The organism is Marinobacter sp. CH_CUG1437-1 (assembly GCF_037029655.1).
Taxonomy (GTDB): Bacteria; Pseudomonadota; Gammaproteobacteria; order Pseudomonadales; family Oleiphilaceae; genus Marinobacter; species Marinobacter salsuginis.
Map to the genome: position 1 here is coordinate 57,672 of NZ_JAYMEW010000004.1, position 113,719 is coordinate 171,390.

Consider the following 113,719-nt stretch of genomic DNA (forward strand, 5'->3'; position numbering starts at 1 on the left):
GATTATGGCCCGATGATCCCGGGCGGACTGCAGAAAACTGCCCATGAAATCGGCAAGAATACCCTGGGTCGACCGTGCAAGCTGTTCATAACATTCCACGGACATATCCTGATCTTCCTTGAGCTCGGAATGCTGCAGGGGCATATACAGAAACGCCCTGTGGACCGGTGCGAGCATCATATCCTGCCCCTTCTGCATCGCTTGCCGGCAAAGCTTTCGGGCCTGTCGGTCCTGATCGAAGGCCATGGCACCGCCACGGAATATATTCCGGGAAAACTGATCGAGCAGAATGATCTCCGCGAGTATCCCGCCGGCCTCACTTCGCCAGTGGTCGAGACCCTGCTCGGAGGCGAAAAGCACCATCGACAGGAAACGCCGACGGATTTCCTGGTCGAACCGTCGATCCGATCGGAACCACTTGTTCCGATGGTCACTGTCCGGCAGTCCATGTTCGTCCAACTCGCCAAACCAGAAATCCAGAATCTCTTTCCAATCGAACATTCAGCGTCACCCTGTTACTTTAAATAGTGCCGGAGATATTGCCGGAGGCCGGAGATAGTACCGAGCCCCACCCGAGGCCGGCATCCCGGACTTACGACAGGCCCCGTAAAATTGACTACTTCAGGAGCGGCAATGAACAGCCCCCGCATTATTCTGTTGGCCCATGGAAGCAGTGACAAGCGCTGGTGTGAGACCTTTGAAAAGCTTGCAGCTCCAACCCTCGTCTCTGTCGACAACGCGCGCGTTGCCTACATGGAACTCGCCGAACCATCCATAGACACCGTTGTAGGAGAAGGTGTTGCGGAAGGAGCCACCGAATTTACCATCATCCCCCTGTTCCTTGCTGCTGGGCGACACTTGCGCAAGGACGTTCCCGCGATGATTGAAGACCTCGAGAAAGAGCATGGCGCAACCATCCAACTCGCGCCTCCAATCGGAGAAAATCCCCTGTTGGGACAGGCGATCCGGGATGTTGTTATGCTTCAACTGGAACAAACGCCAGCCTGAGTCGGGCTTTTGCAAACAAATGCGGCCATTGGACGACAGGAGCAACAAAAATGTCGAAAAGGATTCTGATTACCGGCGGCACCGGGTTTATAGGTCATGTTCTGTGTCGCGAATTACTGGCACGGGACTACGAGCTGACGGTTTTCAGCCGGCAACCTCCGGAAACGGTGAAGTCCAGTTGCGGTCGGGTTGAAGCAGTCAGCGACCTCCAGCAGCTTCGTTCCCACCCGGGATACGATGCCGTTATCAATCTTGCCGGTGAAGGCATCGCAGACAAGCGTTGGTCTGAGACTCGCAAGCAGGAACTGCGGGACAGCCGTATCGGTGTAACGGAAACGCTGGTTGAAGTCATCCGCAGTTGGGAGCGGGCGCCGAAGGTGTTGGTCTCGGGATCAGCCGTGGGCTTCTACGGGGATCAGGGAGCCGCGACCGTCACTGAAGACACCAGCCCAAATGATGAATTTACTCACCGCCTATGCCGCGACTGGGAAAATGCCGCCAAACCTCTCGCCGACGATGGCGTGAGGGTCTGCTTCTCAAGGACCGGAGTGGTAGCAGGCCCGGGCGGTGGTTTTCTGGAACGAATGATACTGCCCTTCAAACTTGGACTTGGCGGGCGCCTGGGAAGCGGTACACAGTACATGCCCTGGATACACCGAGATGACGTCGTCGGGGCCCTAATCTGGATGATGGAAAACCCGAACGCGTCTGGTCCATTCAATGTGGTGAGCCCTAACCCGGCAACCAACGCAGAATTCACCCGAACTCTCGGGAAGGTTTTGCATCGCCCCACCCTTTTCCCGGCTCCCGCACCGGTACTCAAGGTTGCGCTGGGAGAAATGGCGCGCCTCCTGCTCACCGGACAAAAAGCGATTCCAGAGAGGCTTACACAGGAAAAGTTTGAATTCCGGTATCCAGACCTCGAACGGGCCCTTGCTCAATCCGTCTCTCCGGGGTCATCCCGATGAGACAGAGTACGAACTTTTTTTCACAAAAGGCGTTGACACTGCTCTGAGGCTTACTTAATATACGCGCCACCTCGACGAGGCAAGGTGTTGAAAACGTTGCGTCCCCTTCGTCTAGTGGCCTAGGACTCCGCCCTTTCACGGCGGCAACAGGGGTTCGAACCCCCTAGGGGACGCCAATTTTTCTGCCTTGATGTGTCAGGGAAACAAATGTTTCCCCATGACACGGTCAGACCGGTTTATGGCCGTGCTTCCCTTCTTTTCTGTCCTGGTGTCCGTGCTCCTTCTGATCTTTCATCACGAAGATGCCCACACCAACGAAAAAGCCAACCATCAGCAGTACAGTCGCAATACCCGCGATAACAACGGCGTCCATATACATTTTGCTTCTCCTTCCGGCAATTAACTTGATTAAACTCAGGTTACGCCCGGCACGCCCGCAAGGTATTGATCCAGGTCAACGTATTTGTCAGGCTCGATGTACGCATAAATACTGAACCACAACACATTTCCTTCGATTTTTCCTGCATTTGCAAGGCATTTGAAAGAAACTGCTGCTATAGTCGGAATCAAAGGAAGTGTCCGATCTCCTAACCGGTCTGGGTGGCTGAAGTTCAATACATGCCTAAACTGTCGACGCGTCTTCAACGTTTTCGCTCAGGCTCGCCCCTGTCTTTCAGGCTGCTGGCCTGGATTCTTCTGTTCAGTTCCGCCTTTACGCTGGTGGCCTCCGCGCTTCAGATCTACTCCGATTATCGAAAAGATCTATCCCAGATCGACAATCGCATGCAGGTGGTTGAGTCCGGCTATGCATCCAGTCTTGCGCGCAGTCTGTGGGCCCTCGACCAGAAGCTCCTGCAAACCCAGATGGAAGGCATTCTGAGCTTGCCCGATGTGGTGCATCTTCGGCTGAGAATCGAACCCGACTCCGAGCTGGTTATGGGTGAGATCCCACGGGACGCGAAAACCACTTCCCACAGCTTCAATCTGGTTCACCAGGGCGATGAAATGTTCAAACTGGGCGAGCTTACGGTGACCGCCGATCTGGACCGCGTCTACGATGAACTCAAGCGGAAGGTGGGTGTGATTCTCCTGACCCAGTTTCTCAAGACGTTTTTTGTTTCCATCCTGATCATCTGGATCTTCCAGTACTTCGTGGCACGCCATCTGACCACCATGGCGAATTACGCGCGGGAATTCTCCCTGAAAACGACTTCCAGGCCACTGACACTGGACAGGCCCAACACACCCTCAAACCGAAACGACGAGCTCGGCCGGGTTACGGACGCGATTAATCAAATGCGTGAACGGCTCAACGCGGATATGGAGCGTCAGCAAAAAGATGCGGCGGAGATCCGGAAGTTTTCCAAGGCCATCGAACAAAGCCCTTCGTCGGTTCTAATTTGTGACCGGCAGTGGCGCATCGAGTTTGCAAACCAGAAATTTACTCAGCTGACCGGCTACGATGCCTCGTCGATTGTGGGAAAACATCCCGGGGCGCTTGGAAACAACGAAATCGAAAACCGTGAAAGCCGTCATCTATGGCAATCAATTCGCTTACAGGTACAGCGGGTCGGTGTCTGGCAGGGTGAAGTGAACAGCGTGCGTCGAAACGGCGAACGTTTCTGGGAGCAACTGATCGTCACTCCGATCAAGGACGAATCCGGCAGTACGACCGGATACCTGATCCTGGGCGAGGACATCAGCATTCGCAAGCGCTATGAACAGCAGCTGCTGCGCCAGGCCAACTACGACATCCTCACTGGCCTGCCCAACCGGATGCTCGCCCTGGATCGCCTGAAGCTGGCTTTGGCCCAGGCGCGCCGGGAAAGCACCCTCGTGGGCGTGATGTTCCTCGATCTCGACAACTTCAAACACATAAACGACACCCTCGGCCACGATGCCGGCGACAACCTGTTGATTGAAGCAGCCCGTCGAATTTCCAGCTGCCTCCGCGGCACCAGTACCGTTGCCCGGCTGGGCGGTGATGAGTTTCTGGTGATCTTGCCCGGCCTGACCGGCCCGGAGGCGTCATCCCAGGTGGCAGAGCGTATTCTGAAAACCTTTTCTCCGCCCTACATTCTCAATGGCCAGGAAGTGTTCGTAACGACCAGCATCGGGATTGCGATTTTCCCGACCGACTCGGATAACAGTGGCACACTCTTGCAACACGCCGACGCAGCCATGTACCAGGCCAAGCACAAAGGCAAGAGCTCCTTTGCCCACTTTGCGCCGGAGATGACGGAAGTCTCTCACGAACGCCTGAAGATGGAGTCCAGCATGCGCAGGGCTCTGGAATTGAAGGAGTTCGAACTGTATTTCCAGCCGATTGTGAATACCGATTCCGGTACGCTTTGCTCGGTGGAGGCCTTGTTGCGCTGGAATAACCCGGCCATGGGCATGGTGATGCCCGATCGATTCATTCCGCTGGCCGAGGAAACCGGCCTGATAACGCCGATCGGCGAATGGGTTCTTGAGGAAGCCTGTCGGGCCGCCGTGGGCTGGAAACAGGCCACTGGCAAAGACATTGGCATTTCCGTGAACGTCTCCCCGCGCCAGTTCCGGGATCCTGGCTTTACCGAGGCCGTGATGCACGCCCTTGCTGCCAGCGGCCTGGCACCGGAACAGTTGGAGCTTGAAATCACCGAACGACTGATTCTGGACAACTCTATTGAGACCGCCGAAATCCTGCGCCAACTGGACAAGGCCGGGATCCGCTTGTCAGTGGACGATTTTGGTACAGGCTACTCGGCACTCAGCTATCTCAAGAGCTACCCGTTTGATACGCTGAAAATTGACAAGTCCTTCGTCCAGGACGTCATGAAAGAGCCCGAGGATGCCTCACTGGTCCGGGCCATCATCAACATGGCCCATAGCCTGGGCCTGCGGGTGATTGCAGAAGGGGTGGAAGAAGAGGCCCAGACCCACTTCCTGAAAAAGGAAGGTTGCGACTTCTCACAGGGATACTTCTACAGTCGCCCTCTGCCAGCTCCGGATTTTGATGCCTGGCTGGCCAGCAATCACCGGGTATAGATTCGAAATCGTTGGAACCCCACTCCCATGGAAGACACCGTACTTGTCGTGAACTGCGGCAGCTCATCCCTGAAACTCGCCCTGTTCGATTGCCAACATAACAAGCTGGCTTCTGCCCTCGCCGAGCGCCTCGGCCAGAACGATGCGTTTGCCCATGTTGAAGGCCTGGACAAAGCCATTCCCCTGGACCCAGGCGCCAGTCACGATCAGGCGCTCAATGCACTGGTTACGGTATTTCAGGATGAAGGACTGATGGCGTCGCCTCCGACGGCCGTTGGCCACCGGGTAGTTCATGGCGGCGAGACCTTCCGTGAGGCCGTGCTTATTGATAACGATGTCATCACTGCCATTGAGGACTGCGCGGGCCTTGCGCCCCTGCACAATCCGGTCAATCTGTCCGGTATTCGCGCAACCCTGGCCCGGTTTCCCGACGTGCCCCAGGCAGCGGTTTTCGACACCGCCTTTCACCAGACACTGCCCAAAAGAGCATATCTCTATGCGGTGCCGGAAGCCTGGTATCGCGATTGGGGAATTCGCCGGTACGGATTCCACGGCACCAGTCATGCGTTTATGGCATCCGAGGCTGCTTGTCGGCTGGGGAAAACACCGGCAACCATCTCGGTCATTTCGGCCCACCTTGGTAACGGGTGCAGTATTGCAGCCATCCGCGATGGGATCAGTGTGGACACCAGCATGGGCCTTACGCCGCTGGAAGGCCTGGTAATGGGAACCCGAAGCGGGGATGTCGACCCGGGCCTGTTCGACTTTCTCCGCGGCAAGGGAATCGCCGCTGACGAAGTACACCGGGTCCTGAACCAGGAAAGCGGCCTGCTGGGTCTTTCCGGCCAGACCAACGACATGCGCTCGCTCTGTGAGCTGGCAGACCATGGCCATGAGCCATCTCAAATCGCCATTGATGTGTTCTGCTTCCGCCTGGCCCGTTACATTGGCGGCATGATGGCTTCCCTGAGCCATCTGGACGCGCTCGTCTTTACTGGCGGCATCGGGGAAAACAGTGCCCGGATCCGGGCCGAAACCATTCACCACCTCAAGCTCATGGGATTTGAACTCAGCCCGGACCTCAATAATCATCAAGGCGAATTCAGCGACGGTCGGATCGAAAGCGCCGACTCCCGGTTTCCCGTGTTGGTCATCCCCACCAACGAGGAACTGGTTATTGCGCGGGAGGCCTCGCGGCTTGCCGGCGCTCTTACGCCCGGCTGACCCATACGCATCATCAGGATTACCATCATGGCAAAGAGTCTCTTTCTCGCACCGACATCCATGGATTCAGGGCTCACGTCGGTCTGCCTCGGCCTGCTGCGCGCCCTGGAACGGGTCGGCGTGAGCGTTGGCTTTTACAAACCTTTCTGTCAGACCGTTCACCATGCCGAATCCATGCACAACGCAGGTCAGGACACCTCGGTCTCTTTCGTAAGGGCCAGCAGCCATCTGAATCCACCAGATCCGATTGCGCTCAAGGAAGCGCAGCAACTGCTCAACAGGGGCAAATCCGATTACCTGCTCGAGACAGTGGTCGGCGAATACCAGAAAGTTGCGCGCGACGTGGACGTCGTCATCATTGAGGGATTGGTCCCAGACCGCAGCGAAGCCTATATTGCGCGGCTGAACGTGGAGGTCGCCCGCAATCTGGGTTCCGAGGTCATCCTGGTGAGCACGCCCAAAAACCTGGACGCCCGGCAAATGGATGAGGAACTGGATTTTTCATCCCGCCTGTTTGCCAACCCAAGCGACCCGGATGTCATCGGCGTCATCCTGAACAAGGTGGGAGAACCAGAACACGCGGCCCTTGAACCTAGGTCCAACAGCAAACCCCATACCCCGTCTACCATCGATTACCGCGGACAGTGCAAAGTGTTCAGTGAGGGCCGCTTTCGGCTGATTGCGGAGATTCCCTGGCAGCCCGAGCTGCTTGCACCCCGCGTCTCCGACATAGCCAGAGAGCTGGGGTTACCGGTTCTCAATGAGGGGCAGATGCACGACAGGCGGGTCCAGAAGGTATCCGTGTGTGCCCGAAGCATTCGCAATATGACCGAAACCCTGAGGCCCGGTACTTTGCTGGTCACCCCGGGTGATCGGGAAGACATCGTGGTGACCACTGCTGTCGCAGCCCTGAACGGCGTCCCACTGGCTGGTTTGATGCTCACTGGCGGTCTGATGCCTGACCGGCGTGTGATCGAGCTCTGCCACCGGGCACTCGAAACGGGGCTGCCGGTGCTTGGCTCCGATGCCAATACCTATGAGACGGCTCACATGCTGGCGAATCTGTCTTCCGCCATTCCCGTTGATGACCCCAACCGGATTGAAAAAGCGATGGAGGTGGTCGCCACCCGGATAGACACCGATTGGTTGCAGCAGCACCTTAAAGTGGCACGACAGAACAGGCTGTCCCCGCCCGCTTTCCGGTATCAGCTGTCGGAACGCGCAAGGGCAGCAAACAAGCGCATCGTACTGCCGGAAGGCAGTGAGCCACGAACCGTGCAGGCCGCTATCATCTGTCATCAACGCCAGCTGGCCCGGTGTGCCCTGATCGGAAATGCCGCTGAGATCAGGCGCGTGGCGGCTTCCCAGGATCTGGAACTGCCCGAAGATATCGAAATCATTGATCCGGCTGAAGTGCGGGAGCGTTATGTCGACCCGATGGTCGAGTTGCGCAAGCATAAAGGCCTCACTCCGGACATGGCCGAAGCGATGCTCGAGGACAACGTCGTTCTCGGTACCATGATGGTGGCTCTGGACGAAGCCGATGGGCTGGTTTCAGGTGCCATCCACACAACCGCGAACACGGTCCGCCCCGCCCTTCAGCTCATCAAGACCCATGACCACGCAAAAGTGGTTTCTTCGGTGTTTTTCATGCTGCTTCCGCAACAGGTCGTGGTCTACGGCGACTGCGCCATCAACCCGGATCCGAATGCCGAGGAACTGGCAGACATCGCTATCCAGAGCGCTGAATCCGCCGAAGCCTTCGGCATCGAGCCCCTGGTCGCGATGATCAGCTACAGCACCGGGGAATCCGGCAGTGGCCAGGACGTGGACAAGGTGAGAGAAGCCACGAGGATAGCTCGTGAGCGCAGACCGGATCTTTTGATAGACGGGCCGCTTCAGTACGATGCTGCTGCCATCGAGAGCGTGGCAAGGAGCAAGGCGCCAGACAGCAAGGTAGCCGGCAAGGCCACGGTGTTCGTGTTCCCGGATCTGAATACCGGCAACACTACCTACAAGGCGGTTCAGCGCAGTGCCAATGTGGTCAGTATCGGGCCAATGCTGCAGGGTTTGCGAAAGCCGGTCAACGATCTGTCCCGGGGCGCACTGGTGGAGGATATTGTGTTTACCGTCGCCTTGACTGCGGTTCAGGCAAAGCAGGTTGAAAACGCTGAAGCGGGCCAGGGATAAACCCTGAGCCCGATCACCAAATCAGCGTTTGAGACTCTTCTGGCGCTGTTTCTTTGGACGACGGCCTTTCTTCTCGTCGTTGTCCTTCTTCACCTTCTGGCGTGGGGTCAGGCGATCCACTTTACCGGCAAACGGGTTTTCACCCGATTTGAATTCAAAGCGAATTGGTGAACCAGTCACTTTCAGGACCTTCCGGAAGGTATTCTCAAGGTACCGCTTGTACGCCCCTGGCAGTGAATCCACCTGGTTACCGTGAACCACAATGACCGGCGGGTTGGACCCGCCCTGGTGGGCGTAACGAAGTTTGATTCGGCGTCCGTGCACCATGGGTGGCTGATGCTGGGCAATGGCATCCTGGAGAATGGCCGTCAGGCGGTTGGTCGGCCATTTTGCCATGGCAGACTCGTAGCAGGCTTCCACCGACTCGTACATCACACCCACGCCAGACCCATGGAGCGCCGAAATATAGTGCTTATCGGCGTAATCCAGGAAGTCGAGGCGACGCTGCACCTGCTCCTTTACACGGGCACGGTCTTCCGGGTCCATGCCGTCCCATTTGTTGATGGCGATCACCAACGAGCGACCGGCATCAAGAACAAACCCGATCAAGTGGAGATCCTGATCCACCAGGCCTTCCCGGGCGTCAATGACCAGGATAACCACATGGGCGTCGTCAATTGCCTGGAGCGTTTTGATAATGGAGAATTTCTCCACCACTTCGCTGACATTCTTGCGGCGGCGGACACCTGCGGTGTCAATCAACGTGTACTGACTGCCCTGGCGCTCATACGGAATATAAACGCTATCCCGGGTAGTGCCCGGCATATCGTAAACCACCACGCGTTCTTCACCGAGCATCCGATTGACCAGGGTGGACTTGCCCACATTCGGCCTGCCGACCACGCCAATGCGGATGCCGGGGTAACGATCAGCTCGATCCTCTTCCTCCCGCTCCTCCTCGGAGGGCAGCAGGATCTCGAGCATCGAACGGATACCCCGGTTGTGGGACGCGGCAATCAGGAACGTGGATTCAAAGCCGAGGCTGTAGAAATCCGATGCCGCAATGTCCGGATCCTGGCCATCGGTCTTGTTCACAACCAGATGAGCCTGCTTTCCGGACCTGCGAAGACTGTCTGCAATAAGCTCATCGCCCGCGGTCAGACCGGCACGACCGTCCACCAGGAACAGAACAACGTCAGCTTCTTCCACCGCCTGCATGGACTGACGCGCCATTTCAAGATCGAGGCCCTGCTCGTCACCGGTAAGACCACCGGTGTCTATGACGATGAAGCGCTGCCCCTCATAGCTGCCCTCACCGTATTTGCGGTCACGGGTAAGCCCCGGGAAGTCCGCAACCAGGGCATCCCTGGAACGGGTCATCTGATTAAACAATGTCGATTTGCCAACGTTGGGGCGTCCGACAAGGGCAATAACTGGGGTCATAATTGGGGATCAATCCTGCGGTTTAACCTGGAATACGGCCATCTTTCCGCTGTTGCCAAAAACCAGCAGGTTACCATTGGCAAGACGCTGTGCCGGTACGCGGATACCCTCATCGTCGAACTCCAGCTGGCCGACCAGCTTGCCGTTCTCACGGTCAATGGCGTGCAGGTAGCCTTCGAAATCGCCTACCACCAGGTAGTCTTCGTAAACCATTGGCTGGGTCAGTTGGCGCCAGGCGAGACGATCCTGGGTCCAGACTTCCCGACGGTCCGAGCCTCTCAGGGCAACAATGTCGCCATTGGCCGAGGCCAGATAGATCTCGCCGCCGCCAATCATCGGGGAATAGAGGCTGGAAGCTTTCCGGCTCCAGATTTCCTGCCCGGTACGAATATCAACGAGGGCAAGTTTACCCTGGTAACCAACCACCATGACGGCGGTTTCAATGACCAGGGGTTGCCCCGCCACATCGACCAGCCTTTCCAGCTCGGTGCGCCCCTGGGGCTGGCCCACTTCATACTGCCACATCGGTTGACCCGAGCCTGCGGCCAGGGCAATCAGTTTACCGCTGGCAAAAGAAGCTATGACCACGTCACCACCAACCAGCGGGGCTGCGGCGGCCCGCATCGAAAGGACCGGAACGGTACCGTCGTACTGCCATAACTTTTCGCCATCGGCGGCGCTGAACCCGAGAACCTTGCCATCAGTGGTCTGGGCGACAACCAGAGAGCCATTGGACTGAGGTGCGGACAACACTTCCGTCGGCAGTGGCTGGCGCCAGATTTCGGTTCCATCTTCACGGGAGAGCGCCACCAGATCAGCGTTCTCGGTGGTCAGGTAGAGATTCTCCCCATCACCGCCGAGACCAGAGAAGATGCGCTCCTCAAATTCTGATTCCCAGACAACCTTGCCGGAATCCGACGCCACGGCGTACAGCTCCCCGTCCGCCGAAGCAGCGTAGATCAGATCGCCGGTGTTCAGGGGTGCCAGGTAGAGAAAATCGCCATCATGACCGTCGCCCACGGACATGCTCCAGACTCTCTTGAATTCGGCTGTCGCCTCAATTTCAGGAACCGGAACAGGTTGTTCGAAGGTATCCGTCGTGCTACAGCCGGAAAGTGCCACCAGAAGCGCCAGCCCCATCAGCAGTCCGCGTTTCGAAATCCTGTCGCGGAGGAGTGGCATCAGGCATCCTCCCCGACACCGAGGTCAGCCAGTTTCAGTTCCAGAATGCCACTGCGGCCCTGTTGGCTCTGTTCACGGGCAGCAAGATAGGCTTCGCGAGCGCCCTCCTTGTCGCCCTGCGCCAGCAGGATGTCGCCGCGCAGCTCGGAGTACATGGCAGCAAACGCGTCGGCATTACCGGCACCATCGATGGTGGCCAGCGCCTCTTCGTACTGGCCCGCGGAAAACTGGGCGCGAGCCAGGCGATTGCGCACCACAAGCGCCAGTGCTTCGTGCTCGCCGGTCTTGTCCAGCGCCCACTTCAGGGAATCAACAGCAGCTTCGGCATTGCCTTCCTGCATCAATTGCTGGCGTGCCAGGATCAGATTGCCGTAAACCGCATAGGCACTGTCTGTATAATCTTCTCTCAGGGTCTGCGCCACGAAAGCGACGGTCTCGCCGCTGGTTTCATCGGCCTGGTCACTGAAGGCATTCAGCAGGTTGGCGAACTGGTTCGCTGCCTCGGTGCGCTGCTGGGCCTGATGGTTCTGCCAGGCCTGCCAGCCAAACACGATGGCCAGGGCCGCACCAATGCCGATCAGCAGGGAACTGCCGTTCTTCTTCCACCAGTCCTTGATCGCCTGGATCTGTTCTTCTTCGGTGCGCAACTCTGCCATGAGGACTCCTGTTGTCGAATTTTTGCTTTTGTATCAGTAAATTTGATCAGATTCAGTTTGCCAGCGCCGTGGCCAGCGCAGCGGCCAACTCGTCCTGGGCAATTTCGGTCTGAGGCTCATCAGCACGCAAGGGTTTCAGTCCCGCAGTTCCATTGGCCACCTCATTCTCACCCAGAATCACTGCGTACCTGGCGCCACTCCGGTCAGCCTTCTTCATCTGGCTTTTAAAACTGCCGCCCCCGCAGTGAGAAACGATAACCCGCTCCGGCAAGGCTGCACGCAGTTTTTCAGCCAATATGAGCGCTGGCGCCAACGCCCCGTCTCCCATAGCCGTCACATACACATCGGCGTTGCTGTTCACGTAATCCGGGACCAGCCCAAGCGTTTCAAGCAGCAGGATAAGGCGCTCCAGACCCATCGCAAAGCCTACGGCGACTGTCGGTTTGCCACCCAGCTGTTCCACCAGGCCATCGTATCGGCCACCGGCGCACACAGTACCCTGGGCACCGAGACTGTCGGTTATCCATTCGAAGACGGTCTTGCCGTAATAATCCAGGCCCCGAACCAACGCCGGGTTAACTGAATACGCCACGCCCGCAGCATCCAGCAACGATTTCAGACGCTCGAAATGCTCCCGGGATTCTTCATCAAGATAGTCGTCGAGGCTGGGCGCGTTTTCCAGGATCTTGCGGGTGGAAGGATCCTTGCTGTCCAGGATCCGCAAGGGATTAGACTCCAGGCGCCGCTGACTGTCTGCATCGAGGTCTGACTTGAACTGGCTCAGATACTCTACAAGGGATTTCCGGTAAACCCGTCGAGATTCGGAGGTTCCAATGGAATTGATTTCCAGACGGGTATGCTCGGCAAGTCCGAGCTCTTTCCAGAGTCTCGCGGTCAGGATCAGCAATTCGGCATCGATATCAGGACCAGTCATCCCGAAACATTCCACGCCGATCTGGTGGAACTGACGATAGCGCCCCTTTTGCGGACGTTCATGTCGGAACATGGGGCCCGTGTACCAGAGTCGACGGGTCTGGTTGAACAGGAGACCGTGTTCCTCGGCCGCCCGGACACAACCAGCTGTACCCTCCGGACGCAAAGTCAGGCTGTCACCGTTGCGGTCTTCAAAGGTGTACATTTCCTTTTCGACAATGTCGGTGACTTCACCAATAGACCGCTTGAACAGGTCGGTCTGTTCCACGATCGGCATGCGGATTTCCTGGTAGCCATACTGGGACAGCACCCTGCGTACCGTGGATTCCACAAACTGCCATACGGGCGTTTGCTCCGGCAGGATATCGTTCATCCCGCGAATTGCCTGAATCTTTGCCAATGTTAACCCTTAAATCTGTCTGGATGGTTGTGCCCGGGAATGGAAACGATCAGTTGTCCGAACGGGCAATGATCGATTCTTCCTGTTCCTTGCGACGTGCCACTTCCTCGCGAATCAGGCGCTCCAGATCATCGGTCAACGTGGCATTGTCCAGCTTCTGGTTCGGTTTGCCCGCCATATAGAAAAGATTCTTGGGGCTGCCACCGGTCAGTCCGAGGTCGGCAACTTTGGCCTCACCCGGGCCGTTGACGATGCATCCGATGATGGCCACATCGAGGGAGTCATTCACATCCTCCAGCCGCGCTTCCAGGTCATTCATGGTCTGGATGACATCGAAGTTCTGGCGGGAACAGCTCGGACAGGCAATAAAATTGATGCCCCGGCTGCGCAGGCGAAGGCTCTTGAGAATATCGAACCCCACCTTGATTTCCTGCACCGGATCCGCCGCCAGTGATACGCGTATGGTGTCGCCGATGCCATCCATCAGAAGCATGCCCAGCCCAATGGAGGACTTGACGGTGCCCGAGCGCAGGCCACCGGCTTCGGTAATCCCCAGATGGAGCGGCTGTTCTATCTGCTGGGCGATCTTACGGTAGGCATCCACGGTCATGAACACCTCGGAGGCTTTCAGGCTGACCTTGAAGTCCTGGAAATCATGACGGTCGAGGATATCGATATGGCGCATGGCGGATTCCACCAGCGCGTCTGCCGTGGGTTCACCGTATTTACGCTGAAGAGACTTTTCCAGGGAACCCGCGTTTACACCGATCCGAATCGGAATGTTGCCATCCCGCGCCGCGCTGATAACAGCACTGACGCGATCATCGCGGCCGATATTGCCCGGATTGATACGAAGGCAGTCTACACCCAGCTCCGCCACCCTGAGCGCGATCTTGTAATCGAAATGGATGTCGGCGACCAGTGGCAGGGATACCCGCTCCCGAATCTTTCCGAACGCCTCTGCAGCGTCCATGGAAGGCACAGAAACCCGCACGATGTCCGCACCCGCTTCCTGCAATGCCGTGATCTGGCCAACCGTGGCCTCCACGTCACAGGTGTTGGTGTTGGTCATGCTCTGCACCGCGATCGGCGCGTCGCCACCCACAGGAACATTGCCCACCATGATCTGGCGGGATTTGCGTCTGGTAATCGGGGAATCCTGTTTCATGTCTTGCTGACCGATGTAGAAAATTTGATCAAGTTTCAGATTGTCAGGGTAAATTCTGACCGGTTGTTGACAACCCGGTAGCCGCCGATATCCACGGGCTCACCCTGGAAACGGATGGATTCGACCGCATCGACCGCACCAATAACAACCCTGAGCGGCGCTGGTCCGGCAACATCGATCTGGTCTCCGTTCCGCTGAAGCGAATTCACCAACCGGTTACCCGCAGCATCACTGACCTGAACCCAACAATCGTCGCTGAAGCGAATCTGAAGCCGGCCTGTGTCCGCCACTTCAGAAAAGCCATTTGGATTTTCAAGAACCGGATCCGGCGTCTGAACAACCGCCGGAATCTGCTCGGTCACCGGGTCGACCGGCTCCTGAACGGAGTCTTCAACGACTGCAGTGTCTGCCGTGGCCTGAGCCTCGCCAGCATCCAGTTCAACTTGTTCTGTCGACGGCTCCTGGGGCTCTGCAACCTCAGGCTCAGATTCCACTACTGCAGGCTCAGGCTCTTCAACGGTTGCTACAGCCTGAGGCTCGGAACGCTCTGGCTCTGGCTCAGCCGACGCTGTCAACTGCTCAGTTGCCCCCTGCTCTTCCTCCTCAGGCAACGCCTCAGACTCCGTTACCGCCCCCGAGGGTGCGGCATCCTGTTCAGGAAGCAGGAAGGTAAACGCCAGATAACCGGCAATACCCAGGACGACCAGAAAGAACAGGGCCTTGGCCAGCTGGCGTTTCCGACGTCTGCGGCGCTCAATATCAACCAGAGGATTGGCTTCCTGCTCCTGTTCCCGCTGTTGCCGGATTGGCTCCAGCTCCTGATCCAGATCGGCGATTACCGCATCCGCATCCAGCCCAACCTGTCTTGCATAAGCCCTGACATACCCTTTCAGAAAGAGTTCACTGTCAATCTGGCTGTAATCTCCCGACTCGATCGCCTGGATCACCGAGGGGCGCAGATGCTGCGCTGCGGCGACATCTCCGGTGCTCAAACCGGCTTTTTCCCTTGCTTTCTGTAGCTGCTGCCCTACGGGGTCCTTCATCGCTGGCTGTGGATTTTCTTCAGTTGCCATTAGAAATCAGCACCTTATATTGTTGGTATTCGACTGACTCCGGAAATTTATTTCTGAGCTGAAGTGCAAGGCTTGCTTCCTGGTCTTCATCACTGTAATAGCGGGCAATACGAATGCCGGTAAGAAGACTCTCCGGTGAATGAACCAGACGCTGATTTCTCTGCATCATTGAAATCAGGCGCGAATAGTAACGGGCCGCATCGTCGTAGTCACCGGTCTCAACAGACACCCGTGAAAGCGCCAGCAGGGAGCGGGCATCACCCCGCGTCAGCTCAACCGCCCGGCGATAAGATGTGGCGGCAGCCTCCAGTTCTCCGAGCCGCTCCTGAGTCATGCCAAGGTTAAAGAACACCGAACCCCGGTCCTGGTAACCGGTATCCCTTGATGCAGCGCGGAACTGGTCGCGCGCATCTTCCATCCGGTTCTGGCCGAACAGGAAAGCACCGTAGTAGACTCGCGCCCTGGTATAGCCCGGATCCTCGGAAATAGCTTGTTTGAAATTGCGCTCCGCAAGCTCGGGTTCACTCTCGGCGTTGTAAACAAGACCCATCGCGGCCCTGGCTCCAGGGTCATCTGAATCGAGCTTCAACGCCCTGTCGAGGTGATGACGCGCACGCTCGAGGTTGCCCTGTCCTATATAGGCTGTAGCCAGTTTGACATAGTTATCCAGTGCTTCCTGCTTATCCGCTTCCCGTGAAAACCGACTGTCGGTGGTGGTAACGCAACCTGTAACCAGCACAGTCAGCAGCACGGCCACTAACATGGAAAAGCGTCGGTTTGCTGGTGTCGTTATCACGGGTGTCCCCTTCCTCGATTGGGCTGCAAGACGTTCCTGGTTCAGGGATTTACCTGCTGAACCTGAATATACCTCTGGCTCCGACGGGTCCTGTCTTCGACTCGCCCTACCAGCTGACCACACGCGGCATCAATGTCGTCTCCCCGGGTGGTTCGGATGGTCGTGATGTAACCGGCCTCGTTCAGAACCGTCTGGAAGCGACGGGTCGCATTCATGCTTGGCCGCCGGAAATCGCTTTCCGGGAACGGATTAAAGGGAATCAGGTTGATCTTGCACGGCAGATCCCTCAGAAGCACTGCCAGCTCGCGGGCATGCTCTGGCTGATCGTTCATCCCCTCGATCACGGTGTATTCGATCGTTGCCTTGCGCTTGTCCGGCAACCGGGCGAAGTAGCGCTTGGTCGCAGCCAGCAGTTCGGCTATCGGGTACTTTTTATTCAACGGAACCAGTTTGTTACGAAGTTCATCATTCGGCGCATGCAGGGAAATGGCCAGTGAAACATCGGTAACTTCCGACAGGCGGTCCAGAGCCGGCACAACACCGGATGTGCTGAGAGTAACCCGACGCTTGGAGATCCCGTAGGCCAGATCTTCCATCATGAGGTTCATGGCATCGACGACATTGTCGAAATTGAGGAGGGGCTCGCCCATGCCCATCATGACCACGTTGGTTATCGGTCGATCCGGACCCGGCTCGAAAGGCATAAAGGCCTTGCGCGCGACCCACACCTGGCCGATAACTTCCGCCGCGGTAAGATTACGGTTGAATCCACGCTTGCCCGTGGAGCAGAAGGTGCAGTCCAGACTGCAACCAATCTGTGAGGAAACGCAAAGCGTGCCTCGCTCCCCGTCTGGTATCAGCACGGTCTCGACACTGTTGCCGTTGTCCATGCGCATCACCCATTTGCGGGTGCCGTCTTTGGAGGTTTCGTCGTAAACCACCTCAGGACCACGGATCTCGGCAACCTGCTTCAGCTTCTCCCGCAGCGCCTTGCTCATATTGGTCATTTGATCGAAGTCATCAGCGCCACGCTGATGTATCCACTGCAACACCTGGGTGGCACGAAAACGCTTCTCTCCCAGGGATTCAAAGAAAGCTTCGAGCTTGGCTTTCGGCATCCCCAGCAGATTGGTTTTTTCAGCGGCCGCTGTCATTTCATAACCTCGATCAGATAACCAATTCGGAGGCGACCGGATGGTCGCCTCCGATCAACGCGATCAGCCCCGCGGGCAGATCTCGTTGTCATTGAAGAAATAGGCGATTTCGCGCTCTGCGGAAGCTGCGGAATCAGAGCCGTGAACGGCGTTCGCGTCGATGGAAGAGGCGAAATCGGCACGGATGGTGCCAGCATCGGCTTCCTTCGGGTTGGTCGCGCCCATCAGATCACGGTTCTTGAGGATGGCGCCCTCGCCTTCCAGAACCTGGACAACCACCGGACCGGAGGTCATGAAAGCAACCAGATCGTTAAAGAACGGACGCTCTTTGTGCTCTGCGTAGAAGCCTTCCGCCTGCTCCTGGGTGAGGTGCATCATCTTGGCAGCAACAATGTTCAGTCCCGCTTTCTCAAAGCGGCTGTAGATTTCGCCGATCACGTTTTTTGCTACCGCGTCGGGCTTGATAATCGAGAGCGTGCGCTCAGTTGCCATGGTCTTTCTCCAGTTTGTGGATGGTAAAAATTCTGGCCTGCGATTATACGCAGTCCGGGGCAAACTTCCTACCGCACTGCGCGGAGGCGGCTAACAACATCAACTATTTGCGAACTGGCAAAGGCCACGTCCTCTTCGGTGGTGAAACGGCCGAAGGAAAAACGCAGCGCCCGATGGGCCTGCTCATCACTCAGCCCAATACCACGCAAAACATAAGAAGGTTCTACTGTGGCCGAAGCGCAGGCCGAACCGGAGGAGACCGCCAGATCCCGAAGGCCCAGCATCAGGGACTCGGCATCAACGCCGTCAAAGGACAGATTCACTATACCGGGCACGCGATTGCTTTCACTGCCGTTAAGACTGACACCGTCGAGAGACTGAAGCCCCGCCAGAAAAGACTTCCGGAGCGCCTCCAGTTTAACGATTTCTTCCTCAAGCCCGGATTGAGCCAGTGAAAACGCTTTTCCCATTCCCACGATCTGGTGGGTCGGCAAGGTTCCTGAGCGCATTCCCCGTTCATGGCCACCGCCATGGATCTGGGCTTCAATTTGCACGTCCGGGGACCGCCTCACGTAGAGAGCGCCCACCCCTTTCGGCCCATACACCTTGTGCCCGGAGAGCGCTAACAGATCTACCGGCATGGAACCAACATCAATGGCCATCTTGCCGCCGGCCTGGGCGGCGTCCACATGGAAAAGAACGCCACGCTGACGCAATTCGGCACCAATAGCGGCAATATCGTTGATCGTTCCCAGCTCGTTGTTCACCAGCATCAGGCTGACAAGCACGGTATTTTCCTGCAACGCATCCAACACCTGCTCACAACTGATGGTCCCGTCTGCTGCGGGATCCAGCCAGGTAACATCGATCCCCTGGTGCTCCAGCCACTTGCAGGTATCGACGACAGCCTTGTGCTCAATCTTCGAGGTAATGACATGAACACCCTGCCGGCCTGCCACAGCGCCCTTGATCGCCAGGTTATCCGATTCCGTGGCGCCTGACGTCCAGACGATTTCCCGGGGGTCGGCGTGAATCAGCCCGGCAACCTGCTTGCGTGCAGCTTCCACAGCAGCTTCCGCTTGCCAACCGTAGGCGTGCGTCCGGGATGCAGGATTACCGAAAACGCCATCCAGCGTGAGGTACTTCATCATTTCATCGGCGACAGCAGGATCAACGGGCGTGGTGGCCGCGTAGTCCATATAAACGGGCTTTTTCATGGGATCCGGAAACTTGTTGGTGTCAGGCCGGCGCCTGATCAGACAGGCGTTCGGTGTTGATGGTTTCTGAGCCGTTGTCAGACTGACGGCGGTTCTGCCGGTCCGCAACCTGGCGAATTTCGTGTTTTCTCATCAGATCTCCGAGACTTATCTCGCTCAGGAACTGATGAATCTGATCGCTGAGATCAGACCAGAGATGGTGGGTCAGGCATTTCTCGCCATTCTGGCAATCGCCTTTATTGCCACACCGTGTTGTATCCAGCGACTCGCTGACGGCGTCGACAACTTCGGCAATATAAAGCTCAGCCGCCGGACGACTGAGTTTATAACCTCCTCCGGGGCCGCGAATACTGACAACCAGTTTCTGGCGGCGGAGACGGGAGAAAAGCTGTTCCAGGTAGGACAGTGAGATTTCCTGACGGGCCGAAATATCAGCGAGACTCACCGGCCCCTGATCTCCATGCAGAGCCAGATCAAGCATTGCCGTGACGGCATAGCGGCCTTTGGTGGTCAACTTCATAGTGTCAGCCCCGTGACGGGATTGAATCTCAAAAACGCAGCAGAGAGTATGAATTGACCAACCATTTCAGTCAAGTATTCAGCGGCGCACCTCATCGTCATCACGGACGCAATCAAAGTCCTCTTCCTGTAACGGCGGCAGCTCGCCATTCTGGTATTCACTGTTCACCTTACGCAATGCCTTGCACATGTTCTCGATGCGATCATCCACCGCATGCATGTGATCAAGCAGCGAGCGCATGGCTCTGGCAACGGGGTCTGGCATTTCCTCAGTCACACCATAGGCGTCGAAGCCCATGCGCTCTTCCATCTCCTTGCGGCGCGCATCATCCTCGCCTTTACGCTTGACGATGACTCGGCCCGGAATACCTACCACCGTTGCGCCTGCGGGCACTTCCTTCGTAACCACGGAATTCGACCCGATCTTGGCACCCTCGCCCACTTCAAAGGGCCCTAGAATCTTTGCGCCGGCACCCACAACGACGCTGTTGCCAATCGTGGGGTGGCGCTTGCCTTTGTTCCAGCTGGTTCCGCCAAGGGTAACGCCTTGATAAAGGGTAACGTCATCCCCTATAACCGTGGTCTCGCCAATGACCACGCCCATGCCATGGTCAATGAAAAACCGGCGCCCGATGGTCGCGCCCGGATGGATCTCGATGCCGGTCAGCCACCGGGCAATGGTGGAGATGGTCCGAGCAAGCCATTTCAGACCGAGGCTCCACAACCAATGGGAAAACCGATGAAAAAGCAGTGCGTGCAAGCCCGGGTAGTTGGTCAGGACCTCAAAGGTGTTCCTCGCGGCGGGATCCCGATGGAACACGCTGTTAATGTCTTCCCGCAAACGCTCAAACATGGCCATTATCCTGTTCCGTCGCCGCAGTGCCGGCCTCGGTTGATTTGCTGCTATTCTGCGTACCTGCTGCCTTCTGAACAGCAGTGAGAATACCCCTGAGAATGTTGATTTCCATCTGATCCAGTCTGGCTCGCTGGAACAGACGCCGCAAGCGCGTCATCAGTTGCCTGGGGTTCTCCCGTCGATGAAAATCCACATCAATCAGCACCTGCTCGAGGTGCCCGAAAAAGCCCTCGACATCGTGAACTTTGGCCGGCGGCACGTCCCAGCCTTCGTCCCCCGGTCTGGTCATCGACTTTAGGTATGGGCTCCCTTCACCGCCTTCAAGGCTGCGCAGATAATACATTCGCAATTCATAGCACATCACCTGAACAGCCATGGCCAGATTCAGGGAACTGTAATCCGGGTTGGACGGGATATGAATGTGGTAGTGGCAACGCTGCAGCTCGTCGTTGCTCAGACCATGATTCTCTCTTCCGAATACCAGGGCCACCGGGCCGTTTTCTGCGTGGCCTGCCGCGGCCGCTGCGGCCTCAGGTGGCGCACAAACCGGCCATGGCACCTTTCTTCCCCGGGCACTTGTCCCCATCACCAGCACGCAGTCGGAAAGCGCCTCGTCCAGCGAAGACACCACATGAGCGTTATCAAGCACATCAAACGCTCCCGCCGCGCGAGCGTAGGACGCCTCATCCGGAAAAGAAGACGGGTTAACCAGCCACAGATTGCCCAACCCCATATTTTTCATGGCTCGGGCAACAGCGCCGATGTTGCCGGAATGAGATGTTTCTACCAGAACAATCCGGATCTGATCCTGAAATGTTTCTGTCCCTTCCTGTGGAAGTGCGCTTTTGTGCATTACTAGCAGGCCCAAGGTTGTTGATCAGGGCGGCAATGATAGCAGAAAGCACCGCCTCACTGCCCCTCCGGACAACCCGTAACCTCTGATTATCCGTGCTATTGCTGAGTCAAAAAACATACAAGCGGGGTGATCTTTTGCTATGATACCCGGCCTTCACACACCCGGATAATGAACACTCAGATGCAACCAGCTATTAAAATGGCCCTGCGCGTCGCGCGTCAGGGGTCCGATTATCTGAAAGCCCATTTCGAGCGCCAGGAACCCACCGGTAAAGACGACTCAGAACGCCGTCGGCAGCTGGAGCGGGTTGAGCAGTCTATTTACGATAACTTTGCCGAGCAGCTCGAAAAGGCCTACAAGGACCACAGCATCGCGCCATTGAACGAAGCGAATGCGGGAACCAGCGAGAAAAGCTGGCATATTTTCCCGGTCCTGGGGCGTGAGAATTTCCTGAGGGGCATTCCGGAGTTTGCTCTGGCATTGTCCCAGAAGAAGAATAACCGTACCGAAAACCTGCTGCTGGTGAACCCCGTTACCGGCGAGGAATATTCCGCCAGCCGTGGCCACGGCGCCGCATTGAATAGCCGCCGGGTACGTGCTTCGGAAATCAAACTGCCAGAAAATGCCGCGATTGCAACCAACCTGCTGGACCAGGCCCGTAAGAGCGAAGATCCAATGCTCTGGGGCGAAATGGCCGCGGTACTGGCACGGGATTCTGGCATGTTCCGCACGTCAGGCTGTGTGGTCCTGGATATTGCCCGAGTTTCAGCGGGCCTGATGGATGCGGCGATCATTTTCCGCCCCGAGGCGACCGATCTGGATCTGGGCGTCACACTCGCCATGGAATCCGGCGCACTGACCGGCGATTTCTCCGGCAACCCGTCTACCGGCAATGCCCGCCAGCTGGTAGTGGCAAACCCGAAACTGTTCCGGGAAGTTCTGAAAGTACTGCACCCGTTCCGGGGCCGGCTGCCACGCTAAAGCGCCAGGCTTTTCCGGACACAAAAAAACCGCCAACATCATGTGGCGGTTTTTTTATGCCCGAAACGACAGGACCAGATCAAATTACATCCTGTTCAGCCATTCCGGCGGCTGCTCTTCCTCGTCCTCGTTTTCGGCACCTTCTTTCGGCGGCACGATCAGATCGTCACGGGACACGCCCATAACCATCAGGAGGTTGGCAGACACGTAGATGGAAGAATAGGTACCAACAACCACACCGATAATCAGTGCCAGGGCAAAGTTGTTGATCGCCTCACCACCCAGAAAATACAGGGCGAACAGCACCACAAGAGTTGTGCCGGAGGTATTGATTGTCCGGGCGATGGTCTGATGAATCGATTCGTTGATAATGTCCCAGGGCTCACCAACGCGCATCTTGCGGAAATTTTCCCGGATACGGTCAGCTACAACGATGGTGTCGTTCAGCGAGTAGCCGATTACAGCAAGCAGGGCCGCCAGCACCGTGAGATCAAAGGTCCACTGAAACAGGGCAAAGACACCCAGAACGATAATTACATCGTGAGCCAGGGGCACCACCGAGGCAATACCGAACTTGAACTGGAAGCGCATTCCCACATAGATGAGCACGACCGCCAGGGCAATCAGCAGGCCAAGGCCGCTATCTTCCTTGAGCTCCTCGCCAACCTGGGAGCCCACAAACTCGGAACTAACGAGCTCCAACTCCACGCCACCCTCTTTCAGGGTTCGGGTTACCTCGGGGGCCAGTTGATCGTTGTCAGCCTCGGCCATACGCACCAGCACTGTGGTGTCGGCTCCAAAGTTCTGGACAGAGAACTGCTCATAGCCGGCGGCATCGAGCCTGGACCGGATTTCATCGAGCTGCGGCGCCTCTGCATATTCAAATTCAACGGACGTGCCGCCGGTAAAGTCCATCCCCAGGTTCAGACCACGAACGGCCAGGAGGGCAATGGACACAACGATCAGCGAGATAGAGATTACGGAAGCAATTTTCCGCAAGCCCATGAAATCAAACGGTTGCTTTTGATCTTCAGACATTGGCGAGCTTTCCTCCGATCGACAGCTTCTCGACCCTGCGGCCGCCGTAAATAAGGTTCACGATGCTGCGGCTGACCATCAGGCCAGAGAACATCGACGTGAGGATCCCGATGCACAGGGTAACCGCAAAGCCTTTCACCGGGCCGGAACCCATGGCAAACAGAATGACGGCAACCAGCAAGGTGGTGATGTTGGCATCGAAAATGGAAACGAAGGCTCGGGAATAACCGGAATTGATAGCCGTCTGGGGAGGCACACCGGATTTGAGCTCTTCCTTTATACGCTCAAAGATAAGCACGTTGGCATCTACCGCCATACCCACGGTCAGAACGATACCGGCGATACCCGGCAAGGTCAGCGTTGCCGACAGAATCGACATGCACGCCACCAGAAGCATCAGGTTCAGGGTTAGCGCAATGTTCGCGACAACACCGAACCCACGGTAATAGACAAGCATGTACAGCAGCACCAGACCGAAGCCCAGCGCCACCGACATCATGCCGGCATCAATATTCTTCTGACCAAGGCTGGGGCCGATTGTCCTTTCCTGAACAAAGTACATTGGCGCCGCCAGCGCACCGGCCCTCAGCAGCAACGCGAGTTCTGCCGCCTCCGGGATGGAATCAAGACCGGTAATACGGAAGCTGCTTCCCAACGCGGACTGCACAGTAGCCAGGCTGATAATGCCCTTCTCTACTACGCGGTTTTCAACTTCCTGAGGCTCACCGTCAACCATTCTGGTTTCGGTTTCCGTACGGTATTCGATGAACAGCACGGCCATCCGGCGGCCAATCGCATTGCGGGTGGCGCGATTCATCAGATCACCACCAACGGAATCCATGGTGATATTGACCTGGGGCTGACCGTTCTCATCAAAGGCCTGCTGGGCATTGGCCACATTATTACCGGTGGCAATGACTTCCTGCTCAAGGCGGGCGGTGCGCTGTGGTTGATCGCGGAAACCGAACTCTTCGGTTTCGCTGCTCGGCGCGTCCTGACGGGCCTCCATGCGGAACTCGAGGTTTGCTGTGGCCCCAAGTACACGCTTGGCCTGCGCGGTATCCTGCACGCCGGGGAGCTCAACGATAATGCGGTCGGCGCCCTGCTGTTGAACCAGGGGCTCGGCCACACCAAGCTCATTCACCCGATTACGGATGGTGGTAAGGTTCTGCTCCAGGGCGTAGTCCTGGATCGCCGTTACTTCCGCCTCAGACAGGGTCAACACCAGGAGGAACTCATCACCCTCGGTCTGCTCATCCAGAAGGAATTCGTTGTACTGGTCACGCACCATGTTGAAGGCTTCGGTGCGGGATTCTTCGTCGCGGAAGCTGAGAACAATCTGACGACTGTCTTCCACATCCCCGCCACGATAACGGATCCGCTCTTCACGCAGCTCTCGCTTGATCTGGCCGGACATGGCTTCGAGTCGCTGGCTTACCGCGGTCTCCATATCGACTTCCAGGAGGAAGTGAACGCCGCCGCGAAGATCCAGGCCCAGCTTCATGGGGCCGGCACCCAGGCTTTTCAGCCATCCCGGCGTGGAAGCCGCCATGTTCAGCGCAACCAGGTATTCGTTGCCAAGCGTAGCCTGCACCAGTGGGCGAGCCTGCAATTGGTCTTCAGAGTTGGTGAGACGGATCAGAGCATCCCGATCCTGAAGAGTACTGCTTTTCACCTCGATACCCTGGCTTTCCAGCACATCGACAGCCCTCTCGAGCACACCGGCATTCACCTCTGTGCTGCTCCGGGCGCCTGTGATCTGAATGGCGTAATCGTCGGGGAAGAGGTTGGGCAAAGCGTAGATAAACCCGATCACGAGCGCGACCAGGATAACCAGGTTTTTCCAAAGCGGATACTTGTTCAGCATGGGATCCCTTGTAGCCGGCCTGATGGCCGGCCTTGGTGTTTCAGCCAGGAAGATTCAGACCGGCCACCAGGGATGGCCGGCTAAATGGCCCCGCTCAGATGTCCTTGAGCGTGCCCTTGGGCAGAGCCGCGGCCACGGCTACTTTCTGGACCTTGATCTCGACATTATCGGCAACTTCCACAACGATAAAATCGTCAGTTACCTTGGTAATCTTGCCGGCAACACCACCGGAGGTCACAACCTCGTCGCCCTTGTTCAGGCCAGACATCAGCGCCTTATGCTCTTTCGCTCGCTTGGACTGCGGGCGCCAGATCAGGAAATAGAAAATCAGAATGAAGCCAGCAAAAAAGATGACCTGGCCCATAACACCCATTCCCTGTGCAGCCGGGTCCTGCGCCATGGCAAAAGCAGGCATCAGAGCCAAAAGGCCGGCAACGAGCATTTTAATAGATTTCATTGAATATCTCCGTTGGTTTAGCGAATAGATCAAACATTGCCCAGAGGCGGAACGGTCTCTCCGCGCAGGGCATAGAAGTCGGTTACAAAGTCCGACAATGTACCTGCTTCAATGGCCCCACGCAATCCAGCCATCAGGTTCTGGTAAAACCGAAGGTTATGGATTGTATTCAGCTGCGAACCCAGCATTTCTCCACATTTATCGAGATGATGCAGATAACTTCTCGAAAAATTCTTGCAGGTGTAACAGTCACAGCGTTCATCCAGAGGGGCAGTGTCGTGACGATGCCGCGCGTTGCGGATTTTTACAATCCCGGTGGAAGTGAACAGGTAGCCGTTTCGGGCATTGCGGGTCGGCATCACGCAGTCGAACATGTCGACGCCACGCCGAACGGCCTCCACGATATCCTCCGGCCGGCCCACGCCCATCAGGTAACGTGGTTTGTCCTCAGGCATTTTCGGTGGCAAGTGATCCAGAATCCGGATCATGTCTTCCTTTGGCTCGCCAACCGAAAGGCCACCTATGGCATAACCATCGAAGCCAATGTCTGTAAGACCCTCCAGAGAGCGGTCCCGCAGGTTTTCGTACATACCACCCTGGACAATGCCGAACAATGCTGCAGGATTCCCCTCATGGGCATCCTTGCTGCGTTGTGCCCAGCGCAGTGACAGCTCCATGGAGTCTTTTGCCTGGCGTTCGGTGGCGGGGTAAGGCGTGCATTCGTCAAAAATCATGACGATGTCAGAACCAAGGTCCCGCTGGACCTGTATGGCAATTTCCGGAGACAGCTCCACCGGAGAGCCATCGACCGGTGAACGGAAGGTAACCCCTTCCTCGGTAATCTTTCGCATCTCGCCCAGGCTGAATACCTGAAAGCCGCCGGAGTCGGTCAGGATCGGCCCCTGCCATTGGGTGAAATCATGAAGATCACCATGGGCCTTGACCACTTCGGTGCCTGGCCGGAGCATCAGGTGAAAGGTATTACCGAGGATAATTTCTGCGCCGATCTCATGAATATCGCGGGGCAACATGCCCTTCACAGTGCCGTATGTTCCAACCGGCATGAAGGCGGGCGTTTCAACCGTGCCCCGGGGGAACGTCAGCCGGCCACGACGGGCACGCCCATCCTCGCCCAGTTTTTCGAACGACATAAAACAGGTTTGCGTCACAAGGCCTCCCCGGCATTATCAGTACCGGATTCATTGGATTCCACGGCCGCCCCCAGCAACATGCCACGGCTGGGTTCCTGTCCGGCAATGAACATGGCATCGCCGTAACTGAAAAAGCGGTAGCGTTCCTTCACCGCTTCCCGGTAGGCCGCCATCACATTGTCATAGCCGGCGAAGGCGCTGACCAGCATGATCAGGGTGGATTCCGGCAAATGGAAATTGGTTATCAGGGCATCAACGGTCTGGAACCGATAGCCCGGGTAAATAAAGATATCAGTCTCACCAGTGAACGCCCTCAAGCGTCCGCCACGACTTGCAGACTCAAGTGAGCGAACCGACGTGGTGCCCACAGCCACCACACGCCCTCCCCTCGCGCGGGTTCGCTCTACGGCGTCGACGGCATCCTGGGGAACATTGACCACCTCGCTGTGCATGGTGTGATCTTCGATTCTGTCCACACGAACCGGCTGGAAGGTTCCGGCCCCGACGTGCAGCGTCACGAAAGTACTTTCGATCCCGCAGGCGGCCAACTTCTCAAGCAGGCTTTCATCGAAGTGAAGCCCTGCCGTCGGCGCTGCGACGGCGCCGGCCTCCCGGGCGTAAACGGTCTGATAGCGTTCCCGGTCTGTGGCTTCGTCCGGCCGGTCAACGTAGGGCGGCAATGGCATATGCCCAATGCGCTCCAACACGTCCAATACCGGTTCCTCGCTTTCACACACCAGGTGAAACAGTGCTTCATCGCGGCCTGACATACGCAGACAGGTGCCATCTTCAAGGAGAACCTTTTGCCCTTCCTTCAAAGCCTTGGAGGCGCGGACATGGGCAACAATTTCATGTTCCCCGGTCACCCGCTCGACAAGCACCTCTACCTGCCCACCCGTTTCCTTTTTGCCGAAAAGGCGCGCAGGGATCACCCGGGTGTTGTTAAACACCAGCAGGTCACCGGGCTGAAGCAGATCAGGAAGTTCACTGAAAACGCGATGATCAAGCTTGCCGGAAAGACCATCCAGACAAAGCAACCTTGATGCGCTTCGATCTTTGAGCGGGTAGCGGGCGATCAATTCGTCCGGCAGGTCAAAATGAAAATCGGAGACATTCATGGAAGACTGTTAACGACGCCGAAGGAAAGAAGATGGTAGCGGCGGGCGGACTCGAACCGCCACGGGTTTTACCCCAACGGATTTTGAATCCGTCGTGTCTACCAATTTCACCACGCCGCCATCGGAGAGTGTTGGGGATTATACTGAGCTAAATCGCGAAAGCAATAAGCCAGCGGACAGATCTGCCCGCGGCTTCAATTATTTACAGTCGGTCGAACAGCGACAACTGGGAAACCTGAGCAAATGACTGCTGGGCTGCCTGCAGCACGAAGCTCTGGAAGCTCAGATTACTGATCGCTTCGGCATAATCCAGGTCCTGCAGCTGCGACCTTATTTCATTGGTGTAAACAGACGAATCCTCAAGGAAGGTCTTGGTGGATTCAACTGCGTTCATCCGACCACCCAACTCCGTCTGCTTCAGCAGAATGCTCTCCTGAGCGTTATCCAGATTGATCAGCGAATTGGCAATCAGGTCATCATACTCGGCCTGCCCCCCGGGACTGCTCTTGTCGATGCTGTTAAGACCGGCAATCAGGTTTTCGATGGTGCCGAACACCGACTGCTTTTCGTTTATCTTGAGCGTGTAACTATCGACAGAAGGAGCCGTTGGCAAAGGACCGGTAATTGTCGCTTCTACGCCAGCAACTTCAAACGGCTCTCCACTGACATAGACGTTAGGTGTCACTGGCAAAGAGGGATTACTGCTACTTGATGCAGTTATTGCTCCGTTATCATCTATCTGGATCGTTATGTCATCCGGGAAAGTTCCGGGAAAAGCGGCCTTTAGATCCGCTTCATTGACCAACGAAACACCTGAAATGGACGAACCGGATGTAACCGATGTATTTTCCCCAGTTACAGCAGCCGGCACTCTCACAAAGATATCTTTGCCATTGTCGCTTATGGGAACCGTAACGCCATCATCAATCTCCAGGACCCTCTGCCCCTCATCGCCCTGATAGGTCCAGCTACCAAATTCATTTTGCTCAAAGGCCTTTACCGAGCCCTGGAATCCGCTAAAGATGAACTCACCAGACGCGTCCCGGGTGTTGGCAATATTCGCCAGCTGCCCCAGGCGTTCCTCGAGCTCGGAAGAAATCGAGCGTCGGTCGTTGGCAGACAGCGATCCATTGCCAGCCTGAACGGTCAATTCCCGGATCCGCTGAATCACATCGATCGAGCTTTCCAATGCACTTTCTTCCTGATTCAGCCGGTTTTCGGCCAGATCAACATTGCGCTGATAGGTTTCAACCCGGGAAAGCTCCTGATCCAGCTTCAGAATTCGCGCTGCAGCTACCGGATCGTCGGAAGGCTTGTTCACCCTCTGGCCAGTCGAAATCTGCTGCTGGGTGTTGTTCAGACTGGTATTGAGTTCCTGAAGCCGGTTAATACCGCCCGAGAAAATCTGCTGTGATGAAATTCTGATCATGTCACATCACCTCAACCGTTACCGGAAACTCTGCAACAGGGTATTGAAAAGGTCCTGGGCCACCGACATCACCTGGGCCGAGGCATTGTATGCGGCCTGATACTGGATCAGGCGGCCGGCTTCCTCATCAAGGTTGACTCCCGAGACAGACTCCCGCTGGTTGGTGGACTGCTCAAGAAGCGTCCTGCCTGCGTCCACGTCGAGTTGGCTCTGGCGGGTTTTGACACCGATATCCTCAACCAGACCGGCGTATCCTTCGGCAAAACTCTGGCTGCCACCATTGAGTGTGTTTGCCGTGCCAAGGGCAGCGAGAAGCTCAGCGTTGCGATTATCCGAAACACCGTTCGAGTTGTACTCAATCGTGAAGGTATCGCCAACCGCGGGTTCACCCGTCATACGGAACTGGAACCCCTGATACAGCGCCCCGGCGACCGCAGGATCCTCCTCGAACAGCGTGTTGATCTGCTGCGGATCATAACTTCCACTGGCGACAACAAGTCCCGAGGGTGGCGCTTCTGTCACCTCATATTGCAGGCCTGTTGGACCGCCTGCCGAGAACGAGACAGTGAGAGGGCCATTTGCCAATTCACCGGCGTTCTGAAAACCGGGCAAGAGCGAATTGGTGAACGGATTTCTGACATCCAGCATCTGGCCCTGATCAATTTTGCCCGTGCCGATATTATCGTCGCTGGAGGTCGCGCGAATGGGGCTGGCAAAGGCCAGATCCTCTTCACGACTGACAACCAGGCCGATACTCTCAGCAGCATTGCGACTGGGTTGAATGAGGAATTTGTCGCCGGCGCTGAACGTGCCCCCTTCAACACGGATGTTGAACCCGGGCATACTGATTTCGGACTGGACAGGATCCGGCAGCCGGCCCTGGTTGACCGTCTTGCCGCTCGCCTGATCAATCAATTCGAAATTCCGGCCATCGCCGCTGAACTGCAACGTCCATCGCCCGGCAGGCAAAGCGGCGCTGTCGGTTATCTCTACAGCTAGCTGCCCGGTGCTTGCCAGAGCGTTATTGCCATTCGCCACAACCCTGCTGCGCTGGGCTTCGAGAGAGTTGATATCCGTAAAAAACCGGCCACCAAGATCACCCTCCAGATCCATACCGATTTCATGCTGCTGATTCATAGTGTCAGACAGCGCAATGGCAATCCGGCCCAACTCATCAAAAGCGGGCTTCAATCCCTCAGTATCGAAACGCAGCAGGCCACCAAGTTTGCCACCACTGATCTGTTCATCGATGTTGAGCGTCCGGCCGCCATTACTCAGGGTAAACTCAAGGCGGGTCGGATCTTCAGCGTTCTCCCGGGTACCAAGAGTCGCCGCATTGCTGCCAACCACGAGCGACAGCCCATTGGACAGAGACACGTTGACCTGGCTGCCATCCGCAGGACTGACCTTTATATTCACAAGTTCGGACAGCTGGCGGAGTTTCTCATCACGCTTGTCCAGCAGTTCATTCGGCATTTGTCCCTGGGCAATCCCGGGTGATTCGGAAATCGCCAGATTCAGTTCGGCAATGCTCTTCAGAAGCGTGTTGGCATCCTTTATACCCTGCTGCATCTGGGTCTTGATGGATTCCCGCTGCTGGATAAACTCCTGGTTGAGCGCCTGGAACCGGTTTACAACCTGTTGTGCCTCACTCAGAACCAGCTGGCGCTGTGGTAAAGAGGTGGGATCCTCTGCAGCGTTCTGAAGACTGGCAAAGAAATTGTTCAACGCAGTACTGAGCCCGGTGGTCTCGCCACCCAGCAAATTATCAAGCCTGGACAGCTCGGAATTCAGGGCCTCCTGCTCTCCAAAAAGCGTGCTGTCTTCCCGGACCTGTTGCACCAGATATTCATTGGCCAGGCGCCGAATGTCGGCAATGTTGACACCGCTGCCAATCGTGCCCGCGCCGGTCCGCTGGCCTTCCTGAGTCTCGAACAGTACTTCCTGACGGCTATAACCCGGTGTGTTGGCGTTGGTTATATTATTGCCCGTGGTGTTCAGCGCAGCCTGATGACTAAGGATGCCGGTCAGACCAATACCTATCAGCCCTGCCATAAGGTTTACTCCTTCATCCCGTCACTGCCCATGGACAGTGTCATCAGTGAATCACGGTTCATGATCTGGCGGATCTTGCTGCCGTAGTTGGGGTCAGTGGCGTAGCCGGCTTCCTGGAGCTTCTCAGCAAACACTTCAGGCTGGTCGGCGACGGATAACACCTCCCGGTATCTGGGGTTGGATTCCAGGAACGAGACATAGTCCCGGAAGCTGGATTCGTAATCTGTGTAAGCTCGGAAGCTGGCCTGCTCTTTCATGGGCAAACCCTCCCGGTATTCCGTAGTGGTTATGGATACCGCATCGCCCTGCCAGCGGCTATCCGCCTTGATGCCGAAGAGGTTAAAACTGGGTTCGCCCTGCTCCCCTCGAATCATGTGCCGGCCCCAGCCGGTTTCCAGGGCGGCCTGGGCCACCATGAGCTTCGGATCAATGCCGGAGTCACGGGCAACCCGCTCCGCCATCGGTAACAGCTCGGTCACGAAATGCTCCGGAGACTCGAACCGCTCTGGCAGGTTCGAGGGCGTGGCAGACACTGGTGATGCTGCCTTCTCTGCAACGGCAGTCACTTGCTGCACGCTATCAGGCAATTGGGGAGTCAGAGCAGGCAGGCTTCGATCGTAATCCGCAAGACTTGCCTTGTGGCCAGTAAGCTTGCCGCCCTCGTTGTCCATACCCGGAATCTGTTTGCTCAATTGGCGCACGAGCGCCTCGGCAAGGCCACTGCCCTTGCCTCCCGCCATGGTCAGACTCATCTGACTGTCGAACATATCCCGGTATAGCTCGGATTGATTGCTATTCAGGTAGTTGCCCTCGGAGAAGACGTCGCCGGCCTTACGCATGGACTTCAGCATTTCAGACAGGAACAGGCTCTCGAACTGGCGCGCTACTTCGCGCAGAGCTGACTCTTTGTCAGTGCGAGCCTGGGCTTTCAACGCATTGAGACCGTTGAAGTCGGTATAAACCTGGGCCTGTTGAACCTTGTAGTCCTGCATCACATCACCTAGATAACAATCAGCTCGGCGCGCAGCGCACCAGCCTGCTTCAGGGCTTCGAGTACCGCCATAACGTCGCCCGGAGCCGCACCCACCTGATTCACGGCCTGTACAATCTCGTTCAGGGTGACGGCGGGACCGAACTTGAACATCCGCGCCGGTTCCTCAGTAATGGCAATCTGGGAATCCTGCTCAATGGCGGTGTCACCGCCGGCGAAAGGATTCGGCTGCTCCACATTGGGATTTTCCTGAATCGTCACGGTCAGGTTGCCGTGGGTGACCGCTGCCGGGCTAACCTGAACATTCTGGCCAACCACGATGGTGCCGGTGCGGCTGTTAATCACCACTTTTGCCGCATCCTCGGCCGGATCCACTTCGATGTTTTCAAGGATCGACAGGAAGCTGACACGCTGGGAAGGATCCCGCGGCGCGCGCACGGAAACCGATGTGGCATCATGGGCATACGCCATATCAGGTCCGAGACGGCCATTAATAGCCTCAACTACCCGGCGTGCGGTTGTGAAATCCGGGCGTAGGAGATGGAAAGTAATGGTGTCACCCTGGCTGAACGGCGAAGCCACCTCCCGTTCAATAGTGGCGCCATTGGGAATCCGGCCAACGCTTGGAACGTTCACGGTGATCCGCGAACCGTCCTGTCCCTGGGCACCGAAGCCCCCAACCACCAGACTGCCCTGTGCCATGGCATAAACCTGACCATCAGCACCCTTCAACGGTGTCATCAGCAAGGTGCCGCCACGCAGACTGTCCGCGTTGCCGATGGAAGACACGGTGATATCAATTTCCTGGCCCGCCTTGGCAAAGGGAGGCAGATTCGCGCTAACCGTCACTGCCGCCACGTTTGCGAGACTTGGATTGACCCCCTCCGGCAAGGTAACGCCGAACTGGTTCATCATGTTGCGGAAGGTCTGGTTGGTGAACGGAGCACTGTCGCCAGTGCCATCCAGGCCTACAACCAGTCCATAGCCGACCAGCTGGTTATTGCGAACACCCTTGATCCGCGACAGATCCTTCAGGCGGTCCGCCAAAACCGGGGCTGAAACCACAGCCAGAGCAAGCACCCAGACAATCAAACGGCGAAAGCTCATAGAGGCCACCACTCACTGTTAAAGAACCGCGCCAGCCAGCCCATCTGGTTTGCCTGATCAAAATCACCGGTTCCGCCGTAGGCAAACCGGGCATCCGCAATCCGATTGGACGCCACTGTGTTGTCAGGTTGGATGTCCTGGGGGCGAACCAGGCCAGTCAGGCGGATGTATTCATCACCATTCGTCAGCGACAGCCATTTTTCCCCACGAATCCTCAGAACACCGTTTGGCAGCACTTCGGTTACGGTGACGGTGATACTGCCGGCAAGGCTGTTGCTCTGGTCTGCTTCAGCGCTGCCCTCGAAATCACGTTCGTGATTCAGGGAGGTATTGATCCCGAAATTGCTCTTACCAAGGATGGTCGGCTCTGGCAGCGTGACTTCATTGTCCTTGGTGATGCTGGTTTCCGCGTTCTTGCTGGCCCGTGTGGATTCTTCAAGGATCACCGTGAGCACATCACCCACGTTTAACGCCACGGTATCGCCGTAGAAGTTGTAGTTCCGTGAGACCTGGTAGATGGAACCGGAGGCACTGTCCCGTTGCATCATGGCCTGAGGGCGAACCGGTGCAAACTCTGGGTCATCCGGAACTGCCCGGGGCCGGCTCATGGCCGTGCAACCCTGCAACAGGACCAGAAACAGCACCATCGCCAATGTGCTGGCGCTTCGGGTTGTCCGGTTTGAAGTCATCAGTTTCATGACGTCACCTCTGGCGGCGTTAGCCAATGTTTTGAGTAATGAACTGGAGCATCTGGTCGGTTGTGGAGACCACTTTCGAGTTCATCTCGTAGGCACGCTGGGTGGTAATCATGTTCACCAGCTCCTCGACCACCTCAACGTTGGACGACTCCACAGAACCCTGCTCGATACTGCCGAGCCCCGCCAGCCCGGGCTCACCTTCGGCAGGATCGCCACTGGCATTGGTCGCCTTGAACAGGTTGTTACCGATAGCCTGCAGGCCCTGGGGATTGATGAAATCCACCAGGGTAATCTGGCCCAGGTTGACCGGTGCGGCTTGATCATCCGTTACTGCCGTGACGGTGCCATCCTTGCCAATGGTTATGTTGGTGGCGTTCTCCGGCACGTTGATGGCTGGTTCCAGCGGGTAGCCATCCGGGTTGACTACGTCCCCATTGGCGTTGAGCTGGAACTGACCGTCCCGGGTGTAGGCAATCTGCCCATCGGGCAACTGAACCTGGAGGAAACCACGTCCGTTGATGGCCATATCCAGGGGCTGCTCGGTGATCTGCAGGTTGCCCTGGGAGAACTGCTTGGCGGTGCCGACAACCCGCACACCCGTACCCAACTGGAGACCAGAGGGCAGTTCAGAGTTCTGGGTTGTCAGACCACCGGGTTGCCGATTGATCTGGTACAGAAGGTCCTGGAACACGGCCCTGTCCCGCTTGAAGCCAGTGGTATTGACGTTCGCCAGGTTGTTGGAAATGGTGGACATGTTGGTGTCCTGAGCGCTCAACCCGGTCTTGCTGACCCAAAGTGCTGGATGCATGCTGCTTACTCCTTGCCGGCGGGCAGTCAGGCGGCCATTTTTTGCCGCTTCAGGCCCGCCAGGCCAATGTGTTCAGTCGTTACTTAAAGGTTTTGCAACAGCCGTGCCGTTGCTTCGGAATTCTCATTGGCGGTGGTCATGACCTTCACCTGCATCTCGTATTGCCGGGACAGCTGAAGGTTCGAGATCATTTCTTCCACCGCATTCACGTTGGAGCTTTCAAGGAATCCGGAAGCGACCCGCTGGTTTGCATCCGGTGGTTCCGGACCATCCACAGCCTGATCCGGCTTGCGGCGCATGTGCCCATCGAGACCTTTTTCCAGGGCTTCCGGGGGCGGGCTGACCAGTTTCAGCCGGTCCACTTCCACCAGCTGGTCCGGTGGACCACCCACAGGAACAATTGAAACGGTGCCATCGGCGCCAATTTCGACGTTGTCAAACGGGGGAAGCGCCACCGGCCCGCCATTGCCCAGCACCAGTTCGCCGTTGGCCAGGCGCACCAGGCCGTTGACATCCACCTGAAGGCTGCCGCTGCGGGTGAAGACCTCCTCGCCCTGATCGTTCTGGATGGCAAGCCACCCCTCACCTTCTACCGCCACATCCAGCTTGCGCCCGGTTTCCATCAGCGCACCGGCGGAAAGGTCGGTGCCGGGTCTTTCTGTCATGGCATAGGCGCGGGTGGGATGATGTTCCCCGTAGACAGGCATACTGCGGGCCTGGGCGAAGTCTTTCTTGAAGCCGGTGGTACTGACGTTCGCCAGGTTATTGGCATGGGCCTGCTGGGCCAGCATATTCTGCTTGGCGCCTGACATACCGATGTAGAGGGCTTTGTCCATGGGAAAACTCCTGCCGGAATTTTGACTGTTTCCAGTCTTCCTGCAGGAGTCATGCCATGTTCGCTAGATCGCGATATTAACGGAGGTTGATGATGGTCTGGGTGACCGCATCGGAGGTTTCGATGGTCTTGGCGTTGGCCTGATAGTTTCGCTGGGCGATGATCAGGTTGACCAGTTCGGCCGAGAGATCCACGTTGGATTCTTCCACTGAGCTGGCTTTAATAGAGCCCAGAGTCCCTGTATCCGGGGCGCCGATGATTGGCTGGCCCGATTCGAAGGTTTCGACCCAGGACGTATCCCCCACAGGCGACAGTCCGTTTGTGTTATTGAAGGAAGCCAAAGCAACCTGACCGAGAGCCTGTGACTGGCCATTGGTATATCGGGCGAAGAGAACACCCTGATCCGATACGTCCAGGCCTGAGAGACGGCCCGTTGTGTAACCGTTCTGCTGCTGATCGTTTACACCGAATGCCGCCCCATACTGAGTAGTGTCAGCAAGGTTCAATACAAATGCGGAAGATGTAGGCGGTTCCGGAATCGGAGTCACCACCGAGGTTGGGTCCGCAGGAGGACCATCTGCCCCATTTGGCTGGCCGTTCTCGTCCTTAGGAACCCAATCGGTGATCACGATCTCGCCGGCCGGGTCACCATCAATTGATTGCAGGTTTCCGTTCTGATCAAAACGGGCCGTATAGGGCGTAGTGTCTGTGCCAGCGACCATTTCCCCATCAATCTGCAGGTAAACCGACCACTCACTTACACCGACACCACTGCCCGGAGAAGGCTCCTTTACGAAGAACTGGGTGAACTCGTGGGAGTTGCCCAGGCTGTCGTAGATGGTGGTAGAGGTGGCGTGGTTGTAGGTCCGCTGATCCAGAGGGTTGAACTCATTGGTTATCCGGATTGGAGAGCTATTAAATGCCGTCTCAAAATCGCCATTGGAGGCATCATCAATGCCGGAAACAACTCTGTCCGCCGTCGCATTCACGTCACCGAGAACCGTATCGGAGGTTTCACCCCCGTTACTGAGATCGCCGTCGTCATCGAAGGAAAAGCTCAGCGTCTCGCCCTGGTTATGAATCACACGCAGCACATTATTGCTGCCCGAACCGTCATCCACCATCGATGCTGAAATGGCGGTCTCAGAGGAATTATTGATAGAGTCGACGAGATCCTGCAGCGATGTGATATTGCTGGTATCCAGGGCAAGCGGAGAGCCATTGATGCTCAGACTGAATGCAAAATTACCCGGGCCCGCGTTCGAGATGTAAGTGTCATCAAGTTGATTGGCACCATCAAACGTCACGGTCGTGGTGGCAGACGCGCTGAGGCCAGGCGCATCGTTAATTGCGGCGGCCGCCTCTCGGGCTGTCGCTGTAGCCCCGATGGTTACGTTGAAGTCCGGCGTACCATCGTTATAAAGCACATCAAAACTCTCACCCTGCAGATCCGTTGCGGCAATTGGCCCGATGTCCCGAACCCGGGTTTCAAGCACGGGCTCCCGCGAATCCAGGTTCAGATCTGAAACGAGATTTGTGGTCCGGCGTGGCGCCAGGTTGTCGGTTTCAATCTGCAGATCGCCTCGAATACCGGAAAGGTTACCGTCTTCATCGGCGGTGTATCCCTGCACCCGCATATTCTGGTTGTTCGTTACAAAGCCGTCCTTATCAATGCCGAACTGCCCTGCACGGGAATAACGAATTTCACCGCCGTTATTCAGGATAAAGAAACCATCGCCCGCAATCGCCATATCCAGACCATTGTCCGTGAAGCTGATATTGCCCTGGCCGAAAGACTGCTTTACGTCCTGGACCCGAACACCGTCACCGATCGGGTTGGTGCCGGCGCTCAAAAAGCCACTGGCGTAGAGATCGCCGAACTGGGCCTTACTGCCCTTGAAGCCAACGGTGCTGGCGTTCGCAATGTTGTTGCCGGTGACGTCCAGATCCACCGATGCCGCACGAAGGCCGCTCAAACCTGTATTAAATGCCATGGTTCACCCCTTGGTGTCTCACCGGTCTCAGTTAATTTGTTTCACATCAGACAGGGCAATAGAGCCCATGCCCGCAAGATTCAGTGTTATCGAGCCGCTCTGGCCCAGTGACACGCTATCCACATTGGCACTCACCATGGTGCCCAGCTGCTGCGGCCCATCGGGATAGGAAGCTTCTGCCACAATTCGGTAGGGGCCCGGCGGCAAGGGATTGCCGTTGCCGTCCTGACCATCCCAGCGGAAGGACACAACACCTGCCTGGCTAGTGCCCATATCAATCTGCCGTACCCGCTCACCGTTCTGTCCTTCGATGGACAGGCGCAGGCCGCCCGTGGAGGCGGGCACTTCAATGGTTCCGGTAATTTCACCTTCGGCACCCAGGATCCCGATCTGGGAAGGCGCCAGCACGGTTTTGCCCACCATGGCCGACGCCTGGAGCGCCTGAGTGGATCGGAACTGCCCAACCACATCCTCAACCGTACCGGAGAGATTCTGCATCTCCTCCAGCGAACTGAACTGCGCCAGCTGGGAGATGAATTCACCGTTGTCCTGCGGCTCCAACGGGTTCTGGTTTTTCAGCTGCGCCAGCATCAGTTCCATAAACTCATTCCGGCCCAGCTCGCTGGTGCCCTGGCCGCCATTCTGCTGCTTCAGCTGGTACTGGCTCAGAACATCCGACGCATCTGTTGCATTCACTGCAGTCATGTTGTGCTCCTCACCCTGTTACTGCTGACCAAGAGTCAGAATGCGCTGCATCATGGACTTGGCAGTGTTCATGACATCCACATTCATCTGGAAACTTCTGGACGACGACATCATGTCCGCCATCTCTTCGACCACATTCACGTTGGGGTAATAGACATATCCGTCTTCATTGGCCGCCGGGTGATGGGGCTCGTAACGCATCTGCAGTTCAGCATCGCTCTCAACAATACCCTCAACTCTTACACCCGCGCCTGGCCCCTCATCGGCAGCCATCGGAAAACCGCCCTGCCCGGGGTTCATCATGGACTGCTGAATGGCCGAGAAAACCGGCTTTCGGGCCCGATAGGTTTCGCCCGTGCTGGAACTTGCGGTCTCCGCATTGGCGATGTTCGACGCGGTTGTGTTCAGCCGCAGTGATTGCGCGGTCATGCCGGAACCGGCGATGTCAAAAATGCTGCCCAGTGACATGAGAATTCTCCTTCGCTAATCCTGTGACTGCGGCTTATTCGCCCTTGAGGGCTTTGGTCAAACCGCTGAACTTGCTGTTCAAAAACTGGAAACTGGCCTGGAAATCCATTGCGTTGCGCATGAAACGGGTCTGCTCCTGCTGGGCGTCTACCGTATTGCCGTCAACCGACGGCTGATGGGGAACCCGATACATCAAATCGCTTTCCGAGGCCGATGGCGAGGTATCCATATGCGCGTCATGGGTTTTGGCCATCTGGAATCCGCTGACCTGCTCCTGAGCCTTCCGCATCATTGCCTGAAAATCCAGATCCTGCGCCTTGAAGCCCGGGGTGTCGGCGTTCGCCAGGTTGTTTGCCAGAACTTCGGCGCGTTTAACACGCGCTTCAACCGCGTGTTGATGAATGCCCAGAGCCGAATCAAACGTAATTGCCATGTTGCCTCCCGAAAACTGCACTGGTATGCCGAGCTGTTTTTGCCGGCTGTGCTCTTTGAGAGGGCTGAAGCAAGCTGGATGCCAGAATTCAGGTGGAGCGTAAATTTGTCAGGAAAGTCAGTATTGGCGGGCCCTGGCCAGTGGCAAATCAATTGTCAGGGAAAAGTACACAAGGAGCGGACAGGAAAAAGCGGCAAGCTGCTTCCCCCGGCGAGGACCGGGGGAATTCGGGCAGCGTATCAGGGCCAGTGACTCACAAATTCATCAACCGCCGGCCTGGGAACCGCCGGTTTGGAGGCGGAGACTGTTCCGGTGTAGAGAAAGCCGACGATCTGCTCATGCTCTTCCAGCCCCAGCCCGGCGTGAACCGAGGAATGGTAGGCAACACCGCCCGTTCTCCACATCACTCCGTAACCGGCATCCTGCAAGGCAAGCTCAATAAAACTCATGCCGGCTGCGGCGGACATCAACTGCTCGACTTCAGGTACTTTGGGATGCGTTCTGGGCGATGCGATACCCACGATCACCATTGGCGCCCTGAGAGGTGCACGCCTGAGCTTCTCGATCTCTTTCTCGTCGCTGTTATTGGCGCAGGTGGCGGCAAACAGTTCGCCCAGCGCCTCAAGGCCTTCGCCCTCTATAACCAGGTAACGCCAGGGTCTCAGCAGCGCGTGGTCAGGAGCGCGAGCGGCGCAGGCAAACGCACGGTCAAGGGTTGCCGGGTCCGGTGCAGGCGACTCCAGCCTGGGCTCTGACGAACGGCTAAGAAGGAAATCGGTAACTGCTATCATATCTGCTCGCTGTCTGATCGCTGTTCTGATGGATTTCAAAAATTCGGTACGACCATAATTCCCGGCTGTGAATTGTGGCTTGTACGTAATGCTGTTAACCTTTGGTCGTAGTCGGGTCTGCCAACAATTATAAATGACGCGGTCGTACAACGATGAGTGGCAACACAATGAGCAACCAGCAAACCTTCAACAGCTTTTCCGAATTCTATCCTTACTACCTTGAAGAACACAGCGACGTGACCTGTCGCCGTCTGCACTTTGTCGGCAGCCTGCTGGTTCTGATCGTGGCCCTGTGGGCCCTGACGTCAGGCAAGCTCTTGTGGCTTCTGGCTCTGCCCGTTATTGGCTATGGCTTTGCCTGGGTAGGCCATTTCAAGTTTGAGAAAAACCGACCCGCTACTTTCAAGTACCCACTGTACAGCCTGATGGGCGACTGGGTCATGTTCCGTGACATGCTAATTGGCAGGATCCGTTTCTGAAATGATGAGCGCTCCGGCAGACTTGCGCAATGCCAGCAGCTCCGCAGGCAGATCCCTGGCGTCTGAGGCATCGGGCAACCCGATTGCCATTCCGCCAATGCCCGATTACAACGGTCGGATCCTGGCCTATACCTCAACCGCCGCCATTATCGTAACCGGTGTTCTGCAAGGTGTCTTTGCCCATTGGCTGCTTTGGCTGGTGGCCGGCGCGCTCACCTGGCCCCACATAGCCCACGCCCTGACCCGTCGGACGTTCCTCAGAAATTCCCCACGCATTCGACAGAAGATGCTGATTTTCGATTGTGTTGTCGGCGGCGCGTTTATCGGCTGCATCGGGCTGATCGTTATTCCCTCCCTGGCGGTCGCGCTGATGTTGATGTTCAGCTGCCTGATTGTCGGCGGCATCCGCCAGTGGCTTATGGGCACCGTCTTCATGGCCGCAGCCATTGCTGGTTCTGTCGCTATCCTTGGGCCGGCGGACGGTCCACACTCGCCTCTGCTCACCAGCATTGTGTCGATTCTCTCAACCGGGCTTTATATCTGTGTCACAGCCTACTACTCGCACCAGCAGGCACGCGCACTCATGCTGGCAAAGACCCAGATCCAGAATCAGCGTGAGCAGTCCATCGCGCTCTCACACAAACTTTCCAAATACCTTTCGCCTCAGGTTTGGCAGTCCATCTTCACGGGCGAGCGGGATGTGCGACTGGAAACCCAGCGGAAAAAGCTGGCGGTGTTCTTCTCTGACATCAAGGGCTTCACCGAGCTGTCCGAGGAAATGGAGCCTGAAGCCCTGACCGAACTACTGAATCACTACTTTAACGAAATGTCGGAAGTGGCCCTGAAGTACGGCGGCACCATCGACAAATTCGTTGGCGACTCCATCATGGTGTTCTTTGGCGACCCAACCAGCCGGGGCCAGCGGGAGGACGCTTTTGCCTGCGTCTCCATGGCCATCGAGATGCGCAAGCACATGAAGATCATGCGCCAGAAATGGCGCAGCCAGGGCATCAAGACCCCGCTGGAAATTCGAATGGGGATCAGCACCGGCTACACAACCGTAGGCAACTTCGGTGCGGAAAACAGGATGGACTACACCATCATCGGCAAGGAGGTGAATCTTGCCAGCCGGCTTGAATCGCTGGCAGAACCGGGTGAAATACTGGTTTCCTACGAGACCTTCTCGCTGATCAAGGACAAGATCATGTGCCGGGACAAGGGCGAAATTACTGTGAAAGGTTTCGGCAGACCGGTGCCAATCTATGAGGTGGTGGATTTCCGGCGCGATATGGGCCCCAACCGCAGCTTCCTTGAGCACGAGCACAGTGGCTTTGCCATGTATCTGGATTCAGACAAGATTACCGAGAAGGAACGCCAGGCCATCCTGACTGCCCTGGAAGACGCCGCCGATCGTCTGCGACGGGAAGAGGATGTTTCCTGAGGCGCGTCCCTGCGCTCAACTCAATTCTTCTTACTGACGTATCAACCGAGGCCCGGCGCCCTTGCCGGTTTCTGTGCTCCGCCAGGGGTTGATATCCAACCCGCCCCGCCGCGTATATCGGGCAACGACAGTCAACGACTCCGGGTTGCATCGGCTCATCAGATCGGTAAACACCGTTTCCACACAATGCTCGTGGAAATCCTGTTTCTGCCGGAAGCTCACGACGTATCGCAGCAAGCCAGCCCGGTCGATCCTCGGGCCAGTGTAGCTTACCAGCAAAGTGGCCCAGTCCGGCTGCCCCGTCACCGGGCAGTTGCTCTTGAGCAGATGGGAACACAGCTGCTCGGTCACCACCTCATTGCCGGCATTGAGAGAATCGGGTGAATACTCATAAACCACGTCGCTGACCGGTTCGTCATCAATCAACTCGAACCCTTCAGGGCGGCCAATCGCTTCTCCGGATTCGTCCACACTCAACAGATTAACCTGTACCGCACCGCCGCAAGCGCTGGACAGATCCTGGGTGATCACCTCTGCCACCTGCTCTCGGGAGGAGTACACCACCTGATTCAGCGAATTGAGGTACAGCTTCAGCGATTTGGATTCGATGATTGAAGGCGAAGCCGCTGGGAAGACTATCTCTGCCCAGGCCACTTCCGGCACACCATTTGGCCGCAGCCAGGAGATTTCCCAGGCCTGCCACAGGTCCTCGCCGAACCATGGCCAGCGGCCGTCTTCCAGCCCAAGACGGCGGCGATTTTCCTCCCTCGCGACGGGAAACAAAAGGCCCGGGTCGTAGCTGTCCGGGTAATCGCTTGTCTTGCCAAGCGGCGCATCATTGAGTGCCATAGGGGTTCCTGAAATCAGTGGCGAATGCCTTTACCACGCTCGAGCATTCTGAGGGCGATGAATGCCAACACGGAGATGAAAGCCAGAATCATACCAAGAGAAACGAACGGATTAACGTCTGACACGCCGAGAATTCCGTATCGGAAGCCGTTCACCATGTACAGGATGGGATTGGCCATGGATACGCCCTGCCAGAACCCCGGAAGCAGATCGATACTGTAGAACACGCCGCCCAGATAAGTCAGGGGCGTGAGAACGAATGTGGGCACGATGGAGATGTCATCAAACTTGGTTGCCAGCATGGCATTGATGAAACCGCCCAGTGCGAACAGTGCGGACGTCAGGAACACCGTAATAACCATCATGGGCAGGTTGTGGATCGACAAGCGGGTGAACACCAGTGACAGCAACGTGACAATCAGGCCGATACCAAGCCCCCGCGCCATGCCTCCGGTCACATACCCGGCAAGGATAACCCAGTTGGGAACCGGAGACACCAGAAGCTCCTCAATGCTGCGCTGGAACTTCATGGAGAAAAACGACGACACCACGTTGGCATAGGAGCTTGTGATGACTGCCATCATGATCAGCCCGGGCACGATAAACGACATATAATCGAAACCGCCCATTTCGCCGATCCTGGAGCCAATGAGGTTACCGAAGATAATGAAATACAGGGTCATGGTGACGGCAGGCGGCAACAGGGTCTGCGCCCAGATACGGGTAAACCGGCGCACCTCCCGGACAACAATGGTGCTGAAGGCTGTGAATATCGCATGCGGGGTCATGCTGCACCCTCCACCGCCCTGGCGGATTCGGCGGCGTTCTCCTCAACCATGCGAATGAACAGCTCCTCCAGCCGGTTGGCTTTGGTTCTCATGCTGACAACCTTGATGCCCAGCCGCTCAAGCTCCACAAATACCTGGTTAAGCCCCTGACCTTTTTCCACTTCCACCTCCAGTGCGCCCTCGGCGTCGAGGCGTGTCGGAAAACCGTTCAGCTCTGGCGCGGAATCCAGGGACTTTTCTGTGTCCAGCACGAAAGTCTCGACGCTCAACTGCTGAAGCAAGGCTTTCTTGCTCGTGTGTTTGAGGATCTTGCCATGGTCGATAATGGCGATGTTGCGGCAAAGGGCTTCCGCTTCCTCGAGGTAATGGGTTGTCAGGATGATCGTCGTGCCCTGGCGGTTAATCTCCTCCAGAAAGGTCCACATGGAACGGCGGAGTTCAATATCCACACCGGCGGTCGGCTCGTCCAGAATCAGCAGCTTTGGCTCGTGGACCAGGGCCCGGGCAATCATCAGGCGGCGTTTCATGCCGCCGGACAGCATCCGGGCCGGGGTATTCCGCTTGTCCCAGAGACCGAGCTTTTTCAGGTACTTCTCGGCGGACGCAGAGGCCTGCTTGAACGGAATCCCATAATAGCCGGCCTGAGTAGTTACGATATCGAAGACTTTCTCGAACTGGTTGAAGTTGAACTCCTGGGGTACCACGCCGAGGTTCAGCTTGGCGTCAGAGAGGTGGGTATCCGTGTCATATCCGAACACCCGCACTTTGCCGGCTGTCTTGTTCACCAGGGAGCAAACAATGCCAAGGGTAGTGGATTTGCCAGCCCCGTTGGGGCCCAGCAAAGCAAAGAAATCACCCTCAGCGACATGCAGATCAATCCCCTTGAGCGCCTGAAACCCGTCACCGTAGGTCTTGGTGAGGCTCTCGATTTCCAGTGCATTGGTCATAAATCATCCCGATTCGGTGAAAAACGGCAATGGGCGACCCAGGCCGCCAGCCAGAATTTAGAATGCTATTTATTGTGACAAAGCTGCTGATTTCAAGGCCCTTATCGGCCAGCAGGTGTCTCCAGGCCAATAACGGAAACTGCGACAGGAATCCCGATATGAGGCAAACCCCGCCCCTATAATGCGGTTATAACAACTTACAAAAGGGGCTGCCGCACCCTGAGTGCGGGCGCGCTGAATCGAAGGGAATGTACGACCAACCATGAGATCCGTTCACCGCATCCGACTAACGTTTACCCTGCTGGGCGCCCTCGCCCTCTCTGGCTGCCTCGATGATGACGGCGGTTCTGGCGACGACACCAGCAAAGGCCAGCTCAACTTCAACGGCTTTAATGGCCTTTCCTACCAGACGGCAAGTCAATCGGGCACCACGAACGCAGCAGGTGAGTTCCGTTACTACCCCGGCGAAACGCTCACCTTCCGCGTTGGCGACCTGCCGTTAGTCAGTGGTGTGCCGGCCCGGCAATACGTAACGCTGCTCGAGTTCTTTGAAACCACCCGCACAGAGCTGCAAACACCAATGGTGGATGATGAGGGTCTGAGCACCCACACACTGACCGAGCAACAGGTTCTGGAAAACACGACGCTTATGAACCTCTCCCGCTTTCTGATGCTCCTGAACTGGAGCCAGAATGTCGCCGAAGGGGATGGCATCGATATCCGCGACCGGGTTATTACGCAGCTGAATGCTGCACTCCCTGAGTTGACCGCACCTATCGACTTCAGTGTAAGCGAATCCGAATTCACCGCCACCGATCCCCTGTCACCAGCGAACCAACTGCTCGCCGCCATCTGTTTCTACCCGGAAGACGATGAACTCTGCGAGGAGCCGCCAACCCAGGAGGAAATCGACAACGCCCCTCCGCGGCCGGAGAATGACGAAGATCGCGATCCGGACATTGAATACAGTGAAGACCTGCAGGCCAAGAAGGACCGGATCGAAAATGCCGTGCGCACCATGGAAGATATCGACACGGAAGACGCCCAGACCTATCTTACGCGCGAACTCAAGGCGATCAGCACAACCGTCGCGAACCGTTACTTCCTGGATGAGGACGTTGCCAGTCATCCGGCCACTGATACAGCCCTGAAGCAGGTTGCAGTTCGAAAAATCGGGGGCGGACTCGCCCTGGCAGAGCTCGAAGCAATCAGCACTCGTCCCCAGGATGTCCAGATCAATTCGGCCGACTGGCAAAGCGGAGTAGTGGAGTATTTTGTTGCCGGCCCCTCCGGCGGGGAATCAGAGCTTCTGCTCAGCTTCCGCCCGGAGGATACCTATCGGTGGGTTCGCAAACAGTTGCGAGTCATTATCCGCTGATCAGGCGCGACAGACTCCAGCGTGACTCTGCGCCGGTTACATCGAAATAGGACGGATCCAGGCCTTCCGTGCCATGAGGCAGGCAATCACGAATTCGCACCGTTTCTGCTGCTTCCTTACCTTCGTTGTAACGGGCCAGATCGATGATCTTTGCAGTTTTCAGCGGCCTTGCAGCCGCATCGGTCATAACCATGACACGGGGCCAGAGCCGGCGTTCCGGCGAGTGTGAAACCACGATGCCCCGCTGGCCATCGCTGAGTTCCACGAGGCTACCGGTGGGATAGATACCGATTGCCTGGATGAAATTCTCCACCAGGTCTTCCTGGAATTCGATATTGCGCATCTCATAGAGCAGCGTGACCGCTTTAGCTGGCGTCATCGGCTCGGTGTGAGCGCGGGGCGCAATCAAAGATTCGAAAAACTCCGCGATGCCGGCCACTTTGGCCAACAGTGGAATGCGATCCCCGCGGACACCTTCCGGGAAACCAGAGCCGTTATGGCGCTCGCGATGACCCTGAACCACACTGAGCACTGCCCGCGAGAGCCCGCTGTTCTCCAGCATGGCAACACCGCGATTGACGTAGCCACGGTAGGAAAGATACTCCTCGGCGCTCAGTTGGCCCTCCCGGGCGAGCAACTCCGGTGGCAGCGTGGTTTTACCAACCTGTGACAACAGGCATCCAAGGCCAAGGTGATTAAGAAGCCCCTCGTTCAACCCCAGGTGCCGACCACATACCAGGGCCCAGACGGAAGTGTTCAGGGCATGCCGGTAAAGGTAACTGTCATGGGCACGTGTGCGACTGAGCCACAATAAGGCATCAGGCTGGCGAACAACGCTGCTCACCATTTTGCTGGTGATCGCGGCGATCGGCCTCAGGTCCGGCACGCCATCGGCACGAAGTGTCTCGAAAAGCTGGTCCAGCGCCACTTCCACGTCATCCAGCAGGCGCTTGGATGTTTTCATTTCCTTTTTGAGACTGGTAACTGTTTCGTAGGTTACCGGCTCACGAATACTCAGCGGCGGCAACCGAAGCTGCTCTCGCCCGCCACCATGCTTTTTAAAAGCCTTACCGAAAACCGGCTTGCTGCCGCCTTTCACCTCTTTTGCTTCCCGCGCTTCCGCCACATCGACCATTACCCACTTGCAGTGGGAAACCAGTGCGCGAATGTCGTCCTGGGAGCGAATGTGGAAACCCTGAATCGGGAATGGAGTCTGATGCCATGGCCTGTCCAGATCAGACACGAACATGCCCACTTCCAGATCATGTACTGCGACTTTTTTCTGTTGGACACCCACGGGCCACCTCACAAAACAAACTTTTCGATGGCTACCATTCTGACCGATCCACCTGAAGACACAATTACAATATCGTATCGTCAGGTAACCCAAACGCGACAAAGCGTAACGCTAATCTTCAACAGGAAACAAAATGTAGCAACGTGATGAGAGTCACATAACAACGTCAAAAAGTGTCACTCTGCGTCACATACGGATTCGTCGAATTCGGGCAGCCGCGCTCGCATTGAACCCCGCGGAGCCTTGCGAACATAGACGGTGTAGGGGACAGAAGACGCCCGCAAGTAATCCAGATTCCGGGTATCGTCGCCCTGCCCCTCTGTGACAACCGCCGGAGTACAGGAAACGAGCAACTCAAGTTGCCCGCCCAAGTTGGCGACGCGAGCATCCTGATCCGCCGGATTGATAGACATGCACCGGTTCGAGCCGGTTGCCGGCTGGCCCGTGTTAGCAAGACGGTCCTTGCCCGGTTCGCCGCAAGCGCGAATGCCCGTGCCACAATCACCGGCATCATCGCCATCGCGGAGGCGCCAGACACGGTCACTGCACTGAGTTTCGACTTTTACAGACGTTGCCTTGTCGCCCGCAATCCACCAACCAGGATATTCAGCGCTCTGCCAGGACAGCCGCACATGCCTGGGCTCCCCTGACGAATTCTCCGCCGGAAAAATCGCGAAATGGGAGTAGTAGCTGGCACAGCCCGACGTTAACAACAGCATCAGGCTTGCAATAACTGGCTTGTAAGCTCTGGAAAAGGCTGAAAAGATCATCTGACTGACACATCCCTGACGGCGATTGAATTGGCCCTGCCATTATCCATGGCAGACGCCCTGAATCCGCCTATCAGTCACCATTTTGATCAAACTGAAGGCCATAACCGTCATTGGTTTTACGCACGACCACCATCTCAAGCACCGGCGCCGGAACGGGCAAGCCCTGTACCTGTACGGTGACCTTGTCGCCAAGGGATGGCGTGAAAGGCTCAGTGTCAACGACGATAAAGACGCCGCCATCGGAAATATCGCGGGTCGAGAATATGAATTCTCCCTGTTCCGCATGCACCACCTTTACCTTCGCGCTCATGGCGGTGCGTATGTGCTCTCTTCGATCGTTCCCAACCATCTGAGGATTCCACAACTTTTTGCATAGTTTTTATAGTCTTCCGAAGCATAACACCATTTTCAGAAAAATATGCCAACGGAGATATTGACTATACAGGTAATAGAAATGAGAGTAGTTGTCGTTTTTAAACGCTTGTAAACCCTACTGCAGGCATATCAATACCGGGACTACCCGAAAGAAGGATGGGACTATGCGAATGAAACTGGCTGCAACCGCAGCAATCGCCCTGACTGCCATGCCCATGGCAGCCTCCGCAGACGGAGAGGTCAACATTTACTCCTACCGCCAGGCGTACCTGCTTGAGCCACTGCTGAATGCTTTTGAGCAGGAAACCGGCATCAAGAGCAACGTTGTATTTGCCAAACAGGGCCTTGCAGAACGCTTGGAGCGTGAGGGCCGCAACAGCCCGGCCGATGTGGTGATGACCGTTGATATTTCCCGCCTGAACGAGCTGGTTGAGCGCGATCTGGTTCAGGGTGTGGACAATGACACCCTGGAAGAGAATATTCCCGAGAATCTTCGCCACCCGGACGGTAAATGGTTTGCCCTGACCACCCGAGGCCGCCTGATCTTCGTTTCCAGGGAGCGTGTCGAGGAAGGCGAGATTACCACTTACGAGCAACTGGCAGACGACAAGTGGGACAACCGAATCTGCACCCGCAGCGGCAAGCACCCCTACAACATTGCCCTGTTCTCCTCCATGATCGCCCACCACGGTGAAGCCGAAACCGAGAAGTGGCTGAAAGGCCTGAAAGACAACCTGGCCCGCAAGCCCCAGGGTGGCGACCGCGACCAGATCAAGGCCATCGCCGAAGGCGTCTGTGACATCTCCATCGGCAACAGCTACTACTACGGCAACATGCTGCAGGATGAGAACCAGCGCCCGATTGCCGAGCAGGTTCGCCTCGTGTTCCCGAACGCCGAAGGCCGGGGAACCCACGTGAACATCAGTGGCATCTCACTGACCAAGAGCGCGCCGAACCGCGAGAACGCCATCAAACTGATGGAATTCCTGTCCTCGCCGGAAGCCCAGCGCATCTATGCCGAAGCGAACACCGAATACCCGGCCAACCCGGAAGTACAGCCTTCCGGACTGGTTGCCGAGTGGGGTGAAATCAACCCGGACGACCTTTCTCTGCAGGAAATTGCCAACAACCGCAATGCCGCAGTCAAGCTGGTTGACCGGGTCGACTACGACGGCGAGTAATCGTGTGTGGTGAGGGTGGGTTGCCACCCTCACCCGCGCTTCAGCACACCACTACCCACCGCCAGTGTGAAGGCAGCAATTGCAGGCTTCAGGCCAGGTGACTACAATCTGCAGCCTTCAAACGGACAGACAACACCCAGATACAGGAACACTATGAGCGAGGCCGCTACCAGCGTTGATGCCGGGCTATCCCAGCCCTTGCTGGCAAAGCGCAGCTCGCCGAAATGGATGATCAGCGCATTGCTGACCACTGCCATTGTCGCCCTTCCGGTTCTTTCCGTAATTTTCCTGGCGTTTTTTCCCGAAGAGAATATCTGGCCACACCTGATCGAGACCACGCTTCCCCGTTATCTGACAACGACACTCAAGCTAATGATCGGCGTGGGCGCCCTGACTCTCGTGATTGGCCTGGCCTCGGCCTGGGCGGTCACCATGTGCGAGTTTCCCGGCCGCAAATTCTTTGAATGGGCCATGCTGCTGCCTTTCGCAGTGCCGGCGTACGTTATTGCCTATGTATACACCAGCCTTCTGGACTACGCAGGGCCGGTTCAGGGCACACTACGCGACCTGTTCGGCTGGACCAGTGCCGCCGACTACTGGTTCCCGGAAATCCGGAGCCTTGAAGGCGCCACCCTGATGATCGGGTTGGTTTTGTATCCCTACGTCTACCTGCTTGCCCGGGCTGCCTTTCTGGAGCAGTCCCCGTCTCTGTTCGCCGTCAGCCGCAGCCTCGGCCACTCAGCGCTGAGCACGTTCTTCAGGGTGGTTCTGCCAATAGCGCGCCCTGCAGTGGCCGTAGGTCTCTCGCTGGTTCTGATGGAAACCCTGAACGATTTCGGCACCGTGGATTTCTTCGCCGTTCAGACCCTCACCGCCGGCCTGTTTGATACCTGGTTGAACCTGGGGAATCTTGGCGGTGCGGCACAGATAGCCACCACCATGCTGATCTTCGTGGTCATCCTGGTGACGCTCGAGCGCTACTCGCGAAGACGTCAGCAACAGTTCGCAGCGCGGGACAACCGCGATCCGATCCAGCGCTTCACCATGTCGTTCCCGCGCCAGATGATTTGCCTGGCCGTGTGCGCACTCCCAGTACTGTTCGGTTTTGTGATTCCCGGCGCCACGCTCGGGCTGTACGCCTGGGAATATTTCGGTGAAAGCTGGAACCCGGATTTTGTCCGCAACACCTTCAACAGCCTCTTCCTATCCAGTACCGCCGCTCTCACCACGCTGCTGATCGGCGTTACGCTTGCCTATAGCCGCCGCCTGCACAACACTCGCAAAATGCAGGTACTGATGCGGCTATCCAGCCTTGGTTATGCCATGCCGGGCGCGGTGCTGGCGGTGGGTGTGATTGTGCCACTGGCGGGCTTTGACAACTGGCTGGACAGCCTGATGCGGGATGTTTTCGGTATCAGCACCGGCCTGTTACTCAGCGGCACGGCCTTCGCCCTGGTGTTTGCCTACACCGTGAGGTTCCTGGCGGTTTCTGCCGGCAGCGTGGAAAGTGCGTTGCAGAAAATTACGCCCAGCATGGACATGGCATCACGGTCTCTTGGGCACAGCCCGGGCAACACCCTGGTACGTGTTCACCTGCCAATGCTAAGAGGCACGTTGGTTACGGCAGCCCTGGTGGTGTTCGTGGATTGCATGAAGGAATTGCCGGCCACACTGATCCTCAGACCGTTCAACTTCGAGACCCTGGCCACCTACGTTTACCAGTTTGCCTCTGACGAGCGCCTTTACCACAGCGCCCTGCCCGCCCTGATTATCGTTCTGGCCGGCATCATTCCGATCATTCTGATGAGCCGCTCGATCTCCAACAGCCGCTCTATCGCCTGATCGGACCCGGATCAGAAAGTGATCCGGGATTTCACATCCTGAACCACGAATCGCCCCTGGAACACGGCGACAGGGTCGCCTTCCGGCATTGTGGTTGGCTCTCCGCAGAAGACTTCTGCCGTCAGATCCAACCGGCCCTTGCCGTGCCGGGCAAGGCTCTTGCGAAAACGCTCCGGTATCTCTTCACCGGGCAGGCGGCAGATCACGTAAAAATCGGATGTCACAGGCTCCAGATAGTCAATGTTCCCGCTTTGCACCACCACGTTTCCCCGAAGACCGAGGTCCCAGAGCGCCAGTTCCGTGAGGCCCCATGCCGCCGTTACCGCCGCCGAATATACACTGCCCCCGAATCCGGTACCCTGGTGATTGCTGTTGGGCTCCAGAGGTGCGCTGAGTAACAGCGAATGGCCATCCCAGGAATGCAATTGAATCCCCAGGGCGCGAGAAAGAGGAATCTCGTCATGGATACGTTTCTGGAAAAGGGACAACTGGCTCATAACATCCTCCTGATATCCCTTCAGTTTAGGCCCGCATCTTCCTTTTCCCTATGCGACTTACGTCGGTTTTTTCCGCTATAAAAAAAGCCCGGCAGAGCCGGGCCAGAACATCTTCACCTGTAATCGAAAGCGTTACTGCCAGATAACCGGCTGACGCTGCGCATACCACTTGTCGACTTTCTCCTGGTAGGCGTCTTCAACCACATTGCGCTTGAGCTTCATCGTGGGCGTGAGGAAGCTGTTCTCGATCGACCATTCGTCGCTCACCACCGTGATGAACGCCAACTGCTCGTGGGGATCCACAGTCTTGTTTACATCGGCAATCAGCTTCTTGAAGCTCTCTTCAATCTCATTTCGGAAGGCCTCGTCCGCCATTTTCGGTCGGGCCTCTTCGCCCAGCATGACCAGGGCATGAGGCTGGGTTTGGTTGGCCCCAGAGACGCAGACCATTTCGATGGCATCGTGGGACATCAGGCGATTCTCAATGGGCGCAGGTGCAATATACTTGCCCTTGCTGGTCTTGAAGATTTCCTTGATGCGACCGGTAATCTTGAGCCGGCCCATCTCATCAATCTCACCCTTGTCGCCGGTCTTCAGGAAGCCGTCTTCAGTGAACGCTTCCCGGGTTTTCTCCTCGTCCTTGTAATAACCCATCATCGTGGCCGGGCTCTTGATCTGGATCTCACCCTCCGGGCTGATACGGGTTTCAACCCCGGGTGCAGACTCACCAACGTAACCCGTTCTTGACCGCCCTGGCTTGCTCATATGGGAATAGGCAAAGTTTTCAGACATGCCATAGCCTTCCAGCAGCTCGAGGCCAAGATTGCGGTACCAGTCCAGAACGTCGCTTGCCAGCGGTGCCGATCCACTGCCTGCCAGCTTGACCTTGTCCAGGCCAAGGCCCTTGAGGATCTTCTTCTTGATCAATTTGTTGACCACTGGAATTTTCATCATCCGGTCCAGCTTCTTCTTGGGCAACTTCTGCAGCACACCGTGCTGGAACTTCACCCACAGGCGCGGTACCGAGAGGAACAGGGTTGGCTGGGCCCGTTGAAGATCCTGAACGAAGGTATCCAGAGATTCCGCAAAATAAAGGTGGAAACCCGCATACAAAGATGCCAACTCAACAAAGGTACGCTCGAATACGTGAGCCAGCGGCAGGTAAGAGAGCATACGCTCATCGGAACCCACGCCGAGCACTTCCATACCACCCTCTGCCGCATAGGCCATGTTGTAAAAGCTGAGCATGACGCCTTTGGGTTTGCCCGTGCTGCCGGAGGTGTAAACAATCGTCGCCAGCTCATTGGCATCACGATGAACGTTTTCTTCCAGGGGCGGATACTTGGCAACGATATCGTCCCAGGTTTCGAAATCATTGGGCGGGCTCAGCGGGAAGGAAATGCAACGCACTGATTCCGGCACGCCCGGTTTCATCATGTCCCAGTCGTCCAGCTTGCCAACAAACACCACTTCACACTCGGCATGGTTGAGGATGTAATTGACGGTGTCGGCGTTAAGGGTGGGGTACAACGGAACGGAAATGTGGCCGGCCATCCAGATGGCCCAGTCGGTCATGATCCAGTGGGCGCAGTTTTTGGAGATCAGGCCGATGCGGCTTTTTTCGGGGAGGTTCAGGGACTTCAGGTAAGACGCCATGCGTCTCGCCTCATCCACCGCCCGGCCCCAGGTGTAATCTACCGTTTTACCGCCCCCGATGGGCTGTGTCATATAGACAGAATTCGCCTTGGCCTTCTCCCAGTGATAAACCATATCCAGGGGAAGTTTGTTTGTTGTGTCCATGGACCTTCCTTGCAGTTCGTTGTTCGAATTATGGATGACTTATTATTAGACTTTCGTAGGGTATTTCAACATAGTATGAGCCGTCAAAACGTGACACAAGCAAAATAATTTCCAACTACACCTATCTGGATCATAGCCCTGCTTCCGGCAACATCCCCTACCCCTTAAACCCTCTGCCTGTGGTAAACTTGCGCCCCTTCAGAATTGCAACATTCCAGTTAACCTACCCGGAGATGGGCATATGGCCAAGACAACCCTGCGTACCCTGTTCGGTGCCACACTGCTGGCGCTGGCAACACTCGTTCAGGCACAGGAACCCCGCGTTGTAGCCATCACACAGATTGTGGAGCACCCGGCACTGGACGCCGTCTACCAGGGCATTAAAGACGAACTCGCCGAGCGCGGCTTCAAAGAGGGCGACAACCTGGAAGTAATGCACGAAAGTGCCCAGGGCAACTCCGCCATCGCTTCACAGATTGCCCGCAAATTTGTTGGCGCAAGCCCCGACGTGATTGTGGCAATTGCCACGCCCTCCGCCCAGACCGTTGCCGCTGCGGCCCGCAATACGCCAGTCATCTTCTCCGCAGTGACCGACCCGCTCGGCGCCAAGCTGGTGAGTAGCCTCGAAGCACCGGGCGCAAACATCACGGGTGTGAGCGACATGCTGCCCATCGACAAACACCTAGATATGCTCCAGCGCGTAATGCCCGATGCCAAACGCATTGGCACCGTCTACAACCCGGGCGAAGCCAACGCCGTCTCGCTGGTGGAACTGCTGGAAGAGCGCCTAGCCGCCCGTGGCCTTGAACTGGTAAAAGGTGCCGCTACCAAAACCTCCGAGGTTTTGGGCGCCGCCCGCTCCCTGGTTGGCAAAGCCGATGCCATCTACCTGACCACTGACAACACAGTTATCAGTGCTGCTGAAGCGGTTATCTCCGTGGGTGAGCGCGCCGGTATCCCGGTATTCGCCGCTGACACCGCCACGGTTGAGCGCGGCGCTGTTGCGGCGCTGGGCTTCGACTACTACGACCATGGCCGCCAGACTGGCGTGATGGTTGCCCGGGTATTGAATGGCGAAAACCCCGGGGACATGGGTGTCGAGACAATGGAGAAGCTGGACCTTTTCGTGAACCCGGCTGCCGCTGAGCGCATGGGTATTACCCTGTCCGATGACGTGATCGGTGACGCCGAGCAGGTTATCGACAGCACCAAGTAATCCCCCGAACCTCACGGGCGGCCCTCACAAGGGGCCGCCCGTTTTATCAATGGTGATACCCGACCATGCTGAGTAACATCGCGCTTTATGGTGCCATCGAGACTGGCCTGATTTATGGCCTCGTCGCTTTTGGCATCTACCTCTCTTTCCGGGTGCTTGATTTCCCGGACCTCACCGTAGATGGCAGCTTCCCGCTCGGTGCTGCCGTGGCCGCTGTGCTTATTATTGACGGCTGGAACCCGTGGCTGGCGACAGGTTGCGCGGTCATGGCCGGCATGGCCGCCGGCGCTGTAACGGCCCTGCTGAATGTGAAACTGAAGATTCTGAATCTGCTGGCCTCAATCCTGACCATGATTGCGCTGTATTCGGTAAATCTGCGCATCATGGGCCGCCCCAACGTGGCTCTGCTTACAGAAGAAACCGTGCTGACGCCTTGGTACGACCTGGACCTGGCCTACCATCAGGTACCGGTGCTCCTGTTCATTATTGTGGTCTTTGTAGCGCTTATTCTGCTGTGGCGTTTCATGAAATCCGAAACCGGCCTGGCCATGCGAGCCACCGGCGCCAACGCCAGGATGGCCCGGGCCCAGGGCATCGCCACTGGCGCCATGATTGTGCTTGGTGTTGCCGTCTCCAATGGCCTGGTTGGGCTTGCCGGCGCTCTGTTCGCCCAGAGCCAGGGCGCAGCAGACGTCACCATGGGCGTGGGCGTTATTGTGATTGGCCTAGCCTCCCTGATTGGTGGTGAAGCAGTTGTGACTCCCTCCACGGTGTTACGCGCACTGATCGCCTGCGTGGTGGGCGCCATCATCTACCGGCTGGCCATCGCCTTTGCCCTGAACGCCGATTTCCTTGGCCTTCAGGCGCAGGATCTGAACCTGATAACTGCGGTTCTGGTCACCCTGGCCATCGTTCTGCCCGGCGTGCGTTCATCCATTGCCGGCAAACTTTCCCGAAGCAAGGCCTGAGGAGGCGAAATGATCAGTGCAACCGACCTCCGACTCACCTTCGGCAAAGGAACCCCCCTGGAAAACCCCGCGCTCAGAGGCATGAGCCTGACGGTCAACCAGGGCGAGTTTGTTACGGTTATTGGCAGTAACGGCGCCGGTAAATCCACCTTTCTGAACGCCCTGGCTGGCGAAGTGCTGGTAGACAGTGGCCAGATCATCGTGGACAACCAGGACGTAACCAAACTGCCCACCCACAAACGGGCCGGCCGGGTTGCCCGGGTATTCCAGGACCCACTGGCCGGCACCTGTGAAGGCCTTACCATCGAGGAAAACCTCGCCCTGGCCATCAAACGTGGTCAGCGCCGGGGCCTCACAAGCGCCGTTAAAAGACAGTACATGGAAAAGTTCAAGGACAGCCTTTCGTCCCTGAACCTGGGCCTGGAAAAGCGCCTTGGCGACAAGATGGGCCTGCTTTCCGGCGGCCAGCGCCAGGCTGTAAGCCTGTTGATGGCCAGCCTGACGCCCTCAAGCATCCTCCTACTCGACGAGCACACGGCCGCGCTGGATCCGAAAACCGCGGCATTCGTTCTGGAACTCACCACCAAGATCATCGAGGAGCAGAAGCTCACCGCGCTGATGGTGACCCACAGCATGAAGCAGGCACTGGAAGTTGGCAGCCGCACGGTGATGCTGCACCAGGGCCAGGTGGTGTTTGATATCGAAGGCAAAGACCGCGAAGGCCTGGAAGTGAAGGATCTGCTGGGCTTGTTTGAGAAACAGCGCGGACTGGAAGTGGACGACGACAGTCTTCTGCTGGGCTGAAAAAACGGGGCCAAGCTGGCCCCGTTTCCCTTCCCTAATCGCCTGTTTTTACCAACTTACGACCGGAATCGCACAATTCGCTATTGACACCACACCCTCACAAAACCACAACATGTAGTGGTTTTGAACCTTTAGCCTCAAACCGCTGTTTTAGAAAAAATTTCCCGGATTCAAGCTGGTTTCGATTGATTTTCTTTGCTCCGAAGCGTCTATCAATAGTTGCGTTCTTATTCACAGAACACTATATCCTGTTATACTCATTTCAGATTCAACCCATATCTAGTGGTTAAAAAGAAAACAGGCCCAAGGCCAAAACGACGATTCTCAAGGGGTATGGCGCCGCTGGTACAAGGACTGGCGCCATAAAAAGAAGACATACCAGAAGACAGAGGGTGGAAATGAACGCAAAGGCACAGGCAGTGGTAACGACAATCCCGATGCAGGAAGCCTCGATCGACATCTGGCACAGCAAATATCAGCTGAAGACCAAGACCGGCGAGCCCGTAGACAAGGACATCAACGCAACCTACGAACGTGTTGCCAAAGCCCTTGCCGAGGTGGAAAATAAATCCGTGCGCACCCAGCACATGAAGAACTTCATCTGGGCCCTGCAGAACGGTGCCATTCCCGCCGGCCGGATTACCTCCAACGCCGGTGCCGAGGCGCACAAGCCCGCCACCTCCACCATTAACTGCACCGTTTCCGGCACCGTTCAGGATTCCATGAACGACATCCTGGAAAAGAACCACGAAGCCGGCCTTACCCTCAAGGCAGGCTGTGGTATCGGTTATGAATTCTCCACCCTGCGCCCGAAAGGCGCATACGTGGCCGGCGCCGGTGCGACCACCTCCGGCCCGCTGTCGTTCATGGATATCTTCGACCGCATGTGTTTCACCGTATCCTCTGCCGGTGGCCGCCGCGGCGCTCAGATGGCCACGTTCGACGTGCACCACCCAGACGTGATCGACTTCATCCAGGCCAAGCGTGAAGACGGCCGCCTGCGCCAGTTCAACCTCTCGCTGCTGATCACCGAAGACTTCATCGAAGCCGTGCGCAACGGTGACGACTGGCACCTCTCCTTCCCGGTTACCCAGAAGGAAGTGGAAGACGAAGGCCTGGACCTAAGCGATGCCAGCCAGTTCGTTTACCGCGATTTCCCGGTGCAGGAAGGCTATGTGGTAAACGACGAAGGCAAGGTTGCCTGCCGTATCTACCGCACACTGAAAGCCCAGTTCATCTGGGACACCATCATGACCAGCACCTACGACTATGCCGAGCCGGGTTTCATCCTGATCGACAAGGTCAACCAGATGAACAACAACTGGTTCTGCGAAGACATCCGCGCCACCAACCCCTGCGGTGAGCAGCCCCTGCCCCCATACGGCAGCTGCCTGCTGGGCTCCGTGAACCTGACCAAGTTCGTGGACTATCCGTTCACCGACAAGGCCAGCTTCAACTATGAAAAATACCGCAAGGTAGTAGGCATCTTCACCCGCATGCTGGACAACGTGGTAGAGATCAACGGCCTGCCGCTGGCCGAACAGCGCCACGAAATCACCTACAAGCGCCGCCACGGTATGGGCATCCTCGGCCTGGGTTCCACCCTCGCCATGCTGCGCATGCCGTATGGTTCTGAAGAATCCGTGCAGTTCACCGAAGAAGTCGTGCGTGAAATGGCCGTTGAAGGCTGGCGCCAGTCCCTCGCCCTGGCCGAGGAAAAAGGCGTTGCGCCGATCATGGACGACGAGTTCGAGATTGATGCCAAGATGTTGAACAAGTGCCCGCAGCTGAGCAAAGACGGCTACAAGCTGGGCGACAAGGTGAAAGGTCGCGTACTGCACGCGAAGTACAGCAAGTACATGCAGCAGATTGCCAGCGTGGAGCCGAAGCTGGTGGAAGAACTGGCCGAGAAAGGTGGCCGCTTTACCCACCACACCTCCATCGCTCCAACCGGCACCATCAGCCTGTCTTTGGCCAACAACGCCAGTAACGGTATCGAGCCGAGCTTCTCGCACCACTATGCTCGTAACATCATCCGCGAAGGCCGGAAGACCAAAGAGAAGGTAGATGTGTTCTCCTTCGAGCTGCTGGCCTACCGCCACCTCGTGAACCCGGGCGCGATGCCGTTCTCCGAAGACGAGGACAAGAAGCTGCCGGCCTACTTCACCACTTCCGACGATGTAACCCCATCGCAGCACGTGGACATCCAGGCCGCCGCCCAGAAGTGGGTAGATTCCTCGATTTCCAAGACCGCGAACGTTCCGACAGACTTCGCCTATCAGGACTTCAAGGACATTTACCTCTACGCCTACGACAAGGGCCTGAAGGGTTGCACCACCTTCCGCTTCAACCCGGAAGCCTTCCAGGGCGTACTGGTTAAGGAAAAAGACCTCGAGAACACAATGTACGAGTTCACCCTGGACGATGGCAGCAAGGTAACCCTCAAGGGCAACGAGCAGGTAGAGTACGACGGCGAAATCCACAACGCCGCCAACCTGTTTGACGCGCTGAAAGAAGGCACCTACGGCAAGTACTGATCCGGGAACCGACACAGGACAACGAACATGACAGTTAAAATCAGCAACAAAATCGTCGGCTACCGCGTAAAGAAGGCCGACCCTGAAGCAGCCGCCGAACACCAGGCACCGGTGCATGCGGAAACCAAACCCGTTCAGATGAACGAATACATCGAACGGCCGGACTTCCTGCTGGGCACCACCTACAAGATCAAGCCGCCGGTGGCAGAGCACGCGATGTACATCACCATCAACGACATCCTGCTCAACGAAGGCACCGACCATGAAAGCCGGCAGCCGTACGAAGTGTTCATCAACTCCAAGTCGATGGAACACTTCCAGTGGGTTATCGCCCTCACCCGCGTAATCTCTGCGGTATTCCGCAAGGGTGGCGACGTAACTTTCCTGGTGGAAGAGCTGCGCAGCGTGTACGACCCCAACGGTGGCTACTTCAAGAAAGGCGGCGTATTCATGCCGTCCCTGGTGGCTGAAATCGGCGCCGTGATCGAGAAGCACCTGAAGGCCATTGGCCTGCTGGAAAGCGAGGAAATGAGCGAAACCACCAAGCGCATCCTCGCCGAAAAGCGTGCCGAGTTCGAAGCCAGCCACACCACTGCCACGAACGACGAGAAAGCCAGCGACTACCCTGCCAACGCCACCATGTGCGGCAAGTGCAGCACCAAGGCGGTGATCGTGATGGACGGGTGTGCGACCTGCCTTTCCTGCGGTGACAGCAAGTGCGGTTGAGGTGATTGACTGCAATGAATGACGAGTAGGCCCGGAGTGAAAACTTCGGGCCTTTTTGTTTGGTAGATAGGGAAAATGATCGGTTTGATTGAAAAGGCCGTGATATCGGGAACAGCGGTCGTGATGATTGTTTTTATCGAAGCTCTGGGAAGGACTTGGAATTCAGGGCATTGAATCTGAAGCACTTTTGGTTAGATTGGGAAAGTGGTCAGATTGAAGGTTTTGTCGAGAAATACGATCGTCGCGACCGCTATACCGATACTAGATTTAGAGGAAGTATAAGCTTTGTTGCAATCAAGCGATGAAAACATAAATACGCGCCTGGCCCGAGATCGAGTTGCTTGTTCTCTCGACAAATCCGAGCTGAGGGCATTTTTATCGATTTTGCAAGAACGCTCGGATACTGCTGCAGAGCTGGAGATTGCTAACTTTCCGAAGAATGACCAGACGGACGATGAGTATGAAAATAATAAAAACGAGATCAGGCTTGGATATAAGTTGCGTCCAACCTTAACCGGCGAAGACGGAAGAGAGCTAAACGGAACCATAGATGAAATTTTCGATTCACCAAACTTTCCCGAATCTGTTCGTTCAATTTACCTAAACAGCTCAATTCCACTTGATGTCATACATAAATTTAGAGTGCGCAATACTGTTGAGCTATTTCTTGATTTCTCGCGCCCGGCAATATTCGATTTCCATTTAATGCCGAGTCAACGTACTCCAAATGAGTCTAACTATAGGGTCGAGGGCAGAGACACAACATGGGTAAACGGGCTCTTTCACGAAATACAGAACTATATTGCTAGTCATCGTTCTCCTGCACCATGGCTACATCAGCACAGCATTTATGATTTTTTCCTATGGCTAATCGGATATCCCCTCGCTTTTTGGTTGTGCTTTAAGGTTTCTCCGCTTTTACCGAACGGTGAAAAGGAGATCCTTTTCGTTAGGGCAGCTCTATATGTCTATATCTTCTTAATTGCATTAGTGGGATTAAGAGCGCTCTTCCATTATGCCCGGTGGGTGTTTCCTATTTCCGAGTATCGGCACGCGAGAAATAGAGCTCTTCGTCATCGTGCTTTCCTTGGTGCACTGTCTATTGGGCTCTTTGGGACTTTGCTTTATGACGTTATCAAGTCCATAGCCGTAGCTTAGAAAATCTAACGGTCGCGTCAACGGGACCACGTTGTTCCGCTGCGACTCAACCAATCGGCCAGTTACGCCAGCATTACTTTTTTTGAGGGAGGTACATGATTCTATACAAGTACATGTCCTTCGGTGCCGCGCGAAGGGTGATCGAAACCCTGTCATTAGGATTTTCATGCCTTGAAGATTTGAACGACCCTTTTGAATGCACAGCCTTTGGTTTTAAAGATCGAGATGAGTCTATAAGCGCGAAAACCGCCACGGACGCTTGTAGAACCCGTTTCTCAAGAAAATACGGTGTCTTATCGTTGACCCGTCAGCCGTTGAATGCGCTTATGTGGTCGCATTATGGAGACTCTCACCAAGGGATAGTTCTTGGGTTCGATTGTGATTCGGTAGGCTTTTCAGACCCGCAAAGTAATGTGATTCCAAGCCAATACGGAGAGATGATTTACTCAGCTAGTAAGCCGCACAATGACCTGCCCGTGATTGGCGAGCATGAGTTAATGAGTATTGGTGGTAGCCTTCGTTTTGATTCGAATGCCTTCAATCTCATAAAAAGAGCTTTTCTGTATAAGTCTCTCGAGTGGGCATACGAAGAAGAGGTCCGGGTTGTAAAAAATATAGAAAAAATCCCCTTCGGTTATCACACAGGTGACGGTCGTTATCGTGAGTGGAATAAGGTGACTGTCTCTGGTCGACCTCTTTACTGCTTTGGTCTGCCAGAAAACTCGCTTAAAGAAATTTACTTGGGGCGACATTTATATAGGAATGTTACCAAGGGTGGCTCTGTCACCGACGAAGAGTTGAAAGCTGTGCTTGAGTTCTGGGGGAAAAAAGATATAAAGATTATGCGGTGTGAGCCCGACGTCCAAACGTGGAACCTCGTTGCAAAACAATTTATCAATAAAAGCTAACCCACGGGTTGTTGTAGAACGCACCTACGCTGGCACTCCGGCACGCCGCAAGGCTCGGTCGTAAAGCACACGGAGAAAACATGGATAACCTGATTAAGGAGACTTCAGAGTTTTTCAATCGACACTGGTACGGAGAGTTGCCAGTTCCCGCTTGGAATTTTGATTGGAATTGGAAGGGACCAGTACCAAATTACTTGCTTGGTGGGTTGTATGCACTATTTTCCGGTGAATCTCTCGTATATATCGGACTCGGGCGCAGCAGTGTCGCTCGCGGTATCAGTGCTAGATTAGAGAGCCATGTTCTTGCAATTAGTAGCGAAGGTGGCAGTTACGGATACGTTCCACAAGAAAAGTGGAAAAAGCTCGGGGTAAACCGGCTCGCAACCATAGGATTCCCTCCAGAGTTCAGCTATCTTTCACCTGCATTAGAGGACTTTCTAATTTGCAGATTGCAACCTAGTGCAAACTCCGTCGGTAAATCAAACGTTTAACAAAACCATCAAGGTTGTTCGGGGCCTTCGGCCCTACATCGGGCACCCTTTTCCTGCCACCGTTTATGGCTGGAGTTTTGCCTAAGGTTTAAGCAATGAATTCATACGGAACGTTGATATTTTTCTGCGGTAAGATGGGAGCTGGCAAAAGCACTTTGTCTGGAAAGATCGCTCGTGAACGGGGAGCCGTGCTTATTTGCGAGGATGAGTGGCTGGCTGCTCTTTTTCCCGGCGAGATCAATGATTTCAATGATTACATCAGTTACTCATCTCGGCTCAAGCCAGTGCTGAAAGCACACGTTGAGCAAGTGCTCTTGGCTGGTACCTCTGTGGTCCTCGACTTTCCCGGCAACACGCGTAAGCAAAGAGCCTGGTTCAGAGATATCTACTCGCAACACGGCATTTCTCATGAGCTGTACTATTTGTCGGTAGACGATGACGTTTGTTTAAAACAGCTGAAACAGCGGCAGAAAGAACAACCCGAACGAGCTCAGTTCGACACGGAGGAGGTCTTTCGTTTGGTGACGGGTTACTTTGAGCCGCCCGAAGAGTCAGAGGGTTTCAACCTCCAGATTGTTGAGGGCAGATCCGCATAACGAGTGACTGCTGCAGGATCCCACTGCGTTGGCGCTCCGTTTCTATTCAGACAGACCTAGAAATGCCAGCGTAGCGGCTCTGGCTTGAGCCGCCCCGCCATTAGTATCCCCTTCCCTCAGTCGCGCAGGGCCATCTGGAATGGGTGTAACTTTCTATCGTTAACCAATGTCACTACGTCGAGCTCATCCAAGAGGGCAGGATTCAAATACTGGTAAGTCCACAGGTAATCGAACCCGTTGTCTCTCGCCTCATATCTGTCCGCAACGATACGAACGTTCCTGATACCGGCCATACGGATGGCCATGTAGCAGAGAGCGCATGGCTCTCCTGAAGCAATCAATGTCGCCCCTCCCAAAGAAACGCTTTGCTCCTTCCTTGAAGCATCTCTTATTGCCTGGATTTCGGCGTGTCCGGTGCAATCCAGATGCTCGGCAACCTGATTTACCCCCTTGCCGACAACGTTTCCACTTTGATTGACGATCAAAGCGGAAAACGGCAAACCACCGGCTCTTACATTGCTAATGGCCAGATCAATGGCACTTTCGCCACAGGTTGCCAGACGCTCTTCATCAATTCGGTCACACATCGGTGACCTCATTTCTTGACGATAGTGCCTGGCCTGAAAGGCTCAGCTCTGAAGCAAGTCTCTCGGCTCGCTCTTTGGCGTTAGCTACTGACACGCGGTGTCTTTCGTCGCCAAACTCCTGGTATTCGGCGGCAATCTCGTAGATGGTGTCCACCCCGAGGTATTTGCTCAGTGTCCGCAGGTGGGGCGCCAGGTGGCCAGACTCTTCCCTTATGCCGCCTTTTTCAAAGCCAAACTCTCCGCTCGAGGTCACGATGATCAATGTCTTGCCTGAGAGCAGAGGCTGCAGCGGGAAGTCACCTCGTTCGAGATCGAAATCAAACGTTTTGCCGATGCGTACGATCTGATCGAACCAGGCTTTTAGCTGAGCCGGCATACCGTAGTTGTACATGGGTGAAGAGATCACGAGAACGTCGGCCGCCGACACTTCTGCAATCAGGGTATCGGAGAGTGCCAGTGTCTCCTGTTGTGCCGGGGTCCGTTTTTCCTCCGGGGTAAACACCGCGCCAATCCACTCCTGGGTAATAAAAACGGGTGGGTTCACGCCAACGTCACGATAGATATATTCATCTTCAGGCCGGTTTTCCTGCCAGGTATCAATAAACCGGCGTGCGATATTCTTCGATATGGAATCGTGATCCGGGTTGGGATTAGTCGCCGCTCTAACACTGGAATCAATGTGTAATAGTGTGCTCATGTTCATTTCCTTGGTTGGTTGATGACAGGAGCCAGTGTGTGCCGCTGGGTGGACTTGCACAAACGCAAAAATTGCACTTGCAGATGAATTCAATTCATCTATAACATCCTTGAATCAGTGATTGATTGGGAGACCCACATTGCAGGTGTCATTACAGGCGTTGAAAGCCTTTGAGTCGGCTGCCCGCCGGGGAAGCTTCAAGTTGGCGGCAGAAGAACTTTCGCTGACGCCGACAGCCATCTCACATCACATTGGCAACCTGGAAAGCCGATTGAATGTGAGCCTGTTTCATCGGCAGGGAAGACGGATATCCTTGACGGGAACGGGTATCCGTTTAGCCAAAGCAACGTCCGAAGGATTTCGGAAAATCGACAGTGCTTTGGAAGAAGTGGAGAAGGCAGGCAATACGGTCAGGGTGACGACCACATCATCGCTGGCAGCGATGGTGCTCATCCCCTCCCAGCACGAATTTGAACAAGCCAACCCGGATATTTCTGTGGAAATTTCCACCGGCGAGTCGGTCGACAGCCAATCCTATGTTATCCCCATTCGGTTTGGGGATGCCTCAGTCGTTAAGGACTCTGACGTCGTTCGATTTGAGTCATTCAATGTATTTGGCGCTCACGGAATGACGCCTCCTTCTTGGGAAAATGACGCCGTTACGCTTTTCACCACGGAGTGGAAAAACAAAGCGTTACCGCCCTCTCCCCTGGCCGCCTGGTTGGAAGAAAATGGACTGGAGGGCGCCAACATTCAACTCAAAACCTTTGACCAGGAGCTCTTCGGGATCCAGCAGGCCATGGCAGGCAATGGGTTGGTGTTCTGCTCTACAACGCTCGCTAACAAGCTATTGAAAGCCAACGTTCTGCAGCACTTCAACACTCAATCGGTCGCATCAGATTTGTGCTATTACGTTCCAGGTAAGCAAAGCTTTGAAACGAGGAGTGCAGCCAGATTCCTGAATTGGATTGAAGATCTTCTGAATCAATAGCTATCGGCATCGCGCTGGCGCCTATACTGGGTAGCAAACCACCAGAGAAACGCCATGGATAACAATTCAACAAGCCTGAGCATGACCGTTCTGATGACGCCGGACAAAGCCAATTTCTCCGGCAATGTGCACGGCGGTACGCTTTTGAAGTACCTGGATGAGGTTGCCTATGCCTGCGCCAGCCGTTATGCGGGGACCTATGTCGTTACTCTCTCCGTCGACCAGGTGATGTTCCTTCAACCCATCCGGATTGGCGAGCTGGTCACCTTTCTGGCCAGCGTGAACTACACCGGCCGAACTTCCATGGAGATCGGCATAAAGGTAGTTACCGAGAACATCCGTGACAAATTGGTTCGCCACAGCAACAGCTGCTTCTTTACCATGGTGGCGGTTGATGATAGCGGTAAGGCCGTCCCCGTGCCGCAACTAGTTCCGAGCACCGATGATCAGATAAGGCGATTTGCCAACGGTAAGGAGCGACGGGCCATTCGTGCCGAACTGGAGGAACGCTACAAGGCACTGCATAAAAAATGAGTCCGGTACTCTGAACGTCACGGGATGGTATGGTTCGGGAACGGATCGACGCCAGTTTTAAAGACAAAGGGAGCAACAGGAGCTGACCCTATGCACCAAACCGGAAGCTGCCTCTGCGGCGGCATCAAATACGAAATCCACGGCCCCCTCACGGATGTTCTGAACTGCCACTGCACCATGTGCCGCAAGCTTCATGCGTCAGCATTTCGAACCCGTGCCAAGGTAAATGCAGCAGACTGGCGCACGGTGCAAGGCGAGGAGCTAATCAAGCTTTATGAGTCATCTGCCGGTGAGCATAAGGCCTTTTGTTCGAACTGTGGCTCTAGCCTCTACACAAAATTCGATGCTCATCCCGAAGTGCTTGGGTTCCCTATGGGCACCCTCGATACAGACCCGGGCGTAACGCCAGAGCGACATGTTTACGTGGGAAACAAGGCGCCGTGGTTTGAGATCACAGACGACCTGCCCCAATACACAGAAAATCCCTGAGTCGACAACCAATGGGGCATCGGCCACCTTTGAGCACCCGAGCTACAATGCTAACGTTGAGTAGTTTCAGTCAGCCAGACTTCGGAGGGCCCCATGGCAGGCGGCTGGTCTCGTGATGGTGCAGTTCAGGAACAGATCGACGCAAGTGTGGAAGATGAAATTCAGCGCGCTCGCAGCCAGTTAGCCGAAGGCAAGAGCGCCGAGGAATGCGATGAATGCGGTGCTCCGATTCCGGAGGCCCGGCGTAAGGCTATTCCCGGCGTCCGATTGTGCATTGATTGCCAGTCGGCCCATGAAAAGGAGCATCCCCACTCTGGCGGCATCAATCGTAGAGGTAGCAAGGACAGTCAGCTTCGCTAACCAGGCGGGAGTAATACACAACAACTAGGAAAGGTCCAACGTGAGCCACCCCCAGTCCGAAGACAGTGACAAAGCCTATCTCCAACAAGCAATTCAGCTGGCCGTGGATTCGGTCGGCGATGGTGGCGCACCCTTTGGCGCTGTGGTGGTTCACAATGGCAGTGTTGTTGCCCGGGCTGGCAACCGGGCAAAGCAGGAGTGCGACCCTACCGCCCACGCCGAGGTAGCGGCAATTCGCACGGCCGGAAAGATGCTGGGAAACGCGCATATGCCAGAAGCTACCCTGTACGCGAGCTGCGAACCCTGCCCCATGTGTCTGGCTGCTGCTCACTGGGCCCGTATTCCACGAATTGTGTTTGCCGCCTCCCAGGAAACTGCAAATTGGGCCGGCTTTGCAGACGGCAATATTGCAGAGCAGCTCTACGGCCAGATCCATCCCGTGAGGCCCGAGGAATTGGGATTGACCCAGATCGAACTCGAGGACTCAGCGGCACCTTTTCGGGCCTGGCTGGCAAAAAATGATCGATCGTCTGATTGATCGCGATTAGCTTGAGCAAATCGCTGCAACCCTCGTGAATCCGAGAACAGAGTCCTTTTTATTGTGAACCTTCAAATGCTGGAAAAACGCATCCCCCCCCTTGCTCTGGTGCTGATCATCGGGATGCTCATGTGGGTCATCGCAAACTGGAGCCCGCGCATTGATACCAGCGAAGCGCTCCGCCTATCCCTCGCGGCCATCCTGCTTGCACTGGGCACTCTTTTTCCTCTGGCAGGGGTAATGTCCTTTCGAAGCGCGCAAACAACCGTGGACCCACGCACCCCGGAGGCAAGCTCCAAGCTGGTCAGCTCAGGCGTATACCGCTTTTCAAGAAATCCCATGTACGTCGGCTTCGCGCTGTGGCTCCTCGCCTGGGGCGTATTCCTGGCATCCGCGTGGGCCCTGGTTGGCGTAATTTTCTTCGTCGTTTATATGAACCGGTTTCAGATTGAACCGGAGGAGCGTGCCCTCCGGGATTTATTCGGCGAAGACTTCAGGGAATATGAACGACGGGTTCGGCGGTGGATTTAGATGTCGTTGGAGATATCCTTAAATCGCGCCAAGTAGAAGGTGATAAATGGGTGAAGACTTTAACCGGCTGAATCCGGCAAAGGGAACTGCATGAAAATCTACGGCGATACCAAATCGGGCAACTGCTACAAGGTACAACTGGTGTGCAACCTGTTGAATATTGACCATCAGTGGATTGATATCGACATTCTGGCCGGCGACACGAAGTCTGATGACTTTTTGAGCAAGAATCCGAATGGCAAGATTCCCCTGCTTGAGCTCGATAACGGCGAAACGCTTTCAGAGTCCAACGCCATCATCAACTACCTGGCGTCTGGCTCTGACTTGTATCCGGATGGCGGCCTAGCCCAGGCCCGCGTCTTGCAATGGCAATTCTTCGAGCAGTACAGCCATGAGCCGTTTATCGCCGTAGCGCGCTTTATCAACAAATACCTGGGGCTGCCAACAGACAAAGCCGATGAGTATGCTGCCAAGCAAGCCGGCGGGCACAAGGCCTTGAGGGTGATGGAACAGCAGCTAGAAAAAACGCCGTTTTTGACGGGCGAAAATGCCACCACCGCAGACATATCACTGTATGCATACACCCACGTTGCAGATGAAGGTGGTTTTGAGCTGGAGGACTACCCTGCAGTTCGGGCATGGCTGGATCGCATTGCAGCGTTGCCGAGTTTCAAGCCGATGGCCTAACCCAGCGCTTGCCTCAACTTCGGAATCTGTACGACAAGGAATTAACGATGAAAGGCGAATGTCTTTGTGGCGCCGTGAAGTTCGAAATCAAAGGCGATGTCCCGAACCTTTACCAATGCCATTGTTCCCTCTGCCGTAGGGCAACAGGTTCGTCGGCGAATGCGGCAACGTTTGTAGAGCAGGAGAACTTTCGCTGGATGTCTGGTCAGGACAAAATCTCTTCTTTCCAGAAGCCGACAGGGTATCGCAGTGATTTTTGCTCTGTCTGCGGTAGCCCTGTGCCAAACCAACTGAGGGGCATGGAGTTGCTTTGGGTTCCTGCTGGCCTCATGGAGGAGTCATTTAAAGCGGCCGTAAAGGTGCATCTTCACATGGGCTCAGCTGCCTCCTGGGAGCGTGATTCCGCAGATTCCGCTCGCCTCGAGTCAGGGCCAGATAGTCTTGAATCTTTGCGAAAAGGACTGGAGGTAGACCTCGGTGCCTGAACTGAAAACCGTGGGCCTCTTTCTCATCACCGCCCTGGCTGAAATCGTTGGCTGCTACCTGCCCTATCTGTGGCTTCGTGAAGGCAAGAGCATCTGGCTACTGGTCCCTGGGGCTCTGAGCCTCGCGGCATTTGCCTGGTTGCTGTCTCTTCATCCAACGGCAGCCGGGCGGGTTTATGCGGCCTACGGCGGCGTATATATTTTCATGGCCATTCTCTGGCTATGGGCTGTTGATGGCATCAGGCCGACCGCCTGGGACCTTTTGGGCTCCGGCGTTGCCTTGCTCGGCATGGCGATCATCATGTTTGCGCCACGAAGCGCATAGCCATTGCAAAGGCGCGTTGACCAAACCATGAATACCAGACCTTTCGCAGACCAGGACCTGGCTGACATCGTCGCTCTGTTCACGGATTCCGTGCATCAAATTGCTTCCAAGAGCTACACGCCGGAACAACTGGCAACATGGGCACCACGATCGCCAGACCTGGAGCAATGGCGTTCCCGCCTCTCAGGCGTGAAAACACTTGTCGCTGAATCCAGGGGTGTTCTTGCGGGTTTTATCTCATTCACCTCCGCAGGCCATATTGAGTTTCTGTTCACCGCGCCTTCGTTTTCCCGCAGAGGCGTCGCCTCCTTGCTTTACAAGGCAGCATCGCAGCGCCTGGCTGCCAGCGGAGTCACAAAGCTAACAACAGACGCCAGCCTGGAGGCACGTCCGTTTTTTGAGTCTCAAGGATTCAAAGTTGTTGGGGAGCAGACGGTTGAGCGCAACGGAGTCGCATTTCGGAGGTTCGCTATGGCGGGACCGCCATAAGCTCACTTCCTCAACTATACTCATGTGGGGCATCCCCCAAGGAGGAAATGAGATGAACAGGATCGTAATTACGCTGGTTTCAGCTCTTTTGATCGCGCCTTTACCAGCGCTGGCAGAGAGCATGAAATCTGAAGCCCCGGCCAATGCCGGTGTGTATTTTGTCCAGCCAACCGATGGCGCTACCGTTGACCAAACCTTCAAAGTTGTCTTTGGCCTGCGGAACATGGGCGTGGCGCCCGCCGGTGTGGAGAAAGCAGGCACCGGGCACCACCACCTGCTGATCGATACCGATATACCGTCGGATTTGAGCCAGCCTCTTCCCGCTACGGATCACGTCAAGCACTTCGGCGGCGGGCAAACCGAAACCGAGATCACGCTATCGCCGGGAAAGCACACGTTACAGCTTCTCGTAGGTGACCACATGCATGTTCCGCACAACCCGCCAGTGGTCTCCGAGAGGATCACGGTCATGGTGGAGTAACGGGCCACACTGAAAGAATTGGTCAGTACAGGTCTGCATTTCAGTCAATCCCCTGAGCGTTCGATCATGGTACTGTGAGCGCAAATAACACGAACGACTCCAGGGGATAACTGATGCGAAAGAACATTCTGATTACCGGTGCCAGCACTGGTCTTGGGGAAGGTATGGCCCGCGAATGGGCTGCCAAGGGATGCAACCTGGCGCTCTGCGCAAGGCGGGCCGACAAGCTGGAGGCGCTACAACGGGAATTGCAGCAGGCCAACCCCAATATCCGAGTGCTGGTTCGCGGTCTCGATGTCTGCGATTACGATCAGGTATTCGAAGTGTTCCGCGCGTTCCGGGATGAGCTGGGCAGTCTTGATCGGGTAGTCGTAAATGCGGGTATTGGCAGTTCCCAGCCTATCGGCCGTGCACACTTCGCTGCAAACCGACACACCGCCGAGACCAACTTCATCGCGGCCATTGCCCAGAGCGAGGCAGCCATGGAGATCTTCCGCGAGCAGAACAGCGGCCACCTGGTGCTGATGTCCTCAGTCAGCGGTGTGCGTGGTTTCCGCGGGCCCTTGAACGTTTACGCTGCCACCAAGGCTGCGGTGGCGTCCCTGGCAGAAGGGCTGCAATTGGATACCAAGGGCAAGCCGATCAACGTCAGCAACATCATGCCCGGCTACATTCTTACGGATATCAACCGGGATACCAAGAACGCGCCCTTCCGGGTGGATCTGGAAACCGGTGTGAAGGCCCTGGTTAAAGCCATCGATTCAGAAAAACGCCGCTCCTACGTGCCCTGGTGGCCATGGACGCCACTGAGTTACGTCTTGAAGGCCCTGCCGTTCTCGGTCTTCTCCAGGGCCATGTAACGAATTTTGCGAGGTAAATGGACATGCCCGGCTTCAATCCTGTTCACGCCCTGATGCTCTTCGCGTTAAGCATTCCAGGCGCATGGGCCACTACCCAGGCTTCAGCTCCGATGAGCGCTGAAGCATCTGACCCGGGAGCATTGCAATGGATGACCGGTTTTCCACCTTCAGACGATAAACTGATCGGGCAACCGCAAAGCAATTACTTCAGCTTTCCGAAACTGCGCTGGACGGTGTGTCACATACGGGAGCTGCTCCCTACCACTCAAGTTAGTCGTGGCATAGGTGCCCCGGATCCTCTGCCCTACGCCCCGGACAATGGCATCAATAGCATTTCATTCACGCCGATTGGTAGCGACACTCCCATGGGCTGGCAGGAGTCTCTGTCTGCCAATTACACCGACGGGCTACTGATCCTGCATCATGGCAAGATTGTGTATGAGTATTACAACGGTTGCCTGAACGAAGCCGGCAAACACGCGGCCATGTCGATGACAAAGTCCCTCACCGGCTTGCTGGCAGAAATCCTGGTCGCTGAGGGCAAACTTGATGACCAGTCCAAAGTCGCCACGATTGTACCCGAGTTGCGCGACAGTGCCTTCGGCACTGCGACGGTTCGACAAGTGATGGATATGACCACAGCGCTGGATTACAGCGAAAACTACGCCGATCCCGAGGCAGACATCTGGCAGTACTCTGCCGCCGCCAGCCCCTTGCCAAAGCCTTCCGATTACAGCGGGCCGGAGGGTTATTTCGAGTACCTGCAAACCGTTGAGCAGAACGGCGAACACGGCGATGCGTTCGGCTACCGGACGGTCAATTCCGATGCCCTCGGCTGGATCATCTCCCGGGTAAGCGGTAAGAGCGTGGCGGATCTCCTTTCCGATCGCCTGTGGCAACCCCTGGGCACTGAACAGGACGCCTACATGACGATAGACGCCAAAGGTACGCCATTCGCGGGCGGCGGCCTGAGCGCAGGGCTCAGGGATCTCGGCAGGATTGGCCTCTTGATGCTGAACAAGGGCCAGTACAAAGACCAGCAACTGTTTCCTGAATCTGTGGTGAATGCAATTGAGGCCGGCGGCGACAAGAAGGCCTTTGCCAAGGCTGGCTACAAAACCCTCCCCGGCGGGAGCTACCGTGGCATGTGGTGGATCTTCCACAATGCCAATGGCGCTTATGCCGCTCGAGGCGTGCACGGGCAAACCATTTACATTGACCCCACCGCCGACATGGTTCTGGTACGCTTCGCATCGTTTCCAAATGCCAGTAACAGCAAGATAGACCCAACCTCTCTGCCCGCCTATCAAGCGGTGGCGGAGTACCTGATGAAAAAGGATTGAGGCACGCTTGCCCCGAACGGAAGACACTCAATGATCAAATCCACTGCCCTGGCCATCCTGCTTGTTGTATTGGTGGCATTCCTGGGTTTTCAGTATTACATCACATCAGTACCCGACCTTGCGGAGCCTATTTCAGTTGAGGAAAGCCGGTTCATTGAACGGGACAACTCACTTCTGGTAACACTGCAGGGCAATGAGGGCCGCCATTTCACCCTGGGCTTACGGGGCGACATTGCGAACGCGCCGGAAGAAACCGCGCTGTTCTTTATCCGCAATCCGGATCTGGTGCCCTATGTTTACTGGCCAGGACTCCGCAGTAACGATGAGAAACGGGTGCTGGAATTACTCGAGGATATGATGGAACAAGAGGGGCAGGACGACGCGATATCGCAAATTTATGAGGTTCTGAAAAACCGGAACTAACACGTAAAAATGGCTGGGGAAGCGGGTCCAAAAACTCCCCCAACCAGCACCACGACTGTGGCGACTTTTTAGCGTACCTTTGAAAGGAACTTCTGGGTGAGCGGGTTCTGCGGATCGGTAATCACCTGCCTGGCTTCACCAATCTCCGCAATCACGCCCTGGTGGAAGTAGGCCACCCGGTCGGACACATCCCGCGCAAAGCCCATTTCATGGGTTACGCAGATCATGGTCATGCCCTCTTCCGCCAACAGGCGAAGTGTATCGAGAACCTCGCCCACCAGCTCCGGATCGAGCGCAGAGGTTACCTCATCCAGCAGCATGTAGTCGGGCTTCATGGCCAGGGCACGGGCAATGGCCAGACGCTGCTGCTGACCACCGGACATCTTGGTTGGGTACACATCCAGCTTGTCACCCAGGCCAACGTGCTCCAGTTCCTTTTTGGCAATCTCGATCGCTTCTTCCTTGCTCATTTTCTTGACGATTCTGGGGGCCAGCGCCGCATTCTCCAGTACCGTCATGTGGGGAAAGGAATTCCACTGCTGAAACACCATGCCCAGTTTCTGGCGCAGCTTGTCCTTGTTGGTGGACTTGGCATGCACATCCACATCATCAACCAGAATCTTGCCGCTGTTGATGGTCTCGATGGCGTTGATGCAGTACAGCAGAGTCGACTTGCCGCTACCGGAGCCCCCGATAACGCTCACCACTTCGCCTTTCTGCACGTCCAGGCTCACGCCTTTGAGCACTTCAAGATCACCGAAGGATTTATGGACATTCTGTACACTGATCATATTGCCATTTTCCTCTCAACGTACCGGCCGTAGTGGGAAAGCGGGTACGAAATAATGAAGTAGAAGATACCAACACCTATGAGAATCTCGAGCGGTTGCTGGGTTCTTGAAATAAGTTGTTCTGACGTGCGCAGCAATTCCATGTAACCGATCACCGACACCAGCGCCGAGTCCTTGATAACGCTGAGCGAGACACCCAGCCAGGACGGGAACACCGCGCGCAGGCCGATGGGCAACCGGATGTGGTAGATGGTTTGCCACTTGGTCATGCCCAGTGAGCGCGCCGCTGTCTGCATTGAGGGGCTGACACTCTCGAAGCCACCGCGGAACACTTCGGCCATAAACGCCATGGTATAAAGCGACAGCACAATGGAGCCCGCAACAAACGGCGCCAGGGGGTTGCCCATTGCGCCAACGAAGGTCGAGAACAGAATCAGCTGGATGATCAGCGGCACACTCCGGAGCACGTCCAGAACGCCCCCGAACACCACATTGACCACCTTGTTGCTCTCGGAGCGGATGAAGCCGACCACCAGACCCAACAGGGTACCCACGACGATGGCCACAACAGAGATGATGACGGTGTTCCAGACACCGGTCAGGATCAGCCCGCTATCGCTCCAGGAAAGGGGTGTGAATAAGGAATTCATCAGATTTCCCCCTTGAACAGTCGACGGGCAAGCAGCGATGACCCGAACAACACCAGCTTGGTGATGATGAAGTACATAACCGCCGCCACGATGAAGAACTCCAGCGTTCTGAACGACAGTGACTGCAGTCTCTGAGTTGTGCCGGAGAGTTCACTCATACCCACCAGAATCCCCAGAGAGCTCATCAGAATCGACCAGACAAACTGGTTGGTCATCGGGTGATAGATGCGCCTCAGCATCTGCGGAAGGATGATATAGCGATACGACTGGATGCTGGTCATACCCAGGGACTTGGATGCGCTGTACTGGGTGCTGGGAATCGACTGGAAGCCTCCCCGGAAAGTCTCCGTGAGGTAGCCCGCGTTAATGAAGACCAGTGCACTCAGCACGGCCACATACGGGCTCAGGTGAATCCCGAACGCACCAAGGCCGAAATAGGCCATGTAGATCTGAAACAGTGCCGGCGTATTCCGGGCAATTTCGACCCACACCGTGGCAACCTGGCTGAAGAACTTGGTGTTGTTCATTTTGGCGATCGCCAACAGTATTGCGATCACAATGCCCAGAAGCATGGCTAGAACGGATACGTGCAAGGTAACGAAAGCACCGTTCAGCAGCTGGGGCATGTTCTGGAATACAACGTTCCAGTGAAATTCGTAGTCCATACCGTGGCCATTTAATGAATGGTAGGAAACTCGACCACTGCCCTTGAAACAGAGCTGCGATCAGAATTTTGGGGCAGCGCGCCGCTGAATGAGCGCCTGACCCGGGAACCAATGCAATAACGGCCGCCTGTCTGGCGGCCGTCGCTTCGGCGCTTACTTGTTGTCCCGGAGGGACTGGATCAGATCGGCAGGTGCATCGGTGCCGAAGTGCTTGTTGTAAGCTTCATTCATGTTGCCATCGCGAATCTGGCGAACCAGGAACAGGTTCAGGTAGTTGATCCAGGCCACCTCGTCACGCTTGGCGATAATGCCAACAACGTCGTCGTAGTTGGGAACATAGGGACCGGCTTCAAAGTCCGCAAACTCTTCGCTACGCAGCTTGGTTGCGATGTTCGTGTTGGTTGAAATGATCGCGTCCACCTTGCCCTGGTACAGACCCAGGTAGGCGTCGTTTTCAGACTTGAACGAGGTGTAGTTGTCCTTGCCCCAGCCCTGCTGCTCAGCGTAGGCGAGGTACTCGGTTTCGTAGGTAGTACCGAGTGCTGCACCAACCTTCAGGTTCTTAAGGTCATCGAAGGATTCAATGTTCTTGTCCTCGTTCGCAATAACCTGGAATTTGAAAACGAAGTACGGGTAGGTGAAGCCGACGGTTTTGGCACGTTCCAGCGTATCGGAAGTGGAACCGATAACAACGTCGGTTTTACCGGAGACCAGAGATGGGATCCGCTCGCCCCAGGTGAGGTTGAGAACGTTAACGTCGACGCCGAGCGCTTCGCCCAGGTCGTTACAGTAATCCACGTCGAAGCCGGCCGGCTCGTTGTTCTCGTCAAAGTACCCCATGGGTGGGAAGTCCAGAACCACGCCACAGTTCAGAGTGCCACGTTGAATCACGGTGTCCAGCTGGTCTGCTGTGGCGTTCACGGAGGTGACTGCAGCACAAGCGAATACCAGCGGTGCAAGTTTGCGAATCATAGTTTTTCTCTCTTTTTCTTTTGTGGACGATAAGTGTGTGTCTGTTATGCCTACACAACACGAGTTATGTGCAAAAAGCATACGTAAAAATACTACCGTAGATGTTTTAGTGAAAATTTTTGAAATTTGCCATTTGGTAGGCAATTTTCCTTAATTTTCTCAATATAACCGGATTTTTTGAGCCTGCAACTCGTGATGCCGGCCAAAAAACGAACAAACGGCATTTTTTGGCGATCTTAAGTATATAATTTAAATAACTTTTCCTCCTCATTTACCTGAAAGACGAATTTATTGCGTCAGCAAGACGTTTTAACTGTCTCTGAGCAAAACAGCAGGATTCAGCCGCATTGCCTTGAGCGTGGGCAGGAGTCCACCCAACAGCGCCAGAGAGCTGACAACACCCGCAACCAGCGCCCCAACCCACCACAGATCACCTGCAGGCAGCTTCAGGGCGAGGTCAGCTACGGGTAAGGCAATTAACGCGCCAAGCCCTGTGGCGAAGACCGTTGCCAGAACAGTCAGCAAGCCGGTTTCAAGCAACATGGATTGCCTGATGGCCCCATGTCGGGCGCCAAGACAGTGCAACAGGTTCGCCTCGTAGAGCTGCCGCCTGCGACTCACACTGACCACGCTGGAAAGCACCAGCAAACTGGCAAGAAGGCTTACGGAGGCGACCGCCGCAAGCCCCGCGGCAGCCTTGTTCAGCAGGTCCCCGGCCGTTTCGAGCCAGTCTGCCGTCCGCAGCGTGATCACGTTGGGGATGTTCTGTGCCAACCATTGCTGGGATTCCTTGGCCGCCTCGTCACTCTGATAAACCGCGCCTACATACAGACTGATCAGGTCGTCCAGCGCCCCTTCCTGCAATATCCCCTCAAACCAGAATCGTGTCTGGAGTCCTTTTTGCCGGTAGATTGCACGGATTTCGACATTGATGCTCTTATCCTGTGCAGTAAAGGTGAGCTGATCGCCTACCCCCAGGCCAAGCTGATACGCCTCCCGATCCTCCATGGCCATGTAGGCAGGCTCGCCTTCAGGGGCCGGCGACGTCCACCAGTTTCCTTCCACCAATTCGAGAGCTTCTGGGTTGCCGGAGAGATAGCTCAGTTTGTATTCATCCCCCATGGCTTCCCGCCTGGCTTCGGCGTTGTCGGCAAGCACCTCGGCAATCGGCCGCTGGTTGATGGTGGCAAGCCGGGAACGGACCATCGGGAGCAGCTCCACGCGGCTGGAGCTGTCCAGGGCTTCCAGCCCTGTTCGCAGCGGTTCCATCTGGTCCGGGAACACCTCGTACAGAATCAGCGCCGGTGACTCTTCCGGTATCGTTGTTTCCAGGGCCCGCATGAGCGTGGTGACCATCAGCGTGCAAGCCACCACCAACGTGAGAGCGGTACCCAGAGAAAGCAGCGTGGCCCGCAGGGGAGAATCCGGCCTGTGAAGGTTGGCCAGGGCCAGACGCCGGGCAAACCTGCGATCAGCGAAGCCGCCGTTTTCCAGGGCCTTTGCACCGCGGCGCAATCCCTTGATCAAACCCTCCAGGAGCCCCCAGAGCCCGATTACCGCCAGCAGGAACAGGAATCCCAGATGGGGCGACGGAAGCAAGAGGAGCGTCGCGCCTATGTAGACTGCCAGCAAAAGGTAACTGGCAATCCGCCAACTGCGGGGTTCATTCGGGGCGGCCTGAACCTGCCCTCGAAAAAGCCCCGCTGGTGCAGCAGCCAGAGCACGCGCCAGAGCCGGCAGAGCGAACACATAGGCGGTCAGCACGGCAAACAACCAGCTCAGTAGTAAGGGGATGATCCACAAGGACAACCAGCCTCCCGCCCCGTCTGGCCCCGTCAGCGCGAAGGCATCCCCCGCCACGCCAACTGCCAGGGCGGACAGCCCCAGTCCGATGCCGCCCCCAACAAGTCCGGCCAGGCTACCCAGAATGCCAATCTGCAGCAGGTATATGCCCACTAGCGGTTTTCGGCGAAGGCCCAGTGTTTGCAGCGTGGCGATGGTGCCCAACTTTTCATCAAGGTAGGCGTGAATACTGTTGGCAACGCCGAGGCCGCCAATGAACAAGGTGGTGAAAGCAATAAGGATGAGCGCTGTAGCAATCTGGTCCAGCCGCTCGGAGATTCGCTCGCTGCGCTCGGCGAAGGTTGTGATTTCCCATCGGGCGTCCGGGAATGCCTGCTCGAATTGCTCAAGCCAGGTGTCGAGATTCTGCTCGGTCTGCACCCGGTATTCGTAATCCACACGGCTACCCGGTCGGATTAATCCGGTTGCCTCAACCGCCGGCTCAGAAATCATGATCGGCAGGCCACGCCAGTTGGCGTTCAGGCTCCGATCAGGTTGCTTCTTGATAAGACCGCTGATCCGAAAGGTGGCTGCGCCAATCTCGATCTGGTCGAAAACAGACTGGCCGAGGCGTTCTGCCAGCAGTGGATCGATAATGGCGCCCCACTGCCCTTGCTTCTGGGCCGTCAGAGCCTGCAGGGATTCATCAGGAACCAGTTCCAGTTCGCCGTAGAGGGGATACAGAGCATCCGGGACCAGTATCTCGGCCCGAAAAAATCCGTCACCGCCGCTGCCACTCACGATGGTGTCGAATTCCCGGACCAGCGAAATGTTGCCGGTGGCCCGAATCCACTCGAGCACTTCATCCGGCAGGGGCTCGCTGGTATCCAGCTCTACATCACCGCCCAACAACGCCCGGGTATCCGCCAGCAGGCTCTGTTCGATCACCCGGTAAAGGCTGGCTGTCGCAGCTACCAGGGTGACGCCCAGAATAAGACAGGCCAGAAAGACCTTCAGCGCAGAGATCCGTGATCGCAGATCTGTTATCGCGAACCTGATCATCCACATAGGGCTCGTGGAACGAACTTGGCGAGGGCTTTCACGATTCATAAAGACGACCACCATCCATTCGAACCCGATGCTGGCATCGCTCGGCAACGCGTTCGTCGTGGGTTACCAGCACCAGCGTGGATTTGCTCTCCTTGTGAAGGTCGAATAACAGGGAAAGGACTTTCTCGCCGGTTTCATGATCCAGGTTACCCGTTGGCTCATCCCCCAGCAGCAGGCTCGGCTGGTGCACCAGCGCCCTGGCAATCGCGACACGTTGCTGCTCTCCCCCAGACAGCTGCCCCGGGTAATGCTGCAGACGATGGCTGAGGCCAACCGCCTCCAGCATGGCAAGCGCCCGTTCCCGGGGTCGTTCCTCGCCGGCAATTTCAAGCGGCAGACTGACATTCCCGAGGGCCGTCAGGCCCGGCAACAGGTGAAAGGACTGGAAAATGATGCCAAGGTGCTCACTTCGCCAGTCCGCCAGGGTGTTGGCATCCATCTCGCCGAGGCGCTGATCGCCCACAAAGATCTCGCCACTGGTCGGGCGCTGCAAGCCAGAAAGCAGAAGAAGCAGCGAGGTTTTCCCGCTGCCAGAGGGTCCGGTGATTGCCAGTGTTTCTCCGGGGGGCACCATGAGAGAGGCATTTTTGAGTACAGCGACCTTGCCGGATTCGGTGGGGTACTCGAGAAAAATTTCACTCATTTCGACGCTGGTGGACACTGGCGCTCCTCTGGTTTGATGAATTTTCTTCTCTGTTGCGTATCAACAACTATTCAGATGCAGCATAAAGTCTAGAGTACGAACCCTTTTTCCGAGTGGTGCACTCTCGTCTGGGAGCGCCCTCAGAACAAAACAGGAGCTCTTTTCCATGACCGGACCGCTCGACGGAATCCGCATTATCGATCTGACCGCCATGATCTCCGGACCGCTGGCTACCATGATGTTGGCGGATCAGGGAGCCGAGGTCATCAAGGTTGAAAACCCGGCCGGCGGCGACTTCACTCGCTCCGCCGCCAACCGGCAGGGGGACGTGTCGGCGCTGTATCTGAACAACAACCGTAACAAGAAGTCGTTGGCATTAAATCTGAAAGAGCAGCAAGGCCGAGATGCACTGCTTCGCCTGGTGGCAACGGCCGATGTCTTTGTGCAGAACTTCCGACCGGGAGTCATAGAGAGGATGGGGCTTGGTGAGGAGCAACTGCGCAAGGTGGCTCCGAACCTCATCGTGGTATCGATCAGTGGGTTTGGTGATACCGGCCCGTATTCCCAGCGACCGGTATACGACCCGCTGATTCAGGGCCTCTCGGGATTGGCCACCGTGCAGGCAGGCGCGGATGAGCTGCGCCCGCAACTGGTGAGAACGATTCTTCCCGACAAACTCACTGGTGTGACCGCCGCCCAGGCCATCACCGCGGCACTGTTCGCCCGGGAACGCACGGGCGAGGCTCAGCATGTGCGGTTATCCATGCTGGACGCAATCATCGCGTTTTTGTGGAGCTCCGATATGGGCAGCCAGACCTTCGTTCACAGCGAAGTGCCACAACAGGAAGCAGCAAGTCTTCAGGACCTGATTTACGAGACCACGACGGGCTACATCACCATTGCGGTTCAGAGCGACCGGGAGTGGCAAGCCCTCATTCGTGCTCTGAACCGCCCGGAGTGGGCGGAGGATCCTCGCTTCATGACAGCCAAGCTGCGCCAGGAGAATATTGATGCGAGGCTGGAGCTGATCCAGTCGGTTATAAAAACCGATACGGCCGAACACTGGTTGGCGAAACTGGAAGCCGAACAAGTGCCCTGCGCCCCGGTGTTAACACGAACTCAAGTGCTGGACCATCCTCAGGTCGAGGCGAACGGCCTGCTCTCAAACTATGATCACCCACAGGCTGGGCGGCTCCGTCAGGCCCGGGCACCTTCACGCTTCTCGGCGACACCAGAGCAACAGTGGCAAGGGGCACCACGGCTGGGCGAGCAAACCACCGAACTGTTGGCAGAATGCGGGTATTCCAGCAAGGAGATCCAAGCACTGTGCGATTCAGGTATCGCAGCGGTACCCGCCGAATAACGTTCTGACGCAGTAAATACACCGCTCCCGGACGATCCAATGCCCGTACCCGTGGTTCACCATCCAGACTACAGCTTCCCGTTTCCGGCCAAACACCGTTTCCCTATGGAAAAGTTCGGACTTCTTGCTGACTACGCTCGCGAGCGGGGGCTTCTGACTCAAGCCAACGGCTTCCGCCCTGCCCCGTGTAGACAGGCGTGGCTGACCCGGACCCACTGCCCGGATTACCTTGCCCGGTTCGCCGGCGATCAACTCTCGGCAAGGGAGAAACGTCAGATGAACCTGCCCTGGAGCAAGGGCCTCGTTCGACGCACGTTCCTGGCCCCTTCCGGCACGGTTTTGACTGCCCAGTTGGCCCTTCAGCATGGCATTGCCTGTCATCTGGCCGGTGGCACTCATCATGCCCATTACGATTACGCTGCCGGCTTTTGCATCCTCAACGATCTGGCGATCGCCGCCAATGTGCTGTTGCAGCAGGATGGCGTTAATCGTGTGCTTATCTTCGATGTGGATGTACACCAGGGTGATGGCACCGCTGCCTTTTTGGCCAATGAGCCAAATGCCTTTACCTGCTCGATTCACTGTGAGCGTAACTACCCTTTCGAGAAAAAAATAAGTGACCTCGATGTCGCCCTGCCGGATGGCCTTGAGGATGAGCCCTACCTGGAAGTTGTCAGCGAGACGCTACAGGAAGCGCTTGTGCAATCCCGTCCAGACATCGTGCTGTACGATGCAGGAGTCGATGTTTTCAGGGATGATCCCCTCGGCAGGCTGAGTATTTCCGAGGAGGGAATTTTCCAGCGGGACTGTCAGGTACTCAGCGAATTGAAACGGCGGGGCATTCCAGTGGCAACGGTCATTGGCGGCGGCTACGACGATGATCGGTGGAAACTGGCACAGAGACACGGGATTGTTGTGGAAGCCGCCAGCCGGGTGTTTTCATCCGACTGACGTTGTCATTCCATGCCGATGAGGAGTCAGTCTTCATCACTGAAAGCAGACCGATGGAATTCCGCTGCCTCCTCAGCTTCCGGTACACCTATTTCATGCACCGCCGGCACCTCCCCTCCTGCAAGCACCTCGAGTACGGCGTGCACACCCCTGGACAGCGAACTCAGGCTGTAACCACCTTCCAGGACCAGCGCCAAGCGACCATCGCAGTGTTTGTCGGCAATAGCCTGGACAATGCCAGTGAGCACTTTGAAGCCATCGTAGGTGAGGTTCAGGGCCATGTCGTTTCGGTGCGGATCAAAGCCCGCAGAGACCAGTACCAGATCCGGTTCAAAGTAATCGGCCGCCGGCATCAGAATCTCCCGGAACACTTTCTCGAAAGCGACGTCGCCCGCGGTTTCCGGCAGGGGAACATTGATGGTGTAGCCTTCCCCGAGGCCATCACCGATCTCTTCCAGGTGGCCAGAGCCGGGATAAAAAGGCGCCGCGCAGTGGGTATCGAAAAACAGCACGTCGGGGTCGGCCCAGAAGATGTCCTGGGTGCCGTTGCCGTGGTGGGCGTCCCAGTCAATGATCAGGATTTTTTCACAACCCAGTTTGGCCTGGGCATGGGCCGCAGCTATGGCAACGTTGTTGAGCAGGCAGAATCCCCGGGCCCGGACCGGTTCAGCATGGTGGCCGGGGGGCCGAATCAGGGCGAAGGCGCTTTCACATTCCCCTTTAACCACACTTTCAACAGCGGCAATGGCGTTGCCTGCGGCAGCGGTGGCCGCTTTGATGCTATCGGGCGATACAGCCGTTGTGTCTTTATCAAGCCAGGCCCGTTTTCCGTCCAATGAGAATATGTGATCAAGGTAGGATGTTGTATGTACCCGAGCCAGTTGATCATAGGTAGCGGCAGGTGCGCCAGACCTGAACTGAACGCCGTCAACCGGGTTTTCGTCAAGATACTCCTTGATGGCGCTTATTCGGCCCGGGTGCTCCGGATAGCTCCACTTGAAGTCCAGCCCCTGAAGAATGGAGCGCACACGCTTCTCCACCCGGCTGGGCATAAACGGTAGATCCACCTCAGGGTTGTGCCCGAGCATGATCTCATCGTAAAACACATTTATAGTGCGATCGCCGATCATGGCCTGTTTCCTTTTCTTGTCCTTGTCATTCCGCCAGCGCCTGCTTCACCACCGACGTGAATGCCGCCGCGCGCACCCCGGTCGGTTTGAACCCCAGTTTGGTCCAGGCGGCCTTGGCTTCCTTGTTGGACGCAGAGTATTCGAGGATCAGCTCTGAGGCATGGTGTTCCTCCGCGAACGTCACCAGGTCGCGCAGCAATGCCTTCAGGATACCAAGCCCCCGGAATTCCGGTTCAACCCAGATATCATCAATAACAGCAGACTTGAATTCTGTCGGTTCCGACTGCTCCCAGATGCCCTGGCTTCTCCAGATATAAACATAACCCATGCCCACCAGACCCGCGCTTTTACTTTCGGCCACGATCAATCGTCTGTGGGGATCGTCCAGAGAGGAATGCAGAGTTCTCAGAAGTCGTTTGTATTCACTTTCTTTCAAATCGTGGGGAGGAGCGCCCGAGACATGCAGCGCCAACTTGGCGAGGAAGCCAACCATCTGGGGCAGATCGTCTTCCCGCGCCTCTCTGATCAAAAACCTACGCTTCGTCTGCTTTCCAGCCACGCGCCTCTCCTGCCAGACCACAGTGCAGAGCAACCCACGAGAAACCGGGAAAGATCTGCATTTCCGGTCGTATACATATGAGCTAACCTTCAAAGCTTAGTCGCTGGTTGATCCGGCTACAAAAGCAGAGTTCTTGAAACTTTCCTTGGAATCATCCCCGCTGCAGGTTAGCTTCAGTGAAAACCTGAGTTGAATTGCACAGAGATTTCCATGAGGCATGCTTACCGGAACCAGATCGGTCATGTGAGTATTCAGGTCAACCGATGATGAGAAAACTTCTGCTGATACTGGGGCTTGCAACGGTCATTGCACTGACAGCCACTGTCAGTTCGCGCCCCATGCTGATTGAAGAACGGCTGATCCAGATCCAGGCGGAAGATACCCTCACGGAGTTCCCTCGTATCGAATCGGAACCTCTTGAAGTGCAAGCCGCATTGCTGGATATGGCGGATGATGAGCTTCTTCTACTGAAGGCCCGCGCGGCCTATTTACGATACCCGGAGATGACCCGAGAGATCTTGCCAATTTACGGGCCGGAGCCGGAATTTCGCGACATTCTCAGGCTTTATGGCGAAAACGTCCTTCCGCCGATCCACTATTTCCTGAGCAACCCGATTGGCTCCATCGAGCTGATGAACGACTTGGCCGCTCGATACCGGGCGGCTGTGGAATTTTTTTCCGGTGACGAAAAAACCGACACCGATACTGCCGGCCAGCAAAAACGTCCCGTGAAGGAAAAGCTGACCCGGGAAGAGCGCGGCTGGTATGCCGTGCGCTTCATCCAGGAGGAGGGGCATGATTTTCTGGGTCAATTCGTGCTGAACGATCAGGGCGACATCATCTGGGTTCGAACGGAACGGGTGCTGGAGAATATCAACCAGTTTTTCGCCAGCGGCATTCGTAACCTGGAGATTCAGTACCGCACAGGTGAGGACGTGTCCGCCGCTGACGTTGGCTGGGCATCGGTGGATGTTCTGGTTTTTGCCAGCGCGCTGAAAGTGCTGCGGGCAGGACGTGCAGTTGCGGTTTCTTCAAGAAGCGCCGCCGCGGGTACCCGCTCTGCCGCCCTTGGCGCACGACTTGCCAACAGCGGCCGCATGTTGATGGCAACCGCCCGCTACGCAAAATGGCCCGCCGTGGTTGGCGTAGGGTACCTGTTCGTCACGAACCCGAGTATTATCAATGACCTTCTGGCTGAGATGTCCGAAATACTGGGTTACCCAACAAAGCTGGTGCAGTTTTTCGGTTGGCTGCTGCTGATGCTGCCCGTGTTGTACATCGGCAGCTGGGTATTCCGATTGATTGTGCGTCCCGCACTCGGATTGCTCGGCACCCTGATCAATGGCCTTGCACTCATTGGCCGGAGAAAATCCTTCAACAGACTGGACTGATTCAGAGACCGTTATGCCCTTTTCCCGCATCTACGAACAGGCCGTTCTTCAAAAAGGCGGCGAGAGCGAAGTTCGCGCACGGCTGCCCAAGGTGGCCCAACCCGGCGAGCTGGAAGCTCTGGGTGACGACCGATACCTGTCGGAAATCACTCGGTGCATCTTCAAGGCAGGTTTCGTCTGGCGGGTGATCGAGAACAAATGGCCGAAGTTTGAGGAAGCGTTCGAGGGGTTCGTTCCCCTATACTGGCAACAGGTTTCTCCCGAGGTACTTGAACAGTTGGCCAGCGATGAGCGGATCGTACGAAACGCCCAGAAAATTCAGACCGTGCCCGAGAATGCCCGGATGATTGTGGATACCGCCCGGGAACACGGCAGCTTCGGCAAGTTTCTGGCCAACTGGCCACGTAGTGACCAGGCAGGCCTGCTTATCTGGCTAAAGCGCAACGGAGCCCGGCTTGGCGGCAACAGCGCCCAGTATTTTCTGCGCCGCGTGGGCTGGGACGGCTTTATTCTTTCCCGCGATGTGATTGCTGCGCTGCACCGCGAGGAGGTGCTGGATGCCTCGCCGACCAGCAAGAAGGGGCTGATGCAGGCGCAGGAAGTCTTTAACCGCTGGCACGAAGAGAGCGGCCTGCCGTACAGCCATATCTCAAGAATTCTGTCTTTTACTGTGGACTGAACCGGGCAAGCAAAAAGACATCAGTTCTTGTAACTTTAATAATAATTGTTATCATTCGTCTCAGCATTAACAACAGAGGCGTAAACACCCATGAAAGCCCCAAGCTCCCGGCGCTGCAGTTTCGTCGCGTTCGCTTCCCTGCTCGGCGCCAGTTCCCTGGCCAATGCACAATCCCAGGCCGATGAAACCACCACACTCGAGGCACTCGATGTGGTATCCGACGCCATTACTGCTCCCGACTACATGCCCCTGGAGAAGACACCAGCCGTTGGCAAGCTCAATGTTCCGGTAGAAGAGCAACCCTATTCAGTCTCCATCGTTGATCGCGGATTCATCGAAGATTCCGGGGCCAAGAACATTCAGGATGCCCTGCTTTATACACCCGGCGTAAATGCAGGAAACTTTGGCTTTGATACCCGAATTGATTCCGCAAAGGTGCGCGGGGTCGACGCAGGCCGCTATCTCGATGGCCTGCGCCAGATCTACGGTTCGTACAACACCGTTCGCTCCAATGTTTACGCCCTGGAGAGCATCGAAGTGCTCAAAGGCCCGTCGTCCATGCTTTATGGCCAGAGCGATCTTGGCGGCATCATCAACGGGGTATCCAAGCTCCCGGAGGATGAGCAGGCCGGTGAAATCTGGGCCCAGTACGGTACCTTCAATCGCAGGCAATTGGCAGTGGACGTGACCGGCCCGGTCAACGAAAGCGGTGATTTGCTGTACCGCCTCATCGCACTTGGGCGCGACAGCGACACCCAGGTGGATTATGTGGAAGACGACGGCTACGTACTCTCCCCTTCCCTGACCTGGCGGGCCAGCGATGACACGAGCGTTACTCTGCTGCTGAACCGTCAGGAGAACAAAGGCCAGGTATCCGCCCAGTTCCTGCCGCAGGCCGGCACCCTGGAACCCGGCTCGCAGGGCTTTATCGGTTCCGAGCGGTTCGTTGGTGAGCCAGGCTGGGATCGCTATGACCGCGAGAAAACCGAAGCTACCCTGTTTGTCGATCATCAGCTGAATTCCAACTGGGCGATGTCTGCCACGGCACGTTACACCCGTTCCAGCACCGAGAATCGCGAGCACTGGATCACGATTCCCAGTATTCCAGATGCCAATGGCGAGGTGCCCCGCACCATTTACACGGCAGACGCTGAAACCCAAATTTTCAACATGGATGCTCGCCTGGAAGGCGACGTTGAGCTTGGCATGACCCGCCATCGCCTGATCATCGGTGCCGACCGCCAGGATGCCCTGTGGGAACAGGACAACTACTTCTACGGCTACGGCCTTGGAGGCACCTTCGATGTGTATGATCCGCAGTACGGCAACCTGAACGACGGTGTTATCAACCCGTCAGACCGCCCGGACAACGAGATCGAACAAATCGGTCTGTACGTCGCCGACCACATCGAAATCGGGCCGGTCGTTGTATCCGCCGGCCTCCGCCACGACTGGGCCGAGAACCGCCGGTTGGCCGTGTCCGGATCAGACACCGTCAGTGATGAAGAGGCAACCACCGGTCGCGCAGGTTTGATGTACCGGTTTGATAACGGAATTTCTCCGTATATCAGCTACGCAGAAGCCTTCAGCCTGAATCTGGGCACCGACGGCACGGCCGCGGGAAATACCCTTAAGCCGACCACTGGCGATCAGCAGGAAGCGGGTGTGAAGTACGTTTCCCCGGACCAGTCCCTGGGCATCACCGCTGCTTACTTCGACATCACTCAGGAGAACCGGGTCAGCGACGGCAGCACCCCCGGCGGTGTGGAGCAGACCGGCGCGGTAATTAACGGCTGGGAACTGCAGGTAAACAAGCGCTGGCAGCGTTTCGAAACCCAACTGGCCTACACCGATATGAACGCAAGGGACGACGCCTCCGGCAACCGCCTGCCCTATGTAGCTGAGCGTCAAGCCTCCTGGTGGAACCAGCTCTACATCGCCAGCAATTGGCGGTTCGGAGCCGGGGTTCGCTATGTGGGTGACAACGTTGGCTCAGGCGGCGGGCCCGTTGTTCCCTCCGTTACCCTCTACGACGCCATGATTGGTTATACCTGGCAAAACTGGGATTTCACTATAGACGCCAAGAACCTGGCCGATGAAGAGTACATCACCTGGTGCCGCTCTGAGGGCGCAGACTGCGGCTACGGCGAGCGGCGCACTGTGAATGCCAACGCCAAGTATCGTTTCTGATACGTCAACCTGACATCTCTGATCGCCGCAGCCTGAACTTTGCTGTGGCGATCAACTCTTCTTTTTCTTCTTCTTTTTGGCCTTCTCGTACAACTCATGCAATGCCGTGGGATTTTTCCCTTTAGCCAAGCCATGAGACTCCAGGATACGTGTCCAGATAGCCTGCTAGTAGGGAATGAACTCTTCCTCATCACCCACCACTTTTTCAAAACGACCGGCTCGCCAGTCTTCCCTTGCCTGGTCAATGCGGGCTTTGCTGGACGAGACAAAGTTCCACTCAATAAACCGCTTTCCCAACGGCTCGCCGCCAATGATGGCAATACGGGCATCCTCCGTGGCGGTGATGGCAACACCGGGCTCACTCGAAAAGACCGTCATGCTATGGGTAGGAAGTTCGGAGCCATGGGCTTGGAGGGCCCCACTCGCTATGTAAACCGCCCGCTCAGGCGCCTCGGGTAATGTCAGAGTCTGGCCGGCTTCGAGGGTGGCTTCCAGATACAGGGTTTTGCAGAACTGGGGCACGGGCGACGTTACGCCATAAGCACTGCCGATCATAACTCGCACCGGCACGCCATCGATTTCCAATGAAGGGATATCATCGTTGGAATAATGGTGGAACGCTGGCGCTGTTTCCTCGTCGGTTTCCGGTAAAGCCAGCCAAAGCTGGAGACCGTGCAAGCGGTGGTCCGTGGCCGTGATCTCGGGGCGCTCCCGCTCGGAATGGGCGATACCGCTGCCCGCCACCATTAGGTTGATATCTCCGGGCCGGATGGGCTGGCAGCTCCCCACGGAGTCCCGATGCAGTATCTCACCCTCGAACAGATAGGTTACCGTGGCGAGGCCGATGTGCGGATGAGGCAACACGTTGATGCCCTGGCCCGCCGGGAAGTCCGCCGGTCCCATTTCATCAAAAAATATCCAGGGCCCGACCATTTTTCGCTTTGCGGTTGGCAACAGACGGCGGACAGAAAAACCTCCCAGATCGGCTACCCTGGGGCTCAAGATCGTCTCAATAGCGCTGCACGGCGCATCGGCTGAATCACAGCTCTGTTCAACAGATTCCATAAGATTGCTCATGCATCGCTCCCGTGTGTTCTGAACCTGGTACCTGTTTTTTCTGACTCTATTATAGAAGCCCGAATTTCTTTCTGGGCGCCGATAATCCCTCTGGCCATTCCCCAACCGCTATAGTTACCTTGAGCAACCCAACCAATCACAACAGGCTGGAGCCTTAAGTGTTTCCATCACTGACTACCGGCATCATCGCTTTTGCCATCGCATCCGTTGTTATTGTGACAGCCGGCAGCCGACTCGCGCGGGTAGCCGATGAACTGGCTGATCGCACGGGTCTGGGAGAGGCATTGTTCGGCATCTTTTTGCTGGCGGGCGTGACATCACTGCCCGACTTCGCTGCCACGCTCAGCGCGGCCATGGATTCAAGGCCGGATCTTGCCATGAGCAATGTGATGGGCAGTATGGCGGCGAACCTTGTGTTTCTGGGCATTGCCGACATCATGTACCGCAAAGCGAACCTGGAGCACGCGGCCGCATCCTCAACCAATCTGATGCTCGCTGCGTTGTTGATTGTCTTGCTGGCCTTGCCGCTACTGGCCATTGCCAGCCCACCGGTTTCACTCTGGGGAATACACCCAATCACACCCGTGATTACGGCGGCGTATCTGTTCGGGCTTCACCTGGTTCGCAAAACAGACAGTAAACCCATGTGGTTTCCCCGACTGACCCGCCAGACCGTTCCCGACAAGCCTGGCCATTACCTTCGCGGCGGCCTTGTCCAGGCCTGGATCACTTTCATCATTCTGGCGGCCATTACAGGCGTCGCCGGATGGATACTGATGGAAGGGGCCAAAGTGATCAGTGACGAAACGGGCCTGTCTGATACCCTGATTGGCGGCCTGTTTACCGCGCTGGCTACTTCCTCACCCGAGCTGGTCACCACGATTGCCGCTATCCGCAGAAACGCGCTGACACTGGCAGTGAGCAACATTTTCGGCACCAACTGTTTTAACATGCTGGTGATCGCGTCAGCCGATGTGGGCTACCCTGGCGGTTCCATCTATCACGACATAACCCCGATACAAATGACCTGGGGGCTGGTAAGCATTCTGATGACAGCCACACTGCTGATGGGGATGGTCCGACGCCAACGCTACGGAATTGGCAAGATCGGGTTTGAAAGTGCCCTGATGCTTTCGGTCTATGCCGTGGCACTGATCATTGTGACGGTCAGCGGATAATACGGAGATTAATCATGAAAACCATTGGCCTTCTCGGCGGCATGAGCTGGGAATCCACGCAGACCTATTACCGCCTGCTCAATGAAGGCGTGAAGACTCGGCTGGGCGGCCTGCATTCCGCGAAGATTGTGCTCTACAGCGTCGATTTCGCCGACATTGAAGCGCTTCAGCACAAGGGAGAATGGGGAGCCACTGCCCGAATCCTCTCGGATGCCGCGTTATCGCTTGAGAAGGCAGGTGCCGATTTCCTGGTGATCGGTACCAACACCATGCACAAAGTGGCGCCGGAGATTGAACAGGTGCTTCGCATTCCCTTGCTACACATCGCGGATGCCACGGCCAAGGTTCTGGCCCGGGATGGCATCAGTCGCGTTGGCTTGCTGGGCACCCGGTTTACCATGGAGCAGGCGTTTTACCGGGAACGCCTCGAAAACGCAGGTATTGACGTGGTCATCCCCGATGAACCCCAGAGGCACCTGATTCACAGGGTAATCTACGAGGAGTTGTGTCTGGGACAGATTGTGGCCGACTCCCGCCGTGCCTACCTTGAGGTTGTCGACTCGCTGGCAGAGCGCGGCGCCGAAGCCGTGATTTTAGGATGCACTGAAATCGGCCTGCTGATCAGACAGGTCGATACCCCTGTGCCTCTGTACGATACCACTGGCATACATGCTGCCCAGGCGGTGGAGCTGGCGCTCGCGGAGGCCGAGTAACCTACTGAAAAATCCCTTAATGTGCTCTTCATCCCGGAACGTCCAAGCATAACGAGAAGGATCCCACGGCGCAGATGATCGAACGACTCCCCGAGTGGCTGCCAATCCAAACCTCGCAGGCAACCGTGAACATTATCCTGCTTGGCGTGATTCTGACCGCCAGTATTTTTGCAGACACGATCGCCCGTCGCACCAGAGTGCCGCGCATCTCGATCCTGATGTTGGTGGGCATTGTTATTGCGGTCATTCATCAGGTGTGGCTGGGCCAGCGAGACGGCGACTTGCTCGGAGGGTTGACTGAACCCCTGATCCAACTGGCTCTGGTGATGGTCGCTTTCCTTCTGGGCAGCGAATTAAAGGTGAGCCGGCTTCGAAGAACGGGGCCACTTATTCTGGTTGTGTCACTTTTCGTGATTGTCGGTGGGGGCCTGCTGGTGGGCGCAGGTTTGCTCGCATTGGGATACCCGCTTGTTGTGGCGATAACCCTGGCGGCCATATCAGTTGCGACCGACCCCGCGGCCGTCAGCGAATCTGTAAAGGAAAACCGGAAAGCGGGGCTATTGCCCAAGGTGCTGCTGGGTATCGTTGCCATTGATGATGCCTGGGGCATCGTTGTCTTCGGATTGAGTATGGCCACACTCGGCTGGGTGATCGGTAGCGAAGCAGAGCTGGCCTTGCTGCATGCACTATGGGAACTGGGAGGTGCTGTTCTGCTGGGCGCCGCGATCGGCTTGCCGGCAGTGTGGCTCACGGGTCGTTTAAGACCCGGCGAACCCACGCAGGTTGAGGCCATCGCGCTGATCCTGCTGCTCGCCGGGTTCTCATCGTCGATGGGAGTATCGGCTCTGCTCGCCTCAATGGTTGCCGGGAGCCTGGTTGCCAACCTGTCACATCACCACACCCGGTCATTCCGGGAAATCGAGCACATTGAATGGCCGTTCCTGGTGTTTTTCTTCGTTCTCTCCGGGGCGAGCGTCAATCTTTACCAGGCAACAGATGCAATCGTTCTGACCGTTTCCTACATTGCGCTTCGTGTGGCAGGTCGCGTTCTGGGTGGCTACCTCTCAACCAGGGTGGCACCCGCCCGGGGCAAAAAGCTCCCCGGCAGTATTGGTCTTGCGCTAACGCCACAAGCGGGCGTGGCTATTGGCATGGCACTTCTGGCGGCAGAGCGCTTCCCGGAACTACGCGATACCATACTGCCGGTGGTTGTCGCCTCCACGATCATCTTTGAATTGCTGGGTCCGGTGCTTGTGCGGCGGGTCTTGCGATCCTGATTTTGCTCCTATCCGTAGAAGACCGACCAAGACGAACGCGGGCAAAAACTGGATAATGGCCGCCATTAAAAGCCATGGCGCGCCAAATTCTCCGATCCAGGACTCTGTGTAATGGAAATCAACGTCAACTTTCTCGAGAACCTCAGACTTGAAGCCAAGTTTGACGATTTCACGGTCGTAACGGACCAGCCCATTCGCTACAAGGGCGACGGCTCGGCGCCCAGCCCGTTCGATTACTTCCTGGCCTCGTCGGCACTCTGTGCGGCTTACTTCGTTCGGGTTTACTGTCTCGCCCGGGACATTCCCACCGAAAATATCCGCCTGTCCCAGAACAACATCGTGGACCCGGAAAATCGATACAACCAGATCTTCAAGATTTCCGTGGAGCTGCCAGAGGATATCTCTGAAAAAGACCGGCAGGGCATTCTGCGCTCGATCGATCGCTGCACCGTGAAAAAAGTAGTCCAGACCGGCCCCACCTTCGAGATTGAAACCGTCGAGAACCTGGACGCCGACGCGCAGGCACTGTTGATGACTCAGCCGGAAGGCGGCAGCCAGACCTTTATCGAAGGCAAGGACCTGCCCCTGGAGCAAACCATCGCCAACATGACCAGCATCCTCGAGGAGCTGGGCATGAAGATTGAGATCGCGTCCTGGCGGAATATCGTGCCGCACGTCTGGTCGCTGCATATTCGCGATGCGGCCTCACCGATGTGCTTTACCAACGGCAAGGGTGCCACCAAGGAAAGCGCCCTTTGCTCTGCCCTGGGTGAGTTCATCGAGCGGCTCAGCTGCAACTTCTTCTACAACGACCAGTTCTTTGGCGAGGAAATCGCCAACAGCGAGTTCGTCCATTACCCGAACGAAAAATGGTTCAAGCCCGGGCCGTCCGACGAACTGCCCGACGGCATCCTGGATGACCACTGTCTTGCCATCTACAACCCGGACGGCGAGCTTCGTGGCTCCAATCTGATCGACACCAACTCTGGCAGAGCCGACCGGGGCATTGTCTCCCTGCCCTACGTGCGAAAATCCGACGGCGAGACGGTGTATTTCCCGTCCAACCTGATCGAAAACCTGTTTCTCAGCAACGGCATGAGTGCCGGCAATACGCTGAACGAAGCGCAGGTTCAGTGCCTGTCGGAAATCTTTGAGCGCGCCGTCAAAAAGCAGATCATCGAAGAGGAAATCGCTCTGCCGGACGTACCCCGGGAGGTTCTTGAAAAATACCCCGACATCCTGGAAGGCATTGAAGCGCTGGAGGCCCAGGGCTTCCCGACTCTGGTCAAAGATGCTTCCCTGGGCGGCCAGTTCCCGGTGATGTGCGTGACGCTCATGAACCCGCGCACTGGCGGCGTGTTTGCGTCCTTTGGCGCGCACCCGAACTTTGAAGTGGCTCTGGAGCGAAGCCTCACTGAGCTTCTGCAGGGGCGCAGCTTCGAGGGTCTCAACGACGTGCCGCCGCCGACCTTCAACAGCCTGGCCGTCACCGAACCGAACAACTTTGTGGAGCACTTCATCGACTCCACCGGCGTTGTGTCCTGGCGCTTCTTCAGCGCGAAATCCGACTATGAGTTTGTCGAGTGGGATTTCTCCGGCACCAACGCGGAGGAAGCGGAGTGTCTGTTCGGTATCCTCCGGGACCTGGGCAAGGAAGTGTATGTCGCGGTTTATGAGGAACTGGGCGCGCCGGTGTGCCGGATTCTGGTTCCCGGGTACTCAGAGGTGTACCCGGTGGAAGACCTGATCATGGACAACACCAACATGGCTCTGGACTACCGGGAAGACATCCTCAACCTGCACCGTCTGGACGAGGAGCAACTGGCCGATCTGGTGGAGCGACTGGAAGCCAGCCAGTTGGACAACTACATGACCATCATCACCCTGATTGGCGTGGAGTTTGATGAAAACACCGTCTGGGGTCAGCTCACCATCCTTGAGCTGAAGATCCTGATCTGCCTTGCCCTGCAGTGGCATGAAGAAGCGCTAGAGTTCGTCGACATGTTCCTTCAGTTCAACGACAACACCGTTGAGCGGGGCCTCTTCTACAGGGCGATGTACGCAGCGTTGGAGGTCACCCTGGATGACGAAATGGAGATGGACGACTACATCACCAACTTCACTCGCATGTTCGGCGAGAAAACCATGGAAGCCGTTGTTGGCTCAATAGACGGCACAGTCCGTTTCCATGGTCTTGAACCAACCAACATGCAGCTGGAAGGATTGGAAAAGCACCAGCGGTTGATCGAGAGCTACAAGAAACTGCATGTCGCACGGGCTGCCAAAGCAGGTTTCTAGGAAGTTCTGAATTTTTCTGGAATAAATCCGTTGCTGGTACGTCCTCCTCATGAAAGCCACCCAAAAGGGTAAAACAGGAGGACGTAACCATGAAAAAACACGTACTGACACTCGCAATCTGCTCACTTCTTTCCACCGGCGCCTATGCAGCCGAAGGCGCTGCCGCTGCAAACGCACAGGCTGATGCCAACATGTCGGCCCAAGCCAGCAGCCAGAACGGCGTTTCCGCGCAAGGTGGCGCATCGGCCAACGCGCAAGGCAGCGTAAATGGCAAGGCGGTTAGAGACGAAGCTCGCCAGAACGCCAATCGAGCTGTCAGCGCAGGTGTTGAGGCCGGTCAACAGGTGCGGGGCACGGCCTCGGCAACGGCAAACGTCGCCCGGAATGAAGCCAATGAGCAGGCTGGCAAGGCAAAAGATGAGATGAACAAGACTCGCAACGCCGAAATCCGTGCTGAAACCCATCAACAAATCGGTACGTCTGTGTCCGATAGCGTCAGGAGCGAGGTTCAGAATTCCGTCGGGAGCACTGTAAAAGGCTCCGCCAGCGGCGGGATGCTCTGAACCGATAGCCGAATCTGAATCGCCGGGCCTCTTTTGGCCCGGCTCTTTTTTCAGCTGAGGAGAAACACGCTGATGAACTTCACGCGATCTCTACAGTACGGCGTTACCGCGCTGGGTCTCTCGGCCTCTATGTGTTTTGCGGACGCCGCCGAACAAGCGACTTTAAATGGACACCTGTCAGCCGGCGTTGAACACGACAGCAATGTCTCAGTGGACGACCTGAACGCCTCATCGGAACAGAGTGATCAGGCCTGGGTTTTTGACGCCGGCCTGGAAGGGGTGCTGAAGCCTGCCGAACGACTGAACCTTACCCTCGGATACTCCCTCTCTGGCAGTCGATATCGGGAGCTTGGTCAATTCGACCAGGACATTCACCTACTCTCCGCCGATCTGAGTTACGATTTTGATCCGGTAACCATTGGTACGAGCTACCATTATTCCCACTCGGTTTTAGGCTCAGAGCCCTTTCTCGATTTCCACAGGGCAAGCGCTTATCTCGGCAGCCTCATTGATGATGATGTTTACCTGCTTGCGAGCCTGCAGGAAAAGCGTAAGGACTACGAGGAGAGCGAGGCGCGCGATTCGGACATCCGGGGCGCAAGCCTCGATTCGTTTTTCTTCTTTAACAACGCCAGGAGTCATTTCGTAATCGGCGTAGACTACGACAAGGAGGATGCCGAAGCGGAATCCTTCGACAATGACCTCTGGCGAGTGCGGGCGACGTTGCTCAACCGCTTTTTGCTGGGAGGAGAGGATAATCGGATTCGTCTTGGCTGGCGATATGAAACACGGGACTACGACCAACCAGCGGTTTCTTCTTCTAGCTCGTTTCTCGACAACCCTTTCACCGGGGATTTTATCGACACGTCAGCCAGTCGTCGGGCCGAGCAGGCTAATGTTTTCGAAGCCAGTTGGCGAATTGGTCTGAACGGGACTTTCAGCGTCGAGCCCTCTGTGTCTCATGGTATTTACCAGGGCACCGAGGACTCCACCGACTACAGCCGAACCATTGCCGGCCTGACACTCAGGGCAGATTTCTGAGGCGGGCAAGTCAATACGGCAGGAAACCGAAACCAAAAAGACTGTCCCGACCAGGTTCACCGAGGTCCTGAGCCTGGTCTATCAAAGCCTCAACGGCCTTCTGTGGATTACTGCCATTGGCTTCACAGGCCAAGGCAGCTGCAACAACAGGAGCGGCCAGTGAAGTGCCACTCTCCGTCGCCAGGCCTCCCTCCGGGTCAGGAACGCTAACCGCAACACCATGGGCTGCGAACATCACGTGTTCTCCGCGACTTGCCCATCGGTAGAGCTCACCTGTGCGGGAGGTTGCGGTAACGCCAATCACTTCAGAATACGCCGCCGGGAACAGCGGTGACGCGGCGGGCCCCTCATTGCCAACCGCAGCAACCAACAACGTACCCTGCTTGGCAAGTCGTCTGACCGCCGCTTCCAGTAGCCGGTTATCGGCACCGGTAAGGCTGATATTGATCACCGATGGTTCCTGTGTCGCCAGCCAGTCCAAACCCTTCAGCAAATGCACGAGCGTGGCTCCGGAGAGATTGTCTGTCCGCGAGTAAAAAACCGAGGCGTTAAAAAGGGTCGCGCCCGGCAGCCTTGCCTCCCCTTCGCTACCCTGCCTGCCAACCAACTGGCCCGCGACCGCTGTACCATGTCGTTTTACAGGAACCAGTTCACCGCGACTCCCTTCCAGCGACAAAAAACGTTGTTCGACTATACGGGCTGCACCAAAAGCGGGGTGTTCCGTTGCCACGGACGTGTCGATCATTCCAATTTTGACCGGCTCCTCACACAGGCTTACACCCGATCGAACGTCAGGCACTTCCGAAGAATCGGATGGACCTGTCCGCGGGCTGTATACGTGGTTTCGGTCCAGGCTGTCGGCCAGTTCCGGCAAGAGCTTGCGAAGACTCTCGTATGAATCCAGGTCCGGACGAACCCGGAATCTGGCCACGATCATGCCAAGCCGGGATAAGGTTGTACGTTCCAGAACGGTGATCCCCGGATGGTCCAGGCGATTGATGTCCTCCGGCGTGCCGGTCACCAGCCATTGTCTCTCTACAGCCCTGAAGCCATCCTCCTGCACGACTTCATTAAACGCTTTTTGCCCTGATACTGTGTAGACAGGAAGGCTATCCGGAAGCGACTTGAGGGCACTCCGGAGGTTCTCAGCCTGTTGCTCTGCTCGACGAGTCGCTGCCCGCTCCACCAGCCGCTCGGCGTTTCGCTCCACCTGTCGGTTGATACCGCTCACCGGATTGTTGATCAGTCCGTCCGCAGTGAGCGCGGTCGCAGATAACGGCGCCCAACACATGACCACAGCTGACAGAATCGACAATTTAAAAAGCGGCTTCATGGTTACCGTCCAAATTCTGGATTGTTTCACTTACTCTAACGGCCTGAACTGGAAAAAATTCCCTGGCGCATGGAATAAAACGCGGGCCGGATCGTCTTCCACATACACTCAACTCTGAAAAAGAACTATGCAACAGGAACTCAAGGATCTACTACCAGCCCTGAGAAGGTTTGCGTACTCCCTGACTGGCTCCATGGCCGATGCCGACGACCTCTTGCAGAATACCGTCGAGAGAATCCTGACCCGCGATATGCCCAGTGATGTCGATCTTATGAAATGGGCCTTCCGGATATGCCGCAATGTCTGGATAGACGAGTGCCGGGCTCGAAAGGTTCGTCGGGATGCCACCGAACATCCGGAGTTAAGCGATGGGCAAGTGACCGATGGCGAGCATCAGACAACGAAAGAGATCGAGTGGAGCCGTGTGGACGCTGCCATGTCGCGCCTTCCCGAAGACCAGCGACAGATCATTTCTCTCGTTGCTATCCAGGGAATGCCCTACAAGATGGTGGCGGAAATACTCGAGGTGCCCAAAGGCACTGTCATGAGCCGACTGGCCCGGGCCAGGGCAGCCCTGAGTGAAGCTCTGTCACCCGCAACCTTGAGGAGCGAGTCATGAAGATTACAGACGAAACACTGTCAGCATTCCTGGACGGTGAACTGAGCCCATCGGAGATGGAGGCTGTCAGGGAGCGGCTCGCAACAGACCCATCTCTGACCGACCGGTTGGCGGAGCTTGCGGCCGTCGATTCGGAACTAAAGAGCCACTACGGCGACATTGATGACCGTCCCTTGCCCGAATCAGTCACCAGGATGCTCGCTGAGGATAATCAGGAGACGCCAGAGCCGACGGATAGCAATGTTGTATCGTTTCCCTGGTGGCGCAGACTGCGCGGGCATTCAGGTAAAGCCATTGCAGCAGCCGTGGTCGCAGGGCTCGCGATGGCGCAGTGGCTTACCATGCCATCCGCGGAAAATCCGGTATGGTCAGAGGTAGCGGCGACTCTGGACAGCCGCCCCAGCGGAGAAACCTATTCTGTGAATGCCAGCATCGAACTTACACCTCGACTGACCTTCAGAAACCAATCCGGTGAATGGTGTCGGCAGTTCCGGTTAGAGACCCACAGCAATGGGTCGGAGCAGATTGCCTGTCGCACCCGTTCGGGGAACTGGGAACAGCGAGTTCAGGTGGAAACAGGTCAGGCAGTTGCAAGCGACGGCTACCGGACAGCCAGCGGAGGAAGCGTACTTGACGACCAACTCGACCGCATGATGGCGACGCCACCAATTGGCCCAGAGAAAGAACACGAATTGCTGGAGCGAAATTGGCGAACGGAATAGCACTGACAGCATTTCTGACCCACACTTGGTCATTACAAGTAGACTATTTGCGTTTGATGCCCGTACACCTTTGTACATTTACCGGCATACGCCAAACAAGGAGCTTTGCAATGAGCAATCCGGTGATCGCTGATAACAAGCCCAAGAAAGTCAGTCTCAAAAAGGGCGAAGAATACGCCTTCTGCGTCTGTGGTCGTTCCAATAACCAGCCGTTCTGCGACGGTTCCCATGGAGACACCGGATTCAAACCCAAGGTCTTCAAGGCGGAAAAAGACGAAGAGGCAGTTCTGTGCCAGTGCAAACAGACCGGAAGCGCTCCCTACTGTGACGGCACCCACCAGCAGTTCAGCGATGATCAGGTTGGCAAGGAGGCACCTGATTCTGACGACGATGAGAGCCAGTCCGGTGACGCTCCAAAAGCCAAGTCGACAAAGGACGAGCCGACGGTTGAGTTTATTCACCAGTTAGCGCGTGAGGGCCTGAGCAACATGGGCCACCATGGCCCAACAACCGCCATGGGCGTGCCCCGTCACACCCTGCCCCATTGGGACGATCTGCAGCTAATGGTGGCCCAGATGGCCAGCAAACCGTTGGCCGATGACGCTGAAGTATCAACGGAACTGGTGATCGGACCTGAAGCCCGCAAACCCCTCACCCTGAGCATGCCCCTTTTCGTTTCGGACATGAGCTTCGGCGCTCTATCGGAGGAGGCAAAAATTGCCCTGGCCCGGGGCGCCGAGCTTGCGGGAACCGGTATCTGTTCCGGCGAAGGCGGCATGTTACCGGAGGAGCAGCAGGAAAACTCACGCTACTTCTATGAACTGGCCAGCGCCAAGTTTGGCTACAAAGAAGAGCTGTTGAAGAAAGTCCAGGCATTCCATTTTAAGGGTGGGCAGGGCGCCAAGACCGGTACCGGCGGCCACCTGCCCGCCAACAAAAACACCGGCAAGATCTCACAGGTTCGCAACATTCCCGAGGGTGAATCTGCCATTTCACCACCCACGTTCGAGGATCTGCGCTCGGTCGAGGATTTCCAGCGCTTCGCCAGCCATGTTCGGGAAATCACCGGCGGAATTCCTGTGGGCTTCAAACTCAGCGCCAATCACATTGAGCGGGATGTTCAGTTCGCGCTGGATGCCGGCGCCGATTACATCATTCTGGACGGCCGTGGCGGAGGTACCGGCGCTGCGCCCGAAATCTTCCGCGACCACATCAGTGTGCCGACCATTCCGGCCCTGGCTCGCGCCCGGCGCTATCTGGATGATCGCGGCGCCAGCGGACGAGTCACGCTGATCGTGACCGGCGGCCTGCGGGTGCCCATTGATTTCGTGAAGGCGATGGCCCTGGGTGCAGACGGCATTGCGATTGCCAACAGTGCCATGCAGTCCATCGGCTGTGTTGCTGCCCGTATCTGCAACACCAATAACTGCCCCGCTGGCATCGCAACCCAGAACAGGGATCTGCGCCAGCGGTTGAACGTGGACCAGTCGGCCAAACAGCTGCAGAACTTCCTTGAGGCCTCGGTCTCACTGATGCAGGTAATGGCAAGGGCCTGCGGCCATGACAGCCTCAGCAAACTGAATATCGATGACCTGTCCACCTGGCATCGGGAGATGGCCCTGCTCAGCGGCGTGCGCTACGCCGGTGTGCTCGATCCCTCTGCCTGAGGTTCTTGCGCCTGAGGTTCTTCTGCACTGGCCGCCAGGGTTCGAACCCGTTCGAAGTCCTCCTCGGTGAACACACCGTTCACCCCGGAGATTGCGGCCAGTTTCATGCCATGCTTCAGGCCGAGCTTGTAGATCTCCCGCACTTTCTCCCATTCGATGTTTCGGCCCAGGGTAAAGTTCTCGAAACGCGCCTCAAGGGCCAGCACAATGGTTTCCGCCAGGCAGGCATAGGCAATACCTTTGGGCAAGCCGATGTCTTTCATGTGTACGTCGCCCGGTAGCTGTATTTCGCCGGATTCGATCACCAGCACATCCGGACGCTTTGCCACGTCTTCTGCCGGAATATCCAGGGGGCGCGCTACGTCGGTGATCACACAACCCGGCTTCACTTTCATGATGTCGAGAATGCGTTTGCCGGCTCCGGAGGTGGCAGTGACGATCATGTCCATGTCCGCCAGATCGCGTTCGGCCGAACCGGCAACATGCACGATGGCCCCGGGCGTTTCCTGTTCGATGCTTTCCTTGAGCGCCAGGAGTTTCGCCGGCTCCGGTGCCGCCAGGTAGACCTCATCCACTGCCTTGGCCAGCAATCGTGCACAGACGGAGCCGATGGCACCTGTAGCACCCACCACCATCGCCTTGCCGGCGGCCTTGCCGCTGGCGCCGATACTTACCCGCCCTATTTTCTTCATGGCATCATGGGCCGCCCAAAGCGCGCCGGAGGCACTGTAGCTGTTACCGGTTGTGATCGGCAGCGGTGCCCGCTTGGCCACCGTAATACCTGCATCCCCCACTACCTTGGTGAACGCCCCCAGGCCCATGATCTGGGCCCCGAGTTTCTTGGCCAGCTTTGCGGCCTGCAACAGCCGGGCGTAGGTAAATTCCGGCCCGTGGGCCATGATTTCCCGGGGGGTGCCACCCACGGTAATCAGCCAGCCCTCTACCTCATCGCCATTCGGTGACCGGATTCCGGACACCTTCGAATAAATAAACGGTGGTGAATAGGCGATGGCCTTTTCCACCAGGTTCATCACCACAGGAGGGGAAACATTGGCAACCCAATCCAGCGGCGGCGTCTTGGTGAGGTATTGCTGGGAAAGCGGATGAATAACAAACGCAAACCGGTTCACCCGACGGTAGCCATCCGGATACAGGATTCGCGGCTCAATACCGAGACTCTGGATAACATCCAGATAATCGTCCGGTCCCAGCTGATCCGGTGTTCTGGAGAGCGCGGCGCTGATCATCGCCTCCATCACATTCACGCCCAGGGGTCGGCCTTCCAGCCATGGACTGTAGTCAACGACCATGGCAACCCGGCGGGACCTCATCCAGTCGAGCGCCGAGTCAGTAACCCGCGAAGTTATGATGGTCTTGCCATCCAGCTCTTTCTGCGTGAAATGCTCCAGGTCTCCGATGGCGCCTACGATCACGTGGGAATCGGCCACGGCATGGTGCAATGAGCCTTTAACGAGGTTTTCACCCAGACGATATAAGGGTGTGCGAAGAATGGTTTCTACCGCTTTCACGGCTGCTGGCCTGAACATGATCGGAGCCGTCAGCGAGGTGTAGGTTTCCAGTTGCTTCAGGGAAGTCAGCAGCCTGGGCACCCCGAAATCCGTGTACGGGTCGGCAAAGAAAAGGTTGTCGGTGTGTTCCGAGAGGGACCGGGCAATTCGATAACCGGCCTGCCCATTCATAAACAGCACACGGGCGTTGTCGAAAAAATGCCCCAGTTCGGATTGGGTGTGGCGGACGGCCCATTCCTGCAGGATCGCCCTCAGGCCCGCACCGGTGGTCACGGGCTTGTCAGGCACACAGGCCTCCAGGCGAGCGGTATCGGGGTGTTCAAGCTGCTCCCGACCCACCTCATAGTGATCGTGGACCATACTCAGACCAATGGCGTCGGCCTGCGTGTGTACCGACTCAAGAACCGCTTCGGCACGGGAAAGGTCGCCGTCTGTGCCAATTCGAATAATCCGGAAAGGCTGGCCGAGGAAGGAGGTCTCCAGATCGTAATCGTATTCGGAAGATCCCAGGCTGACACTGACAACGGTTTTCATATTCAGGCTTCCCTTTTCCCTGTTGTTATTGTTGAAGCATAAATCACAGTGCAGGCTTCTGCCTTAGCCCAGATCAAATTCCACACACCTATTCAACGTCTACAATAAGGTAGCGGGCCGAACGACCAATCAGACCTTCAAGGATTAATCAGGAGCTCACTATGACCACTCAGGAAGAACTCAGCACGACCATCCGGGATCTGGTTCAGCCAGGCAAGGGAATCCTCGCTGCGGATGAAAGCCACCCCACCATTGCCAAGCGCTTCAAAGCCGTTGGCGTGGAGTCGAGCGAGGATATGCGGCGGGAATATCGGAGCCTCATTTTTTCGGCTTCCGGGCTCGGGGAATTCATCAGTGGGGTCATCCTGTTTGAAGAGACACTCGGCCAGCAGAGCCTCGATAATGTGCCCATGCCGAAGCTTCTGGCCAGCAAAGGCATAGTGCCAGGTATCAAGGTCGACAAGGGTAAAGGCCCTCTCGTGAATGCCCCCGGTGATGAAATCACCTTTGGTCTGGATGGCCTGGACGACCGCCTGGAAATCTACAAGAACCAGGGGGCACGGTTTGCCAAGTGGCGGGATGTGTTCCACATCTCAGACACCCTGCCCTCGCGGCAGGCGATCGAGGCGAATGCCGAGGTTCTCGCCCGTTACGCGGCTATCTGCCAGTCCCTGGGTATTGTGCCTATCGTCGAGCCGGAAGTGCTGATTGATGGCAATCACAGCATTGATCGCTGCGCCGAAGTGAGCGAAGCGGTCATTCGCGAGGTTTTCCGAGCCCTTTACCGGCATAAAGTTCAGCTGGAACAGATGATCCTGAAGCCCAGCATGGTGACACCGGGCAAGGAAAATTCAAAGGCCGCGCCTGAAGAAGTGGCGACAGCAACACTTGCTGTCTTTCGAAGAGCGGTACCGGCTGCGGTTCCGGGCATCTTCTTCCTGTCGGGCGGGCAAACTCCTGAAGAGGCCACTATCAACCTGAATGCCATGAACAGCATGGGGCCTCAGCCCTGGGAGCTCAGCTTTTCCTATGGACGTGCGCTGCAGGAGCCGGCCCAGAAAGCCTGGGCCGGCAATCTGGAGAATGGCCCCGAAGCCCAGGCGGCGATACTCAAGCGCGCTCGCCTGAACGGCGCGGCGCGCTCAGGCAACTACCAGCCGGAGATGGAGAACTGATCGGCTGCCGCGTTGATCATCAATTACAGCCGGAAATACAGCTGGCCATGCTGTTGAACGCCATGGTGCGGCCACTGAGCGGAACATGGACCGGCACGTTCACGGAATCCCGGAACAACGCCGTGCGCGTGCCGTCCTGAACCTTGCCGCCGGAGGTGGCCGGCTCGTTGGCATGGGAGGCAATGACGGCCTTCGGTTGCACCAGATCGTTGATCACATAGGCGGCCTGCTTGGGTCCGGTGGTGAACGTATCTCCTATGTTCATCACCGCAAGCCCCGCACCATAGTGATCTCTCACAACCAGCTGCTGCTCAGCGGTAATACCGGTATCACCTGACAGGTAAACGACCAGGCCATTCGAAAACTTCAACACGTAGCCCGTTGGTGGTCCAACACTGGCACCCACACCGGCAGCTGCCAGGTATTCCGCCAATGGACCGGTCAGGAAGGAAGGCGAAACGCCGTTGCTGTGAACCGCAGGCACCGTGGTGATTGCCACTCCGCCAACCTCACGTTCGCCCCCAAAACGCACCAGCATGGAGTTGGCGGGATCACCGCCAGCGTCCTTGAGCTTGGCGGCAAAAAAGGCAGGCATTTCACTGCCTGTCACGATCTTTGCGTTGTGTTTCACTGCAATATCGACGGTGTTGGATTGTGGCAGCGTTGAAACACCGGTGTCCGGGGACCCGCAGGTGCCCTGGTTTGTCTTGCTGATTCGTTGGTCACCCACGTGGTCCCCATGCATATGGGAAACCAGCACAATGTCGATCTTGCCCAGACGTGGATCGTCTGGCCCGGCGACGGTTCGGCCGGCATCGTAGAGAATCCGGGTGCCGTTCGGATCTTCAAACACCAGCGCCCGGTCACGGCCACAGAATTCACCATCGTGGCTACCCAAGGGGGTTACCTTCACCACATGGTCATCAGCTGCGGCGGGCAAGGCCGCAACCAAAAGCATACAGGCAATCACTCCGGCACTCGCCAGAGCATAACGGAATAGTCCTGGAAACATATTGATCGTCCTCCCAGTCGCTTTTTTGTTCGTACCAGTATAGATACGAGCGAAAACACCGTTGATACCAGTGTCAACGGCGGAAATTCCGACTTGGGAAGGATCGGGGTCAGGCTGCGCGCGTGTCTGTCAGGATAACCGGCTGCTCGAGGAATGCCATCATGGGCGCCACCTGACGAATTTTTCGGGCCTCTGGCCAGAGCGCTTCTGCCTCGGCAAAACCCTGGCGGAGAAAATTGAGCCACTGCTTGATGCGACCGGTCACATAGCGGTCCTCAAGCCAGCCCTGGAGAACGGTCGCGTACTCGCGAACCAGCGCCACGGCCTCCGTCCAGGTCATATCAGCCACGGTTTCACCCTGCTGGCTGGCCTTGATCCGGCGGGCGAGGTCTGGCCGCGCGATCAGGCCACGGCCAATCATCACGTCATCGCAGCCGGACACCTCACGGCATCGCCAGTAATCCGCGACCGTCCAGATCTCGCCGTTGGCAATGATGTGGGTTTTTACCGCCTCCCTTGCCCGGGCGATTTCCTCCCAGTAGGCCGGCGGTTTGTAGCCGTCCACTTTGCTGCGGGCATGGATAACAATCTCTTCGGCACCGGCGGATTCCAGCGCCTGCGCACAGGCCACGCCCATGGAACGGTCGTCGTAGCCCAGCCGCATCTTGGCGGTAACGGGCACATGGCCAGGCACAGCCTGACGAACAGCAGCCACAATTTCGTGCATGAGCTCCGGTTCCCGCATCAACACGCAGCCGCCCTTGTGTTTATTCACGGTTTTGGCGGGGCAGCCAAAGTTGATGTCCACCTGAGTAGCGCCAAGTTCCGCAGCCCGCACGCCATGGCGTGCCATCTGATGAGGGTCTGAACCCAATAGCTGAACGGCAACGGGGGTACCTACTTGAGTGAGTGACCGGTTGTGTAGCTCGGGGGCGTATTTGTAGAACACTCTCGGAGGCAGCATGCCATGGGTCACGCGAATGAATTCGGTTACGCAACGATCTATTCCGCCGACCTTGGTCAGGGTTTCGCGGATAGGTGCGTCGACCAGCCCTTCCATCGGGGCAAGGATGATTCGCATGAAGGCTCCAGAGGTTTGATCAAAAGGGGTAAAGGTTATGGCTGATCAAAAATCAGACGGAGCGGATTGTAGGGAATTTGGCGGGAAGTTGGTAGCCGGGCATTCCGCAATGGAATGCCCGGCTGGTTACGGCTGGTTTACTTCTTGACGTCGAAGCGATCGGCGTTCATGACCTTGGTCCAGGCGGCGACGAAGTCGTTCACGAACTTCTCTTCGTTGTCGTCCTGGGCGTACACCTCTGCGTAGGCACGCAGGATGGAGTTGGAGCCGAACACGAGATCAACACGGGTCGCGGTGAACTTGGTGTCGCCAGTCTTGCGATCCACGATGTTGTACGAGTTCTTGCCAGTAGGCTCCCAACGGTTTGCCATGTCGGTCAGATTCACGAAGAAGTCATTGGTCAGTTGGCCAACGCGATCTGTGAATACGCCGTGCTTGGTGCCACCATAGTTGGTCCCGAGCACCCGCATGCCGCCAAGAAGAACGGTCATTTCAGGCGCGGTCAGACCCATCAGTTGGGCACGGTCCAGAAGCATTTCTTCAGGCTTGACCACGTAATCCTTCTTCTGCCAGTTGCGGAAGCCGTCAGCCAACGGCTCCATCGGTTCGAAGGATTCTGCGTCCGTCATCTCGTCGGTCGCATCGCCACGACCCTTGAGGAAGGGAACGTGCACGTCATGGCCGGCAGCTTTGGCTGCCATCTCGATGCCCAGATTACCACCCAACACGATCACGTCAGCGATGCTGGCGCCGGTGTCGGCCGAAATCTGCTCATACACCTTGAGCACCTTGTCCAGACGATCGGGCTCATTGCCCTGCCAGTCCTTCTGGGGAGCCAGGCGAATCCGGGCACCGTTGGCACCACCACGCATATCAGATCCGCGGAACGTGCGGGCGCTGTCCCAAGCGGTGCAGACCAGCTCGTTCAGGCTCAGACCCGCTGCGGCGATTTTTTCCTTCACCACCTCTTCGATGTAGTTGGTCTCGCCCTGGGGCACCGGATCCTGCCAGATCAGGTCTTCATCCGGCACACCCGGACCAATGTAACGGGACTTCGGCCCCATATCGCGGTGCGTCAGCTTGAACCAGGCACGGGCAAAGCAATCCTTGAAGTAATCCGGATCGGCCATGAACTTCTCGCAGATCGCACGGTACTTCGGGTCCACCTTCATGGCCATATCCGCATCAGTCATCATCGGCTTGCGACGGACAGATGGGTCGGTCGGGTCGACCGGCATGTGCTCTTCTTTGATGTCGATCGGCTCCCACTGGTTCGCACCAGCCGGGCTCTTGGTCAGCTGCCACTCGTAGCCGAACAACAGATCGAAATAGCCCATGTCGAACTTGGTCGGGTTCGTCGTCCAGGCGCCTTCGATACCGGAGGTGACGGCATTGGTCGCCTTGCCGCCGAGATTCGGGTTCATCCAGCCGAAGCCCTGGGTTTCGACGTCTGCACCTTCCGGCTCTGGTCCAAGGGCATCTGCATCACCATTACCGTGCGCCTTACCAACCGTGTGGCCGCCCGCGGTCAACGCTGCAGTCTCTTCATCATTCATCGCCATGCGGGCAAAGGTCGTTCTTACCTGCTCGGCGGTCTTCTGGGGATCCGGTTGACCATTGACGCCCTCCGGGTTCACATAGATCAGACCCATCTGCACGGCGGCCAGAGGGTTTTCCATGGTGTCAGGCTTGTTCACATCCTCATAACGGCTGTCCGACGGTGCCAGCCACTCTTTTTCCGCACCCCAGTAGATGTCTTTCTCCGGGTGCCAGATGTCCTCCCGGCCATAGGAGAAACCAAACGTCTTCAGGCCAAACGATTCATAGGCAACGTTACCGGCCAGGATAAACAGGTCAGCCCAGCTCACCTTGTTGCCGTACTTTTTCTTCAGCGGCCACAGCAGACGGCGGGCCTTGTCGAGGTTGCCGTTGTCGGGCCAGGAGTTCAGAGGAGCAAATCGCTGGTTACCGGTACCCGCACCACCGCGGCCATCGGCCAGTCGATAGGTACCGGCCGCGTGCCACGCCAGACGAATCATCAGACCACCGTAATGACCCCAATCAGCCGGCCACCATTCCTGGCTGTTGGTCATCAACTCGTGCATGTCTTTTTCAAGAGCTTCGTGGTCAAGTTTCCTGACCTCTTCCCGGTAGTCGAAATCTTCACCGAGGGGATTGGTTTTGCGGTCGTGCTGATGAAGGATGTCCAGATTGAGGTTCTCAGGCCACCAGCCGGCTACGTCGGCCTTCTCCTGGGTATTCGAGCCATGCATTACGGGGCACTTTCCACCCGCACTGTTGTTGTCGGTCATTTCTCTCTCCTCATTGGGGTTGGCAAAACGACACTGCTTTGATTCAGGCACTTCTAACTATAGGACACAACAAACAATCTGCTCTGAGTATTTCTTATGTCCCGGATAGCGTGTGCCTATAGGGTTTCCCGCACGCCATGCGGGTTCATTCCATTACTGGGCACAAGCGTAATCACTTGAATAACTCGCCAGGATGTCTAGAAAGTCCGGCCAGGCGATTGAACGACTGATTGACACTGCATTGGACATGGATCTGCTCCTGCCTAACGAGAACACAACCACCTTAGCGCGAGGTCGATCGCCCAATACAATTAATTAAAAATAAATTTGTGAAAGCTTTTATTTATGAATGAAGTGCTGGCTGACTAGAGCCGCTCAATGGAAGAGAACTTGCCGGCATCGTCAAAAACGATGCGGAAACTGCCGCGAATTCCATCGCGGAGGTAGAAACGGGAGAGAATACGGGCCGGGAAGCGGACGGAGCGTCCGTCCCGGGCCGTGGTGTGAACATCGGTGGCAACGCCCTGATAAAGCTTGATCCACTCATCAGGGCTGATGCTGATATCCACTATAATCTGCTGCATCGGCTATCAGTTGGCCAATTCAAGCAACAGACGGTTCAGGCGGGTAACGTAGGCACCCGGATCCGGGAGCTGCTCACCGCTGGCCAGGGTGGCCTGATCCAGCAGGACTGCAGAGAGCTCGTTGAACCGCTCTTCGCCCTTCTCGCTCTCAAGGCGCTGCACCAGTGGATGGTCCACGTTAATCTCGAAGATCGGTTTACTTTCCGGCACTTTCTGGCCGGCGGCTTCCATGATCTTCTTCATCTGCGCACCCATGTCAAAATCACCCACAACCAGGCAGGCCGGTGAGTCGGTCAGACGGTTGGTTACACGCACTTCCTGAACCCGGTCGCTCAGAGCATTTTTGATGCGCTCGAGCAGATCCTTGTGCTCTTCGGCCGCCTCTTCCTTGTGCTTCTTGTCTTCCTCGGTCTCGACTTCGCCCAGGTCCAGATCGCCACGAGCGACGTCCTGGAACTGTCTGCCGTCGTACTCGCTGAGGTAGCCCATCATCCACTCGTCGATGCGATCGGTAAGGATCAGAACCTCAATGCCCTTCTTGCGGAATACTTCCAGGTGCGGACTGCTCTTGGCCGCGGTGAAATTGTCGGCGGTAATGTAATAGAGCTTCTTCTGCCCCTCTTTCATACGGCTGATGTAGTCATCGAGAGAGACATTCTGTGTGCTCTCGCCCGTGTGGGTAGAGGCAAAGCGCAGCAGACCGGCAATCTTCTCGCGGTTGCTGAAATCTTCCGCCGGGCCTTCCTTCAATACAGTGCCGAACTCACCCCAGAACTTCTGGTACTGCTCCGGATCCTTCTTGTCCAGCTTGGACAGCATGTCCAGAACCCGCTTGGTCAGCGCGGTACGAATGCTTTCCACGGTGCTGTCGTTCTGCAGGATCTCGCGCGAAACGTTCAGGGACAGGTCGTTCGAGTCGATCACACCCTTGGCAAAACGCAGGTACAGCGGCAGGAACTGCTCGGCGTCATCCATGATGAACACGCGCTGCACATACAGCTTCAGGCCGCGGGGCGCTTCCCGGTTGTAAAGATCAAAAGGCGCTCGGGCCGGGATATACAGCAGGCTGGTGTAGTCCAGCTTGCCTTCCACCTTGTTGTGGGACCAGGTCAGCGGGTCTTCAAAATCGTGGGCGATGTGCTTGTAGAACTCCTTGTACTCCTCGTCCTTGATCTCGGTACGCGGAAGGGTCCAGAGCGCGGTCGCATCGTTGACGGTCTCGTACTCGTCTTTCTTCTCGCCTTCATCGGACTCGGCCTTCATGACCACCGGAAACGAAATATGGTCGGAGTACTTCTTCACCAGGCTGCGCAGTTTCCAGCCGTTGGCAAATTCCTTGGCGTCCGATTTCAGGTGCAGCACAATCTGGGTACCACGGTTTTCCCGATTGACTTGCTCAATGGAAAACTCACCGTCGCCCTTGGACTCCCAATGCACGCCCTCTTCTACCGGAGCACCGGCGCGGCGGGTAAACACATCCACCTTGTCGGCCACGATAAACGCCGAATAAAAACCGACACCAAACTGGCCGATCAGCTTGCTGTCCTTCTTCTCATCACCAGACAACTGCTGCAGGAATTCGGCGGTGCCGGAACGGGCAATGGTGCCCAGGTTCTGGATGACGTCGTCACGGGTCATGCCGATACCGTTATCGGTCAGAGTGACAGTATTCGCCTCTTCATCGAAATCCAGGCGAATCTTCAGCTCAGGATCCCCCTCGTAAAGGCCGTCATCTTTCAGGGCTGCGAAACGCAGTTTGTCCTCGGCATCTGAAGCGTTGGAAATCAGCTCACGAAGGAAGATTTCCTTGTTGGAGTACAACGAGTGAATCATCAGGTGAAGCAGCTGCTTCACTTCGGTCTGAAAACCCAGAGTCTCTTTTTGCGTCTCAACCGTCATGGCGTTTTTGTCTCCTGCTACAAATAATCGGGCTAATGGCAGCGCCCGAGTTACCTCATGATTCATGGAGCGGCACGGGTAGGAAGGGCTTTCCAAAACACGCTGTGAATACATCCATGTACGCTCGGCTCCGCCCCTCGCGCTTTTCGCTCCTGCGTCGCACAAGGGTCCTGGGCAGGCCGTCCATGGCCTGCCCGTGAAGAGCTTTCGCTCTTCACCCATGGCTCCGCACGGTTTTGGAAAGCCCTTCCTACCCGCGCCACCAGGCTATTGTGTTCGTTCTGAGCAAAAGTGGGGGCACGCCGGGGCATTTCAAGCCCCGGTGCATTGGCAAATCAGTCTTCGAGGAGGAAGTGTGCCCTGGCAGTCGCAATGGGTTGCGAGCGGGATTTTTGCCAGGCGCTGACCATCACATTGGCTACGCGGTTGCCCTGGCGGGTCAGGCGGCATTCGGCGTAGGTTTCGCGGTTGAGACCGGCACGGAGGTAATCCAGGGAAAAATCGACGATGCGGGGCATACGCAGGCTTTCCTGGGACATGATCAGGTAGATGTTGGCGGACATCTCCATGAAACCACCGATCACACCGCCATGAATGGCCGGCAGGATCGGGTTTCCGAGGTTGGAGTCCTTGCAAGGCAGACGGAAAATCAGGTCGTCACCGAAGCGCTCACACTGCAGACCAATCCAGGTGGCGTAGGGAATGCTGTTCAGCATGCGGCTGAAGTCTCCGGTTTCCTGGGTGTAACGGAGGATTTCAGGATCGGTCATTCTTCACCTCCGGTAATCAGATCCCGGTAGTGTTTCGGGCTGGCATCCTTGCCAATACGCATGAAGGTGGCCACGCAGTTGGCAATGGTTTCACCGCCCTCCTGGTAAGCCTCGCACCGGGTAAAAATGATGTTACGGGTTACCCGGTAGGTTTCGGCCCTTGCGTAGACCGGCTTCCTGGGATGTGCCGGGCGCATGTAGTCGACACGCAGGTCGAGCGTTGGGCAAAGCTCAAAATCGTCCAGTGCGCAAAGGATCACACAGCCTGAGGTGGTATCCATGAGAGTGGTAATGGCGCCGCCATGAATCACACCGGTGTCCGGGTTACCGATAATCCGGTCACTGTATGGCAGGCACAGTGTCAGGCTGCCCTTTTTGGCTTCGGTAACGGTAAGCCCCAGCTCTTTGGCCTGGTTGAGTGTGTCGATAAAACGGGTAACCCGTTTCCGTCGGATGTCATCGTTCATTCAGGTTCAACCTGTGGATCAGCTTTTGGGTTTTGCGCTGCTTTCCGCCTTGCCGGGCAGCGGCTCTTCGAACACCTTACCTGCTCTCAACGCCTCCAGTGCCGTAGAACAGAATTCCCGGCGGTAGAGTACGATGACCACCAGGGTGGACGCCGCCATGAAAACGATCGGATGGATAAACCAGCCTACCACGGCAAGCGCGTAATAGTAGGATCGAAGACCCAGGTTGAACGCGTCGCCTGCGAGGTTGCAGATGTTGCCGGCACTGCGGGCGAAGGCTTCCCGTCCTGCCGGGCTGGTTTTGGTATCGTCCGGTGGCGGGGCACTGCCTACCATCACCGAGACAAAATTGTACATCCGCATGGACCAGGTGAATTTGAAGAAGGCATAGATAAACACCACTAGCAGCACCACCATGCGCAGCTCCCAGATTTCCCGGGTCGGCAAGGTTCCGAATGGCATGGTGCTGAACACTTCCATCACTTCCTGGGTGTATCCAAGGGCAGTGATAATACCCGCGAGAATCAGCAGGCAACTGGAGGCGAAAAAGGCGCCGTTTCGCTCCAGGTTACCAACCACCGACGCATCGGCAATCCGGTTTTCCCGGCGCAACATGACGCGCATCCAGTCTTCCCGATAAAGGTCGAGCGTGTTGGAGAGACAGGGCCGGTCGGCGGCGCGGCGTTTGGAGTACTCGGTATAACCCAGCCAACAAACCAGGAACCAGAGCAAAGCGATTAATTCGAGAAGATTACCCATTGGCTGCCCTAGATTTGAAAATGGCGAAACAGAGCGGGAACAGGGGCTTATGATACGCCATGGACCTGTTCGCCACCACCGCTCGAGGCGGTGCGGTAATCCACCCACAACCAATCATGTGCTATAAACTGGCCATTCAGGAATCGGGTAAAGATTTACGACGAAGCCCGACATAGATTCATCGAAAAGGGAGCTCATCTTGAACCTGTCTGCTATCAAAACCAGCCTCGCTATCATTGCCCTGGCGGTATTGCTGAGTGGTTGCTCGGTTAATCCGGTTACCGGCGAAAAGCAGCTTTCGCTGATCGGCGAGAGCCAGGAACTCGCCATGGGCGCGGAGCAATACGAGCCCACACAGCAAACCCAGGGCGGCCGGTTTTACATCGACCCCGAGCTGAATCTGTACGTGAGCGAGGTCGGCCAGAAGCTGGCGCAGGTCAGCGATCGTCCCGATCTGCCCTACGAATTCGTGGTTCTTAACAGCAGCGTGCCCAACGCCTGGGCCTTGCCCGGGGGCAAGATCGCCATCAATCGCGGCCTGCTGACAGAACTCGAGGACGAGGCTCAGCTTGCCTCGGTTCTTGGCCACGAGATTGTTCACGCTGCGGCCAGACACAGTGTTCAGCGGATGCAACAGGGCATGCTGATCAGTGCCGGCGTTGCTGGCCTCGGCTTTGCGCTTTCGGATAACGAATGGGCCGGGCTGATCATGGGTGGTGCCGCATTGGGGGCCCAACTCGCACTGGCGCAATACAGCCAGGGAGATGAACTGGAATCTGATCATTACGGCATTCTTTACATGAAACAGGCAGGCTACGACCCGCAGGCGGCTGTCGAGCTTCAGGAGCTCTTTCTGAAACTCTCTGAGGGCCGTCAGTCCAGCTTCATTGATGGTCTGTTTGCGACCCATCCACCCTCGGCAAAGAGGGTGCAGGAAAACCGCGAACTGGTTCAGAAGATCGGTGCCGGCGGCTATCGGGGAGAGGATGTCTATGAACGCAAGATGGCCAAGCTCCGTTCGCTGCAACCCGCGTACGAGGCCCACGACAAGGCCATGGAGCTTGCTTCCAAGGGTGAAATGAAACCTGCCCTGGACAAAGTAAACGAAGCGATTCGCCTGCTTCCGCGGGAGGCCATGTTCTACGCGCTGCGCGGTCGAATCTATCAGGAGCAGAAGGAAGCCGAGAAAGCCGCTGCCGACTTCGAGAAGGCCGTGGAGCTCTATCCCGAAATGTTTAAATACCGCCTTTACAACGGCCTGAATGCCCTGA

Annotated in this window: 111 protein-coding genes and 2 tRNA genes (2 of these 113 only partly in view); 51 read left to right on the top strand and 62 right to left on the bottom strand. The window is 56.5% G+C overall.

Going from position 1 to position 113,719, the window contains the following annotated elements:
* Positions 1-501, bottom strand: the 5' portion of a protein-coding gene (locus WA411_RS12305; protein WP_069184998.1) for a DUF924 family protein. It extends 102 nt beyond the left edge of the window; 501 of the gene's 603 nt are visible here — the first part of the coding sequence; its start codon is at positions 499-501; the stop codon falls past the left edge of the window.
* A gap of 132 nt (positions 502-633) precedes the next feature.
* Between WA411_RS12305 and WA411_RS12310 the strand changes: the two genes are divergently transcribed.
* The 3 genes from WA411_RS12310 (at position 634) to WA411_RS12320 (ending at position 2,152) form a co-directional block, all read left to right on the top strand.
* Positions 634-1,008 carry a sirohydrochlorin chelatase gene (locus WA411_RS12310; RefSeq protein ID WP_291907508.1) on the top strand — a complete coding sequence of 125 codons (375 nt, stop codon included), beginning with the start codon at positions 634-636 and terminating at the stop codon, positions 1,006-1,008.
* A gap of 50 nt (positions 1,009-1,058) precedes the next feature.
* Positions 1,059-1,976, top strand: a complete 918-nt coding sequence (locus tag WA411_RS12315; RefSeq protein ID WP_291907510.1) for a TIGR01777 family oxidoreductase — start codon at positions 1,059-1,061, stop codon at positions 1,974-1,976.
* 100 nt (positions 1,977-2,076) lie between these two features.
* Positions 2,077-2,152, top strand: a tRNA-Glu gene (locus WA411_RS12320).
* A gap of 50 nt (positions 2,153-2,202) precedes the next feature.
* On the opposite strand, the gene ccoM is transcribed toward WA411_RS12320, so the two are convergent.
* Complete coding sequence (gene ccoM / locus WA411_RS19085) at positions 2,203-2,355, bottom strand: cytochrome c oxidase subunit CcoM (RefSeq protein WP_167352726.1); 153 nt, start codon at positions 2,353-2,355, stop codon at positions 2,203-2,205.
* A 239-nt stretch (positions 2,356-2,594) separates the two neighbouring features.
* On the opposite strand from ccoM, the gene WA411_RS12330 reads away from it, so the two are divergent.
* The 3 genes from WA411_RS12330 to pta are packed head-to-tail and all read left to right on the top strand — an operon-like array spanning position 2,595 to position 8,420.
* On the top strand, positions 2,595-5,006 hold the full coding sequence (locus WA411_RS12330; RefSeq protein ID WP_291907514.1) for a bifunctional diguanylate cyclase/phosphodiesterase: 2,412 nt from the start codon (positions 2,595-2,597) through the stop codon (positions 5,004-5,006).
* 27 nt (positions 5,007-5,033) lie between these two features.
* Positions 5,034-6,230: an acetate/propionate family kinase gene (locus WA411_RS12335; RefSeq protein ID WP_291907515.1), complete on the top strand. Its 1,197-nt coding sequence runs from the start codon at positions 5,034-5,036 to the stop codon at positions 6,228-6,230.
* Between the two features lie 27 nt (positions 6,231-6,257).
* On the top strand, positions 6,258-8,420 hold the full coding sequence (gene pta, locus WA411_RS12340) for a phosphate acetyltransferase (protein ID WP_291907517.1): 2,163 nt from the start codon (positions 6,258-6,260) through the stop codon (positions 8,418-8,420).
* Positions 8,421-8,441: 21 nt separating this feature from the next.
* Here the strand turns inward: pta and der are convergent, their stop codons facing one another.
* From der to trmJ, 13 genes are all read right to left on the bottom strand, one after another.
* Complete coding sequence (der, locus tag WA411_RS12345) at positions 8,442-9,863, bottom strand: ribosome biogenesis GTPase Der (protein WP_222464354.1); 1,422 nt, start codon at positions 9,861-9,863, stop codon at positions 8,442-8,444.
* Positions 9,864-9,872: 9 nt separating this feature from the next.
* A complete protein-coding gene (gene bamB / locus WA411_RS12350) occupies positions 9,873-11,045 on the bottom strand; it encodes an outer membrane protein assembly factor BamB (RefSeq protein ID WP_291907520.1) in 1,173 nt (390 codons plus the stop codon).
* The gene (locus tag WA411_RS12355; protein WP_069184991.1) at positions 11,045-11,701 is read right to left on the bottom strand and encodes a YfgM family protein; all 657 of its coding nucleotides are present in this window, start codon (positions 11,699-11,701) and stop codon (positions 11,045-11,047) included. Before WA411_RS12355 ends, bamB begins: the two co-directional genes overlap by 1 nt.
* A 52-nt stretch (positions 11,702-11,753) precedes the next feature.
* Positions 11,754-13,034, bottom strand: a complete 1,281-nt coding sequence (gene hisS, locus WA411_RS12360; protein ID WP_291907522.1) for a histidine--tRNA ligase — start codon at positions 13,032-13,034, stop codon at positions 11,754-11,756.
* A gap of 49 nt (positions 13,035-13,083) precedes the next feature.
* The gene (gene ispG, locus WA411_RS12365; RefSeq protein WP_069184989.1) at positions 13,084-14,202 is read right to left on the bottom strand and encodes a flavodoxin-dependent (E)-4-hydroxy-3-methylbut-2-enyl-diphosphate synthase; all 1,119 of its coding nucleotides are present in this window, start codon (positions 14,200-14,202) and stop codon (positions 13,084-13,086) included.
* Positions 14,203-14,237: 35 nt separating this feature from the next.
* Complete coding sequence (locus WA411_RS12370) at positions 14,238-15,275, bottom strand: RodZ domain-containing protein (RefSeq protein WP_291907525.1); 1,038 nt, start codon at positions 15,273-15,275, stop codon at positions 14,238-14,240.
* Positions 15,265-16,038 (bottom strand): type IV pilus biogenesis/stability protein PilW, encoded by a 774-nt coding sequence (gene pilW, locus WA411_RS12375; protein ID WP_069184987.1) that lies wholly within the window; start codon positions 16,036-16,038, stop codon positions 15,265-15,267. Before pilW ends, WA411_RS12370 begins: the two co-directional genes overlap by 11 nt.
* A gap of 74 nt (positions 16,039-16,112) precedes the next feature.
* On the bottom strand, positions 16,113-17,225 hold the full coding sequence (gene rlmN, locus WA411_RS12380; protein ID WP_209397866.1) for a 23S rRNA (adenine(2503)-C(2))-methyltransferase RlmN: 1,113 nt from the start codon (positions 17,223-17,225) through the stop codon (positions 16,113-16,115).
* 63 nt (positions 17,226-17,288) lie between these two features.
* Positions 17,289-17,717 (bottom strand): nucleoside-diphosphate kinase, encoded by a 429-nt coding sequence (gene ndk, locus WA411_RS12385; RefSeq protein ID WP_069184985.1) that lies wholly within the window; start codon positions 17,715-17,717, stop codon positions 17,289-17,291.
* Between the two features lie 68 nt (positions 17,718-17,785).
* A complete protein-coding gene (locus WA411_RS12390; RefSeq protein ID WP_291907527.1) occupies positions 17,786-18,934 on the bottom strand; it encodes an IscS subfamily cysteine desulfurase in 1,149 nt (382 codons plus the stop codon).
* A gap of 22 nt (positions 18,935-18,956) precedes the next feature.
* Positions 18,957-19,454 carry a Fe-S cluster assembly transcriptional regulator IscR gene (gene iscR / locus WA411_RS12395; protein WP_069184983.1) on the bottom strand — a complete coding sequence of 166 codons (498 nt, stop codon included), beginning with the start codon at positions 19,452-19,454 and terminating at the stop codon, positions 18,957-18,959.
* A 78-nt stretch (positions 19,455-19,532) separates the two neighbouring features.
* Positions 19,533-20,306 carry a serine O-acetyltransferase gene (cysE, locus tag WA411_RS12400; protein WP_064228158.1) on the bottom strand — a complete coding sequence of 258 codons (774 nt, stop codon included), beginning with the start codon at positions 20,304-20,306 and terminating at the stop codon, positions 19,533-19,535.
* A complete protein-coding gene (gene trmJ, locus WA411_RS12405) occupies positions 20,299-21,162 on the bottom strand; it encodes a tRNA (cytosine(32)/uridine(32)-2'-O)-methyltransferase TrmJ (protein ID WP_291907531.1) in 864 nt (287 codons plus the stop codon). Before trmJ ends, cysE begins: the two co-directional genes overlap by 8 nt.
* 183 nt (positions 21,163-21,345) lie before the next feature.
* On the opposite strand from trmJ, the gene WA411_RS12410 reads away from it, so the two are divergent.
* On the top strand, positions 21,346-22,146 hold the full coding sequence (locus WA411_RS12410) for an inositol monophosphatase family protein (RefSeq protein ID WP_069184981.1): 801 nt from the start codon (positions 21,346-21,348) through the stop codon (positions 22,144-22,146).
* Between the two features lie 84 nt (positions 22,147-22,230).
* Here the strand turns inward: WA411_RS12410 and secF are convergent, their stop codons facing one another.
* The 18 genes from secF to WA411_RS12500 all read right to left on the bottom strand — a co-directional run bounded on the left by secF (position 22,231) and on the right by WA411_RS12500 (position 40,091).
* Positions 22,231-23,184: a protein translocase subunit SecF gene (gene secF, locus WA411_RS12415; RefSeq protein ID WP_209397874.1), complete on the bottom strand. Its 954-nt coding sequence runs from the start codon at positions 23,182-23,184 to the stop codon at positions 22,231-22,233.
* Positions 23,177-25,051: a protein translocase subunit SecD gene (secD, locus tag WA411_RS12420; protein ID WP_291907534.1), complete on the bottom strand. Its 1,875-nt coding sequence runs from the start codon at positions 25,049-25,051 to the stop codon at positions 23,177-23,179. Before secD ends, secF begins: the two co-directional genes overlap by 8 nt.
* Positions 25,052-25,145: 94 nt before the next feature.
* The gene (gene yajC, locus WA411_RS12425; protein WP_069184978.1) at positions 25,146-25,508 is read right to left on the bottom strand and encodes a preprotein translocase subunit YajC; all 363 of its coding nucleotides are present in this window, start codon (positions 25,506-25,508) and stop codon (positions 25,146-25,148) included.
* Positions 25,509-25,537: 29 nt separating this feature from the next.
* Positions 25,538-26,659, bottom strand: a complete 1,122-nt coding sequence (gene tgt / locus WA411_RS12430; protein WP_069184977.1) for a tRNA guanosine(34) transglycosylase Tgt — start codon at positions 26,657-26,659, stop codon at positions 25,538-25,540.
* A 14-nt stretch (positions 26,660-26,673) separates the two neighbouring features.
* Entirely contained in the window at positions 26,674-27,777 is a 1,104-nt protein-coding gene (gene queA, locus WA411_RS12435; RefSeq protein ID WP_291907535.1) for a tRNA preQ1(34) S-adenosylmethionine ribosyltransferase-isomerase QueA, read from the bottom strand.
* A 33-nt stretch (positions 27,778-27,810) separates the two neighbouring features.
* Positions 27,811-27,897, bottom strand: a tRNA-Leu gene (locus WA411_RS12440).
* An 82-nt stretch (positions 27,898-27,979) separates the two neighbouring features.
* The gene (gene flgL / locus WA411_RS12445) at positions 27,980-29,206 is read right to left on the bottom strand and encodes a flagellar hook-associated protein FlgL (RefSeq protein ID WP_291907537.1); all 1,227 of its coding nucleotides are present in this window, start codon (positions 29,204-29,206) and stop codon (positions 27,980-27,982) included.
* An 18-nt stretch (positions 29,207-29,224) separates the two neighbouring features.
* The gene (flgK, locus tag WA411_RS12450) at positions 29,225-31,261 is read right to left on the bottom strand and encodes a flagellar hook-associated protein FlgK (RefSeq protein WP_291907539.1); all 2,037 of its coding nucleotides are present in this window, start codon (positions 31,259-31,261) and stop codon (positions 29,225-29,227) included.
* A 5-nt stretch (positions 31,262-31,266) separates the two neighbouring features.
* On the bottom strand, positions 31,267-32,253 hold the full coding sequence (flgJ, locus tag WA411_RS12455) for a flagellar assembly peptidoglycan hydrolase FlgJ (protein WP_291907541.1): 987 nt from the start codon (positions 32,251-32,253) through the stop codon (positions 31,267-31,269).
* An 8-nt stretch (positions 32,254-32,261) separates the two neighbouring features.
* The gene (locus WA411_RS12460; protein ID WP_136632093.1) at positions 32,262-33,359 is read right to left on the bottom strand and encodes a flagellar basal body P-ring protein FlgI; all 1,098 of its coding nucleotides are present in this window, start codon (positions 33,357-33,359) and stop codon (positions 32,262-32,264) included.
* Positions 33,356-34,057: a flagellar basal body L-ring protein FlgH gene (gene flgH, locus WA411_RS12465; protein WP_370385329.1), complete on the bottom strand. Its 702-nt coding sequence runs from the start codon at positions 34,055-34,057 to the stop codon at positions 33,356-33,358. The genes WA411_RS12460 and flgH overlap by 4 nt, the downstream gene beginning before the upstream one ends.
* 19 nt (positions 34,058-34,076) lie before the next feature.
* Positions 34,077-34,865 (bottom strand): flagellar basal-body rod protein FlgG, encoded by a 789-nt coding sequence (gene flgG, locus WA411_RS12470; RefSeq protein WP_069184971.1) that lies wholly within the window; start codon positions 34,863-34,865, stop codon positions 34,077-34,079.
* An 83-nt stretch (positions 34,866-34,948) separates the two neighbouring features.
* On the bottom strand, positions 34,949-35,701 hold the full coding sequence (locus tag WA411_RS12475; protein WP_153634643.1) for a flagellar basal body rod protein FlgF: 753 nt from the start codon (positions 35,699-35,701) through the stop codon (positions 34,949-34,951).
* A 76-nt stretch (positions 35,702-35,777) separates the two neighbouring features.
* On the bottom strand, positions 35,778-37,694 hold the full coding sequence (locus tag WA411_RS12480) for a flagellar hook protein FlgE (RefSeq protein ID WP_069184969.1): 1,917 nt from the start codon (positions 37,692-37,694) through the stop codon (positions 35,778-35,780).
* A gap of 27 nt (positions 37,695-37,721) precedes the next feature.
* The gene (locus tag WA411_RS12485; protein WP_291907544.1) at positions 37,722-38,399 is read right to left on the bottom strand and encodes a flagellar hook assembly protein FlgD; all 678 of its coding nucleotides are present in this window, start codon (positions 38,397-38,399) and stop codon (positions 37,722-37,724) included.
* An 18-nt stretch (positions 38,400-38,417) separates the two neighbouring features.
* Positions 38,418-38,867 (bottom strand): flagellar basal body rod protein FlgC, encoded by a 450-nt coding sequence (gene flgC / locus WA411_RS12490; RefSeq protein ID WP_069184968.1) that lies wholly within the window; start codon positions 38,865-38,867, stop codon positions 38,418-38,420.
* A 34-nt stretch (positions 38,868-38,901) separates the two neighbouring features.
* On the bottom strand, positions 38,902-39,300 hold the full coding sequence (gene flgB, locus WA411_RS12495; protein ID WP_291907546.1) for a flagellar basal body rod protein FlgB: 399 nt from the start codon (positions 39,298-39,300) through the stop codon (positions 38,902-38,904).
* Positions 39,301-39,539: 239 nt separating this feature from the next.
* Positions 39,540-40,091 (bottom strand): nitroreductase family protein, encoded by a 552-nt coding sequence (locus WA411_RS12500; protein ID WP_291907548.1) that lies wholly within the window; start codon positions 40,089-40,091, stop codon positions 39,540-39,542.
* A 167-nt stretch (positions 40,092-40,258) separates the two neighbouring features.
* Here WA411_RS12500 and WA411_RS12505 point away from each other — a divergent pair, with 167 nt between their 5' ends.
* Both WA411_RS12505 and WA411_RS12510 read left to right on the top strand, forming a co-directional pair.
* Entirely contained in the window at positions 40,259-40,570 is a 312-nt protein-coding gene (locus WA411_RS12505; RefSeq protein ID WP_153634647.1) for an Mpo1-like protein, read from the top strand.
* A 1-nt stretch (position 40,571) separates the two neighbouring features.
* Positions 40,572-42,011: an adenylate/guanylate cyclase domain-containing protein gene (locus WA411_RS12510; protein WP_209397884.1), complete on the top strand. Its 1,440-nt coding sequence runs from the start codon at positions 40,572-40,574 to the stop codon at positions 42,009-42,011.
* Positions 42,012-42,041: 30 nt separating this feature from the next.
* On the opposite strand, the gene queF is transcribed toward WA411_RS12510, so the two are convergent.
* The 3 genes from queF to WA411_RS12525 are packed head-to-tail and all read right to left on the bottom strand — an operon-like array spanning position 42,042 to position 44,595.
* A complete protein-coding gene (queF, locus tag WA411_RS12515) occupies positions 42,042-42,860 on the bottom strand; it encodes an NADPH-dependent 7-cyano-7-deazaguanine reductase QueF (protein ID WP_291907551.1) in 819 nt (272 codons plus the stop codon).
* 14 nt (positions 42,861-42,874) lie between these two features.
* Positions 42,875-43,648, bottom strand: a complete 774-nt coding sequence (locus WA411_RS12520) for an ABC transporter permease (protein WP_222464344.1) — start codon at positions 43,646-43,648, stop codon at positions 42,875-42,877.
* Positions 43,645-44,595, bottom strand: a complete 951-nt coding sequence (locus WA411_RS12525; protein WP_153634650.1) for an ABC transporter ATP-binding protein — start codon at positions 44,593-44,595, stop codon at positions 43,645-43,647. The genes WA411_RS12520 and WA411_RS12525 overlap by 4 nt, the downstream gene beginning before the upstream one ends.
* Before the next feature lie 262 nt (positions 44,596-44,857).
* On the opposite strand from WA411_RS12525, the gene WA411_RS12530 reads away from it, so the two are divergent.
* Positions 44,858-45,973, top strand: coding sequence for an organic solvent ABC transporter permease (locus WA411_RS12530; RefSeq protein WP_153634651.1), 1,116 nt, complete (start codon positions 44,858-44,860; stop codon positions 45,971-45,973).
* On the opposite strand, the gene WA411_RS12535 is transcribed toward WA411_RS12530, so the two are convergent.
* The 3 genes from WA411_RS12535 to WA411_RS12545 all read right to left on the bottom strand — a co-directional run bounded on the left by WA411_RS12535 (position 45,963) and on the right by WA411_RS12545 (position 48,392).
* Positions 45,963-47,270 (bottom strand): HD-GYP domain-containing protein, encoded by a 1,308-nt coding sequence (locus WA411_RS12535; RefSeq protein ID WP_291907561.1) that lies wholly within the window; start codon positions 47,268-47,270, stop codon positions 45,963-45,965. The genes WA411_RS12530 and WA411_RS12535 overlap by 11 nt on opposite strands.
* Positions 47,271-47,446: 176 nt before the next feature.
* Entirely contained in the window at positions 47,447-48,040 is a 594-nt protein-coding gene (locus tag WA411_RS12540) for a hypothetical protein (RefSeq protein WP_291907564.1), read from the bottom strand.
* Between the two features lie 73 nt (positions 48,041-48,113).
* Positions 48,114-48,392: a PilZ domain-containing protein gene (locus WA411_RS12545; RefSeq protein ID WP_069184958.1), complete on the bottom strand. Its 279-nt coding sequence runs from the start codon at positions 48,390-48,392 to the stop codon at positions 48,114-48,116.
* Positions 48,393-48,582: 190 nt separating this feature from the next.
* On the opposite strand from WA411_RS12545, the gene WA411_RS12550 reads away from it, so the two are divergent.
* Both WA411_RS12550 and WA411_RS12555 read left to right on the top strand, forming a co-directional pair.
* Positions 48,583-49,599: a Fe(3+) ABC transporter substrate-binding protein gene (locus WA411_RS12550; RefSeq protein WP_222464340.1), complete on the top strand. Its 1,017-nt coding sequence runs from the start codon at positions 48,583-48,585 to the stop codon at positions 49,597-49,599.
* 153 nt (positions 49,600-49,752) lie between these two features.
* Complete coding sequence (locus tag WA411_RS12555) at positions 49,753-51,441, top strand: ABC transporter permease (protein ID WP_291907570.1); 1,689 nt, start codon at positions 49,753-49,755, stop codon at positions 51,439-51,441.
* Between the two features lie 11 nt (positions 51,442-51,452).
* On the opposite strand, the gene WA411_RS12560 is transcribed toward WA411_RS12555, so the two are convergent.
* Both WA411_RS12560 and WA411_RS12565 read right to left on the bottom strand, forming a co-directional pair.
* Positions 51,453-51,938: a thioesterase domain-containing protein gene (locus WA411_RS12560; RefSeq protein ID WP_136632173.1), complete on the bottom strand. Its 486-nt coding sequence runs from the start codon at positions 51,936-51,938 to the stop codon at positions 51,453-51,455.
* Positions 51,939-52,070: 132 nt separating this feature from the next.
* A complete protein-coding gene (locus tag WA411_RS12565) occupies positions 52,071-53,738 on the bottom strand; it encodes an AMP-binding protein (protein WP_291907573.1) in 1,668 nt (555 codons plus the stop codon).
* 241 nt (positions 53,739-53,979) lie between these two features.
* Here WA411_RS12565 and WA411_RS12570 point away from each other — a divergent pair, with 241 nt between their 5' ends.
* The 9 genes from WA411_RS12570 (at position 53,980) to WA411_RS12610 (ending at position 63,142) form a co-directional block, all read left to right on the top strand.
* On the top strand, positions 53,980-54,954 hold the full coding sequence (locus WA411_RS12570) for an ABC transporter substrate-binding protein (protein ID WP_291907576.1): 975 nt from the start codon (positions 53,980-53,982) through the stop codon (positions 54,952-54,954).
* A 65-nt stretch (positions 54,955-55,019) separates the two neighbouring features.
* Positions 55,020-55,922: an ABC transporter permease gene (locus tag WA411_RS12575; RefSeq protein ID WP_291907579.1), complete on the top strand. Its 903-nt coding sequence runs from the start codon at positions 55,020-55,022 to the stop codon at positions 55,920-55,922.
* A 9-nt stretch (positions 55,923-55,931) separates the two neighbouring features.
* Entirely contained in the window at positions 55,932-56,726 is a 795-nt protein-coding gene (locus WA411_RS12580) for an ABC transporter ATP-binding protein (protein ID WP_069184951.1), read from the top strand.
* Between the two features lie 398 nt (positions 56,727-57,124).
* Positions 57,125-59,263, top strand: a complete 2,139-nt coding sequence (locus WA411_RS12585; RefSeq protein WP_069185068.1) for an adenosylcobalamin-dependent ribonucleoside-diphosphate reductase — start codon at positions 57,125-57,127, stop codon at positions 59,261-59,263.
* Between the two features lie 27 nt (positions 59,264-59,290).
* The gene (locus tag WA411_RS12590) at positions 59,291-59,989 is read left to right on the top strand and encodes a TSCPD domain-containing protein (protein WP_069184949.1); all 699 of its coding nucleotides are present in this window, start codon (positions 59,291-59,293) and stop codon (positions 59,987-59,989) included.
* Positions 59,990-60,274: 285 nt separating this feature from the next.
* Positions 60,275-61,147, top strand: coding sequence for a hypothetical protein (locus WA411_RS12595; RefSeq protein ID WP_291907584.1), 873 nt, complete (start codon positions 60,275-60,277; stop codon positions 61,145-61,147).
* Positions 61,148-61,242: 95 nt separating this feature from the next.
* On the top strand, positions 61,243-62,055 hold the full coding sequence (locus tag WA411_RS12600) for a DUF2971 domain-containing protein (RefSeq protein WP_291907586.1): 813 nt from the start codon (positions 61,243-61,245) through the stop codon (positions 62,053-62,055).
* 80 nt (positions 62,056-62,135) lie between these two features.
* Positions 62,136-62,546 carry a hypothetical protein gene (locus WA411_RS12605; protein WP_291907589.1) on the top strand — a complete coding sequence of 137 codons (411 nt, stop codon included), beginning with the start codon at positions 62,136-62,138 and terminating at the stop codon, positions 62,544-62,546.
* 95 nt (positions 62,547-62,641) lie between these two features.
* The gene (locus tag WA411_RS12610; RefSeq protein ID WP_291907591.1) at positions 62,642-63,142 is read left to right on the top strand and encodes an AAA family ATPase; all 501 of its coding nucleotides are present in this window, start codon (positions 62,642-62,644) and stop codon (positions 63,140-63,142) included.
* Positions 63,143-63,258: 116 nt separating this feature from the next.
* Here WA411_RS12610 and WA411_RS12615 read toward each other — a convergent pair whose 3' ends face one another.
* Together WA411_RS12615 and WA411_RS12620 are read right to left on the bottom strand one after the other, a co-directional pair.
* Positions 63,259-63,729, bottom strand: a complete 471-nt coding sequence (locus WA411_RS12615; RefSeq protein WP_291907595.1) for a nucleoside deaminase — start codon at positions 63,727-63,729, stop codon at positions 63,259-63,261.
* The gene (locus WA411_RS12620) at positions 63,722-64,426 is read right to left on the bottom strand and encodes an FMN-dependent NADH-azoreductase (RefSeq protein WP_291907598.1); all 705 of its coding nucleotides are present in this window, start codon (positions 64,424-64,426) and stop codon (positions 63,722-63,724) included. Before WA411_RS12620 ends, WA411_RS12615 begins: the two co-directional genes overlap by 8 nt.
* A gap of 145 nt (positions 64,427-64,571) precedes the next feature.
* Here WA411_RS12620 and WA411_RS12625 point away from each other — a divergent pair, with 145 nt between their 5' ends.
* From WA411_RS12625 to WA411_RS12685, 14 genes are all read left to right on the top strand, one after another.
* The gene (locus WA411_RS12625; RefSeq protein WP_291907932.1) at positions 64,572-65,417 is read left to right on the top strand and encodes a LysR family transcriptional regulator; all 846 of its coding nucleotides are present in this window, start codon (positions 64,572-64,574) and stop codon (positions 65,415-65,417) included.
* Positions 65,418-65,471: 54 nt separating this feature from the next.
* The gene (locus tag WA411_RS12630; protein ID WP_291907601.1) at positions 65,472-65,951 is read left to right on the top strand and encodes an acyl-CoA thioesterase; all 480 of its coding nucleotides are present in this window, start codon (positions 65,472-65,474) and stop codon (positions 65,949-65,951) included.
* Positions 65,952-66,041: 90 nt separating this feature from the next.
* A complete protein-coding gene (locus WA411_RS12635) occupies positions 66,042-66,440 on the top strand; it encodes a GFA family protein (RefSeq protein WP_291907603.1) in 399 nt (132 codons plus the stop codon).
* Positions 66,441-66,533: 93 nt separating this feature from the next.
* The gene (locus WA411_RS12640) at positions 66,534-66,800 is read left to right on the top strand and encodes a DksA/TraR family C4-type zinc finger protein (protein WP_291907605.1); all 267 of its coding nucleotides are present in this window, start codon (positions 66,534-66,536) and stop codon (positions 66,798-66,800) included.
* Between the two features lie 40 nt (positions 66,801-66,840).
* A complete protein-coding gene (locus tag WA411_RS12645; protein ID WP_291907608.1) occupies positions 66,841-67,338 on the top strand; it encodes a nucleoside deaminase in 498 nt (165 codons plus the stop codon).
* 63 nt (positions 67,339-67,401) lie between these two features.
* Positions 67,402-67,869, top strand: a complete 468-nt coding sequence (locus WA411_RS12650) for a methyltransferase family protein (RefSeq protein ID WP_306344443.1) — start codon at positions 67,402-67,404, stop codon at positions 67,867-67,869.
* A 90-nt stretch (positions 67,870-67,959) separates the two neighbouring features.
* A complete protein-coding gene (locus tag WA411_RS12655; RefSeq protein ID WP_291907611.1) occupies positions 67,960-68,556 on the top strand; it encodes a glutathione S-transferase family protein in 597 nt (198 codons plus the stop codon).
* A 47-nt stretch (positions 68,557-68,603) separates the two neighbouring features.
* Complete coding sequence (locus WA411_RS19090) at positions 68,604-69,041, top strand: GFA family protein (protein WP_366674043.1); 438 nt, start codon at positions 68,604-68,606, stop codon at positions 69,039-69,041.
* Complete coding sequence (locus tag WA411_RS12660) at positions 69,034-69,366, top strand: YnfA family protein (RefSeq protein WP_291907613.1); 333 nt, start codon at positions 69,034-69,036, stop codon at positions 69,364-69,366. Before WA411_RS19090 ends, WA411_RS12660 begins: the two co-directional genes overlap by 8 nt.
* A gap of 27 nt (positions 69,367-69,393) precedes the next feature.
* A complete protein-coding gene (locus tag WA411_RS12665; protein WP_291907616.1) occupies positions 69,394-69,855 on the top strand; it encodes a GNAT family N-acetyltransferase in 462 nt (153 codons plus the stop codon).
* A 52-nt stretch (positions 69,856-69,907) separates the two neighbouring features.
* Positions 69,908-70,336: a DUF4399 domain-containing protein gene (locus WA411_RS12670; RefSeq protein WP_291907617.1), complete on the top strand. Its 429-nt coding sequence runs from the start codon at positions 69,908-69,910 to the stop codon at positions 70,334-70,336.
* A 113-nt stretch (positions 70,337-70,449) separates the two neighbouring features.
* Positions 70,450-71,196, top strand: a complete 747-nt coding sequence (locus WA411_RS12675) for an SDR family oxidoreductase (RefSeq protein WP_291907620.1) — start codon at positions 70,450-70,452, stop codon at positions 71,194-71,196.
* 23 nt (positions 71,197-71,219) lie between these two features.
* A complete protein-coding gene (locus WA411_RS12680) occupies positions 71,220-72,539 on the top strand; it encodes a serine hydrolase domain-containing protein (RefSeq protein WP_291911279.1) in 1,320 nt (439 codons plus the stop codon).
* 30 nt (positions 72,540-72,569) lie between these two features.
* Positions 72,570-72,962, top strand: coding sequence for a hypothetical protein (locus WA411_RS12685; RefSeq protein ID WP_291907625.1), 393 nt, complete (start codon positions 72,570-72,572; stop codon positions 72,960-72,962).
* Between the two features lie 68 nt (positions 72,963-73,030).
* On the opposite strand, the gene WA411_RS12690 is transcribed toward WA411_RS12685, so the two are convergent.
* The 6 genes from WA411_RS12690 to WA411_RS12715 all read right to left on the bottom strand — a co-directional run bounded on the left by WA411_RS12690 (position 73,031) and on the right by WA411_RS12715 (position 79,575).
* Positions 73,031-73,753, bottom strand: a complete 723-nt coding sequence (locus WA411_RS12690; RefSeq protein ID WP_069184659.1) for an amino acid ABC transporter ATP-binding protein — start codon at positions 73,751-73,753, stop codon at positions 73,031-73,033.
* The gene (locus WA411_RS12695; protein WP_069184658.1) at positions 73,750-74,403 is read right to left on the bottom strand and encodes an amino acid ABC transporter permease; all 654 of its coding nucleotides are present in this window, start codon (positions 74,401-74,403) and stop codon (positions 73,750-73,752) included. Before WA411_RS12695 ends, WA411_RS12690 begins: the two co-directional genes overlap by 4 nt.
* Positions 74,403-75,068 (bottom strand): amino acid ABC transporter permease, encoded by a 666-nt coding sequence (locus WA411_RS12700; protein WP_069184657.1) that lies wholly within the window; start codon positions 75,066-75,068, stop codon positions 74,403-74,405. The genes WA411_RS12695 and WA411_RS12700 overlap by 1 nt, the downstream gene beginning before the upstream one ends.
* A gap of 153 nt (positions 75,069-75,221) precedes the next feature.
* Entirely contained in the window at positions 75,222-76,040 is an 819-nt protein-coding gene (locus WA411_RS12705) for a transporter substrate-binding domain-containing protein (RefSeq protein ID WP_136632295.1), read from the bottom strand.
* A gap of 309 nt (positions 76,041-76,349) precedes the next feature.
* Entirely contained in the window at positions 76,350-78,890 is a 2,541-nt protein-coding gene (locus WA411_RS12710) for an ABC transporter permease (RefSeq protein ID WP_291907633.1), read from the bottom strand.
* A gap of 31 nt (positions 78,891-78,921) precedes the next feature.
* The gene (locus WA411_RS12715) at positions 78,922-79,575 is read right to left on the bottom strand and encodes an ABC transporter ATP-binding protein (protein WP_174805057.1); all 654 of its coding nucleotides are present in this window, start codon (positions 79,573-79,575) and stop codon (positions 78,922-78,924) included.
* Between the two features lie 166 nt (positions 79,576-79,741).
* Here WA411_RS12715 and WA411_RS12720 point away from each other — a divergent pair, with 166 nt between their 5' ends.
* On the top strand, positions 79,742-80,938 hold the full coding sequence (locus WA411_RS12720) for a CaiB/BaiF CoA transferase family protein (protein WP_291907636.1): 1,197 nt from the start codon (positions 79,742-79,744) through the stop codon (positions 80,936-80,938).
* A 39-nt stretch (positions 80,939-80,977) separates the two neighbouring features.
* Positions 80,978-81,889, top strand: coding sequence for a histone deacetylase family protein (locus tag WA411_RS12725; protein WP_291907639.1), 912 nt, complete (start codon positions 80,978-80,980; stop codon positions 81,887-81,889).
* A gap of 26 nt (positions 81,890-81,915) precedes the next feature.
* Here the strand turns inward: WA411_RS12725 and WA411_RS12730 are convergent, their stop codons facing one another.
* Together WA411_RS12730 and WA411_RS12735 are read right to left on the bottom strand one after the other, a co-directional pair.
* Positions 81,916-83,019 (bottom strand): histone deacetylase family protein, encoded by a 1,104-nt coding sequence (locus WA411_RS12730; RefSeq protein WP_291907642.1) that lies wholly within the window; start codon positions 83,017-83,019, stop codon positions 81,916-81,918.
* 25 nt (positions 83,020-83,044) lie between these two features.
* Entirely contained in the window at positions 83,045-83,578 is a 534-nt protein-coding gene (locus tag WA411_RS12735; RefSeq protein ID WP_141697237.1) for a GNAT family N-acetyltransferase, read from the bottom strand.
* Between the two features lie 263 nt (positions 83,579-83,841).
* On the opposite strand from WA411_RS12735, the gene WA411_RS12740 reads away from it, so the two are divergent.
* From WA411_RS12740 to WA411_RS12750, 3 genes are all read left to right on the top strand, one after another.
* The gene (locus WA411_RS12740; RefSeq protein ID WP_291907645.1) at positions 83,842-84,969 is read left to right on the top strand and encodes a hypothetical protein; all 1,128 of its coding nucleotides are present in this window, start codon (positions 83,842-83,844) and stop codon (positions 84,967-84,969) included.
* 13 nt (positions 84,970-84,982) lie between these two features.
* On the top strand, positions 84,983-85,648 hold the full coding sequence (locus tag WA411_RS12745; RefSeq protein ID WP_291907648.1) for a DNA-3-methyladenine glycosylase I: 666 nt from the start codon (positions 84,983-84,985) through the stop codon (positions 85,646-85,648).
* Positions 85,649-85,738: 90 nt separating this feature from the next.
* Entirely contained in the window at positions 85,739-87,838 is a 2,100-nt protein-coding gene (locus WA411_RS12750) for a TonB-dependent siderophore receptor (protein WP_291907651.1), read from the top strand.
* 165 nt (positions 87,839-88,003) lie between these two features.
* Here the strand turns inward: WA411_RS12750 and WA411_RS12755 are convergent, their stop codons facing one another.
* Positions 88,004-88,915 (bottom strand): pirin family protein, encoded by a 912-nt coding sequence (locus tag WA411_RS12755; RefSeq protein WP_291907654.1) that lies wholly within the window; start codon positions 88,913-88,915, stop codon positions 88,004-88,006.
* Positions 88,916-89,073: 158 nt separating this feature from the next.
* Between WA411_RS12755 and WA411_RS12760 the strand changes: the two genes are divergently transcribed.
* The 6 genes from WA411_RS12760 to WA411_RS12785 all read left to right on the top strand — a co-directional run bounded on the left by WA411_RS12760 (position 89,074) and on the right by WA411_RS12785 (position 95,985).
* Positions 89,074-90,093 (top strand): sodium:calcium antiporter, encoded by a 1,020-nt coding sequence (locus WA411_RS12760; protein WP_291907657.1) that lies wholly within the window; start codon positions 89,074-89,076, stop codon positions 90,091-90,093.
* Between the two features lie 14 nt (positions 90,094-90,107).
* Entirely contained in the window at positions 90,108-90,806 is a 699-nt protein-coding gene (locus tag WA411_RS12765) for an aspartate/glutamate racemase family protein (RefSeq protein WP_291907660.1), read from the top strand.
* 74 nt (positions 90,807-90,880) lie between these two features.
* Positions 90,881-92,083, top strand: coding sequence for a cation:proton antiporter (locus tag WA411_RS12770; protein WP_291907663.1), 1,203 nt, complete (start codon positions 90,881-90,883; stop codon positions 92,081-92,083).
* A gap of 111 nt (positions 92,084-92,194) precedes the next feature.
* Positions 92,195-94,381, top strand: coding sequence for an OsmC domain/YcaO domain-containing protein (locus tag WA411_RS12775; RefSeq protein WP_291907665.1), 2,187 nt, complete (start codon positions 92,195-92,197; stop codon positions 94,379-94,381).
* Positions 94,382-94,470: 89 nt separating this feature from the next.
* Positions 94,471-94,944, top strand: a complete 474-nt coding sequence (locus WA411_RS12780) for a hypothetical protein (RefSeq protein WP_291907667.1) — start codon at positions 94,471-94,473, stop codon at positions 94,942-94,944.
* Positions 94,945-95,016: 72 nt separating this feature from the next.
* Positions 95,017-95,985 carry a surface lipoprotein assembly modifier gene (locus WA411_RS12785; protein WP_291907669.1) on the top strand — a complete coding sequence of 323 codons (969 nt, stop codon included), beginning with the start codon at positions 95,017-95,019 and terminating at the stop codon, positions 95,983-95,985.
* 10 nt (positions 95,986-95,995) lie between these two features.
* On the opposite strand, the gene WA411_RS12790 is transcribed toward WA411_RS12785, so the two are convergent.
* Complete coding sequence (locus WA411_RS12790; RefSeq protein ID WP_291907672.1) at positions 95,996-97,318, bottom strand: S8 family serine peptidase; 1,323 nt, start codon at positions 97,316-97,318, stop codon at positions 95,996-95,998.
* Positions 97,319-97,445: 127 nt separating this feature from the next.
* Here WA411_RS12790 and WA411_RS12795 point away from each other — a divergent pair, with 127 nt between their 5' ends.
* The 3 genes from WA411_RS12795 to WA411_RS12805 all read left to right on the top strand — a co-directional run bounded on the left by WA411_RS12795 (position 97,446) and on the right by WA411_RS12805 (position 100,326).
* A complete protein-coding gene (locus tag WA411_RS12795) occupies positions 97,446-97,937 on the top strand; it encodes an RNA polymerase sigma factor (protein ID WP_291907675.1) in 492 nt (163 codons plus the stop codon).
* Positions 97,934-98,659, top strand: a complete 726-nt coding sequence (locus WA411_RS12800) for a hypothetical protein (RefSeq protein ID WP_291907678.1) — start codon at positions 97,934-97,936, stop codon at positions 98,657-98,659. Before WA411_RS12795 ends, WA411_RS12800 begins: the two co-directional genes overlap by 4 nt.
* Before the next feature lie 110 nt (positions 98,660-98,769).
* Positions 98,770-100,326 carry a glutamate synthase-related protein gene (locus tag WA411_RS12805; RefSeq protein ID WP_291907681.1) on the top strand — a complete coding sequence of 519 codons (1,557 nt, stop codon included), beginning with the start codon at positions 98,770-98,772 and terminating at the stop codon, positions 100,324-100,326.
* On the opposite strand, the gene WA411_RS12810 is transcribed toward WA411_RS12805, so the two are convergent.
* Positions 100,296-102,389, bottom strand: a complete 2,094-nt coding sequence (locus WA411_RS12810; RefSeq protein WP_069184638.1) for a dehydrogenase — start codon at positions 102,387-102,389, stop codon at positions 100,296-100,298. The genes WA411_RS12805 and WA411_RS12810 overlap by 31 nt on opposite strands.
* A 161-nt stretch (positions 102,390-102,550) precedes the next feature.
* Between WA411_RS12810 and WA411_RS12815 the strand changes: the two genes are divergently transcribed.
* Positions 102,551-103,564, top strand: coding sequence for a class I fructose-bisphosphate aldolase (locus WA411_RS12815; RefSeq protein WP_291907685.1), 1,014 nt, complete (start codon positions 102,551-102,553; stop codon positions 103,562-103,564).
* A gap of 19 nt (positions 103,565-103,583) precedes the next feature.
* On the opposite strand, the gene WA411_RS12820 is transcribed toward WA411_RS12815, so the two are convergent.
* The 8 genes from WA411_RS12820 to WA411_RS12855 form a co-directional block, all read right to left on the bottom strand.
* On the bottom strand, positions 103,584-104,522 hold the full coding sequence (locus WA411_RS12820) for an MBL fold metallo-hydrolase (protein WP_209397965.1): 939 nt from the start codon (positions 104,520-104,522) through the stop codon (positions 103,584-103,586).
* A 163-nt stretch (positions 104,523-104,685) separates the two neighbouring features.
* Complete coding sequence (locus WA411_RS12825) at positions 104,686-105,657, bottom strand: tRNA dihydrouridine synthase (RefSeq protein ID WP_291907692.1); 972 nt, start codon at positions 105,655-105,657, stop codon at positions 104,686-104,688.
* Between the two features lie 137 nt (positions 105,658-105,794).
* Entirely contained in the window at positions 105,795-107,969 is a 2,175-nt protein-coding gene (gene katG / locus WA411_RS12830) for a catalase/peroxidase HPI (protein WP_069184634.1), read from the bottom strand.
* A 365-nt stretch (positions 107,970-108,334) separates the two neighbouring features.
* Positions 108,335-108,553: a DUF2835 domain-containing protein gene (locus tag WA411_RS12835; protein WP_008172004.1), complete on the bottom strand. Its 219-nt coding sequence runs from the start codon at positions 108,551-108,553 to the stop codon at positions 108,335-108,337.
* A 6-nt stretch (positions 108,554-108,559) separates the two neighbouring features.
* On the bottom strand, positions 108,560-110,452 hold the full coding sequence (gene htpG / locus WA411_RS12840) for a molecular chaperone HtpG (RefSeq protein WP_291907704.1): 1,893 nt from the start codon (positions 110,450-110,452) through the stop codon (positions 108,560-108,562).
* A 335-nt stretch (positions 110,453-110,787) separates the two neighbouring features.
* Entirely contained in the window at positions 110,788-111,222 is a 435-nt protein-coding gene (locus tag WA411_RS12845; protein ID WP_069184632.1) for a PaaI family thioesterase, read from the bottom strand.
* Positions 111,219-111,689, bottom strand: a complete 471-nt coding sequence (locus WA411_RS12850) for a PaaI family thioesterase (protein WP_069184631.1) — start codon at positions 111,687-111,689, stop codon at positions 111,219-111,221. Before WA411_RS12850 ends, WA411_RS12845 begins: the two co-directional genes overlap by 4 nt.
* 18 nt (positions 111,690-111,707) lie before the next feature.
* A complete protein-coding gene (locus tag WA411_RS12855; RefSeq protein WP_069184630.1) occupies positions 111,708-112,448 on the bottom strand; it encodes a DUF599 domain-containing protein in 741 nt (246 codons plus the stop codon).
* A gap of 199 nt (positions 112,449-112,647) precedes the next feature.
* Between WA411_RS12855 and WA411_RS12860 the strand changes: the two genes are divergently transcribed.
* Positions 112,648-113,719: the 5' portion of a M48 family metalloprotease gene (locus WA411_RS12860; protein ID WP_291907710.1), read on the top strand. Its footprint extends 206 nt past the window's final position; only the first 1,072 of its 1,278 coding nucleotides appear in the window; the start codon lies at positions 112,648-112,650; its stop codon lies beyond the right edge, outside the window.

What these genes read in the sequence shown, in the direction of transcription:
- WA411_RS12310 (WP_291907508.1), top strand. Translation starts at nt 634, where the DNA reads ATGAACAGCCCCCGCATTATTCTGTTGGCCCATGGAAGCAGTGACAAG.
- WA411_RS12315 (WP_291907510.1), top strand. Translation starts at nt 1,059, where the DNA reads ATGTCGAAAAGGATTCTGATTACCGGCGGCACCGGGTTTATAGGTCAT.
- ccoM (WP_167352726.1), bottom strand. Translation starts at nt 2,355, where the DNA reads ATGTATATGGACGCCGTTGTTATCGCGGGTATTGCGACTGTACTGCTG.
- WA411_RS12330 (WP_291907514.1), top strand. Translation starts at nt 2,595, where the DNA reads ATGCCTAAACTGTCGACGCGTCTTCAACGTTTTCGCTCAGGCTCGCCC.
- WA411_RS12335 (WP_291907515.1), top strand. Translation starts at nt 5,034, where the DNA reads ATGGAAGACACCGTACTTGTCGTGAACTGCGGCAGCTCATCCCTGAAA.
- pta (WP_291907517.1), top strand. Translation starts at nt 6,258, where the DNA reads ATGGCAAAGAGTCTCTTTCTCGCACCGACATCCATGGATTCAGGGCTC.
- der (WP_222464354.1), bottom strand. Translation starts at nt 9,863, where the DNA reads ATGACCCCAGTTATTGCCCTTGTCGGACGCCCCAACGTTGGCAAATCG.
- bamB (WP_291907520.1), bottom strand. Translation starts at nt 11,045, where the DNA reads ATGCCACTCCTCCGCGACAGGATTTCGAAACGCGGACTGCTGATGGGG.
- WA411_RS12355 (WP_069184991.1), bottom strand. Translation starts at nt 11,701, where the DNA reads ATGGCAGAGTTGCGCACCGAAGAAGAACAGATCCAGGCGATCAAGGAC.
- ispG (WP_069184989.1), bottom strand. Translation starts at nt 14,202, where the DNA reads ATGAAACAGGATTCCCCGATTACCAGACGCAAATCCCGCCAGATCATG.
- WA411_RS12370 (WP_291907525.1), bottom strand. Translation starts at nt 15,275, where the DNA reads ATGGCAACTGAAGAAAATCCACAGCCAGCGATGAAGGACCCCGTAGGG.
- pilW (WP_069184987.1), bottom strand. Translation starts at nt 16,038, where the DNA reads ATGTTAGTGGCCGTGCTGCTGACTGTGCTGGTTACAGGTTGCGTTACC.
- rlmN (WP_209397866.1), bottom strand. Translation starts at nt 17,225, where the DNA reads ATGACAGCGGCCGCTGAAAAAACCAATCTGCTGGGGATGCCGAAAGCC.
- ndk (WP_069184985.1), bottom strand. Translation starts at nt 17,717, where the DNA reads ATGGCAACTGAGCGCACGCTCTCGATTATCAAGCCCGACGCGGTAGCA.
- WA411_RS12390 (WP_291907527.1), bottom strand. Translation starts at nt 18,934, where the DNA reads ATGAAAAAGCCCGTTTATATGGACTACGCGGCCACCACGCCCGTTGAT.
- iscR (WP_069184983.1), bottom strand. Translation starts at nt 19,454, where the DNA reads ATGAAGTTGACCACCAAAGGCCGCTATGCCGTCACGGCAATGCTTGAT.
- cysE (WP_064228158.1), bottom strand. Translation starts at nt 20,306, where the DNA reads ATGTTTGAGCGTTTGCGGGAAGACATTAACAGCGTGTTCCATCGGGAT.
- trmJ (WP_291907531.1), bottom strand. Translation starts at nt 21,162, where the DNA reads ATGCACAAAAGCGCACTTCCACAGGAAGGGACAGAAACATTTCAGGAT.
- WA411_RS12410 (WP_069184981.1), top strand. Translation starts at nt 21,346, where the DNA reads ATGCAACCAGCTATTAAAATGGCCCTGCGCGTCGCGCGTCAGGGGTCC.
- secF (WP_209397874.1), bottom strand. Translation starts at nt 23,184, where the DNA reads ATGTCTGAAGATCAAAAGCAACCGTTTGATTTCATGGGCTTGCGGAAA.
- secD (WP_291907534.1), bottom strand. Translation starts at nt 25,051, where the DNA reads ATGCTGAACAAGTATCCGCTTTGGAAAAACCTGGTTATCCTGGTCGCG.
- yajC (WP_069184978.1), bottom strand. Translation starts at nt 25,508, where the DNA reads ATGAAATCTATTAAAATGCTCGTTGCCGGCCTTTTGGCTCTGATGCCT.
- tgt (WP_069184977.1), bottom strand. Translation starts at nt 26,659, where the DNA reads ATGTCGTTCGAAAAACTGGGCGAGGATGGGCGTGCCCGTCGTGGCCGG.
- queA (WP_291907535.1), bottom strand. Translation starts at nt 27,777, where the DNA reads ATGAATGTCTCCGATTTTCATTTTGACCTGCCGGACGAATTGATCGCC.
- flgL (WP_291907537.1), bottom strand. Translation starts at nt 29,206, where the DNA reads ATGATCAGAATTTCATCACAGCAGATTTTCTCGGGCGGTATTAACCGG.
- flgK (WP_291907539.1), bottom strand. Translation starts at nt 31,261, where the DNA reads ATGGCAGGGCTGATAGGTATTGGTCTGACCGGCATCCTTAGTCATCAG.
- flgJ (WP_291907541.1), bottom strand. Translation starts at nt 32,253, where the DNA reads ATGCAGGACTACAAGGTTCAACAGGCCCAGGTTTATACCGACTTCAAC.
- WA411_RS12460 (WP_136632093.1), bottom strand. Translation starts at nt 33,359, where the DNA reads ATGAGCTTTCGCCGTTTGATTGTCTGGGTGCTTGCTCTGGCTGTGGTT.
- flgH (WP_370385329.1), bottom strand. Translation starts at nt 34,057, where the DNA reads ATGAAACTGATGACTTCAAACCGGACAACCCGAAGCGCCAGCACATTG.
- flgG (WP_069184971.1), bottom strand. Translation starts at nt 34,865, where the DNA reads ATGCATCCAGCACTTTGGGTCAGCAAGACCGGGTTGAGCGCTCAGGAC.
- WA411_RS12475 (WP_153634643.1), bottom strand. Translation starts at nt 35,701, where the DNA reads ATGGACAAAGCCCTCTACATCGGTATGTCAGGCGCCAAGCAGAATATG.
- WA411_RS12480 (WP_069184969.1), bottom strand. Translation starts at nt 37,694, where the DNA reads ATGGCATTTAATACAGGTTTGAGCGGCCTTCGTGCGGCATCGGTGGAT.
- WA411_RS12485 (WP_291907544.1), bottom strand. Translation starts at nt 38,399, where the DNA reads ATGACTGCAGTGAATGCAACAGATGCGTCGGATGTTCTGAGCCAGTAC.
- flgC (WP_069184968.1), bottom strand. Translation starts at nt 38,867, where the DNA reads ATGTCACTGGGCAGCATTTTTGACATCGCCGGTTCCGGCATGACCGCG.
- flgB (WP_291907546.1), bottom strand. Translation starts at nt 39,300, where the DNA reads ATGGCAATTACGTTTGATTCGGCTCTGGGCATTCATCAACACGCGGTT.
- WA411_RS12500 (WP_291907548.1), bottom strand. Translation starts at nt 40,091, where the DNA reads ATGATAGCAGTTACCGATTTCCTTCTTAGCCGTTCGTCAGAGCCCAGG.
- WA411_RS12505 (WP_153634647.1), top strand. Translation starts at nt 40,259, where the DNA reads ATGAGCAACCAGCAAACCTTCAACAGCTTTTCCGAATTCTATCCTTAC.
- WA411_RS12510 (WP_209397884.1), top strand. Translation starts at nt 40,572, where the DNA reads ATGATGAGCGCTCCGGCAGACTTGCGCAATGCCAGCAGCTCCGCAGGC.
- queF (WP_291907551.1), bottom strand. Translation starts at nt 42,860, where the DNA reads ATGGCACTCAATGATGCGCCGCTTGGCAAGACAAGCGATTACCCGGAC.
- WA411_RS12520 (WP_222464344.1), bottom strand. Translation starts at nt 43,648, where the DNA reads ATGACCCCGCATGCGATATTCACAGCCTTCAGCACCATTGTTGTCCGG.
- WA411_RS12525 (WP_153634650.1), bottom strand. Translation starts at nt 44,595, where the DNA reads ATGACCAATGCACTGGAAATCGAGAGCCTCACCAAGACCTACGGTGAC.
- WA411_RS12530 (WP_153634651.1), top strand. Translation starts at nt 44,858, where the DNA reads ATGAGATCCGTTCACCGCATCCGACTAACGTTTACCCTGCTGGGCGCC.
- WA411_RS12540 (WP_291907564.1), bottom strand. Translation starts at nt 48,040, where the DNA reads ATGATCTTTTCAGCCTTTTCCAGAGCTTACAAGCCAGTTATTGCAAGC.
- WA411_RS12545 (WP_069184958.1), bottom strand. Translation starts at nt 48,392, where the DNA reads ATGGTTGGGAACGATCGAAGAGAGCACATACGCACCGCCATGAGCGCG.
- WA411_RS12550 (WP_222464340.1), top strand. Translation starts at nt 48,583, where the DNA reads ATGCGAATGAAACTGGCTGCAACCGCAGCAATCGCCCTGACTGCCATG.
- WA411_RS12555 (WP_291907570.1), top strand. Translation starts at nt 49,753, where the DNA reads ATGAGCGAGGCCGCTACCAGCGTTGATGCCGGGCTATCCCAGCCCTTG.
- WA411_RS12560 (WP_136632173.1), bottom strand. Translation starts at nt 51,938, where the DNA reads ATGAGCCAGTTGTCCCTTTTCCAGAAACGTATCCATGACGAGATTCCT.
- WA411_RS12565 (WP_291907573.1), bottom strand. Translation starts at nt 53,738, where the DNA reads ATGGACACAACAAACAAACTTCCCCTGGATATGGTTTATCACTGGGAG.
- WA411_RS12570 (WP_291907576.1), top strand. Translation starts at nt 53,980, where the DNA reads ATGGCCAAGACAACCCTGCGTACCCTGTTCGGTGCCACACTGCTGGCG.
- WA411_RS12575 (WP_291907579.1), top strand. Translation starts at nt 55,020, where the DNA reads ATGCTGAGTAACATCGCGCTTTATGGTGCCATCGAGACTGGCCTGATT.
- WA411_RS12580 (WP_069184951.1), top strand. Translation starts at nt 55,932, where the DNA reads ATGATCAGTGCAACCGACCTCCGACTCACCTTCGGCAAAGGAACCCCC.
- WA411_RS12585 (WP_069185068.1), top strand. Translation starts at nt 57,125, where the DNA reads ATGAACGCAAAGGCACAGGCAGTGGTAACGACAATCCCGATGCAGGAA.
- WA411_RS12590 (WP_069184949.1), top strand. Translation starts at nt 59,291, where the DNA reads ATGACAGTTAAAATCAGCAACAAAATCGTCGGCTACCGCGTAAAGAAG.
- WA411_RS12600 (WP_291907586.1), top strand. Translation starts at nt 61,243, where the DNA reads ATGATTCTATACAAGTACATGTCCTTCGGTGCCGCGCGAAGGGTGATC.
- WA411_RS12605 (WP_291907589.1), top strand. Translation starts at nt 62,136, where the DNA reads ATGGATAACCTGATTAAGGAGACTTCAGAGTTTTTCAATCGACACTGG.
- WA411_RS12610 (WP_291907591.1), top strand. Translation starts at nt 62,642, where the DNA reads ATGAATTCATACGGAACGTTGATATTTTTCTGCGGTAAGATGGGAGCT.
- WA411_RS12615 (WP_291907595.1), bottom strand. Translation starts at nt 63,729, where the DNA reads ATGTGTGACCGAATTGATGAAGAGCGTCTGGCAACCTGTGGCGAAAGT.
- WA411_RS12620 (WP_291907598.1), bottom strand. Translation starts at nt 64,426, where the DNA reads ATGAGCACACTATTACACATTGATTCCAGTGTTAGAGCGGCGACTAAT.
- WA411_RS12630 (WP_291907601.1), top strand. Translation starts at nt 65,472, where the DNA reads ATGGATAACAATTCAACAAGCCTGAGCATGACCGTTCTGATGACGCCG.
- WA411_RS12635 (WP_291907603.1), top strand. Translation starts at nt 66,042, where the DNA reads ATGCACCAAACCGGAAGCTGCCTCTGCGGCGGCATCAAATACGAAATC.
- WA411_RS12640 (WP_291907605.1), top strand. Translation starts at nt 66,534, where the DNA reads ATGGCAGGCGGCTGGTCTCGTGATGGTGCAGTTCAGGAACAGATCGAC.
- WA411_RS12655 (WP_291907611.1), top strand. Translation starts at nt 67,960, where the DNA reads ATGAAAATCTACGGCGATACCAAATCGGGCAACTGCTACAAGGTACAA.
- WA411_RS19090 (WP_366674043.1), top strand. Translation starts at nt 68,604, where the DNA reads ATGAAAGGCGAATGTCTTTGTGGCGCCGTGAAGTTCGAAATCAAAGGC.
- WA411_RS12665 (WP_291907616.1), top strand. Translation starts at nt 69,394, where the DNA reads ATGAATACCAGACCTTTCGCAGACCAGGACCTGGCTGACATCGTCGCT.
- WA411_RS12670 (WP_291907617.1), top strand. Translation starts at nt 69,908, where the DNA reads ATGAACAGGATCGTAATTACGCTGGTTTCAGCTCTTTTGATCGCGCCT.
- WA411_RS12675 (WP_291907620.1), top strand. Translation starts at nt 70,450, where the DNA reads ATGCGAAAGAACATTCTGATTACCGGTGCCAGCACTGGTCTTGGGGAA.
- WA411_RS12680 (WP_291911279.1), top strand. Translation starts at nt 71,220, where the DNA reads ATGCCCGGCTTCAATCCTGTTCACGCCCTGATGCTCTTCGCGTTAAGC.
- WA411_RS12685 (WP_291907625.1), top strand. Translation starts at nt 72,570, where the DNA reads ATGATCAAATCCACTGCCCTGGCCATCCTGCTTGTTGTATTGGTGGCA.
- WA411_RS12690 (WP_069184659.1), bottom strand. Translation starts at nt 73,753, where the DNA reads ATGATCAGTGTACAGAATGTCCATAAATCCTTCGGTGATCTTGAAGTG.
- WA411_RS12695 (WP_069184658.1), bottom strand. Translation starts at nt 74,403, where the DNA reads ATGAATTCCTTATTCACACCCCTTTCCTGGAGCGATAGCGGGCTGATC.
- WA411_RS12700 (WP_069184657.1), bottom strand. Translation starts at nt 75,068, where the DNA reads ATGGACTACGAATTTCACTGGAACGTTGTATTCCAGAACATGCCCCAG.
- WA411_RS12705 (WP_136632295.1), bottom strand. Translation starts at nt 76,040, where the DNA reads ATGATTCGCAAACTTGCACCGCTGGTATTCGCTTGTGCTGCAGTCACC.
- WA411_RS12710 (WP_291907633.1), bottom strand. Translation starts at nt 78,890, where the DNA reads ATGTGGATGATCAGGTTCGCGATAACAGATCTGCGATCACGGATCTCT.
- WA411_RS12715 (WP_174805057.1), bottom strand. Translation starts at nt 79,575, where the DNA reads ATGAGTGAAATTTTTCTCGAGTACCCCACCGAATCCGGCAAGGTCGCT.
- WA411_RS12720 (WP_291907636.1), top strand. Translation starts at nt 79,742, where the DNA reads ATGACCGGACCGCTCGACGGAATCCGCATTATCGATCTGACCGCCATG.
- WA411_RS12725 (WP_291907639.1), top strand. Translation starts at nt 80,978, where the DNA reads ATGCCCGTACCCGTGGTTCACCATCCAGACTACAGCTTCCCGTTTCCG.
- WA411_RS12730 (WP_291907642.1), bottom strand. Translation starts at nt 83,019, where the DNA reads ATGATCGGCGATCGCACTATAAATGTGTTTTACGATGAGATCATGCTC.
- WA411_RS12740 (WP_291907645.1), top strand. Translation starts at nt 83,842, where the DNA reads ATGATGAGAAAACTTCTGCTGATACTGGGGCTTGCAACGGTCATTGCA.
- WA411_RS12745 (WP_291907648.1), top strand. Translation starts at nt 84,983, where the DNA reads ATGCCCTTTTCCCGCATCTACGAACAGGCCGTTCTTCAAAAAGGCGGC.
- WA411_RS12750 (WP_291907651.1), top strand. Translation starts at nt 85,739, where the DNA reads ATGAAAGCCCCAAGCTCCCGGCGCTGCAGTTTCGTCGCGTTCGCTTCC.
- WA411_RS12755 (WP_291907654.1), bottom strand. Translation starts at nt 88,915, where the DNA reads ATGAGCAATCTTATGGAATCTGTTGAACAGAGCTGTGATTCAGCCGAT.
- WA411_RS12765 (WP_291907660.1), top strand. Translation starts at nt 90,108, where the DNA reads ATGAAAACCATTGGCCTTCTCGGCGGCATGAGCTGGGAATCCACGCAG.
- WA411_RS12770 (WP_291907663.1), top strand. Translation starts at nt 90,881, where the DNA reads ATGATCGAACGACTCCCCGAGTGGCTGCCAATCCAAACCTCGCAGGCA.
- WA411_RS12775 (WP_291907665.1), top strand. Translation starts at nt 92,195, where the DNA reads ATGGAAATCAACGTCAACTTTCTCGAGAACCTCAGACTTGAAGCCAAG.
- WA411_RS12780 (WP_291907667.1), top strand. Translation starts at nt 94,471, where the DNA reads ATGAAAAAACACGTACTGACACTCGCAATCTGCTCACTTCTTTCCACC.
- WA411_RS12785 (WP_291907669.1), top strand. Translation starts at nt 95,017, where the DNA reads ATGAACTTCACGCGATCTCTACAGTACGGCGTTACCGCGCTGGGTCTC.
- WA411_RS12790 (WP_291907672.1), bottom strand. Translation starts at nt 97,318, where the DNA reads ATGAAGCCGCTTTTTAAATTGTCGATTCTGTCAGCTGTGGTCATGTGT.
- WA411_RS12795 (WP_291907675.1), top strand. Translation starts at nt 97,446, where the DNA reads ATGCAACAGGAACTCAAGGATCTACTACCAGCCCTGAGAAGGTTTGCG.
- WA411_RS12800 (WP_291907678.1), top strand. Translation starts at nt 97,934, where the DNA reads ATGAAGATTACAGACGAAACACTGTCAGCATTCCTGGACGGTGAACTG.
- WA411_RS12805 (WP_291907681.1), top strand. Translation starts at nt 98,770, where the DNA reads ATGAGCAATCCGGTGATCGCTGATAACAAGCCCAAGAAAGTCAGTCTC.
- WA411_RS12810 (WP_069184638.1), bottom strand. Translation starts at nt 102,389, where the DNA reads ATGAAAACCGTTGTCAGTGTCAGCCTGGGATCTTCCGAATACGATTAC.
- WA411_RS12815 (WP_291907685.1), top strand. Translation starts at nt 102,551, where the DNA reads ATGACCACTCAGGAAGAACTCAGCACGACCATCCGGGATCTGGTTCAG.
- WA411_RS12820 (WP_209397965.1), bottom strand. Translation starts at nt 104,522, where the DNA reads ATGCTTTTGGTTGCGGCCTTGCCCGCCGCAGCTGATGACCATGTGGTG.
- WA411_RS12825 (WP_291907692.1), bottom strand. Translation starts at nt 105,657, where the DNA reads ATGCGAATCATCCTTGCCCCGATGGAAGGGCTGGTCGACGCACCTATC.
- katG (WP_069184634.1), bottom strand. Translation starts at nt 107,969, where the DNA reads ATGACCGACAACAACAGTGCGGGTGGAAAGTGCCCCGTAATGCATGGC.
- WA411_RS12835 (WP_008172004.1), bottom strand. Translation starts at nt 108,553, where the DNA reads ATGCAGCAGATTATAGTGGATATCAGCATCAGCCCTGATGAGTGGATC.
- htpG (WP_291907704.1), bottom strand. Translation starts at nt 110,452, where the DNA reads ATGACGGTTGAGACGCAAAAAGAGACTCTGGGTTTTCAGACCGAAGTG.
- WA411_RS12845 (WP_069184632.1), bottom strand. Translation starts at nt 111,222, where the DNA reads ATGACCGATCCTGAAATCCTCCGTTACACCCAGGAAACCGGAGACTTC.
- WA411_RS12850 (WP_069184631.1), bottom strand. Translation starts at nt 111,689, where the DNA reads ATGAACGATGACATCCGACGGAAACGGGTTACCCGTTTTATCGACACA.
- WA411_RS12855 (WP_069184630.1), bottom strand. Translation starts at nt 112,448, where the DNA reads ATGGGTAATCTTCTCGAATTAATCGCTTTGCTCTGGTTCCTGGTTTGT.